Annotated in this window: 100 protein-coding genes, 4 tRNA genes and 4 pseudogenes (2 of these 108 only partly in view); 56 read left to right on the forward strand and 52 right to left on the reverse strand. The window is 70.9% G+C overall.

Features of this window, described 5'->3' with window-relative positions:
* Positions 1-198 carry the 3' end of a M28 family metallopeptidase gene (locus tag B7R87_RS15280; protein ID WP_006348184.1) on the forward strand. Its footprint begins 1332 nt before the window's first position, so only the last 198 of its 1530 coding nucleotides appear in the window; its start codon lies off the left edge, out of view; the stop codon is at positions 196-198.
* A gap of 42 nt (positions 199-240) precedes the next feature.
* Here B7R87_RS15280 and B7R87_RS15285 read toward each other — a convergent pair whose 3' ends face one another.
* The gene (locus tag B7R87_RS15285) at positions 241-1830 is read right to left on the reverse strand and encodes a helicase HerA-like domain-containing protein (protein ID WP_006348183.1); all 1590 of its coding nucleotides are present in this window, start codon (positions 1828-1830) and stop codon (positions 241-243) included.
* Positions 1831-1938: 108 nt separating this feature from the next.
* On the opposite strand from B7R87_RS15285, the gene B7R87_RS15290 reads away from it, so the two are divergent.
* Entirely contained in the window at positions 1939-2235 is a 297-nt protein-coding gene (locus B7R87_RS15290) for a type II toxin-antitoxin system VapB family antitoxin (protein ID WP_003955420.1), read from the forward strand.
* A 135-nt stretch (positions 2236-2370) separates the two neighbouring features.
* Positions 2371-3009 carry a LytR C-terminal domain-containing protein gene (locus B7R87_RS15295; RefSeq protein WP_052704627.1) on the forward strand — a complete coding sequence of 213 codons (639 nt, stop codon included), beginning with the start codon at positions 2371-2373 and terminating at the stop codon, positions 3007-3009.
* 243 nt (positions 3010-3252) lie between these two features.
* Here the strand turns inward: B7R87_RS15295 and upp are convergent, their stop codons facing one another.
* A complete protein-coding gene (upp, locus tag B7R87_RS15300; RefSeq protein ID WP_006348181.1) occupies positions 3253-3888 on the reverse strand; it encodes a uracil phosphoribosyltransferase in 636 nt (211 codons plus the stop codon).
* Positions 3889-3972: 84 nt separating this feature from the next.
* Here upp and B7R87_RS15305 point away from each other — a divergent pair, with 84 nt between their 5' ends.
* The 11 genes from B7R87_RS15305 to B7R87_RS15350 all read left to right on the forward strand — a co-directional run bounded on the left by B7R87_RS15305 (position 3973) and on the right by B7R87_RS15350 (position 10924).
* The gene (locus B7R87_RS15305; RefSeq protein ID WP_006348180.1) at positions 3973-4278 is read left to right on the forward strand and encodes a hypothetical protein; all 306 of its coding nucleotides are present in this window, start codon (positions 3973-3975) and stop codon (positions 4276-4278) included.
* Positions 4279-4460: 182 nt separating this feature from the next.
* Positions 4461-4979 (forward strand): tRNA adenosine deaminase-associated protein, encoded by a 519-nt coding sequence (locus B7R87_RS15310; protein ID WP_006348179.1) that lies wholly within the window; start codon positions 4461-4463, stop codon positions 4977-4979.
* A gap of 74 nt (positions 4980-5053) precedes the next feature.
* On the forward strand, positions 5054-5482 hold the full coding sequence (tadA, locus tag B7R87_RS15315; RefSeq protein WP_006348178.1) for a tRNA adenosine(34) deaminase TadA: 429 nt from the start codon (positions 5054-5056) through the stop codon (positions 5480-5482).
* Between the two features lie 79 nt (positions 5483-5561).
* Positions 5562-5646 (forward strand) — tRNA-Ser (locus tag B7R87_RS15320).
* Positions 5647-5852: 206 nt separating this feature from the next.
* Positions 5853-6197, forward strand: coding sequence for a DUF6247 family protein (locus tag B7R87_RS15325; protein WP_040915630.1), 345 nt, complete (start codon positions 5853-5855; stop codon positions 6195-6197).
* Positions 6194-6505 carry a hypothetical protein gene (locus B7R87_RS15330; protein ID WP_006348176.1) on the forward strand — a complete coding sequence of 104 codons (312 nt, stop codon included), beginning with the start codon at positions 6194-6196 and terminating at the stop codon, positions 6503-6505. Before B7R87_RS15325 ends, B7R87_RS15330 begins: the two co-directional genes overlap by 4 nt.
* Positions 6506-6862: 357 nt before the next feature.
* Positions 6863-7027 (forward strand): hypothetical protein, encoded by a 165-nt coding sequence (locus B7R87_RS33120; protein WP_006348175.1) that lies wholly within the window; start codon positions 6863-6865, stop codon positions 7025-7027.
* 49 nt (positions 7028-7076) lie between these two features.
* Positions 7077-7370, forward strand: a complete 294-nt coding sequence (locus tag B7R87_RS15335) for a Dabb family protein (RefSeq protein ID WP_006348174.1) — start codon at positions 7077-7079, stop codon at positions 7368-7370.
* A 387-nt stretch (positions 7371-7757) separates the two neighbouring features.
* Complete coding sequence (locus B7R87_RS15340; protein WP_006348173.1) at positions 7758-8702, forward strand: RNA polymerase sigma factor SigF; 945 nt, start codon at positions 7758-7760, stop codon at positions 8700-8702.
* A gap of 235 nt (positions 8703-8937) precedes the next feature.
* Entirely contained in the window at positions 8938-9948 is a 1011-nt protein-coding gene (locus B7R87_RS15345; protein ID WP_006348172.1) for an RNA polymerase sigma factor SigF, read from the forward strand.
* A gap of 175 nt (positions 9949-10123) precedes the next feature.
* Positions 10124-10924 (forward strand): hypothetical protein, encoded by an 801-nt coding sequence (locus B7R87_RS15350; protein WP_233168835.1) that lies wholly within the window; start codon positions 10124-10126, stop codon positions 10922-10924.
* Between the two features lie 36 nt (positions 10925-10960).
* On the opposite strand, the gene B7R87_RS15355 is transcribed toward B7R87_RS15350, so the two are convergent.
* Entirely contained in the window at positions 10961-11185 is a 225-nt protein-coding gene (locus tag B7R87_RS15355; protein ID WP_040915628.1) for a hypothetical protein, read from the reverse strand.
* A 254-nt stretch (positions 11186-11439) separates the two neighbouring features.
* Here B7R87_RS15355 and B7R87_RS15360 point away from each other — a divergent pair, with 254 nt between their 5' ends.
* The gene (locus tag B7R87_RS15360) at positions 11440-11973 is read left to right on the forward strand and encodes a MarR family winged helix-turn-helix transcriptional regulator (RefSeq protein ID WP_006348170.1); all 534 of its coding nucleotides are present in this window, start codon (positions 11440-11442) and stop codon (positions 11971-11973) included.
* A gap of 118 nt (positions 11974-12091) precedes the next feature.
* Positions 12092-13714: an MDR family MFS transporter gene (locus B7R87_RS15365; protein ID WP_006348169.1), complete on the forward strand. Its 1623-nt coding sequence runs from the start codon at positions 12092-12094 to the stop codon at positions 13712-13714.
* A gap of 79 nt (positions 13715-13793) precedes the next feature.
* Here B7R87_RS15365 and B7R87_RS15370 read toward each other — a convergent pair whose 3' ends face one another.
* The 6 genes and pseudogenes from B7R87_RS15370 to B7R87_RS15395 all read right to left on the reverse strand — a co-directional run bounded on the left by B7R87_RS15370 (position 13794) and on the right by B7R87_RS15395 (position 18635).
* Positions 13794-14726 carry a TetR/AcrR family transcriptional regulator gene (locus B7R87_RS15370; RefSeq protein ID WP_006348168.1) on the reverse strand — a complete coding sequence of 311 codons (933 nt, stop codon included), beginning with the start codon at positions 14724-14726 and terminating at the stop codon, positions 13794-13796.
* 152 nt (positions 14727-14878) lie between these two features.
* Positions 14879-16441, reverse strand: coding sequence for an MFS transporter (locus tag B7R87_RS15375; protein WP_006348167.1), 1563 nt, complete (start codon positions 16439-16441; stop codon positions 14879-14881).
* Positions 16442-16540: 99 nt separating this feature from the next.
* Positions 16541-16858: pseudogene (locus tag B7R87_RS15380) on the reverse strand (winged helix-turn-helix domain-containing protein); the annotation flags it as partial.
* A 146-nt stretch (positions 16859-17004) separates the two neighbouring features.
* Entirely contained in the window at positions 17005-17880 is an 876-nt protein-coding gene (locus B7R87_RS15385) for a DUF2797 domain-containing protein (protein ID WP_006348165.1), read from the reverse strand.
* A 364-nt stretch (positions 17881-18244) separates the two neighbouring features.
* Positions 18245-18317, reverse strand: a tRNA-Arg gene (locus B7R87_RS15390).
* 227 nt (positions 18318-18544) lie between these two features.
* Positions 18545-18635, reverse strand: a tRNA-Ser gene (locus tag B7R87_RS15395).
* Positions 18636-18914: 279 nt separating this feature from the next.
* On the opposite strand from B7R87_RS15395, the gene B7R87_RS15400 reads away from it, so the two are divergent.
* Positions 18915-19391 (forward strand): SSI family serine proteinase inhibitor, encoded by a 477-nt coding sequence (locus B7R87_RS15400; protein WP_006348164.1) that lies wholly within the window; start codon positions 18915-18917, stop codon positions 19389-19391.
* A 166-nt stretch (positions 19392-19557) separates the two neighbouring features.
* A complete protein-coding gene (locus tag B7R87_RS15405; RefSeq protein ID WP_130584995.1) occupies positions 19558-23571 on the forward strand; it encodes a PAS domain-containing protein in 4014 nt (1337 codons plus the stop codon).
* A gap of 120 nt (positions 23572-23691) precedes the next feature.
* Here the strand turns inward: B7R87_RS15405 and B7R87_RS15410 are convergent, their stop codons facing one another.
* The 6 genes from B7R87_RS15410 to B7R87_RS15435 all read right to left on the reverse strand — a co-directional run bounded on the left by B7R87_RS15410 (position 23692) and on the right by B7R87_RS15435 (position 30214).
* On the reverse strand, positions 23692-25344 hold the full coding sequence (locus B7R87_RS15410; protein ID WP_006348160.1) for a long-chain fatty acid--CoA ligase: 1653 nt from the start codon (positions 25342-25344) through the stop codon (positions 23692-23694).
* 383 nt (positions 25345-25727) lie between these two features.
* Complete coding sequence (locus B7R87_RS15415) at positions 25728-26315, reverse strand: SigE family RNA polymerase sigma factor (protein WP_040915617.1); 588 nt, start codon at positions 26313-26315, stop codon at positions 25728-25730.
* 443 nt (positions 26316-26758) lie between these two features.
* Positions 26759-27928 (reverse strand): lipid-transfer protein, encoded by a 1170-nt coding sequence (locus tag B7R87_RS15420; RefSeq protein WP_006348158.1) that lies wholly within the window; start codon positions 27926-27928, stop codon positions 26759-26761.
* Positions 27925-28497, reverse strand: coding sequence for a MaoC/PaaZ C-terminal domain-containing protein (locus tag B7R87_RS15425; RefSeq protein ID WP_006348157.1), 573 nt, complete (start codon positions 28495-28497; stop codon positions 27925-27927). Before B7R87_RS15425 ends, B7R87_RS15420 begins: the two co-directional genes overlap by 4 nt.
* Positions 28494-29570: a bifunctional MaoC family dehydratase N-terminal/OB-fold nucleic acid binding domain-containing protein gene (locus tag B7R87_RS15430; RefSeq protein WP_006348156.1), complete on the reverse strand. Its 1077-nt coding sequence runs from the start codon at positions 29568-29570 to the stop codon at positions 28494-28496. Before B7R87_RS15430 ends, B7R87_RS15425 begins: the two co-directional genes overlap by 4 nt.
* A 335-nt stretch (positions 29571-29905) precedes the next feature.
* Positions 29906-30214, reverse strand: coding sequence for a hypothetical protein (locus B7R87_RS15435; RefSeq protein ID WP_006348155.1), 309 nt, complete (start codon positions 30212-30214; stop codon positions 29906-29908).
* Positions 30215-30527: 313 nt separating this feature from the next.
* Between B7R87_RS15435 and B7R87_RS15440 the strand changes: the two genes are divergently transcribed.
* On the forward strand, positions 30528-31457 hold the full coding sequence (locus B7R87_RS15440; RefSeq protein WP_006348154.1) for a bifunctional DNA primase/polymerase: 930 nt from the start codon (positions 30528-30530) through the stop codon (positions 31455-31457).
* A 91-nt stretch (positions 31458-31548) separates the two neighbouring features.
* Here B7R87_RS15440 and B7R87_RS15445 read toward each other — a convergent pair whose 3' ends face one another.
* The gene (locus B7R87_RS15445) at positions 31549-31788 is read right to left on the reverse strand and encodes a hypothetical protein (RefSeq protein WP_006348153.1); all 240 of its coding nucleotides are present in this window, start codon (positions 31786-31788) and stop codon (positions 31549-31551) included.
* A 1005-nt stretch (positions 31789-32793) separates the two neighbouring features.
* On the opposite strand from B7R87_RS15445, the gene B7R87_RS15450 reads away from it, so the two are divergent.
* Entirely contained in the window at positions 32794-33912 is a 1119-nt protein-coding gene (locus tag B7R87_RS15450) for a hypothetical protein (RefSeq protein ID WP_130584994.1), read from the forward strand.
* 125 nt (positions 33913-34037) lie between these two features.
* The gene (locus B7R87_RS15455) at positions 34038-34607 is read left to right on the forward strand and encodes an HD domain-containing protein (protein ID WP_006348152.1); all 570 of its coding nucleotides are present in this window, start codon (positions 34038-34040) and stop codon (positions 34605-34607) included.
* On the opposite strand, the gene B7R87_RS15460 is transcribed toward B7R87_RS15455, so the two are convergent.
* Both B7R87_RS15460 and B7R87_RS15465 read right to left on the reverse strand, forming a co-directional pair.
* Positions 34595-35068, reverse strand: coding sequence for an NUDIX hydrolase (locus B7R87_RS15460; RefSeq protein ID WP_006348151.1), 474 nt, complete (start codon positions 35066-35068; stop codon positions 34595-34597). The two genes, B7R87_RS15455 and B7R87_RS15460, sit on opposite strands and share 13 nt — an antisense overlap.
* Complete coding sequence (locus B7R87_RS15465; protein ID WP_040915614.1) at positions 35065-35829, reverse strand: helix-turn-helix domain-containing protein; 765 nt, start codon at positions 35827-35829, stop codon at positions 35065-35067. Before B7R87_RS15465 ends, B7R87_RS15460 begins: the two co-directional genes overlap by 4 nt.
* Positions 35830-36371: 542 nt before the next feature.
* Here B7R87_RS15465 and B7R87_RS15470 point away from each other — a divergent pair.
* A complete protein-coding gene (locus B7R87_RS15470) occupies positions 36372-37586 on the forward strand; it encodes a methyltransferase domain-containing protein (RefSeq protein WP_006348148.1) in 1215 nt (404 codons plus the stop codon).
* Positions 37587-38327: 741 nt separating this feature from the next.
* Here B7R87_RS15470 and B7R87_RS15475 read toward each other — a convergent pair.
* From B7R87_RS15475 to B7R87_RS15515, 9 genes are all read right to left on the reverse strand, one after another.
* Entirely contained in the window at positions 38328-39506 is a 1179-nt protein-coding gene (locus B7R87_RS15475; protein ID WP_006348147.1) for a tyrosine-type recombinase/integrase, read from the reverse strand.
* Complete coding sequence (locus B7R87_RS15480; RefSeq protein ID WP_006348146.1) at positions 39506-39718, reverse strand: excisionase family DNA-binding protein; 213 nt, start codon at positions 39716-39718, stop codon at positions 39506-39508. Before B7R87_RS15480 ends, B7R87_RS15475 begins: the two co-directional genes overlap by 1 nt.
* On the reverse strand, positions 39715-40974 hold the full coding sequence (locus B7R87_RS15485; protein ID WP_006348145.1) for a replication initiator: 1260 nt from the start codon (positions 40972-40974) through the stop codon (positions 39715-39717). The genes B7R87_RS15480 and B7R87_RS15485 overlap by 4 nt, the downstream gene beginning before the upstream one ends.
* 97 nt (positions 40975-41071) lie before the next feature.
* Positions 41072-41266 carry a hypothetical protein gene (locus B7R87_RS15490; protein ID WP_006348144.1) on the reverse strand — a complete coding sequence of 65 codons (195 nt, stop codon included), beginning with the start codon at positions 41264-41266 and terminating at the stop codon, positions 41072-41074.
* Between the two features lie 13 nt (positions 41267-41279).
* Positions 41280-41471 carry a mobile element transfer protein gene (locus tag B7R87_RS15495; protein ID WP_006348143.1) on the reverse strand — a complete coding sequence of 64 codons (192 nt, stop codon included), beginning with the start codon at positions 41469-41471 and terminating at the stop codon, positions 41280-41282.
* Positions 41468-42049, reverse strand: a complete 582-nt coding sequence (locus tag B7R87_RS15500; protein WP_006348142.1) for a DUF2637 domain-containing protein — start codon at positions 42047-42049, stop codon at positions 41468-41470. The genes B7R87_RS15495 and B7R87_RS15500 overlap by 4 nt, the downstream gene beginning before the upstream one ends.
* Positions 42049-43374 carry an FtsK/SpoIIIE domain-containing protein gene (locus B7R87_RS15505; RefSeq protein ID WP_006348141.1) on the reverse strand — a complete coding sequence of 442 codons (1326 nt, stop codon included), beginning with the start codon at positions 43372-43374 and terminating at the stop codon, positions 42049-42051. The genes B7R87_RS15500 and B7R87_RS15505 overlap by 1 nt, the downstream gene beginning before the upstream one ends.
* Entirely contained in the window at positions 43371-43727 is a 357-nt protein-coding gene (locus tag B7R87_RS15510; protein ID WP_006348140.1) for an SCO3933 family regulatory protein, read from the reverse strand. The genes B7R87_RS15505 and B7R87_RS15510 overlap by 4 nt, the downstream gene beginning before the upstream one ends.
* A 177-nt stretch (positions 43728-43904) precedes the next feature.
* Positions 43905-44693 (reverse strand): GntR family transcriptional regulator, encoded by a 789-nt coding sequence (locus B7R87_RS15515; protein WP_006348139.1) that lies wholly within the window; start codon positions 44691-44693, stop codon positions 43905-43907.
* A 107-nt stretch (positions 44694-44800) separates the two neighbouring features.
* Between B7R87_RS15515 and B7R87_RS15520 the strand changes: the two genes are divergently transcribed.
* Genes B7R87_RS15520 through B7R87_RS15535 form a run of 4 tightly spaced genes read left to right on the forward strand, consistent with a single transcriptional unit; the run spans position 44801 to position 46346 of the window.
* Positions 44801-45208: an NUDIX hydrolase gene (locus B7R87_RS15520; RefSeq protein ID WP_040915612.1), complete on the forward strand. Its 408-nt coding sequence runs from the start codon at positions 44801-44803 to the stop codon at positions 45206-45208.
* Between the two features lie 45 nt (positions 45209-45253).
* The gene (locus B7R87_RS15525) at positions 45254-45682 is read left to right on the forward strand and encodes an ATP-binding protein (RefSeq protein ID WP_040915611.1); all 429 of its coding nucleotides are present in this window, start codon (positions 45254-45256) and stop codon (positions 45680-45682) included.
* Entirely contained in the window at positions 45676-45996 is a 321-nt protein-coding gene (locus B7R87_RS15530) for a hypothetical protein (protein WP_045852974.1), read from the forward strand. The genes B7R87_RS15525 and B7R87_RS15530 overlap by 7 nt, the downstream gene beginning before the upstream one ends.
* Complete coding sequence (locus tag B7R87_RS15535; protein ID WP_006348135.1) at positions 45990-46346, forward strand: hypothetical protein; 357 nt, start codon at positions 45990-45992, stop codon at positions 46344-46346. Before B7R87_RS15530 ends, B7R87_RS15535 begins: the two co-directional genes overlap by 7 nt.
* Before the next feature lie 935 nt (positions 46347-47281).
* Here B7R87_RS15535 and B7R87_RS15540 read toward each other — a convergent pair.
* Together B7R87_RS15540 and B7R87_RS15545 are read right to left on the reverse strand one after the other, a co-directional pair.
* Positions 47282-47366 (reverse strand) — tRNA-Ser (locus B7R87_RS15540).
* 80 nt (positions 47367-47446) lie between these two features.
* Positions 47447-49009 carry a S1C family serine protease gene (locus tag B7R87_RS15545; protein WP_130584993.1) on the reverse strand — a complete coding sequence of 521 codons (1563 nt, stop codon included), beginning with the start codon at positions 49007-49009 and terminating at the stop codon, positions 47447-47449.
* 273 nt (positions 49010-49282) lie between these two features.
* Between B7R87_RS15545 and B7R87_RS15550 the strand changes: the two genes are divergently transcribed.
* From B7R87_RS15550 to B7R87_RS15560, 3 genes are all read left to right on the forward strand, one after another.
* On the forward strand, positions 49283-50155 hold the full coding sequence (locus B7R87_RS15550) for a glycerophosphodiester phosphodiesterase (RefSeq protein ID WP_045852973.1): 873 nt from the start codon (positions 49283-49285) through the stop codon (positions 50153-50155).
* A 165-nt stretch (positions 50156-50320) separates the two neighbouring features.
* Positions 50321-50980 carry an ATP-binding protein gene (locus tag B7R87_RS15555; protein WP_078902257.1) on the forward strand — a complete coding sequence of 220 codons (660 nt, stop codon included), beginning with the start codon at positions 50321-50323 and terminating at the stop codon, positions 50978-50980.
* Positions 50981-51375: 395 nt separating this feature from the next.
* Positions 51376-52362, forward strand: a complete 987-nt coding sequence (locus B7R87_RS15560; RefSeq protein WP_006348131.1) for a DUF5926 family protein — start codon at positions 51376-51378, stop codon at positions 52360-52362.
* A gap of 1572 nt (positions 52363-53934) precedes the next feature.
* Here B7R87_RS15560 and B7R87_RS15565 read toward each other — a convergent pair.
* Positions 53935-54618, reverse strand: a complete 684-nt coding sequence (locus B7R87_RS15565) for a bifunctional DNA primase/polymerase (protein WP_040915601.1) — start codon at positions 54616-54618, stop codon at positions 53935-53937.
* Between the two features lie 1089 nt (positions 54619-55707).
* On the opposite strand from B7R87_RS15565, the gene B7R87_RS15570 reads away from it, so the two are divergent.
* Positions 55708-57309 (forward strand): PP2C family protein-serine/threonine phosphatase, encoded by a 1602-nt coding sequence (locus B7R87_RS15570; protein ID WP_233168836.1) that lies wholly within the window; start codon positions 55708-55710, stop codon positions 57307-57309.
* 154 nt (positions 57310-57463) lie between these two features.
* Positions 57464-58921, forward strand: a complete 1458-nt coding sequence (locus B7R87_RS15575) for an aminopeptidase P family protein (protein ID WP_006348127.1) — start codon at positions 57464-57466, stop codon at positions 58919-58921.
* 156 nt (positions 58922-59077) lie between these two features.
* Here the strand turns inward: B7R87_RS15575 and B7R87_RS15580 are convergent.
* Positions 59078-59236, reverse strand: a pseudogene (locus B7R87_RS15580) (ATP-binding protein); the annotation flags it as partial.
* Between the two features lie 396 nt (positions 59237-59632).
* Positions 59633-59956: pseudogene (locus B7R87_RS15585) on the reverse strand (ATP-binding protein); the annotation flags it as partial.
* Positions 59957-60361: 405 nt separating this feature from the next.
* Here B7R87_RS15585 and B7R87_RS15590 point away from each other — a divergent pair.
* The 9 genes and pseudogenes from B7R87_RS15590 to B7R87_RS15630 all read left to right on the forward strand — a co-directional run bounded on the left by B7R87_RS15590 (position 60362) and on the right by B7R87_RS15630 (position 70978).
* Positions 60362-61177 (forward strand): hypothetical protein, encoded by an 816-nt coding sequence (locus B7R87_RS15590; protein WP_006348124.1) that lies wholly within the window; start codon positions 60362-60364, stop codon positions 61175-61177.
* A 95-nt stretch (positions 61178-61272) separates the two neighbouring features.
* On the forward strand, positions 61273-62094 hold the full coding sequence (locus tag B7R87_RS15595) for a YcnI family copper-binding membrane protein (RefSeq protein WP_006348123.1): 822 nt from the start codon (positions 61273-61275) through the stop codon (positions 62092-62094).
* Between the two features lie 44 nt (positions 62095-62138).
* Positions 62139-62804, forward strand: coding sequence for an SCO family protein (locus B7R87_RS15600; RefSeq protein ID WP_006348122.1), 666 nt, complete (start codon positions 62139-62141; stop codon positions 62802-62804).
* A 38-nt stretch (positions 62805-62842) separates the two neighbouring features.
* Positions 62843-63310, forward strand: a pseudogene (locus B7R87_RS15605) (copper chaperone PCu(A)C); the annotation flags it as partial.
* 193 nt (positions 63311-63503) lie between these two features.
* The gene (locus B7R87_RS15610; RefSeq protein WP_006348120.1) at positions 63504-65558 is read left to right on the forward strand and encodes a copper resistance protein CopC; all 2055 of its coding nucleotides are present in this window, start codon (positions 63504-63506) and stop codon (positions 65556-65558) included.
* Positions 65559-65566: 8 nt separating this feature from the next.
* On the forward strand, positions 65567-67033 hold the full coding sequence (efeB, locus tag B7R87_RS15615; protein WP_006348119.1) for an iron uptake transporter deferrochelatase/peroxidase subunit: 1467 nt from the start codon (positions 65567-65569) through the stop codon (positions 67031-67033).
* Positions 67034-67078: 45 nt separating this feature from the next.
* Entirely contained in the window at positions 67079-68014 is a 936-nt protein-coding gene (gene pheA, locus B7R87_RS15620) for a prephenate dehydratase (protein WP_006348118.1), read from the forward strand.
* A 778-nt stretch (positions 68015-68792) separates the two neighbouring features.
* Positions 68793-70070 (forward strand): serine--tRNA ligase, encoded by a 1278-nt coding sequence (serS, locus tag B7R87_RS15625; protein ID WP_006348117.1) that lies wholly within the window; start codon positions 68793-68795, stop codon positions 70068-70070.
* A gap of 122 nt (positions 70071-70192) precedes the next feature.
* The gene (locus B7R87_RS15630; RefSeq protein WP_040915591.1) at positions 70193-70978 is read left to right on the forward strand and encodes an HAD family hydrolase; all 786 of its coding nucleotides are present in this window, start codon (positions 70193-70195) and stop codon (positions 70976-70978) included.
* A gap of 426 nt (positions 70979-71404) precedes the next feature.
* Here the strand turns inward: B7R87_RS15630 and B7R87_RS15635 are convergent, their stop codons facing one another.
* From B7R87_RS15635 to B7R87_RS15650, 4 genes are all read right to left on the reverse strand, one after another.
* Entirely contained in the window at positions 71405-72124 is a 720-nt protein-coding gene (locus B7R87_RS15635) for an ABC transporter permease (RefSeq protein WP_006348115.1), read from the reverse strand.
* A gap of 16 nt (positions 72125-72140) precedes the next feature.
* Entirely contained in the window at positions 72141-73052 is a 912-nt protein-coding gene (locus tag B7R87_RS15640) for an ABC transporter ATP-binding protein (protein WP_006348114.1), read from the reverse strand.
* A 67-nt stretch (positions 73053-73119) separates the two neighbouring features.
* Complete coding sequence (locus B7R87_RS15645) at positions 73120-74040, reverse strand: ABC transporter permease (protein ID WP_006348113.1); 921 nt, start codon at positions 74038-74040, stop codon at positions 73120-73122.
* Positions 74037-75122, reverse strand: coding sequence for an ABC transporter ATP-binding protein (locus B7R87_RS15650; protein ID WP_233168838.1), 1086 nt, complete (start codon positions 75120-75122; stop codon positions 74037-74039). Before B7R87_RS15650 ends, B7R87_RS15645 begins: the two co-directional genes overlap by 4 nt.
* 359 nt (positions 75123-75481) lie before the next feature.
* Here B7R87_RS15650 and B7R87_RS15655 point away from each other — a divergent pair, with 359 nt between their 5' ends.
* Both B7R87_RS15655 and B7R87_RS15660 read left to right on the forward strand, forming a co-directional pair.
* Positions 75482-77320 (forward strand): SDR family oxidoreductase, encoded by a 1839-nt coding sequence (locus tag B7R87_RS15655; RefSeq protein WP_233168839.1) that lies wholly within the window; start codon positions 75482-75484, stop codon positions 77318-77320.
* Between the two features lie 67 nt (positions 77321-77387).
* Positions 77388-78002, forward strand: coding sequence for a MerR family transcriptional regulator (locus B7R87_RS15660; RefSeq protein WP_006348109.1), 615 nt, complete (start codon positions 77388-77390; stop codon positions 78000-78002).
* 180 nt (positions 78003-78182) lie between these two features.
* On the opposite strand, the gene B7R87_RS15665 is transcribed toward B7R87_RS15660, so the two are convergent.
* Together B7R87_RS15665 and B7R87_RS15670 are read right to left on the reverse strand one after the other, a co-directional pair.
* Positions 78183-78575: a type II toxin-antitoxin system VapC family toxin gene (locus B7R87_RS15665; RefSeq protein ID WP_006348108.1), complete on the reverse strand. Its 393-nt coding sequence runs from the start codon at positions 78573-78575 to the stop codon at positions 78183-78185.
* Positions 78572-78853 carry a hypothetical protein gene (locus tag B7R87_RS15670; RefSeq protein ID WP_164516011.1) on the reverse strand — a complete coding sequence of 94 codons (282 nt, stop codon included), beginning with the start codon at positions 78851-78853 and terminating at the stop codon, positions 78572-78574. The genes B7R87_RS15665 and B7R87_RS15670 overlap by 4 nt, the downstream gene beginning before the upstream one ends.
* An 87-nt stretch (positions 78854-78940) precedes the next feature.
* Here B7R87_RS15670 and B7R87_RS15675 point away from each other — a divergent pair, with 87 nt between their 5' ends.
* Positions 78941-79834 carry an LLM class flavin-dependent oxidoreductase gene (locus B7R87_RS15675; protein WP_006348106.1) on the forward strand — a complete coding sequence of 298 codons (894 nt, stop codon included), beginning with the start codon at positions 78941-78943 and terminating at the stop codon, positions 79832-79834.
* 201 nt (positions 79835-80035) lie between these two features.
* Positions 80036-80893 carry a Cof-type HAD-IIB family hydrolase gene (locus tag B7R87_RS15680; protein WP_006348105.1) on the forward strand — a complete coding sequence of 286 codons (858 nt, stop codon included), beginning with the start codon at positions 80036-80038 and terminating at the stop codon, positions 80891-80893.
* 298 nt (positions 80894-81191) lie between these two features.
* Here the strand turns inward: B7R87_RS15680 and B7R87_RS15685 are convergent, their stop codons facing one another.
* From B7R87_RS15685 to hisC, 6 genes are all read right to left on the reverse strand, one after another.
* Positions 81192-82505 carry a M23 family metallopeptidase gene (locus B7R87_RS15685; protein WP_233168840.1) on the reverse strand — a complete coding sequence of 438 codons (1314 nt, stop codon included), beginning with the start codon at positions 82503-82505 and terminating at the stop codon, positions 81192-81194.
* 126 nt (positions 82506-82631) lie between these two features.
* Positions 82632-84353 carry a sensor histidine kinase gene (locus B7R87_RS15690; RefSeq protein ID WP_040915578.1) on the reverse strand — a complete coding sequence of 574 codons (1722 nt, stop codon included), beginning with the start codon at positions 84351-84353 and terminating at the stop codon, positions 82632-82634.
* A 233-nt stretch (positions 84354-84586) separates the two neighbouring features.
* Positions 84587-88264, reverse strand: coding sequence for a thiol reductant ABC exporter subunit CydD (gene cydD / locus B7R87_RS15695; RefSeq protein WP_006348102.1), 3678 nt, complete (start codon positions 88262-88264; stop codon positions 84587-84589).
* A 162-nt stretch (positions 88265-88426) separates the two neighbouring features.
* Entirely contained in the window at positions 88427-89428 is a 1002-nt protein-coding gene (cydB, locus tag B7R87_RS15700; RefSeq protein WP_006348101.1) for a cytochrome d ubiquinol oxidase subunit II, read from the reverse strand.
* A gap of 21 nt (positions 89429-89449) precedes the next feature.
* Positions 89450-90958 carry a cytochrome ubiquinol oxidase subunit I gene (locus tag B7R87_RS15705; RefSeq protein ID WP_006348100.1) on the reverse strand — a complete coding sequence of 503 codons (1509 nt, stop codon included), beginning with the start codon at positions 90956-90958 and terminating at the stop codon, positions 89450-89452.
* 539 nt (positions 90959-91497) lie between these two features.
* Complete coding sequence (gene hisC / locus B7R87_RS15710; protein WP_006348099.1) at positions 91498-92580, reverse strand: histidinol-phosphate transaminase; 1083 nt, start codon at positions 92578-92580, stop codon at positions 91498-91500.
* Between the two features lie 385 nt (positions 92581-92965).
* On the opposite strand from hisC, the gene B7R87_RS15715 reads away from it, so the two are divergent.
* The 3 genes from B7R87_RS15715 to B7R87_RS15725 all read left to right on the forward strand — a co-directional run bounded on the left by B7R87_RS15715 (position 92966) and on the right by B7R87_RS15725 (position 96874).
* On the forward strand, positions 92966-94078 hold the full coding sequence (locus B7R87_RS15715) for a LacI family DNA-binding transcriptional regulator (RefSeq protein WP_040915572.1): 1113 nt from the start codon (positions 92966-92968) through the stop codon (positions 94076-94078).
* Positions 94079-94433: 355 nt separating this feature from the next.
* Positions 94434-95891, forward strand: coding sequence for a metallophosphoesterase (locus tag B7R87_RS15720; protein ID WP_269847475.1), 1458 nt, complete (start codon positions 94434-94436; stop codon positions 95889-95891).
* 149 nt (positions 95892-96040) lie between these two features.
* Positions 96041-96874, forward strand: coding sequence for a hypothetical protein (locus B7R87_RS15725; protein ID WP_006348094.1), 834 nt, complete (start codon positions 96041-96043; stop codon positions 96872-96874).
* Positions 96875-96985: 111 nt separating this feature from the next.
* Here the strand turns inward: B7R87_RS15725 and thiC are convergent, their stop codons facing one another.
* Entirely contained in the window at positions 96986-98797 is a 1812-nt protein-coding gene (thiC, locus tag B7R87_RS15730; protein WP_006348093.1) for a phosphomethylpyrimidine synthase ThiC, read from the reverse strand.
* A gap of 243 nt (positions 98798-99040) precedes the next feature.
* Here thiC and B7R87_RS15735 point away from each other — a divergent pair, with 243 nt between their 5' ends.
* Positions 99041-100699 carry a YibE/F family protein gene (locus B7R87_RS15735; protein ID WP_187144553.1) on the forward strand — a complete coding sequence of 553 codons (1659 nt, stop codon included), beginning with the start codon at positions 99041-99043 and terminating at the stop codon, positions 100697-100699.
* Positions 100700-100754: 55 nt separating this feature from the next.
* Here B7R87_RS15735 and B7R87_RS15740 read toward each other — a convergent pair whose 3' ends face one another.
* The 4 genes from B7R87_RS15740 to B7R87_RS15755 all read right to left on the reverse strand — a co-directional run bounded on the left by B7R87_RS15740 (position 100755) and on the right by B7R87_RS15755 (position 103446).
* The gene (locus B7R87_RS15740) at positions 100755-101189 is read right to left on the reverse strand and encodes an SsgA family sporulation/cell division regulator (protein ID WP_006348091.1); all 435 of its coding nucleotides are present in this window, start codon (positions 101187-101189) and stop codon (positions 100755-100757) included.
* Positions 101190-101368: 179 nt separating this feature from the next.
* Positions 101369-102460 carry a helix-turn-helix domain-containing protein gene (locus tag B7R87_RS15745; protein WP_332903349.1) on the reverse strand — a complete coding sequence of 364 codons (1092 nt, stop codon included), beginning with the start codon at positions 102458-102460 and terminating at the stop codon, positions 101369-101371.
* A 305-nt stretch (positions 102461-102765) separates the two neighbouring features.
* Positions 102766-102984, reverse strand: coding sequence for a DUF5326 family protein (locus tag B7R87_RS15750; RefSeq protein WP_006348089.1), 219 nt, complete (start codon positions 102982-102984; stop codon positions 102766-102768).
* Between the two features lie 144 nt (positions 102985-103128).
* Positions 103129-103446 carry a cupin domain-containing protein gene (locus tag B7R87_RS15755; protein ID WP_006348088.1) on the reverse strand — a complete coding sequence of 106 codons (318 nt, stop codon included), beginning with the start codon at positions 103444-103446 and terminating at the stop codon, positions 103129-103131.
* 274 nt (positions 103447-103720) lie between these two features.
* Between B7R87_RS15755 and B7R87_RS15760 the strand changes: the two genes are divergently transcribed.
* The 6 genes from B7R87_RS15760 to B7R87_RS15785 all read left to right on the forward strand — a co-directional run bounded on the left by B7R87_RS15760 (position 103721) and on the right by B7R87_RS15785 (position 108837).
* On the forward strand, positions 103721-104857 hold the full coding sequence (locus tag B7R87_RS15760; protein WP_006348087.1) for a cystathionine gamma-lyase: 1137 nt from the start codon (positions 103721-103723) through the stop codon (positions 104855-104857).
* Positions 104858-105070: 213 nt separating this feature from the next.
* Positions 105071-105961 (forward strand): LysR family transcriptional regulator, encoded by an 891-nt coding sequence (locus B7R87_RS15765; protein ID WP_006348086.1) that lies wholly within the window; start codon positions 105071-105073, stop codon positions 105959-105961.
* A 71-nt stretch (positions 105962-106032) separates the two neighbouring features.
* Complete coding sequence (locus B7R87_RS15770) at positions 106033-106512, forward strand: NUDIX domain-containing protein (protein WP_006348085.1); 480 nt, start codon at positions 106033-106035, stop codon at positions 106510-106512.
* 227 nt (positions 106513-106739) lie between these two features.
* Positions 106740-107306: a hypothetical protein gene (locus B7R87_RS15775; RefSeq protein WP_006348084.1), complete on the forward strand. Its 567-nt coding sequence runs from the start codon at positions 106740-106742 to the stop codon at positions 107304-107306.
* Positions 107307-107311: 5 nt separating this feature from the next.
* Positions 107312-108172, forward strand: coding sequence for a GNAT family N-acetyltransferase (locus tag B7R87_RS15780; RefSeq protein ID WP_006348083.1), 861 nt, complete (start codon positions 107312-107314; stop codon positions 108170-108172).
* A 119-nt stretch (positions 108173-108291) separates the two neighbouring features.
* Complete coding sequence (locus B7R87_RS15785; protein WP_006348082.1) at positions 108292-108837, forward strand: MarR family winged helix-turn-helix transcriptional regulator; 546 nt, start codon at positions 108292-108294, stop codon at positions 108835-108837.
* Here B7R87_RS15785 and B7R87_RS15790 read toward each other — a convergent pair.
* Entirely contained in the window at positions 108774-110159 is a 1386-nt protein-coding gene (locus B7R87_RS15790; RefSeq protein WP_006348081.1) for a serine hydrolase domain-containing protein, read from the reverse strand. The two genes, B7R87_RS15785 and B7R87_RS15790, sit on opposite strands and share 64 nt — an antisense overlap.
* 94 nt (positions 110160-110253) lie before the next feature.
* Here B7R87_RS15790 and B7R87_RS15795 point away from each other — a divergent pair, with 94 nt between their 5' ends.
* Positions 110254-110772: a GNAT family N-acetyltransferase gene (locus B7R87_RS15795; RefSeq protein ID WP_040915563.1), complete on the forward strand. Its 519-nt coding sequence runs from the start codon at positions 110254-110256 to the stop codon at positions 110770-110772.
* Here the strand turns inward: B7R87_RS15795 and dnaB are convergent, their stop codons facing one another.
* Positions 110773-112269, reverse strand: coding sequence for a replicative DNA helicase (gene dnaB, locus B7R87_RS15800; protein ID WP_006348079.1), 1497 nt, complete (start codon positions 112267-112269; stop codon positions 110773-110775).
* Positions 112270-112695: 426 nt separating this feature from the next.
* On the opposite strand from dnaB, the gene B7R87_RS15805 reads away from it, so the two are divergent.
* On the forward strand, positions 112696-114033 hold the full coding sequence (locus tag B7R87_RS15805; protein ID WP_006348078.1) for an MATE family efflux transporter: 1338 nt from the start codon (positions 112696-112698) through the stop codon (positions 114031-114033).
* Positions 114034-114174: 141 nt separating this feature from the next.
* On the opposite strand, the gene rplI is transcribed toward B7R87_RS15805, so the two are convergent.
* Positions 114175-114591 carry the 3' portion of a 50S ribosomal protein L9 gene (rplI, locus tag B7R87_RS15810; RefSeq protein ID WP_006348077.1) on the reverse strand. Its footprint extends 30 nt past the window's final position, so only the last 417 of its 447 coding nucleotides appear in the window; the start codon falls outside the window, past its right edge — the gene reads right to left on this strand; its stop codon occupies positions 114175-114177.

Consider the following 114591-nt stretch of genomic DNA (forward strand, 5'->3'; position numbering starts at 1 on the left):
TACCACGGCGCCGGGGACAATCTCGACAACGTCAGCATGAAGGCGTTCGGGATCAACATCGGCATCATCGCCAACGCGGTCGGTACCTACGCCCACGACATCAGCTCGCTTTCGAAGCCGGTCACCCCGGCCGGCCCGAACGGCGGCCAGTCCGGCAGCGGCGGACTGCGTGACGGCCACGCGGTCGTCACCGAGTAACACCAGCCCTTCTGTTCACGGCTCCCGGCGGGGGCGCGTCGTTCAGCGCCGCCGCCGGGAAGTGCCGAAGAGGGAACGGGTGATCTCCCGCCCGAGCTGCGTCCCGACCGAGCGGGCCAGCGACTTGAAGGCGCCGCTCCCCATGACCTGCGCGACCAGCGACTCCTGCTCACGCGGCGGTACGGCCTCCGGCCCGCGATCCGCCGCCTGTTCCGATCCCCGCTCCGCCGCCTGTTCCGGAGCGTGTTCCGGAGCGGACGGTACGGGTTCGGGCCGCGCGCTCAGCTTCTCGTACGCCGACTCCCGGTCGACCGCCCGCGCATACGTCCCGTACAGCGGCGACGCCGCCACCGCCGCATCCAGCGCCGCCGCGTCCACCGGCCCCATCAGCGACTCCGGCGCCCGCAGCCGGGTGACCGCGACCGGCGTCGGCGCCCCCGACTCACCGAGGACCGTCACCACCGCCTCGCCCGTACCCAGCCCGGTCAGCACCTCTTCGAGGTCGTACGGCGACTTCGGGAAGGTCCGGACCGTCGCCTTCAGAGCGGTGGCATCGTCCGGAGTGAACGCCCGCAGCGCATGCTGCACCCGGTTCCCCAGCTGCGACAGCACATCACCGGGCACGTCCTTCGGGGTCTGGGTGACGAAGAAGACGCCCACGCCCTTGGACCGGATCAGCTTCACGGTCTGCGTGATCGACTCCAGGAACGCCTTCGACGCGTCCGTGAACAGCAGATGCGCCTCGTCGAAGAAGAACACCAGCTTCGGCCGGTCCAGATCACCGACCTCCGGCAGCTCGTGGAAGAGATCGGCCAGCAGCCACATCAGGAACGTCGAGAAGAGCTGCGGCCGGTCCCGGACCGCCGCCAGCTCCAGCACCGAGACCACGCCCCGCCCGTCGGGCGCGGTCCGCAGCAGTTCACCGGTCCCGAACTCCGGCAGCCCGAAGAACCCGGCCGCGCCCTGCTGCTCGAAGACGGTGACGGAGCGCAGGATCACCCCGGCGGTCGCCGCCGACAGCCCGCCGACCGTCTTCAGCTCGGCCCTGCCCTCGTCGGACACCAGGAAGGCGATCACCGCCCGCAGGTCCTTGAGATCGTCCAGCTCCAGGCCCTTGCCGTCCGCGTAGTGGAAGACCAGACCGAGGGACTGCTCCTGCGTCCGGTTGAGCCCGAGGACCTTCGCCAGCAGTACGGGCCCGAAATCGGTGACCGTGGCCCGGACCGGAATACCGGGACCGACGCCCCCGAGCCCGTAGAACTCCACGGGAAAACCCTGCGCCCGCCACTCCTGCCCCACCTCGGCGGCCCGCTCGCGGACCTTCTCGCCGGGCTCGCCCGGGGCGGAGATCCCCGACACGTCCCCCTTGATGTCCGCCAGGAAGACCGGCACGCCGTTCGCCGACAGCTGCTCGGCGATCAGCTGGAGCGTCTTCGTCTTGCCGGTGCCGGTGGCCCCCGCGACCAGACCGTGCCGGTTGAGCATCGCGAGCGGCACCCGGACGGGCGCATCCGCCCGGCAGACCCCGTCCCACAGCAGCGCGCCCAACTCCAGGGCGGGGCCCTCGGTGGCGTACCCCCCGGCGATCCGCCGGACAGGATCCGGATCCGGCTCCGTACCGCTGTCGGCCATATCGCACCCCGATTTCCACGCCGGATATCTGCTTTGTCAGCCTTCGCCCAGGATCGCACCGGCCCGCCATGGCTGCGCCCGGAGGGGCTTGACCGGTAGGCTTTCCGTGTGATCTTCAAGCGCATCGGAAACGGACGGCCTTACCCCGACCATGGCCGGGAATCCACCCGGCAGTGGGCGGACGTCGCCCCGCGCCCGGTCCGCCTCGATCAGCTCGTCACCACCAAGGGGCAGCTCGACCTGGAGACGCTCCTCGCGGAGGACTCGACCTTCTACGGCGACCTCTTCGCACACGTCGTGAAGTGGCAGGGCGATCTGTATCTGGAGGACGGCCTGCACCGCGCGGTCCGCGCCGCGCTCCAGCAGCGCCAGGTCCTGCACGCCCGCGTCCTCGAACTGGGCTGACCCCCGCGGGTACCCTCGGTCAGAGGGCCGATCGTGGCAGCGCACTGAGCCTTTCGGGCTCATTCCGGGGCCGTACGGGCGCAACCCGTTGATCATCTTGTAGGCACGGCGTCCCGCTCCCACTACGCTGCGCCCATGAGCATGCTGACTCCTCCCGGGATGGGGGGAAAGTACCGCATCACGGGCGATAAGTACCCCCGGATGCGCCGTCCCCGCCACCGCCGCAGGATCGTCACGGCGGCCGTCGCCGCGGTGGTCGCCCTCGGCCTCGCGGGCTGGGGGACGGTCCAGCTCATCGACGCCTTCGACGGCGAATCCGAGAAGAAGACCACCGCGGCCCACAAGCCCGGCTGCGCACCGGCGAAGAAGAAGAGTGGTCCATCCGCACCACCGCCCAAACCGGCCGTGAACCTGAAGCCCGCTCAGATCACCGTGAACGTCTACAACGCGACCCCGCGCGGCGGGCTCGCGAAGGCCGCGGCGGAGGAACTGAAGGCCCGCGGCTTCACCATCGGCAAGGTCGGCAACGCCACCGCCGACTACGACAAGAAGATCCCCGGCACCGGCATCCTCCTCGGCGCCCCCGCCGCCGTGAAGGGCCCGTTCTCGGTCCTGGGCACCCAGCTGCCGGGCGCCCCCACCAAAACGGACACCCGGACCACGGCGGACGTGGACCTGATCCTCGGCACGGCCTTCACCACCCTGGCCCCGCGCCCGTCCGCCGACAAGGCCCTGACGATCCTCGCCAACCCCGTCCGGCCGCTCTGTTCTTAAGGGCTCGGTTCGCCTCCGGGGCGCTTTAGCGGTTTTCTTCAGTCGATCGTGCTCGGCTGCTCGTTCCTCACAGCCTGCGCGCGTTCTCCTTCCAGTCCCCCTACGCCTTCGGCGTGGGGGGACCCCCAGCGCGCCCCTTCGGCTCACTCGCCGGCACCTGAGGGCGGGGCAGCTCGTGAGCGGTGAACCCGTGGCCCCCGGGCTCACCCGTCAGGCCCTGACGCCTGCTACTCCACTGATCCGTCAATCCGCCGTGCCGTACATCCGGTCGCCCGCGTCGCCCAGGCCCGGGACGATGTACCCCTGCTCGTTCAGCTGCTCGTCGACCGCCGCGGTGACGACCGTCACCGGCGCGCCCGCCAGCTCGCGCTCCATCACCTCGACGCCCTCCGGCGCCGCCAGCAGCACGACCGCGGTGACATCGTCCGCGCCCCGCTCGATCAGCTCGCGGATCGCCGCGACCAGCGTGCCGCCCGTGGCGAGCATCGGGTCGAGGACGTACACCTGCCGCCCGGACAGGTCCTCCGGCATCCGCGTGGCGTACGTCGACGCCTCCAGCGTCTCCTCGTTGCGGATCATCCCGAGGAACCCCACCTCGGCGGTCGGCAGCAGCCGGACCATGCCGTCGAGCATGCCGAGCCCGGCCCGCAGGATGGGCACGACCAGCGGCCGGGGGTGGGAGAGCTTGACCCCGGTCGTCGTCGTGACCGGAGTGTCGATGTCGACCTGCTCCGTCCGCACGTCACGCGTCGCCTCGTAGGCGAGCAGGGTGACCAGCTCGTCGGCGAGCCGCCGGAAGGTGGGGGAGTCGGTGCGCCTGTCGCGCAGCGTCGTGAGCTTGTGCGCCACCAGCGGGTGGTCGACAACGTGGATCCGCATGCCTTCCACAGTAGCCCGGGTCGCATCAATCGAAGTGAGCGAGGGAAGGTGGAGGCATACGCAGACCCATTGGTGGTGAGGCCCGTGCCGGAGCCAGGTCGCGAAGGACGCGCGACACCGTGTGAGAAGCACGACATCCAGAAGGACGAGAAGGCCGAGAAGGAGGGGACGGGGCGTGCCGCACCGCACGAGAACCCCGAAGAGGACACCGCCGAGAACCCCGCGGCTCGCCCCGGGGTCACGGAAACGGAAGAGGCCCGCCGTCGGCGCCGCGCCGCGTTCCTGCGGGAGCTGAACGAGGCGAAGGCCTTGCGGGACCGGGTCAGACCCCGCCGGGCACGGGCCGCCCGCATGCGCCAGCAGATGCGGATGCGGACCTTCCGCTGGTGACCGCCGCCCGGGTGAGCCCGACGGCCGCCGGGTAACTCCGATGGCGCGCGTAAAAAGAACTGATGGCCGACGCAACGACGGAAGACCTCTCGCAGAGCCCGGGTTTCTGCCACGATTCCGATGGGGCGGGGCACCAAGCCGCGCCACCGGTCGTCACACCTCTGAACAGTGGGAGAGTCACGGTGTACTTCGCCGCACTGCTCGCGCGCACTCAAGACGGGTGGGAAGCGAGCGACACAGAGCTCGACGATGTGGAGACCCTGTCCGACCTGGCCGATCTCGCCCGAGAGGCCACCAACGACGAGACGGTCGTCGTCTTCATCGAGCAGGAGGACGCCTGGTTCGGCCTCGTGCGCGTGGACGGCGAGGACGACCCCCGGGTCTACGTCTCGAACGCGGCCGCGGCCGCCCGCTCCTCGTACGGGGAGATCCTGACCAAGGAAGTGCTCGGCGGCGAGGACGACGACCCCGCCGGGGACCTCGACGCGCTCGACCTCGACGGCACCGAGGAGGGCGAGCCGGAGCCGGCCGACGACGGCGACGGTTCCGAGGGCGCGGTCCCGGCGGGCCCCGTCGGCGACAGCCGCCTGCTGGAAGACCTCGGCGTGTCGGAGCGCGAGCTGCTGGCCCTGGACACCGACGCCCTCGCCGAGATCGCGGACGCGCTCGGTGCCGGTGAGGTGCTGGAGGCCGTCCGCTAGTGGTTGTCCCCGCAGAGCGGGAGCCCGTACACCGTCCGGCAGTGGATCCGGTACGGGCTCCCTGGGAAGCGTCGATGCGTCTCGCCCTCGCCGAGGCCGGCCGCGCGGCGCTCTCGGACGACGTCCCGGTCGGTGCGCTGGTGCTCGACGCCGACGGCCGGACCCTGGCCACCGGCCACAACGAGCGCGAGCTGACCGGCGACCCCACGGCCCACGCCGAGGTGCTGGCGATCCGCCGCGCCGCCGAGGGCCGGCCGGGCTGGCGGCTGACCGGCTGCACGCTCGTGGTCACGCTGGAGCCGTGCACGATGTGCGCGGGCGCGATCACCCAGTCCCGGCTGGACCGGGTGGTGTACGGCGCCCGCGACGAGAAGGCGGGCGCGGCGGGCTCCCTCTGGGACCTCGTACGCGACCGCCGGCTCAACCACCGCCCGGAGGTGATCGCGGGCGTACTGGAGGACGAGTGCTCGGCGGCCCTGACGGCGTTCTTCCGCAACCGCTGACACCCTCCCGGGCCGGCACCCGGCCCCGGTCCCGAAACGGATTTCGGCACAGGGCCCACCTTGGGCTAAGCTCTCTCCCGGTAGCGTGTCCGAGCGGCCGAAGGAGCTCGCCTCGAAAGCGAGTGTGGCGCAAGTCACCGAGGGTTCAAATCCCTCCGCTACCGCTCTTATCACCCCCTGAACTGCGGAAACGCAAGTCAGGGGGTGCTGTGCATCAGCAGCGGAAGCAGCCGCGGCCCGGCAGGCCACAACTGTCCCCGGTGGGTGGTACCCGGGAGGGTTCCAGCCCGTGTTCCGCCGATCCGGCGGCGATACGCTGATCGGAGAATCGCCGCACGGAGCGGGCCCCGGCCCGACGAGGAGCGTATTCATGACCACTGCCGCACTGGGCGGACCGTGCCCCCCGCCCATGCCCGAGCGAACCCCGAAGGCTTTGCGCGAGGCGATCTCCCAGCACGCCCCGCAGCTGCTCGGCGATTTCGACGCCCACTGGAAGCGAGCCGTCGCCGACACGTACGACATCGCCCCGGTTCCCGCCTTTATGGCCCGCTGGTGGGGCGAGTACGCCATCGCACGCGATCCGCTCCTGGAAGAGCGGGTGCACCGCCTGGAGGACGACGCACGGGACGCGACCGATTCCGACCGGGCCAAGGCGCTTCTTGAGGAAGCCGGGCACATCCGCCGTGCCGCGCGCCAGACGGAGCCCGGCCGGTGACCGAGGGCTTCATGGGCCCACCGTGGCAGGCGGACTGGGTCGAAGCCGCCCGTACCTACCGGGACGGCCTCCCCGATGAGGTGCGGAAGCAGATCAGGGACGGCATGGCCGAACTGATCACGGCTCGGAACCCCTGCCGGCCGCAGGATGCACTGCCGGACGGCTTCTATCTGGAGCCCGCCCGGTCCAGCCGTCCGCTCGGTGCCCACATTCTCTACTTCGACCACGGCAGGGGCTGGCTGCGCTTCACGTTCGTGGGGCGTGTCGAGGACCCGCAGATCGTGGTGGAGGAGATCTTCTGGCAGTGAGCCGGCCGTGAACCGTGTGCACAGCGGCGGACCCGCCTCCCTCTCGGAGAGGAAGGGGAGAAGGTCGGGGGAAGCGGCATCGGGGGAGAGCCGCTCCCCCCGGCGGGGACCGGATCGCCCTGTGTGCCGGGGCCGCGCCGCGATCGGGGGGAAGCTGCGGCGCGTACGTCCCGCAGTGCGGACCGGTCGCGCTCCCGCCCGGATTCCTGCCAAATCCGAACGGGTTCTCCGCCATCCTCCACCCCGGAAGGCTCGTATCCGATCGGCAAAGGGCCCCCATCGCAGGGCCCTTGGTCCATAAATGCTCGGTTAGACTTCCGCGACTGCGCACGGGAACGGTCAGGGGAGGCGAAGCGAATGGCACAGGCGCAGAAGATCGCGTTCTATCTCGTCATCGTATTCGTGCTGTACACGATCATCAACGATCCCGAGGAGGCTGCGGACCTGGTCCAGATAGGCTTCGAGGCCATATCGGACTCGGCCCGGGCGGTCGGCGACTTCATGACCGAGCTGGTCAACTGAGTCGGCCGGGGCGGCCCGGGCGCACCATCACCACCGAGGAGCCGTTACCGTGATCCGTCATCTGGTGCTGTTCAAGCTGAACGAGGGCGTCGAGCGGAGCGAGCCGCGGGTCGCCGCCGGAGCGGCGGCGTTCGAGGCGCTGGACGGGCAGGTGCCCGAGATCGCGCACTGGGAGTGCGCCTGGAACTTCTCGGACCGCCCGATCGCCTACGACTACGCCATCAACTGCGCCGTGGCCGACCGCGATGCACTGCAGCGGTATCTGGAGCAACCGGCGCACCAGGCCGCCGCCGCGCAGTGGCGTGAGTTCGCCACCTGGGTGATCGCCGACTACGAATTCTGAACCGCACCCGGCCCCCTGCCGGGCCGTGCACCCCCCGCCACGCGACGTTCCGACGCCCCTTGCCTCTGAGGCAAGGGGCTTTTTAAGGTTTGGACCCCAACTTGCCTTCAACACGGCTTTATCAGGTGCTTGCACACAGTGGACATGTCTTGTGATGCTATGACCGCTTTTGATGGATGAGTTGACCGTAGTTGACCGCGAAGGGGTGGCGTCATCGTGCCGGCCAGTACCGCGCCTCGTCAGGCGCCGCCCCAGACCCCTTCCCCGTCCCCGCCGTCTGCCCCGCCGCCCTCCCCCGCCCCTGATCCCGCGGGGCCCGTCGCGCCGCCCCCACCCCCGTCCCGGGCACGGCCGGATACGGGAACGGGGCCGTCGGAGGCGGAGGCGGTGCCGGGCCCGGAGCAGGAGGGCATCCCGGGCGAGCCCCCGGCGCCCCGGGACGCACCGGGCGAGGTGCCCGGTACGGGCGAAACGGAGAGCGGCGCCGAAGACAGCGCAGAATCCGGAACGGAAAGCAGTACGGAAGGCGGTACGGGACGCGGCCCGGGCAGCCGCGGTGGCGGGAGCAGCCGCGGCGCCGACACCCGCGCCCTGACCCAGGTGCTCTTCGGCCGGCTGAAGTCCCTCGTCCCCGGCACCGCCGAGCACGGCCGTGTCCGGGGCGCCCTCATCGAGGCGAACCTGCCGCTGGTCCGGTACGCCGCGGCCCGCTTCCGGAGCCGTAACGAACCCATGGAGGACGTCGTCCAGGTCGGCACGATCGGGCTGATCAACGCGATCGACCGGTTCGACCCGGACCGGGGGGTGCAGTTCCCCACCTTCGCCATGCCCACCGTCGTCGGCGAGATCAAACGATACTTCCGGGACAACGTGCGCACGGTCCATGTCCCCCGCCGCCTCCACGAGCTGTGGGTCCAGGTCAACGGCGCCACCGAGGACCTGACCACCGCCCACGGCCGCACCCCCACCACCGCCGAGATCGCCGAGCGGCTGAAGATCGGCGAGGACGAGGTACTGGCCTGCATCGAAGCGGGGCGCTCCTACCACGCGACCTCCCTGGAAGCGGCCCAGGAGGGCGACGGGCTCCCCGGGCTGCTCGACCGGCTGGGGTACGAGGACCCCGCGCTGACGGGCGTCGAACACCGCGACCTCGTCCGGCATCTGCTCGTACAGCTGCCCGAACGGGAGCAGCGGATTCTGATGCTCCGTTACTACAGCAATCTGACGCAGTCGCAGATCAGCCAGGAACTGGGGGTCTCACAGATGCATGTGTCAAGACTCCTCGCCCGGAGCTTCGCCCGATTGCGATCCGCAAACAGGATCGAGGCCTAGCCGGAACGGGTAGAGACCGTACGGAAGCCGCCCCGCGGATCACCGTCCGCGCACCCCCTGCTTCCTGCGCCGATTCGTTTCTCAACTGTCGACTTGTCACTTCAGCGCGTTGCCGACATGTGACATTCTGCGGGAGACGCGTTTGCCGCAGCCTTCCCGCCGGTATCTCAGGGGCAGGCTGCGTTCCTCCGTTGGTCGCGGCCACCGCGACCGACCGCGACCTCAAGGGGGTGGCATGTCCGCAGAACAGGGCAGCTCGAAGGTGCTCACGCTCACGCCCGCGTCCACGTCGGAAGCGACCGCAACGCCGATGCCGGAGGCGCTCACGGACCTCGCCGGTCTTGCGGAGCCGGGGGCACCGGTTCCGGACACACCGGTCGGCTCCGGCCCCGACGCGGGCGCCGAGTTCGGTGCCGTGACACCCGGGACGCCCGGGACCACGAGTGCGGCGGGCTCGGCGCCCGCGTCGGACGCCATCGACACCCGTACGCTGTCCCGCTCCCTGTTCCTGCGGCTGCGCGCCCTGGACAACCAGGGCACCGGCGAGAGCCCGGAGCGCACCTACGTCCGTGACACCCTCATCGAGCTGAACCTCCCCCTGGTCCGTTACGCGGCGGCCCGCTTCCGCAGCCGCAACGAACCGATGGAGGACATCGTCCAGGTCGGCACGATCGGGCTGATCAAGGCGATCGACCGGTTCGACTGCGAACGGGGCGTGGAGTTCCCGACGTTCGCGATGCCGACGGTCGTCGGTGAGATCAAGCGCTTCTTCCGCGACACCTCGTGGTCGGTGCGGGTGCCGCGCCGACTCCAGGAGCTGCGGCTGGCGCTGACCAAGGCGAGCGACGAGCTGTCCCAGCGCCTCGACCGCTCCCCGACCGTCCCCGAACTGGCCGCGGTGCTCGGGGTGTCGGAGGAAGAGGTCGTCGACGGCCTCGCCGTGGGCAACGCCTACACCGCCTCCTCGCTGGACTCGCCCTCCCCCGAGGACGACGGCGGCGAGGGTTCGCTCGCCGACCGCCTGGGATACGAGGACTCGGCGCTGGAAGGCGTCGAATACCGCGAGTCGCTGAAGCCTCTGCTGGCCAAACTGCCGCCCCGCGAGCGCCAGATCATCATGCTGCGCTTCTTCGCCAATATGACGCAGTCGCAGATCGGCGAGGAGGTCGGCATTTCGCAGATGCACGTCTCCCGGCTGCTGACCCGGACGCTCGCGCAGTTGCGGCAGGGCCTGACCGCCGACTGAGCCACAACCGGCGGTCGTCTCTTGTGGATCTCGCCGGGCTCCGGCCCGATCCACAAGGAACTCCCTCACCCCCGAGCCTTCGGCCTTGGGCCGGGACCGGCCGATCCCGGCCGTTCCGTGCGGTGACCCGGCTCCACGGGTTCCTTACTGACGGATCGTCAGCCAGACTGATCCGATGCGACGACGACGTCAGAAGGCAGTCCTCGCGGCGATGGCGCTCTGCCTGGGCGGAGCGCTCACCGCGTGCGGAAGCGGAGACGACGACGGTTACGCGGCGGTCGGCCCGATCGGCCCCGAGCGTGCGTCCGGCACCCCGGAAGGTGTGGTCCCGCCGAAGGGCGGGGTGAGCCTGCTCCCGCTGGAGCCGGCCGGAACCCCTGCGGCCGGTGGCTCCCGGCCGCGGTCCACGGACTCCTCCGCTCCGTCCACCGCGACGCCGTCGCCCTCATCCGCCGCCCCCGGCCCCTCGTCGGTGCCGTCACCAGCGGGCCGGGAGTCCGGATCGGGTGGTACGGAAGGGAGCACGGGCCGCGGTACGGCTCCGCCCACCGGCCCCCCGACCACGCCCGAAGGCCCCGACGGACCCGGCGACTCCGGCCCCGGCAGCCAGAAGCCGCCCGGTTCGAGCCCGCCCACCGCCCCGCCGTCCGGCGCGAAGCCGCCCGCGGGTCCACCGGTGATCACGGTCGGCGCCCCCGCCCTGGCGCCCACGGACCGGCGCTGGTGCGAGCAGGTGACGGTCGAGTTCCGTAACACCGGTGGCAGAGCGGCCGCTTCGGGCACGGTGACCTTCGGTACGCACATCATCGGCGCGCTGGGCATCGACTGGGCCACGGTCAACACGCACCGCCCGCTCCCGACCCCGATCGCGGCGGGCGCGGCCAGGGCGGAGACGTACACGGTGTGCGTGGACGCCTGGCGCGTACCGCCGGGCATGCGCATCGAGACCCGGGACGTCCGGGCCGACTGGTCCTGAGACCGTCCGCCGCGGATCAGGGTCTGTCTTCGCGGATCAGGCGAGGGCGAGCCAGACGACGCCGCCGAGGACCAGCAGCCCGATCACCACTCCGGCGATCAGCCCGACCGGCGGCCCGGAGCGTTCGGCCGCGGCGGCCCGTCGGCTGCCGCCCTGCGGCGCGTCCTCGTCCACGAACGCACGGAACATCTGAGTGCTGCCCGCGGGGTCGTGCGCACCCTGGGGGCCCTGGCCGTGAGGAACTTGGGGGTTGTGTGCCATGGGCCCCGACCCTAGCGAACCCCCGGTGACGACCCAAGCCCCGGCCCGGACGGCCGGCCGCGGAGCGCACCGGTCCGCGACCGGGCGGTACGGACCGACCGCAGGTCGGGCCGCAGCCCGGCTCCGCCCCGGCCGACATCCGGCGATTCCTTGAGCATCCCTTTACTTCTGCAAGCCCCCTTTTCATTTGCCTTGAGCAACCATCCACTTTATGGTTGCTCTAAGCAACAACTATTCTGGGGAGGATCCGGGCCATGGCCGCTCAGACCCTTTACGCGGAACTGGCCCGCCAGCTCAACTCCATCGGCGCGCTCCGCCGCGGTCTGCTGAGGGCGCTGCCCGCCGACTGTCCGTCGGGGCCCGCGGCAACGCTGTCCCTGCTCCATCGGCACGGCGAGATGCGGATGAGCAGACTGTGCGAGCTGCTGGCCGTCGATATGTCGGTGACCAGCAGACATGTGGCGCACGCGGTGGACGGGGGCTGGGTGGAACGCGCCCCCGATCCCGGCGACCGGCGCTCCAGGCTGCTCCGGCTCACCCCTGAGGGCACCGCCAAGCTCCGTGAGCTGCACGAGCGGAGTGCGGTGCTGCTGTCGCGGCAGTTGGCGGAGTGGTCCGACGGGGAGATCGGCGATCTGATCGGGATGCTCGAACGGCTGCGGTGCTCCTTCACCGCGGAGCCGCGGGAGCTGCGGGAACGGGCCGGACCACCGGCGGCGGGGGAGCACCCGGAACCGCCCCGGCGGCAGCGGCTCCCGGAGGCCGTACCGCCGCCCACTCCCGTGTGACCCCCGTACCCGCACCCGTACGAATCTCCGTACCCGCACGAATCTCCGTACCCGTACAACTCCCCCGTAGCGAACACCCTCCCCACCCACCCCACCCCGAAGGACGGACCGGACGGACATGGCTGTGACCTCTCAGCGGGCCGGAACGGAGGCCGGCGGCACCGCTCCGATGACCCATCGGCAGATCATGGAGGCGCTCTCCGGACTGCTGATCGGCATGTTCGTCGCCATCCTGTCGTCGACGATCATCTCCAACGCGCTGCCGCAGATCATCACGGACCTCGGCGGCGGCCAGAGCGCCTATACCTGGGTCGTCACCGCGGCCCTGCTGTCGATGACGGCGACCACCCCGCTCTGGGGCAAGCTCGCCGACCTGGTCAGCAAGAAGCTGCTGGTCCAGATAGCCCTGCTGATCTGGATAGCGGGCTCCCTGCTGGCCGGCCTCGCCGGCAGCACCGGCACGCTGATCGCCTGCCGGGTGATCCAGGGCATCGGCGTCGGCGGTCTGAGCGCACTGGCCCAGATCATCATGGCCGCGATGATCGCGCCCCGGGAGCGCGGCCGCTACAGCGGCTACCTCGGCGCCACCTTCGCGATCGCAACGGTCGGCGGTCCGCTGCTGGGCGGGGTGATCACCGACACCGAGTGGCTCGGCTGGCGCTGGTGCTTCTACGTCGGGGTGCCGTTCGCGCTGCTCGCCCTGGTCGTCCTCCAGAAGACCCTGCGGCTGCCGGTCGTGAAGCGGGACGTGAAGGTCGACTGGGCGGGAGCGACGCTGATCAGCGCCGCGGTGTCACTGCTGCTGATCTGGGTGACGTTCGCCGGTGACACCTACGCCTGGATGTCCTGGCAGACGTTCGCGATGCTCGGTGGTACGGCGCTGCTGACCGCGGTCTTCCTGTACGTGGAGTCCAGGGCGGGCGAACCGATCATCCCGCTGCGGCTCTTCCGCAACCGGACCATCTCCCTCGCCTCGGCCGCCTCCCTCTTCGTCGGCGTCGCGATGTTCGCGGGCACGGTCTTCTTCAGCCAGTACTTCCAGTTGGCCCGCGGACTGTCACCGACGATGTCGGGCGTGGCCACCATCCCGATGATCGCGGGGCTGTTCCTCTCCTCCACCGTCTCCGGAAAGCTGATCACCCGGACCGGCCGGTGGAAGGGGTGGCTGCTCGCGGGCGGCATGCTGACGACGGCCGGGCTCGGTCTGCTGGGCACGATCCGCCACGACACCCCCTACTGGCATACGGCGCTCTTCATGGCCGTCCTCGGTCTGGGCATCGGCATGACGATGCAGAACCTCGTGCTGTGCACCCAGAACCAGGTCACCGCGGCGGATCTCGGCGCGGCGTCCTCGGTCGTCACCTTCTTCCGCTCCCTGGGCGGCGCGATCGGGGTCTCCGCACTGGGCGCGATCCTCGGCACCCGGGTCACGGGCTATGTGGAGGACGGGCTGCGTGCCCTGGGACCCGAGGGTGCGGCGGCCGGGCAGAGCGCGACGGCCGGGGGCGGGATCCCCGATCTCGACCTGGTGCCGGAGCCGGTCCGGTCGGTGCTGGAGAGCGCGTACGGGAACGGGGTCGCGGACGTCTTCCTCTACTCGGCGCCGTTCGCCCTGCTGGCCCTGGTGGTGACGGCGTTCATCAAGGAGGTGCCGCTGAAGTCCCGTACGGTCGCGGGCGACACCGAATCCGAGAGCGCGCCGGAGCCGACCGGGACCCCGGCCGGAACCACGACGGGCTGACGGACCGGCCGGGGCCACGACGGATGCGGACCGGCCGGGGCCACGACGGGTTCACGGACCGGCCGGGACCCGGCCCCGGTCATCCCGCCCGGTCGGCGCGGGCCACCATCGCCTCGACGCCCGCCAGGATCATCTCCAGGGCGAAGTCGAAGTCCCGGTCCCGCATTTCGGCGACGGTGGTGCCGCCGCGCGCGTCCATCATCTCGGCCGCCGCCTCGGCGTACTCGCTGAGCTCCGGAAGGGCGTTGACGGTGCCCATGGCCCGGGCGACGTACTCGTCCTGGGAGATTCCGGCGGTGGTGCAGTGGGCGACGAAATGCCCCTCGATGGTGCCGAAGCCGTAGACGAACTGGTAGATGGCGGCGATTCCGCCGATCTGCCCCTCGGGCGGCAGTCCGGCGTTCCTGATGGCCTGGTGGGCGGCGAGGACGAAGGACACCGAGTTCGGCCCGATATTGAGGAAGTGGCCGACGAGACCGGAGGTCCAGGGGTGGCGGACGAGGAGGCTCCGGTACTCGGTGGCGAGGGTACGGAGCTGCTCGCGCCACTGGGCGGGGTCGGAGACATCGGGGAGCCGGATATCGCCGTAGACCGCGTCGAGGGCGTATTCGAGGAGGTCGTCCTTGTTGTCGACGTACCAGTAGACGGACATGGCGGTGACGTCGAGTTCGGCAGCGAGCCGTCGCATGGAGAACTTGGCGGCGCCTTCGGCGTCCAGGAGCCGTACCGCCGTGTCCACGATCTTCCGGCGGTCGAGGGAGGCGGGCTGCGCCGACCGGCGGCCGCGCTCGGGCCGCCCGCCGGCCTGCCAGACACTGGTCCGTACGCTGCGGACGCCGCTCTCGGCACTCTGGGTGCCCTGGGCACCCCGGGCGCTCGCGCCGCTCCCGGACCGGCGTCCGCGGGCAGGACCGGGACCCCCGGCACCTTCGGTTCCTTCGGCAGGCGCTCCGGCCCGCCCGGATCGTCCGGGTCGTTCGGGATTTTCCGTACGGTCGGCCGCGCTCACCATCGTGCCGCCTCCTTGCTGTCCAGGGCGCCCGCCACCGGAGCCGGGACCCCGGCGGAGCGACGCTCCACCGTCCGTCCTCGCCTCCTTCGATGGTATGCGGGACGGGACGGGTGATGCGGAGAGGACCTCCCGCCCGCGAGGTGACGGCCCCGTCAGTGCAGCGCGCCCTCGGCGGGAGCCACCCCGGCCCCGGCACCATCCCCGGCCCCTTCCCTGTCCCGGCGCTCGGCACGCCACAGCAGCAGCGCGGCCAGCAGCCCGCCCAGGAGCACCGCGACCGCGCCGACCAGCTGACTGGTCTCCAGACCCGTGGCGAAGGCGTCGCTGACCGCGGCACGTTCGGCCTCGCCGTCGGCAGCGGCGAGCGCGGCGGGCAGGGACGCGGCCCCCACGGCGGCGGGGACCAGGGCGGCGAACCGGGCGTTGAGGACGGCACCGAGGACGGCGACCCCGAGGCCGTTGCCGAATTCGGCGAGCGTGCCGTTGATCCCGGCGCCGACACCGGCCTTCTCCGGCGGTATGGCGCTCATGATGGCGTTGGCCATGGCGGGCATCGACAGGGCGACGCCCGTACCCATGACGACCAGCCCGAGCAGCATTCCGCCGTATCCGCCTCCGCCGAGCAGGGCGATGGCCGCCAGCCCGGCCGAGACCAGGGTCATGCCGAGGGCGATGGCCGCGGGCGTACCGATCTTCAGCACCAGCCTGGCACCCGCCCCGCTGAGGTTGACGAGGACGACCGCGAGGGCGAGCGGGGCGGTGCGCAGCCCGGCGTCCAAGGCGTCGTAGCCGAGGACGAACTGGAGGTGCTGGGTGAGCAGGAAGAGGGAGCCGGTCATCCCGAAGGCGACGAGGATCGCACCCGCGACCGCCCCGACGAAGCGCCGGTTGCGGAAGAAGTGCATGTCGAGCATGGGGTACGGAATCCTCAGCTCCCACACTACGAACGCCCCCAGGACCGCGATGCCGAGGACGGCGGCGATCAGCACTTCGGCGGAGGTCCAGCCGTGGTCGGGCCCGGAGATGATCGCGTAGACGACAGCGGTCATACCGATGGTGGAGAGCACCGCGCCCGCCAGATCCGGCCGGTCGCCCTGCGGATTCTTGGACTCCGGCACCAGGGCGGCGACGGCGAACAGCCCGAGCGCGACCACCGGCAGGTTGATCAGGAAGATGGCGCCCCACCAGAAGTGGTCGAGCATGAACCCGCCCAGCAGCGGACCGCAGGCGAACCCGAGGGAGCTGACGGTCGACCAGATGCCGATGGCCTTGATCCGCTCGTTGTCGTCGAAGATCTGGACGACGACGGCGAGGGTGGTGGTGAGCAGCAGCGCCCCGCCGACGCCCATTCCGGCCCGGGCGGCGATGAGCTGGGCGGAGGTCTGGGAGAGCCCGGCCGCCAGCGATCCCGCGCCGAAGAGGACGAGCCCGGACAGGAGCATCTTCTTGCGGCCGTAGCGGTCGGCGGCATTGCCCGCGGTGAGCAGCAGCCCGGACTGGACCAGCGAATAGGCGTTGATCATCCACTGGATGTCGGAGGTCGAGGCGTCCAGCTCCCGGGTGAGGGAGGGGATGGCGACGCTGAGCACGGTGTTGTCGATGAGGACGACGAGCTGGGCGAGGCAGATCACGCCGAGGATCAGCCAGCGCTGGGGGTGTCCACCGGATGGCTTGAGGGTCTCGCCGGGCCCGGACGTGGTGGCGGGAGCGGCCATACGGGCACCTCCTTGTACGGTGTAGGGGAGCGTTCGACCTACACCGTACAAGGATTCTTCTACGCCGTATAATTGTTTTCCCCGAAGGACCTCCGGGCCCTACCTCCCGCCACCGTTCTCAGCGTTCTCGGCCGGCCGGATCAGATACCCCGACCCCCGCCGGGTGTGGATCATCGGTGACCGCCCGGCGTCGATCTTCTTCCGGAGGTAGGAGACGTACAGCTCGACGATGTTGGCCTGCCCGCCGAAGTCGTACGACCAGACGCGGTCGAGGATCTGCGCCTTGCTGAGCACCCGCCGCGGATTGCGCATCAGATACCGCAGCAGCGCGAACTCGGTCGCCGTCAGCCGGATCGGATCGCCGGACCGCCACACCTCCCGGCTGTCCTCGTCGAGAACGAGGTCCCCGACCACGAGCAGCCGCCCGGAATCCCCCGAGGGGCCGCTCCGCGCGGGACGGACAAGGGTCTGGTGCGTTGTCGGCGTCATGGACGCGACGCTAGGCGGCGCCGCTCAGAAGGCCCTTGCCTCAGCATGGGAATTCCCTGAGAAACGGACAGGGACTAGAAGAGCCCGTCCTGGGTGCCGCCGCTGCGGGCGGCGGCGTCGGCGAGGGGGACGGAGACCCCGCTCGCCGGATCGGCGCCGACGAGGGACCAGCCGGCCAGCAGCCGGGTGTCGAGGACGACCTGCCGCCCCTCGCCGGTGTCCAGATGGAGATCGGGCCCGGCGACGGCGACCAGGGTCCCGGCGACGGCACCGCCGTCGACGAGCTGCCGGACGACGGGCGCGGCGGGAGCGAGCCGGTCGAGCCCGAAGGCCGCGGCATGGTCGAAGGGTTCGTACGGCAGCGGGTGGAGCGTCTCCGTCCAGCCGCCGACCGCGAGGGCCCGGCGGTGCAGCTCCTCGACCTCGGCGGCGCGCTCGGCGGGATCGGCGGCCAGCAGGGGACGTACGGCACGCTTCTCGGCGTAGGCGATACGGTCCGGGACCCCGAGCGCGCTCCGCAGCACCTCCTCGGTGCGCCGCGCGGCCATCAGCGGCCCGCGCCCCAGCCAGCTGAACACCACGGCCCCCTGCTCCAGCAGCCGGGCCGGACCGCGCTCCTCGGCGGTGATCCCCACCTTCACCATGCCGGGCCCGAACCAGGCCAGATACACGCGGTACGTCCGCGGATCATCGGGCACGCCGTCGGCGGCCACCGACCCCACCCGGTCCAGCGCGGCGCACTCCCGGCACAGGGCCCGCGCCGCCCGCCCGGGCACCCCGGCCCGCAGCGGACACGGATTCCCGCGCGCCCCGACACACACCCGCTCCCCGTCGGCCCGGAACCCGAGCCGCTTCCCCGGCGTCAACGGGCTGATCCGCCCGCCCTCCCACCGCAGCACCGCTATCCGCGCCTCGGCCGGCCAGGCAACCCCGGTGCACCGCCACGTCATACGCACCTCCGGCGCACACTGCCACGACCAGAACGACCAAAAAGACCAAAAGGCCCCGCGTGAACACAGGGACGAAAGCGCAGAGGGTACCTGAGGCAACCGACTTCCCCGGCTCCGCCCACCACATTCCGGCCGCCCCGGAACGCCCACCCACCCCTTACCCGCCCACGTCAGCCCCGAACACCCGGACCCCCGCCCTGTCCGAAACCCTTCACCACCCCAACCACCCACCGGGGCCGGGTTCCGGCCGCCCCCCACCGCCGACCGCCCCCGGGCGTTCCGCCCGCACTCCAGCTGCTCTCCACCGCACTGCGGCCGGAAAACACCGAAGGCCCCGGATTTCTCCGGGGCCTCTGGTTTGCTGTGCACTCGGCAGGATTCGAACCTGCAACCTTCTGATCCGTAGTCAGATGCTCTATCCGTTAAGCTACGAGTGCTTGCTTTGCTCTGCGTTTCGGGCTTTTCTGCCCGGTCGGCGTTGCGGGGACAACATTACATGACCTGCGCCGCCACGCGAAATCCATTAGCCGCACCCCTTCTGACCTGCACAGATGCCTCCAGGAGGGACCTCGGCAGTTCCCTCGGACGAGGGACGGGGAGGCCGGGACGACCCGGGAAACACCAGAGCCCCGGGCGGGGCCCGGGGCTCTGGTGATCTTGACGGCGGAGGCGGAGGGATTTGAACCCTCGATGGGCGGTAAAACCCAAACCGCATTAGCAGTGCGGCGCCATAGACCGGACTAGGCGACGCCTCCAGCACCACCGCGCGGGCGCGAGTGGTGTGCAGATGATGACACAGTCACGCGGCGTGTCACCAATCGCCGTCCACGGTACTAGGCACGTGGGGCCGAGGGCAAAGCACATCCGGGGTCCCGACGCGGCCGGCGGCGGCGGTCCGGGAGGGGCCGGGAGGGGAGCGGGCGCAACGCCGAAGGGGTGGGCGCGTTAGACGCGGTGGGGCTTCGGGGCGGGCCGCCGTGCGCGGCGGCTCCGGGGCCGGTTCCGTACACCGTACGAACAGAACAGGAGCGCCCATGCTGCGCCGCATCGCCCTCACCGCCACCGCCTCCGCCGCCGTACTCTCCGCCTTCGCGGGGTCCGCGGCCGCATCGTCGCCCGTCTCCCTGCTGCCGGTACCGCTGCCGCCGCTGTTCGGGCAGTCCGAGAACCGGCTGACGGTCGTGGTGTCGGAGACGGGCAACTCCCTGATCGACGGGCGGTACGAGCTGGACTGCGGGCCCGCCGGAGCCGAGACGGCCGCGAGCGGGAACCATCCGGCCGCCGAGGAGGCGTGTGCCCGGCTCGACGAGCTGGCGCGGGCCGGGGAGGACCCCTTCGCCCCGGTCGGCCGGGACACCTTCTGCACCCAGCAGGCCGGCGGCCCGGCCACCGCCCATGTCACCGGCGTCTGGCAGGGCCGCCCGGTCGACGCCGCCTTCTCCCGGCAGAACGGCTGTGAGATCCACCGCTGGAACACCCTCACGCCCGTCCTGCCGAGCCCCGGGGCGTAGCCGGCGTCCGAGGCCGGGGGCGTACCCGAAAAGGTCACGGGGGACACACCGGTCCCCCACACCCCGGGGGTGAGAGGTGCCCCTCATCCCCCGCTCCGCCGGACCCCCTGCCCTAGACTCCCTCCAGTGACAGGCTGATGTCCGTAGTTCAGGAGGAACCGTCGTCGTGAGCAGCAGGCCATCCCGAGGCGCTGCTCGCCTCGCAGCCATACTCGACGCACTTCCCGACGGTCTGGTGCTCGTCAACTGCAACGGCACCGTCGTCAACGCCAACACCATCGCCCTCGAACTCTTCGAGACCCCCGGCACCGCGCTCGTCGGCCGCGGGCTGCTCGACCTGCTGCCCGCCTTCGACTCGCGGCTGATCCCGGGTTCGATGCGGCGTCCGGAGGCCGCGGACGCCCGTGGCCGTACCAAGCCGACGCGGATGACCGCACGGCGTACGGACGGCAGCGAGTTCCCCGTGGAGGTGACGAGCGCGAGCCTTGAGGACGGGCGCGAGGCGTACGACGCGCAGCACTCCCTCTACACGGGCGACGAGCTGCTGATGCTGGTGGTGCGGGATCTGTCGGGGACCGTGGACACCGAGGCGGAGCTGGCGCGTTCGCAGCGGCAGACAGAGATGATCCTGCGGGCGGCGTCCGAGGGCGTCGTCGGTACGGATACGGAGGGCCGGGTCGTCCTGGTCAATCCGGCGGCGGCGCAGATCCTCGGCTACCGCGCCAGTGACCTCGGCGGCCGTGAGCTGCACCCGCTGGTGCTGCACTCCCGCGAGGACGGCAAGCCGTTCCCGTACTTCGAATCGCCGCTCGCGGACACGCTCAGGTCGGGCCGGAAGCACCGGGTCCGGGGGCAGGTGCTCTGGGCGAAGGACGGCTCGCGGGTGCCGGTGGATCTGACCACCGCGCCGGTACGGGACGGGGACCAGCTGGTCGGCGCGGTGATGACCTTCATCGACCGCAGGCCGGCCGAGAAGCTCGCCGCGGAGCACGAGGCCGCGCTCACCGAGCTGACCGAACGGCACTCGACGGAGCTGAAGGAGACGACCGGGCGGCTGACCTCCGAGCACGAGCGGACCAAGGAGGAGTACGCCGCCGAACTCGCCGACAAGACCGAGCGGTACGCCGCCGATGTGGAGACCCGTGACGAGCGCCACCGCGAGCTGGCGGAGCGGCACGGTCAGCTGACGGCGGTCCTCGGCGAGGCGCTGCGCGGGCCGCTGGAGGAGCTCCGTACCGAACTGGGCACGCTGGCCGCCGATCCCGCCGGACAGCTCTGGCCGGAGGCGAACCAGATCCTCCACCATCTCGCCGCCGGATACGCCCGGATGACCACGCTCATCGACAACGTCCTCGCCTTCCAGCGGCTGGACACCGGCGAGGAGCGGCTCCACAAGGCGAACACACTGCTCGACTCGGTCGTCGCGGCCGGGGTCGAGGGCGCGGTCGAGCTGATCGGGCCGGGCCGGGCGCAGTTCGCGGTGCACGCCCCGCCCATCGAGGCCGAGGTCGACGGGGTGCGGCTGGCGACGGCGCTGGCGCATCTGATCGCCGATGTCGCCGGGGTCGACGCGACCGGGAAGTCCCGGCAGCTCGCGATCGGCAACGGCCCCGCGACCTATGCGGACTCCACGATCGTGGTCGCGGCGGCTCAGCGCGGCGAGGTCGTACGGATCGAGGTCCGGGGCCCCTTCACCGGGGGCGACGGGGTGCACCGGCCGATCGTGCGCGGGATCGTGACGGCGCACGGCGGGGTGGTGCAGACGCACGAGGTGCCCGGCGCGGGCGGGAGCGCGTACGTCCTGGAGGTGCCGATCGGCGCGGGTTCGGGCGCGGTTGCCGCCCCGGTGCCGGTCGCCCCGGTCGCCCCGGACGGCGGCAGTCTCGGCGGCAGTCATGAAGGCGGCGGGACGGCCGGCGGGCCCGGGCAGGCGCTTGCGCTGCCGGAGCAGGCGTCGGGCGAGACCCTGGGCGGCGGTCGGCGGCGGGCCCGCCGGAGTTCCACGGACGCGTTCCTGGAGAGTCCCCTGGCAGCCGAAGGCGCGGGTGAGGGCGGTGAGCTGATTCCGGCGCAGGACTCGGGCGGTACCGGGCGGCGGCGCGGGCGGCCGAGTCCGGCGGAGGGTGCGGTCGGGGCTGCGGCCGAGGATGCCGGGATGGCCGGGATGGCCGCGGTGGCCGTACCGCCGCAGGGCATGGGCATGGGTACGGGACCGGGCGCGGAGCAGGCGGAGGCGGAGCGCCGGGCGCGGCACAGCGGTGTGCCCGAGCTGCCGGTGGGGCCCGGGCTGGTTCCGGCGGCGGGGCCGGGGATGTCGGCTCCCGTTCCGGCACAGGGCATGGCGCAGGGCCCGGGGCCGGGTGCAGGGCAGGGTGCAGGGCAGGGGGGCGCGGCCGGAGGGCGGCGCGCCCGGCGTGCGCTGGCGCCCGCGCCGGTAGCGGGAGCCGCGGGCGCCGGAGCAGCGGATCCGCAGGTACGTACCCCCTTCGCGCTGCCGCCCGCCGATGCGGACCGTGTGCCGGGGCCCGGTGACACGAGTGGACACGGGATTCGGCACGAGACGGCCCGGTTCGGGCCGGGGGGCGACCAGCACACGCCTCCGCAGCCGCATCCTCTCCCGGGCACGGGTACGGGCCCGGTATCGGTACCGACGCAGATGCCGGGGACGGCTCCGGGTGCGGTTCCGGTTCCCGGGCAGGGTACGGGGCCGGTTCCGGCGCCGACGGGGCGGCGCAGGGGGCGTCCGGAGCACGGTGCGGCCGACGACACGGCCGGGGCCGGGCTCCCCGGTGCCGATGCGCTACCCGGGAATCACAGGAATCACGGGAACCACGAAGCTCCCGAGGCGCCGGAGGCCGTGGCTGCTGCGGGCGCCGAGGCCCCCGGGCCCTCCGACGACCCGCAGTCACCGACACAGGCTCATTCGCAGAGCACCGGCTCGTTGTCATTGCCGCTGCCGCCCGCGGAGCCCGTACCGGCCGCCCCTCCGGCGGGAGGGCCCGCGGTCCGTCCGGCCGCACAGCCGCTGCCCGCGGAGACCCCGTCCGGTTCCGTTCCGCTGCCGCCCGACGCTTCCCAGGGCCGGGCGTTCAGCGTGCGCGCCCTCGGCCAGGGCGGGCCGGGCCGTACGGCGGCGGCCGCGCCCGCACCCGTACCGCCGCAGCAGTCGTCCGGTTCGGGACGGCGCCGCAAGCTGGGCACGCCACCGACCGCCGACCGGCCCGAGTCCGCCGCGCCGACGCCGACCCCCGCGGCCGGGACCCCCCTCCCGGCGCCGGCACCGGCAGCCCACGCGCCGCAGTCGGCGCTGGACCGCGACGGCGACGCACCGGGCCGGGCGTACGCCATCAGCGCGCCCGACGAGGGTGCCGCGGAGGGGCCCGAGCCGCTGGACGGCCCCGGCGGCGCGGTCGAGGTCGCCAACCGTCCGCTGCCGCAGCCCGTCGACGACGAACTGCCGCCCGAGCCGCTCGACAACCCCCGCCGGCTGCTGGTCTGGCCCGCGCCCGACGTCTCCACCCAGCAGGCGCTGAGCGAACGCGGCTACCGTCCGGTCGTCGTGCATTCGCGCGAGGAGGTCGACGCCCAGATCGCGGCCTTCCCCGCTGCCCTGTTCGTCGACCCGCTGACCGGCCCGATCACCCGGACCGCGCTCCAGTCACTGCGCCAGGCCGCCGTGGCGGCGGAGGTTCCGGTGCTGGTCACGGCCGGTCTGGGGCAGGCCACTCGGGAAGCCGCCTACGGCGCCGACCCCGCCGTCCTGCTCAAGGCGCTCGCCCCGCGCGACAGCGAACAGCACCCCTCCCGGGTCCTGCTGATCGAAGAGCACGAGGAGATCGCGCTGGCGCTGACGGAAGCGCTGGAACGGCGGGGCATGCAGGTCGCGCGGGCCGCGGCCGACGCCGAAGCGGTCACGCTCGCGTCGCAGATGCGGCCGAACCTCGTCGTGATGGACCTGATGCAGGTACGGCGCAGGCGCGCCGGGATCATCGACTGGCTGCGCGCCAACGGGCGGCTCAACCGCACCCCGCTCGTCGTCTACACCTCCGCCGGGCTGAACCGGGCGGAGCTGCCGAGGCTGTCGTCGGGGGAGACCGTGCTGTTCCTGGCCGAACGGTCGACGAGCACGGAGGTCCAGTCGCGGATCGTGGACCTGCTCGCCAAGATCGGCACCAACTGACGGCTGCCGAGCCGGGAGCCACCGCTGTACGACCGTGAAGGGCCCGCCCACCTGTCCTGGGGACACGGGGGCGGGCCCTTCGCCGTCGTACGGCTTCCTCGGCGGTCTCCGTACCGGCGCTCAGACCTCGACGACGTCCAGCTCACCGTCCGCGTACTGCCTGCGGATCGCCCGCTTGTCGAACTTCCCGATGTTCGTCTTCGGCACCTCCCGCACCAGCGACCAGCGCTCGGGGAGCTGCCACTTCGCGACGGTCTCCCCGAGGAAGGCCTTCAGCCCGGCGAGATCGGTGGTCGCCCCCTCCTTGAGCACGACCGTCGCCAGCGGGCGCTCGTCCCACTTCGGGTCGGGCACCGCCACCACGGCCGCCTCTACGACCTCCGGGTGCGCCATCAGGGCGTTCTCCAGCGCGATGCTGGAGATCCACTCGCCGCCGGACTTGATGACGTCCTTGACCCGGTCGGTGAGGGTGAGGAAACCGTCGGGGCTGATCACGCCGACATCGCCGGTCTTGAGCCAGCCGTCCTCGCTGAACTTGTCCTCCGGCCGCAGGGGCTCCTCCCCGGCACCGCCGAAGTACGCGGCGGCGATCCACGGGCCGCGCACCTGGAGTTCACCGACCGATTCGTCGTCCCACGGCAGTACGTCTCCGCCGGGGCCGACGATCCGCGGTTCGACACCGGCCGGGAAGCGGCCCTGCGTCAGGCGGTACGACCACTCCTCCTCCGGGCTCCGGCCGGCCGGCGCGTGCGCCATCGTGCCGAGCGGGGAGGTCTCCGTCATGCCCCAGGCGTGGCAGAGGCGCACGCCCAGCTTGTCGTACGCCTCCATCAGCGCGGGCGGGCACGCCGAACCGCCGATGGTGACCTGCTTGAGGGAGCTCAGATCGCGGGGGTTGGTGAGGACCTCGGCCAGCAGCCCCTGCCAGATGGTGGGGATGGCTGCGGCATGGGTCGGCTTCTCGCGTTCGATCATCTCAGCGAGGGGTGCGGGCTGGAGGAAACGTTCCGGCATCAGCATGTTGAGGCCGGTCATAAAGGCGGCGTGGGGGATGCCCCAGGCGTTGACGTGGAACTGCGGTACGACGACGAGGGTGGTGTCCCGGTCGGTCAGCCCCATCGACTCGGACATCGAGACCTGCATCGAGTGCAGATAGACGGAGCGGTGGGAGAAGACGACGCCCTTGGGGTCGCCGGTGGTGCCGGAGGTGTAGCACATGGCGGCCGCGCTGCGTTCGTCCAGCTCGGGCCAGTCGAAGGTGGTGGGGCGGTCCGCGATCAGCTCCTCGTACTCGTGGATCCGGGCCGCGGTGTCCGCGCCGGCCAGCAGGGAGCGGTCGCCGGGCCCGGAGACCACGATGTGCTCGACGGTGGGGAGGTGGGGCAGCAGCGGTACGAGGAGCGGGAGCAGCGAACCGTTGACGATGACCACGCGGTCGGCGGCGTGGTTGGCGATCCACACCAGCTGCTCGGGAGGGAGGCGGAGGTTGAGGGTGTGCAGGACGGCGCCCATGGAGGGGATCGCCAGATAGGCCTCGACGTGTTCGGCGTTGTTCCACATCAGGGTGGCGACCCGCTGATCGCCGTCGACGCCCAGCTCGTCGCGGAGCGCGTTCGCCAGCCGGATCGCGCGCTCGCCGGTTTCGCGGAAGCTGCGGCGATCGGGCTCGGGGGCGCCGGTCCAGGTGGTGATCTGCGATTTCGCATGGACCCTCATACCGTGTTCCAGGATGCGGGTCACGGTCAGCGGTATGTCCTGCATGGTGCTCAGCACGGCGTCCTCCCGGTGGGCGCTGTGTTGCTACGCGTCAGTAAGGGTGTAGAGATTCTGCGCGCGTACCGAGCGGTATGTCACTACCTGAGGGCGGCGGATTCGCGGTCCGCGGGAAGGCAGCGGCGGAGCGGGCGGCCGCGGGAGCCGTACAGGGCGGGGCCGCGGGGCGGGCACGAGGCCGTACGGACGGGGAGAAGCCGTGGCCGGGGTACGGGGGCGTTCGGGTGGAGACGCCTACAGCTCCGCGCGTACGTATCGAATACGGTCCGGGTACGACTCGAAATACAGCCTGAATACGGCGCGCATACGGCCCGAATGCGGCGCGTATACGGCGCGTATACGGCGCGTATACGGTCCGGGGTACGGTCCGGGTACGACCACCGTCAGCGGGCCGGGGAAAGCTCCGGGTCCTCGCGCAGCTTGCCGAGCGCCCGGGACACCGCACTCTTCACCGTCCCTACGGACACCCCCAGCACCTCCGCCGTCTGCGCCTCGCTGAGGTCCTCGTAATAGCGCAGCACCACCATCGCCCGCTGCCGGTCCGGAAGCTTCATCACGGCACGCCACATCGCGTCGTGCAGCACCTGCTGCTCCGCCGGATCGGGCGTGGGCGAGGTCTCGCGCTCGGGCAGCTCGTCACAGGCGAACTCGTCCACCTTGCGCTTGCGCCACTGCGAGGTACGGGTGTTCAGCAGGGCCCGGCGGACATAGCCGTCGAGCGCGCGGTGGTCCTCGATGCGCTCCCATGCGACATAGGTCTTGGTGAGCGCGGTCTGGAGGAGGTCCTCCGCGTCGCTCGGGTTCGCGGTGAGCGAGCGGGCCGTCCGCAGCAGCACGGGCCCCCGTGCCCGTACGTACGAAGAGAACGACGAGTAGCGGGGACGGGTTGCGGACCGTGCGACGGTCGTGCCGTACGACGGAGGTCCGGACAGGGCGGCCTTCGAAGCGCTGGTGCAGACTGGCGTGGTCATACCTCCACGCTAGGAGCGGGTCCTACTCCGGCGGATCGGCCAGAGGTCCCGAAGGCATGTCCCCCTCAGGTTGTAGTGGTGGTGCCGGCCCCACCTCCTGAAGGTGGAGAAGACCCTCAGAGGCGGGGACGGGATGATCGGGACCGGGATGTCCGTTGCGCCGGAAAAACCCGGACCGAGGGCGTTGTTACGGCCCGGAGCGGGGCTTCCGAGGGTGGAGGAGCTGGGTGTACAGCCGTACACCTTCAGGTGGAGAAGCGGCCCGCCCACCCCTGAGGCGCAGTGTTCCGCTCTTCCCGGAGCTCTCCCCAAGGTTCTCCCCGAAGACCTTCCCGAAAACCTTCCCGGAGTCCTTCCTGGAGTCCTTGCCGAGGGCCTTCCTGCCATCCCTCCCCGACAGCTCTCCCGGGGCTTCCTCCGGAACCGGCGCCGACGCCGCCCGCTCAGCCGTCCGCACCCAGGATCAGCCCCGAGGTGGGGACGCCCGTGCCCGCGGTGACCAGGATCCGGGCGGCGCCGGGCACCTGGTTGACCGAGGTGCCGCGGAGCTGGCGGACCGCCTCCGCGATGCCGTTCATCCCGTGGAGGTAGGCCTCACCGAGCTGGCCCCCATGGGTGTTCAGCGGCAGCGCGTCGGCCGCCACGAAGCCGGAAGCCTCACCGGGCGCGCAGAAGCCGAACTCCTCCAACTGCATCAGGACGAAGGGCGTGAAGTGGTCGTAGACGATCCCGACGTCGATATCGGCGGGCACGAGCCCCGAAGCACCCCAGAGCTGCCGGGCGACCACCGCCGTCTCGGGCAGACCGGTCAGACCGTCCCGGTAGAAACTGGTCATCTGCTCCTGGGCGCGCCCCGCCCCCTGCGCGGCCGCCACGACGACGGCCGGGGGGTTTCGAAGATCACGGGCGCGCTCGGTGCTGGTGACCACGATCGCCTGCCCGCCGTCGGTCTCCTGGCAGCAGTCGAGCAACCGCAGCGGCTCGACGATCCGGCGGGACGCGGCATGGTCGGCGAGGGTGATCGGGCGGCCGTGGAAGTACGCGGCGGGGTTACGGGCCGCGTGGCGGCGGGCGGTCACGGCGACCGGGCCGAAGGCATCCGCGTCGAGCCCGTAGACGTGCAGATAGCGGCGGGCGGCCATGGCCACCCAGGAGGCGGGGGTCAGCAGACCGGCGGGGAGGTTCCAGCCGAGGGCGGTGCCCTCCGCCGACGGTTCGCGCCGCTGCACCCCGGAGCCGAAGCGGCGACCGGAACGCTCGTTGAACGCCCGGTAGCAGACGACGACTTCGGCGATGCCCGCCGCGATCGCGAGGGCCGCCTGCTGGACGGTGGCGCAGGCGGCGCCGCCGCCGTAATGGATACGGGAGAAGAAGGTCAGCTCCCCGATTCCGGCGGCCTGCGCCACGGTGATCTCGGGGCTGGTGTCCATGGTGAAGGTGACGAGCCCGTCGACGTCGGTGGGGGAGAGTCCGGCGTCGTCCAGTGCGGCCCGTACCGCCTCGACGGCGAGCTTCAGCTCACTGCGGCCCGAATCCTTGGAGAACTCCGTCGCACCGATGCCGGCGACGGCCGCACGTCCTCCCAGCGAACCCCAGCTTCCCGGGCCCGTCACCGGGCACCCCTCCTCCGTATCGGGGGCGTGATCGGGGGCAGGGCGACCGTGACCGTGCCGGTGACGTGGTGGCCGAGGGCGTTGGTCCCGACGATCCGTACCTCGGCCGTCCGGCAGCCCTCCACGGCAACCGGCCGGGAATCCGGGCCGCCCCGGCCCGGGCGCTGGTCCGGGCCCGGGCCCGGATCCGGATCCGGATCCGGATCCGGATCCGGACTCGGGTCCGGGCCCGATGGTTCCTCGGTGACCGACACGACCCTGCCCCGCAACACCATCGTGTCGCCGGGATAGTTGGGTACGCCGAGCCGTACCGCGACCCTGCGCAGCTCCGCCCGCTCCCCCAGACAGTCGGTGACATACCGGCCGACCAGCCCGTTCGTCGTCAGGATGTTCATGAAGACATCGGGGGACCCCTTCCGGCGGGCCGCCTCCGCATCGTGGTGCACATCCTGGAAGTCCCGGGAGGCGAGGGCCCCCGAGACGATCAGGGTGCGCGTGATCGGGATCTCCAGCGGTGGGAACTCCTCCCCCGCCCGCAGCTCCCCGGTGCTCCGGCCTCCGCCCGTCATCCTGCCGTCCTCTCCTCGGCGGCCGGCGCCGTGGCCGTCACCGCGCGGAACACCGGGAGCGTCAGGTCCTCTTCGAAGGAAGTGAACTCCAGCTCGACGGGCATTCCGATCCGTACGTCGCCGGGCGGCACCCCGGTCACTCCGGCGACGATCCTGACGCCCTCGGCCAGTTCGATCAGCCCGACCGCGTAGGGCGGGTCGAAGGCGGGGAAGGGAGGGTGGTGCATCACCACGTACGAGTAGACCGAGCCCGTACCGCCGGCCTCGACGGTGTCCCAGGCGTCCGAGCCGCAGTCGTTGCACCCGGGGAGCCAGGGGAAGCGGAGCCGTCCGCAGTCGGTGCACCGCTGGACGAGCAGCCGCCGTTCGGCGACCCCGGCCCAGAACCCGGCGTTGTCCCGGTTGACCACGGGCCGTGGCCGCGGCGCCCGTGACCCGCCGGACGCCCCGGGCGGTTCATCACCCGGCCGTTCAGCGCCGGAGCGGACATCACCGGGTCGTGCAGCACCGGGGCGTTCAGCTCCGGAGTGCCGCGCTCCGGGCGCGTACTTCAGGATGCGGAACCGGTGGGTCCCGACGAGCTCCCCGCCCCCCGCCCGGACGTCCGTCCGTGTGGTGATGAAATGCCCCGGGCCCAGCTTGGTGTGCTTCAGCTCCGAGACGGACTCGATGAGGGTGTCGTAGGTGATCCGGTCGCCGGGACGCAGCGGACGCAGATACTCCTGCTCGCAGTCGGTCGCGACGACCGAGGTGTACCCCTCGCGGTCCAGCAACCCGAGCAGTTGCTCCCATGCCGCCGAACGACCGGCCGACTCCCGGCGTCCGGACAGCCCGCCCAGCGTCCACGCCTGGAGCATCGTCGGGGGTGCGATGGCATCGGGCCCCTGATAGGCGGGGTTCGTGTCCCCCATGGCCTCGCACCAGTGTCTGATCATGGCCGGGTTGACCGGGTCCTTGCCGACACCGCCTGCAACGGCCACCCGCCCCTCGTGCGCCTTCAGCCGCTCGTACAGCTCCCGTGCCGGATCCGCGGGCCGGCTCACCGCGGCCCCCGGCAGCCGCTGCTGCCCCAAGCGCGGTACGCCTCCCCGAGGGGAGGGCGCCGGGCAGCCGGACCGCGCCGTACATACAGATGTGTGGTGGGTACGGGGTGCACGGCGGCGGCCTCCCGAGGAACACGGGACACGGATCGGGCCCGGACGAAACCCGTTTCTGACTGTCCGTCAGAAATGGCTCCACTGTCAAGCCGCCGGACATCAGGCACCAGGCACCAGGCACCTGAGACAGCTGGAAGCCGCACAGAGAGGGCCGCCTGCGCGACGGCGCCGTATCGGCACCACCGCACAGGCGGCCATCACCCCTTGGTCATCCCCCGGTCGAGCCGGTCATCCCCCCGTCGGGCCGGTGGTCACCACCACAGGTGGGTGAAGTTCACGTTCACGTTGTCCTGGTCGATCGCGGTGAAAGCAGAGCCGTTGACGCTGGCGATATTGCTCTGGTTCGACGCACCGGCCCCGCTGGCAACCTGCTGACTGGTCGTCGAATTGCCCAAGTTGTCGCCGCCGACACCACTGCCGACGATCGACGCCACCGTCGCGTTCGATCCGTTGTCCCCGAACGCGCCGTTGTCGGCCGAGGCAACGCCCGTGAACAGGGCGGCCGTCAGGGGCAGTGCGGCGACAGCGGCGAGAACGCGGGCCGTACGGATGCTTGCCATGTCTTCTCCTCCGAAAAACTGCTTACGGCTTGCTTCCGGGCGATTGGCCGACCGCTCCGGAGTAATGACGACGTCGCGCCCTCAGAGTTGCCCACCGAATCCCCTGCGAACCACCCAAGACGGAGCGATTCCCACTCAAGCGTGAGGACAAGCAGATAAACCCCTTTCACGCCCGCAGAACGGGAGACCGGCCGGACCCGGTACCGGCCACCGAAGCCGGACCCCGGACACCCCAAGGGGGGAATCGTTACGGCACCTCCCGCACGCCGTCCCCCCTCTACCGATCTTCGAACACAAGTACGAAACTGGCTCCATGGCCGTGCCCGATCGACAGACTTTCACCCTGGCTCTCGCCCATGCCCTGTCCGCCGCGGAGCGCGGGTTCCCCGTGATCCCGCTGTCCCCGACCAAGCTCCCCGCCCTGCCCTCGCCCCACCGGCAGCACGGCGGAGCCGCCGGACCGGAGGCAGCCGCCCGCTGCCGCGGCGCCTGCGGCCTCCCCGGACACGGGGTTCACGACGCCACCACCGACCCCGCGGCCGTCCGGGCCCTGTTCGCGGCCGCCCCCTGGGCGACGGGCTACGGCATCGCCTGCGGCCGGGCACCGCACCGGCTGATCGGGGTCGATCTCGATGTCTCCACCCCTGCGACCACGGACGACGGCCCGTTCCCGACGCCACCGGCCTCGTTCTCGGCGCTCCAGGATCTGGCGCTGCGGCACCTCTTCACCATCCCGGACACGGTCACCGTGATCACCCCGAGCGGCGGCCGCCACCTCTGGCTGACCGGCCCGCCCGATGTCACCGTCCCGAACTCCGCGAGCCGGCTCGCGCCGGGAATCGACGTCCGGGGATACGGGGGCTATCTCGTCGGACCGGGTTCGGTCACCGCGCGGGGGACGTACCGCCTGGCCTCCGGTACGGCAGGAAACACGCCCGCGCCCTGCCCGCGCGCCCTTCTGCTACTGATCGCGCCACCCACGCGCCCCCACCACCCCGCCGTCACCCGCGCACGCCCCTCCCAGAACCACCAGGGGCAGGGCTTGGTGCACTTCGTTCTCGCCGCCCACGAAGGCCAGCGCAACACCAGGCTGTTCTGGGCCGCCTGCCGTGCCTACGAGAACGGAATCGGGGACACGCTGGCCGACGCCCTCACCCGGGCCGCCGTCCGGGCCGGTCTCCCCGAGCGCGAGGCCCGCGCCACGATCGCCTCGGCCCGCCGGCTGACCTCGGACCGCCACTGACCACCCCAGGCCTAAGCAACCGCCCGACCGCGCGAAAAGGGGTGCCCCGCACAGGACACCCCTTCCACACGCACCCCGGCGCCGCCGGAAACTACTTCTTCTTGCCGAAGAGCCCGCCCTCGAACTTGGCCCAGTCGTACATCTGGTGCACGGCCTGCCCGAAGATCGGGATGCTGATGTGCTCGAAGACGTCCTCCAGCAGGTCGATGTCACCGGTGTTGTAGATCAGCGGCCCATTGATGTTGATCAGCCCGCCCGCCAGGGGGGCCGCCTTCTGCTCCTGGGCCTGAGCCGTACCGCTCGACAGGGTGAGGGCGACACCGGCCGCCACAGTCGCAACAAAAGCCGCACAACGGACACGACGCTTCATGAGCACTCCGATCCAGAGGGTGTTGTTCCACTGAAATCAGCCCAGGCCCAACTCCTTTATGAACAAGGGGAGTTGAGAAGGAATCGCCTGTGGGGGGCTGAGGTGAACGTCAGCCTGCCACCAGGTCAAGGGCAAGTAAAGTACCTGGAAAGGTTGATGTGATCATGACCGAATCTCAACGTCCTGTCCGAATCCCGCCGCCCAGGAAAGGGCAGGTGGGACAGAGGTCCACAGACGGGACGGCACAACGCCAGGACGGCGCGACGGCGCGACGGCAGAGCGCACGAAAGAGGGCGGGCTCCCCTCGGGGAAACCCGCCCTCTGCACCAACCGGTGCCGTCAACGTGCGGTGGGTGTGGGATTTGAACCCACGGTGACTCGCGCCACGACGGTTTTCAAGAGGGTTCTACCGAAGCCACTTCGACTACCCCTGAACTGCCCGTTTCCCCACGGATACGGCCCTTCGCCCCTCCAGCGGTCCACACCTGGTCCACTGGGTGTTCAGAAGCGGGAGTCAGGCGCCTGCCCTAGATCAACGTCTGGGCGATCCAATGCACCTGCGCCTGGGCGAGCCTGAAGCTCGCTTGAACGTGGAGGGGGGTCTCCACGCCACGCACGTCGTGCAGCATGCCACGAGTCGAAGACTCCAGGCAGTTGATCGAGCAAGCCCTTGGCGGCAAACAGTGCCACGCTCGCCACGCCCGACCCACCTAGAACCCAGAGCGTGAAGGTTACATCCACTGGTCTCCTACCCCTTTCAGCCTCTGACGGCAACCCCGTCGAGGAACTCGTCCCCCAGGAAAGCCGTGTGCGGCAACTGTCCACCAGCACCTCGGACGTTTCTGCCGAACCCCGGACAGTCGGCTCGCCGCGCCCTAGTCTGAGACGAACCAGCTGGACACTCGTGGCCACTAGTGGACAGCCCTGGACGGGCGGTAAGGCCCTTGCACGGAACGGAGTTGAGCGATGGGCGATGACTCTCTGGCAATGCAAATGGCGCGCTTGCGCATTCGAGCCGGCAACCCCTCACTGCGGGAACTGGAGAAGCTCACCGAGCGCCAAGGGCGACGCATGAGCCGCGCATCAATTCAAGATAAATTCTCGGGAAATAGTCAACTGAAAATGGTCCACGTTCTAGCTCTAGTTCAGGCGTGCGCCGACCATGCGCGCTCAATTGGCGCCCCACTTTCACCCGCAGATTCCAATTTGGAAGCATGGAGAGAAAAGGCAACCCAATCTTCGACACCCAGAATTCGACAGGCCCCCAAATCGGAGAATACCTCCAACAATAGAGAGGCTCTCAATCCTCCCGAACTGCACTCCTTGATCACCCCCCTCATCAACGCTGGGATGGAAGATATCGCACGCATCGCAACTGAGGGCGAAAATCACCCCATTGAGACGTGGCTACCGGCCGTACTCACAGCACTAGATTATGCACACATGGACACCCAAGGTTTTGTAAATCTGGCCGTCCACCAACCACCTCAACAGACAGTCGAGATCCTCACGTCAGTATCCGAATCAGAGGCAGAGGATGCCGCAAATCTTTACTTTGAATCCTGCCTACTCGCTAAGCCGCCGGCAGAAGTACCAAAATTTCTAGTAGCCCTCCGCCGTCACGACCAAGACGCGAGCCACTGGTACGCCAACGAATTTATCGACGCACTAGCAGGCAAAGGCGAGTGGCCAGGAGTCTTCAGAATGGACATGGCCAATGTCCTCCGAGCGCTCCGCTCGGCCACTCTGAAGAATGACGCGGACAAGCTTGCAGTAGGCATCGGACTGCACTCTCGGCCGAGAATCGCACTGACAACCGCCGGATCATTCCCTGAAGATTTCCTGGGGGATCGCGAACTCATACTGAGTGCGGCTGCTCAAGGCGGACCAAATCGGCTACTGAGCTTCATTAAATATCTACGAAAGGAAGCGACTGCCGGAATCGACCCAAATAGAACTTTGACACATCTGCTGGATTCAGTACCCCAGAACAAGCGGGGAGACTTCTATCAAGTTCTCCACGATGCAGGAATGGATCACGAGGCAAAAGTACTGCTGGCGCTGGAAACCGAGAATCCATTCTAGTTTCCCATTGCATACGATTCAGGGCCACCCTCGCTTCCGCAATTGTTTCACTCATGACGCCAGACTGACCTCCTCATCCGGAGATGACGCACGCGGCCTCCCCTGCCGTCGTAGCCTTGTTCCCCATGGAGCTGACCCACTGGGCGTACGCGCTCTCCGAATCCATGCTCTCCGAGCCGCTTCCGCGCCGCTGGGCGCACTCTCTCGGGGTGGCCGAGCGGGCCCGGTCGCTTGCCCTGGTTCTCGGTGAGGACGCCGCGCTGCTGGAGTCCGCCGCGGTGCTGCATGACATCGGGTACGCGCCGTCGATCGCGACCACGGGCTTCCATCCGCTCGACGGTGCCCGTTTCCTCCGGCACAAGGAGGAGGCCGACGAACGGGTCGTGAGCCTCGTCGCCCATCACTCGTGCGCCGTCCTGGAGGCCGAGGAGCGGGGTCTCCGTGCCGACCTGGAAGCGGAGTTCGCCCAAGAGCGGCTGGACCTCCGGGACGCCCTGATCTTCTGCGACATGACGACCACCCCGGACGGCCGCCGTACGACTCCAGCCGCCCGCCTGGAGGAGATCATCAGCCGGTACAGGCCGGACACTATCGTCGGCCGGTTCATACAGCGGGCCGCGCCGGAGATCCACGCCGCTGCCGCGCGGATCGAACGCCGCCTGGCCGAGGCAGCGGACGGCCATCAGCCGATGTAGGGCTCCCGGCGCGACGCGTCCAGCCCGTGCCGGATGCGCAGCAGCATCGACGGGTGGATGTCGAGCCCGTCCAACTCCGCGGGGTCGATCCACCGGACCTCCTTGGACTCGCTGCTGGTGCGCAACGTCCCTCCCACCGGGTGGGCGCGGAAGCAGATGGAGAACTGCTGCCTGACCTCGCCGTCGTCGTACGCGAGCACATGGTCAGGGTCGGTGTACAGACCGACGATGCCGTCGACCTCAACCCGGATCCCCGTCTCCTCCTCCACCTCCCGCACCGCCGTCTCACCGATGCGTTCACCGATGTCGTGACCGCCTCCGGGCAGGGCCCACAGGTCGTTGTCGGTCCGGTGAATGATCAGAAGCCGCCCGTCGTCGTCCTGGACGACGGCCGTCACCGAAGGGACCACGGAATTCGCCACCGGGGCCTCGGGATCACGGAAGTAGTCGATCCGGCTCATGCCTGAAGTCCTCCCAGGTCAGTGGGCGACGAGATCGGCCGGGCCGACTCCCACACCCGCTCGATGCTCTCGGCGTACGAGTCGAACATCCCGCCTCCGGGCACACGCTGAAGGTGCAGCACCGGGGCCATGAAGGCGCCTACGCCGTACAGATGGCCATTGGCGAGCATTTCGTCATCGGCCCGGTAGATCGAGTTGTACAGCGTCGTCCCGTGGAGTCTGAACTCCACGCCGGGCAGGCCGAAGAACGGCGCGTAGTTGATCAGGGCGTTCTGAATCTTGCCTGCCAGGGCGGGGCCGATGCCCTCGTCCGCACCCCGTACCGCGACCGCGTCACTGGCCGGGTCGCCCATGAGGAAGCGGATGGGTACTCCACCGGCGGACTTCTCCTTGACCACCCGGTGGAAGGCCGCGTCCTCGGTCAGCCAGAACCCGGAGTAGACCAGTACGTCTATCCGCTCCTTCGCCTGCATCATGAGATCCACGAATGCGGAAACGGGCAGGTCGGACCGCCGCTCGTAGAACGCGACCAGCTCAGGACTGACGACGGGGGCAGGCCGCGCCTGCCGGAGTGCCGGCCAGAGCACATGGATGCTCTCCCCCAGGGCATCCGCCGCCACCGTTGCGGCGGTTCGGCGCGGCGTCCGGTCGAGGTTGACCCAACGCTCCACCGACTTGGGGTCGATGCCGACGACGTTCGCGAGCATCGTGTACGTCCAGCCTCGCGCCGCCAAAGCGGCCCGCAGTCTCTCGTTCGGCACGACTTCTCCCCTTTGGTTCCGGGACGCCTCTAGGGACGTTCTACCGGATGCGGAACGTCCCCAAGGTGGGTTTGAAGGAGGTTCCACCGTCCTGGGGTCAGGAGCCAGGATCACCGAACCCGGCAGCTACTTACCTCCGGGCCTGGCCCTTTCCCCTTGAGGAGCCCCATCGTGCCGCTGCGCTCCGTCCGCATACTCCCCTCCCCGGACCGTCGTCCCGCGCCCCTGGCCCCTCTGGCTTTCCAGCCGCGCGACGGCCAGGTGCCCGATCCGCACTCCCGTGCGCTGCCGAAGTGGTCCGAATGAAGCGCCCCGGCGATGTCCCCGTACCCGACGCCGATGTCCGGCCGCGGATGACGATCAGGGTCTCCCGGGACTCGGGACGGACCTGGGGGCCGGTCACGATCGTACGGAGCAGCCGCACCGAGGATCTTCCGCTGGAGCCGCTGCGGTTTCCGCCGTGCCGGTGCCCCCGATGCCGTGCGGCGTAGCTCCAACCGCGGCCAGGAGCCCGATGTTCCACGATCACACAGGAGAGGCTGATGAGCGCGCACTACGGGGTGCCTCGGCGGAGGGGACGGGCGGCGTCCGTCGTTCACGGCCGGTGGGCCGATCTGGGGCAGTCCCTGTTTGCGCGGGGTGACCTGGCCTCCGACTGGGTCCCCGCCTTCGCCGCAGTGCCCCGGTCGGCGTTCCTGCCCGACGACATCTGGCCGTACGACCCCGTCCGCGGCGATCACGTCCACGTCTCGCGCCTCGACGACCCCGCCCGGTGGCAGGCGTACGCCGACACCGACGTCCCCGTCGTCACACAGTGGGACGAGAACAGCGACACCCACACCCCCCTGACCGAGCCGACCAGCTCGTCGACCATGCCCAGCATCACCCTCTCCATGCTCCGCGACCTGGACGTCGAAGCCGGTTCGCGGGTGTTGGAGATCGGTACGGGCACCGGCTGGTCGGCCGGCCTGCTGGCCCACCGGCTCGGCCGGTGCAATGTGGTCAGTGTGGAGGTGGACGCCGCCGTCGCCGCCCGGGCGCGGGCCCGTCTCGGGCGGATGGGGCTTCCAGTCCCGGTCATCGGGACCGACGGCCTGGTCGGCCATCCGGCCGGGGCTCCGTACGACCGGATCATTGCCACCTGCGGGGTGCGCGAGATTCCGTACGCCTGGATCCGGCAGTCCTGCGGCGGCGGGCTGATCCTCGCCCCCTGGGGCACCCACTACACGCCCATGGACGTGAACGTCCTGCTCACCGTGGACCGCGACGCCCGATACGCCTCCGGCCGCTTCCTCGGACCCCTGGAGTTCACCAAACTCCGGGCCCACCGGCTGGCACCGCCCAAGCACCACAACTACCTCGCCCGGCATCCCTTCAACAAAGCGTCGGCGTCCCTGACCGCGACCACCGCCGCCGAGCTGGGCCCCGGGCGCTTCGACGCCGCACGCTTCGCAGTCGGGGTCCGGGTCCCCGACTGCGTCCACGCGGCCGGGACCGAACGCGACGGCGTACAACCCGTCTGGTTCTACAGCCTCACCGACCACTCCTGGGCCGCCGTGACGTTCCGCGGCCCCACCGGCCTCGCAACCGTCCGCCAAGCCGGACCCCGACGACTGTGGACCGAGGTCGAGGAGGCACTGCACTGGTGGCACGCCCACGGCTGCCCCGGCTTCGAACGCTTCGGACTCACAGCCACCGCAGATGGAGAGACCGTCTGGCTCGACGATCCGGCCACACCGTGCCGGTCCCCGGCGTAGGGGGCTGACGCGCGAGCAACACCGACAACTGAGACCGCCCGCAGAGACCACCCACCGACCCGGGCAGACCATCACCGTACTCCAGCGGTACTACGCGAAGGCTATGGGCGGCGAGGAAGGCAGAGTGAACGACTGCCTTACCAAGGCTTTGCCTAGCATGAAGGCACCTTGGAGATGTGCGCTCCATCGTTGGGTTGGCAGTCACGAGAACGGGGGCTCCACGTAGGAGCCCCCGCCAGTGCAGCTACAGGCTGTTCTTACTCACCGCCCAGCTCACAAGGCGCCACAGCGCCTGACCCACAAACGTGGCAAGGGCACGAAGCCCCAGTTCCCTGGACAGTTCAGCCTTCTGCTTCGACACTGTTGGCTCCCAATAAGGGCCGGGGCTAGCCCCGATCTCTTCCTCACGCCGACTGACGTGAGGGGGAATTCAAAGGTCGTCGCAGCGGGGCCATCCCCACGTACGTGGAGAGCAGTACCTGAGCCGCTTGGCGCAGCCTACTTTGTTCCTTCAAAGCAGGCCGCAGGTTAGCCGCACACACTGGTCACAGGTGGGACGGACTCGGAACGGGGGAGACAGGCCCAGCAAAGAGGGCGGGCCCGGATCCCGGGCCCGCCCTCTTTGCTGCTACTTCTCTGACCTGCAAGCGGTGGGTGTGGGATTTGAACCCACGGTGACTCGCGCCACGACGGTTTTCAAGACCTCTCTGCTGTCGAGGCGTGCGAGCGGTCCGCCGCAGGTCAGGACGGTAGGAGTACCCCGGCCGAGCCGTCGTCATCGCCGTCGTGCCCGGTACGTGCCCCCGGGGCGGGGTCGTGCCCGCCGAGCCAGGAGTCAGCCGCCGCGGCCACCTGATCGTCCCGACCGGCGACCGGCCGGGCGTAGTGCCGAGTGGTGACGCTGGCGTTGGAGTGCCCGAGCCGGTGGGCGGCGGTCATCACTCCATACCGGTCGGCGACCCACGTACCGTGCGAGGCCCGGAGGTCGTGCGGAGTCACATCGGTCAGCCCGGCCGCCTTCACGGCGGGGTCGAAGTACGCCTTGCGCCACTGGTTGTAGCGCAGCGGCTTGCCGCCGGGCGTGGTGAACAGGAGCGCGTCTTCCCCGCCGGGCAACGTCTCCAGGTGACGGCCGAGACGCTTGGCGAGGGCCGGTCCGATGCGCAGAAGGCGCTTCTGGTGCGACTTCGGGGTGTCGAAGACCAAAGTGCCGTTGGCCTCGGCCAGGTTCTCGTCCACCAAGACGAAGCCGCCCACCAGGGCGATGTCCGCGCGCCGGAGGGCGAACGCCTCCCCGACCCGCAGGCCCGCGTACGCGAGCAGCGCGATCAGCAGGTCATGCGGCTTGGCTGTGCTCCGCACCAGTCGGGAGGCTTCGAGCGGGGTGAGGATATGGGGTTCGGTCTGCGGCATCCTCGGCAGCCTCACTCCCCGGCACGGTGTCTGCGGGATCAGGCCGTTGTCGACGGCCGCCCGCATGACCTGGGACAGGACGCGGTACGCCTGCCGGATGCGCGACGCGCTCAGCCCTTTCGTCTTCATCGAGGCGACCCACTCGGCAACCGTGATCGGCCGCAGGCTCGACAGCTCACGGTCCCCGAACGCGGGGACGATCAACGAGTTGATCAACGACCGGTAGGTCGCGCGGGTCTTGTGCTTGAGCTGAGGCGAGACCGCGGCAAGCCAGCGCGCCGACCAGTCCCGTACGGTCGTCTGTCCCTCGGCCGGGTCGAGCCATCGCCCGTCCTCGATCTCGACGCGCTTCCGGGCGAGCCACAGATTGGCATCCGTGACCGAGGCGAACGTGTGGTCGGCGGGTCGGAGAACGCCGTCAGGACCCGGATAACGGACCTGAAAACGCCCGGAGGGGAGCTTACGAACCCGGCCGAAGTCCCGGCGCTTCTTACGCTTCCCCGGCATCAGGCAACCCTCCTCAGGGTGTTCGGACGGGCCGTGAACGGCTGCACGGTGTTCGAGGCGATGAAGCCGGACACAGCGGATTCAGGGATGCGGACGTGTCGGCCGACCTTGACGAAGGTGATCCGCCGTTCGGCGATCAGGCGGCGGGGAAAGCGTTCGGTCGTGCCGAGGCGTTCGGCGACCTGGGCGACGCTGAGGAGCCGCTCTTTCATCGTGTGGGTTCTCCTTCCGTCCCGGTGGCGGGTTCGAGGGATGCGGCGAGCCACGTTTCGGTGGTGGTGAGGCCGGTTCCGGCGTAGGCCCAGTGGGCGAGGACGTACGTGGTCTGCTCGGGGTGTTCGGGGGTGTTCTGCGCTTGGCGCCATTGGGTGCGGGCGTGGCGGAGGGCGCCGAGGGTGGTGGAGTAGGTGCGGGATTTGGTGGAGAAGTGGCCGCGGAAGCCGAGCATGTGGGCCCAGGCGCGGAGGCGGAGGTGGGCGAGGTCGGTGCGGGCGCCGAGGGTCCAGGCGGTGCGGATGAGTTGGCGGGCGTGGTCGGTGAGGTCGAGGTGGGCGAGTTCGGCGGCGAACTTCAGCGGCCGGTCCAGGGCGCCGGTGGCGGTTTCGGCGCCCTTGGTCGCGTACTTGGCGATGTACGCGGCGACCGCCCGATCGGTCAGGGTTCCGGTGTTGAGGTCGGCCGTGTGGATGGTGCGGATGTCGAGTTGCCGGCCGAAGGTGAAGGAGTGGGTCCGTCCGTTCAGGGTCGGGCCGGAGATCCGGGCTCTGGCGGTGGCGGTGCGGATGGCGTCGGTGAGCAGGCCGGGGGTGGCCCAGGGCGGGGGTGCGGTGTGGCTGCCGTCGGGGCCGTCGAGGCGGATGACGGCATGGAAGTGGACGGCGCCGCGCCGCTGGTACTCCGCGACCTTGGCGAACGACACCCGGGCATGCGCGGCCAGGTCCCGTTGGGTGAGTCCGGCGGCTAGGGCGATGGCGCGCCGGAGGTGGATGGTGAACCGGCGCCACAGCAATCCGGCGTGGGCGTTCCAGAGCACCGCGGCGTCGTAGTCGTACGACTCGGGTTTCAGTGGTGTCCCCAGGGCGGGGTCTTCCGGTGCGTGGGTGATGCCGCAGCGGCAGGCCGGGCGGCCTGAGGGGCGGTTGTGGACCGGTCCGAAGCCGGGCGCGGTGAAGGTGGCGAACACCCGGGGGTGTCGGGCCACGGTTTCCGGGGTGCCTTTGCCGCCAGTCAGGCCGGAGGTGATCAGGTGGAAGGTGTCGCGCCGGTACACCTCCGCACACGCCGCACACCGGGTCGCACGGCGGTTGTTGCAGCGGACCAACAGACTCCCCACCGGAAGTCGGGCGGAGTCGAGATGGTGGAGGACCCGGCCGATCTCCCCCGTCACGGTGTCGAGGGCGTGTTCCGTACGGTGCCCGTCCAGCCGTACCGGGTTCGTGCAGCCACCGAGGCCGGAGAGCTGTCGCATGACGTCGGGCAGGGTGCCAGTGGAGGCGAGGCGGGTGAGGTCGGCGAGCGGTGGCGGGGTGGTGCGGGTGAAAATGACGTACTCCTTACCTACTCGTCTAGTCATGTGAGCCGTTGATGATGTCGACGCCGGATCGCGTACCGGATTCGATCGTGGGGGCGAGGAAGGTCTGAGAGAGCCAGAAGCCGAACAGGGTGATCACGACGACCACCCAGAGCCGGACTCCGAGGAACTTGACCGCGCCCCAGGCGAAGAAGCCGAGGACGACGACCAGCGGCAGGCTGACGTTCATGGTTCGGGTCCTTTCAGCGGACGGGGCAGCGGTGGGTGCGGGCGGCGAGTTCGGCGGCGGTGCGGGAGTCGTAGTCGGCGGAGAAGCCGCAGCGCGGGGCCGTACAGGCGGCGGTGTGCTGTTCCCGGCCCCGGTTGTCGTACGACGTGCCGACGCGTACGGGCCCGATGCGGACCACGTTGCGGAAGCGGCGGTTCGGCGTCACGGGGATCGTTCCTCTCGTAGATGGGTGGCGATGGCGTCGGCCATGGGCTGAGGGACTCCGAGCCGGGCGCGGAGTGCGGACGGGTCGATGTGCTGTCCGGTACGGGTGCGGTGTTCGGCGGCGATCTTGCGGGCGTGCGCGACGAGGGCGGCGGGTACGGCCGGAGGCGGCGGTAGTGCAGCGGCCGGGACCGGATCGGGTTCCGGTTCGGTCGGGGCGGTGGTGTGGGCGAGGAGGGTTCCGCCGAGGAAGGCGAGGGCGGGCCACCCGGCCACGGTGATCCGCAGCCATGCGGGGACGTCGTCCAGGTCGAGGAGTCCGGCGGTGGCGATGTTCGCCCCGAGGGAGGCGGCCAGGGCGATCAGGAACCAGCACCAGGCCACGGCCCTGGACTCCCCCGCCCGCAGCTTCCGCCAGGCCGCCACCATCAGCAGGTCGACACTGACCGGGTAGGCCCATGCCTTCCAGCCGTCCTGCCCTGCCGCCACCGCCAGGTCATGGAGGTGGGCGAAGGACAGCACGGCGGCGATCACGGCCTGGACCAGCACCGCGTTCACACGTGCCAGTCGGGCGCGCATCAGGCACCCGCCGGCCGGAAGCGTTTGAGTGCGGGGAGTTCGGGGGTGAGGTGGGCCGTGTTCCGGCAGGTCGCGGCGGCGTCGGTGAGGGAGAGGTAGGGCGTACGGATGCGGGACCAGCCGCCGGAGGTGTCACCGGCGACGGCGAGGCCGGGCAGTTCGGGCGGGATTGCGCACGCTGCCATGACTGCTTCGGGGGCGATGTCGCCGAGGGCCATCTTCGCGGATGCCTCGTCGTTCACCCGGTGGCAGACCCGGCCGGTCAGCTGGGCCCGGAGCATGGTCGCGCCCTTGCCCAGCTCCGCCCCGAACCGCTGCCCGCAGACCTCCAGATAGATCCCCGCGGCCCGGCCGAGCTGTGCGAGCCGGATGAGCTGGGTGACCATCTCGTCCCGCCGCTCCTCGTCCTTCCGGGACGCGACAAGGAAGAGTTCCGCCACCTCGTCCACGAGCAGCACCAGCGGTACGGGGCGTTCCGGCTCCGGCAGGCCCCAGACGTCCGACGTGATCTCCTCGTCCGGGGTGCCGGGCGCGATGCCTTGCCGGGCCCTGATCAGGTCGTACCGGTCCTCCATCTCCTTCATCAGGACCGACAGCAGCCCGGAGGCTTCGGCCGGGTCCGTCGCGAGGGCGGAGAGCCGGGGCGTGAAGGGCGCCAGCTCGACGCCCCGCTTGCAGTCGATCCCGACCAGAGCCACCGGCTGCGGCGCCAGACCGGCGACCAGGTGACGCAGGAACATCGACTTGCCCGCCAGCGTCGCCCCGAGGGTGAGCCCGTGGGGAACGGCGCAGTAGTCCCGTATGTACGGTGTCGCGTCCTCCCGCAGCGCCACCGGCACCCGCAGCAGACCGGGCTCCGGCACCCTCGGCATCCGCACGTGCCGCAACACGTCGAACCCGACCACCCGCAGCTCCACAACGCCCGGCTTCAGCACGGTCACGTACACCCCGTGAACACCCCAGGCGTGCCGCAGCCGTTCCGCCGACGCCGCCACATCGGCCGGTTCCTGGCCGGGCGCGAGGCGGAGCCGGAGCCGTAAGCCGGTCGAGGTGGGACGGGGCAGACCCCGCCGGGGCGGTACGGGCCGGATCTCGCGGCGGGTTGTGGCCTTCAGCGCCAGGACCCGCAGCCGGGACGGCGGAACTGTCAGCCCGCATGCCTCCATGACCGAGGCGTATGTGGCCAGCAGCCGGGCGGTGGCTATCGGAAGTCCGACTCCGGTCCAATAGAGGCCCGGGTGGCGAGCCCTGGTGTAGGCGGCCCCGGCACCCAGTACGGCGAGGGGGCCGCCCACGCTCAGCAGGGTCGTCGCGTCGGCCGTCATGCCGAGGCTCCGAGGGCGGCCGGGAACACGGCCGGGGTGACGGCGGCGGCGCGGAAGGCGATGCCGTGACGCTGCTGGCCGTTGAAGGTGCTCTCCCAGGGCCGGGCGACCAGTCCCGGCAGCGCGACCGGCGCACCGAGCGCCAGCCCCTCCGCCACCCCGCTCTCCGGCACGACGACCTTGACCAGCGACGACTCCCCGTCCTCGATGTACACGACGCCCAGGGTCATCAACGTCTCGCCGTTGACAGCATCCTTGGCGATCTCGCCGGTCTTCCGGTCGCGAACCTTGGGCTCGGGAGCCTCGGTCAGCAGGATCGTCGCCGCCGAGGTCTCCACACGGATGGTGCGCATCAATCCATCTCCCCATCTACTCGTCTAGACAAGAACCTTCCCGCGCCTGCGAGTTCGGAGGCGCGGACGATCACCTTGGCACATAACTTGCCCACTCGTCTATACGAGTATGCCTGTGGGGATGTACGAGTTCGGAGAGGGGGCCCCGCGCATCACCGTTCACCGCAGGTCAGGCCATCAGGTCGCCGGAAGCTGGTAGTTGAGGACGTATGCGTCCGCCGCCATCACGGTGTCGCAGACTTCGACGGCCCGGCCCTCGGTGTCGTACGCGGTCCGGATCAGATGGAACACGGGCACGCCGGACGCCAGCCGGAGCGTCTTCACCTCCGTGGGCGAGGGCATCCGGGCGCGGATCTCCTCCTCGAAGCGGTCGAGCCGGTGGCCGAGTTCTTCGAGGCGGGCGTAGATGCCACCGGGGCCGGGGTTGGGCTCGGCGATCTGCGTACCGCGGGCGACGTCGAGGGGGAGGTACGAGGTCGCGAACTCGACCGGGCGGCCGTCGAGGAGGTAGCGGCGGTGCCGGGCGAGGACACGGCGTACGGAACCGAGCCGGGCGGAGATGTCCTGGCTGGCCTTCTCCTCCTTGACCTCCAGGCTGTCGACCTGGGGGTGCCCGCCAGCCGCGTCCGCTTCGACGAGGAACGCGGACTTGCCCTGGTTGCGGTGGCGGCGGGCGAAGCGGTCGGAGGCGAGTCGACGCACGGGCGGCCGGGGCCGTACGAACACGCCCTTGCCGTGCTCGGCGTGCACCAGGCCCTCGCCCTGGAGGACGGAGAACGAGTTGCGGACGGTCATCCGGGAGACGCCGTAGTGCTCGACCAGTTCGGCTTCGGAGGGCAGCTTCTCCCCCTCCCGGAACCGGCCGCGGTCGATGGCATCGCGAAGCTGGTCCGCGATCTGCCGGAAGACCGCGCGATCGCTCGTGGGATCGAGATCACCGATGATGCCGGTCGGAAGCGAGGTCATGCGTACTCCTTTAGGTATCTAGACGAGTGGGCGAGTGTTGTTGCTACGGTGGTGAGCCTAGCCAGCCGAGAGGGCCGAGGAACGTGAGCACTGACCGTCCGCACTCCGTGAGCGTCGCCGGGGTCGTCGTGGACGAACAGGGCCGGGCCCTCCTCATCCAGCGGCGCGACAACGGCAAGTGGGAGCCCCCGGGCGGGGTCCTCGAACGCGAGGAAACCATCCCGGACGCGCTCCAGCGCGAGGTTCTCGAAGAAACCGGCCTGAAGATCGCACTTCCCGCGACCCTGACCGGCGTCTACAAGAACATGACGGGCCTGATCGTCTCCCTGGTCTTCCGCTGCGAGGCCGCGGACGGCACACCCACCACCGGAAGCGAGACCCGCGCGCTGCGCTGGGCCACCCGCGAAGAGATCACCGAACTCGCCGACGAGGCGTACGCGATCCGGGTGCTCGACGCCCTGGACGCGGCATCGCCACCGGCCGTGCGCGCCCACGACGGCGTGAAACTCGTCTAGCCCGAACCCGCTGCACATGCGGCCTACCAGCACGGAGGAACTTGTATGCACGAGTATACGAGCAGGGCCCAGGTTTGGGGACTGTCCTGCCCAGGTCGGGTGGAAGAGGTCAGCCGGGCCCGCCGCTGGACCCGTGACATTCTGCGCGGATCACCCATGGCGGAGGACGCCGAGACGATCGTCAGCGAGCTGAGCGCGAACGCGGTCCTCCACACGGCGAGCGGCCGGGACTACGGGACGTTCCACCTGGCCCTCGCCCTCTCGCCCCGGGTCGTCGCGCTCTCGGTCACCGACGCGGGCGCCACGGATGCCGTCCCCAAGATCGGCCACCCCTCCGAGGACGCGATCCACGGCCGGGGCCTGGACATCGTGAACACCCTCGCCCACCGGCTCGTCATCCTCGACGGCACCCAGGGCCGCACCATCACGGCGGAGCTCTTCGCCGGCCCGCACCGGGCAGGCCGACCATGGTGACCACGGCCTTACGCGCCTACGACTGCTGGGCCGCCGCCCGCACCCGCGATTCCACCGAGCCCATTTCCCTCGGAACCCGCACGGCACCCAGCCCCCGCCTCGCCCTGCGCTGGCTCCGGAACCGCACGGCAGCCATCACGGCCCAGCTCGACCCGCCGTACGCCCGCCCGGGACGGGACTGGCTCACCGACGAGGCCGAACAGGAAGAGGCTCTTGCCCTTCTGGCGACGGGCCACGCGTACCGGGTCACGCTCCACGACGACCAGACGACATACGTCATCGCCGCCACGCCGCCGAGGACGGCCGCATGGTGACCACGACCCCGGGCTACTGGTGCGAATGCCGGACCACGGACATATTCGTCGCTTCGATCGACGCCCCCACCGCGGACCACGCGGTCCGCTGGATCGCGATCGCCCTCCACACGATCCTCCCGGCCCTGGACCTGGACGCCTCAGCCCATGCCTGGCGCTGGCTCCAGCAGGACCGCCACACCACGACCGAAGACCTCCACCAGGGCCGACCGGTCACCCTCACCATCACGACGCCGACCACCCTCATCACCTGGACAGCCCGCCCGGCCCTCTTCCTCCCCCTGGCGCACCGCCACAACATCCAACTCCCACCCTGCGCAGGAGTCTTCAGACCCACACCCACCCCGTGAGTTACAACTTTCTCTACTGTTTCAAGGCGCCGCGCAAGCGCGTCGCGCGCGGCCCGGCCTCTCGGCCCGGGCCCGACGTTCCTGTCTCCGCCCCACTCCGGCCCCGGCCCGGCCGGTCCGCGCGACAAGCTGCGGGGAGAACCCCTCTGTGGCTGGGGGTCGGCTCCACGGCTTTAGGCAGCCACCATGCGGTGAGCCTCGAAGACCGGGGGCCCACTCGGACCAACAGCGGGCAGGTCCACAGACCGCCCGAGCCGCGAAAGCTTACGGGCCCCCGGCCTCTCACCCCATGGCAGCTCCCGCCCAAAGCCGCTCCACCAACCTCAGACGTCAACGCGCCCGCGTCAGCTCAGCCAGCATCCGGTCGGTGTCTGGTTCCGTGATCTCCCACCTATCAAGATCACCGCTTACCTTGTAGAAGGGCTCAAGAGCCGCCAAGGCGACCTTTGCCTCGTGCATGAGGTCGACGAATCGGTCAATCCCTCGCTCTCTCAGCCGTTGGTTGTATGCCTCAACCGTGGCCTCATCGCCTCCGACGTAGTGCGCAGGAACCCCGTGCGCGAAGTGGCGAGCTACTTGAGCGCTGCGGAGGGCCGAAATCGCGATATTGAACGCCTCTCGGCGGGTCCGTCGCCACGCGAGATGAGCCGTCAGCCACGGCGCCAAAGAGGCGCCAACAAAGGCCCCAACAAGGCCCAGTACCGGAGTCCACCAAGTGTTCACTCAACCCCCTATTCCTCTTGCTGGCCAAAAGACGCAACCAACCCCCAGTTGAGTTCCGGCAGCCCCCACCCACACTGCTTCGAGACCAAGAGACCCGTGCCCCATCCGTGCCCGTTCTCTCGGGATATCACGGTGAACCACGGCGTCGAGCGGGCATCACCAACACGAACGACCCCCGACCATTTCACATGGTCAGGGGCCGTTTCAACGTGCGGTGGGTGTGGGATTTGAACCCACGGTGACTCGCGCCACGACGGTTTTCAAGACCGTTCCCTTAGGCCGCTCGGGCAACCCACCCAGCGCCCCGCCGTGTCCGGCGTGGAGCGGCCTACAGCGTACCGGCACGGCGGCCGGTGTCGCAGCAGCCTTCCGCAGGGTCAGGAGCTGTCGCCCGTACGGGAGCCGAGGGTGAGGGTTGTCTTGGACTCCTTGCCGTCGCGCTCGTAGGTCAGGGTGACCTTGTCGCCGGGCTTGTGGTTCCAGATCTCGCTGATCAGGGTCGGGCCGCTGTCGACGGGCTTGCCGTTGAACTCGGTGATGACATCGTTCGCCTTGAGGCCGGCCTTGGCCGCCGGGCCGGTCGGGGGAACCGCCGGGCCGCCGTCGCTGCCCTTCTCCGGGATCCGGGCGCCGCCGGCCGCACCGGAGACGTCGACGGTGGCGCCGATGACCGGGTAGACGGGCTTGCCAGTTTTGATCAGCTGCTCGGCGACGTTCTTCGCCTGGTTGATCGGGATGGCGAAGCCGAGGCCGATGGACCCGGCCTGGCCGAGGCCGTTGCCGGTGGACTGGATGGCGGAGTTGATGCCGATCACGGCGCCGCGGGCGTCGAGGAGCGGGCCGCCGGAGTTGCCCGGGTTGATGGAGGCGTCGGTCTGGAGCGCGCTCATGTAGGAGTTGATCCTGCTGTTGGCCTCCCCGCCGGAGGCGACCGGGCGGTTCTTGGCGCTGATGATGCCGGTCGTGACCGTGTTGGACAGGCCGAAGGGGGCGCCGATCGCGATCGTCGAGTCGCCGACGGCGACCTTCTCGGAGTCGCCGAGGGCCAGCGGGGTCAGACCGGACGGCGGGTTCTTGAGCTTGAGCACCGCGACGTCGTAGCCCTGGGCCCGGCCGATGACCTCGGCGTCGTACTTACGCCCGTCGGAGAACGTCACCGCGAGGGTGCCGCCTTCCGCCGCGGAGGCCACCACGTGGTTGTTGGTGAGGATGTGGCCCTGCTGGTCGTAGACGAAGCCCGTGCCCGTACCGCCGCCGGAACCGCCGCTGCCGGGAAGCTCGGCGCCGCCGCCCTCACGGCTCGACTTCGCTTCGATGGTCACCACGCTCGGCAGCGCCTTCGCGGCGACCGCCGCCACCGTGCCCGGCTCCCGCTTGAGGTCCTTGGGGATCTCCGTGGACGTGATCGTCGTCGAGGAGCTGTCCTCGTCACGGTCGGACGCGGCCCAGTAGCCCGCGGCACCGCCGACGCCGCCCGCAACGAGGGCGGCGACCAGAATCGCGGTGACCAGGGTGCTGACGCGCTTGCGGCGGCGGGGCTTGGGTTCGGCGGGCGGGACCGGGGCGCCCCAGACCGGGCCTTCCCCTCCCCCGTACGAAGGGAGGGCCGGCGGAGCCGCCCAGTCCGCACCCTGCGCGGGGGCCGGGGGAGCCGTCGGCGGCGCGACCGGCGCGGGGGCCTGCGGGTAGTCGGGGGAGCCGGACGCGGGGGTCGGCGGGTAATCGCGGGAGCCGGGCGGCTGCGCCGGAGGGTTCGCCTCCGGGCCGGGTGCCGCGGCGGGCGGTACGGGCGCGGACGCGCCGGGCGCGGGTGCCGGAGCCGCGGCGGGCGCCGGGGGCGGCCCGTCGGGAGCAACCGGCGGCACAGGGGGTACGGGCGGGGTCGCCGGGGTCCCCGACTGCTGCGCCGGTCCCTCGGTGCCCTCGTACTCGGTGCTCACAGTTTCTCTCCTCCGGGGTCCACAGATGCTCGTATCGGTCGGGGAATCCGCTCTGCAACTGTCTCGGATCAGCATTTCCCACAGGCCGTCAGACCACAGTAAGCAGGACCTGTGCTTATAGCGTCCTCCCTTTATATGCGACAAAACGGTCGGAGGCGGTGAGCAGCCGGAGACCGGTCCGGCGGACGCTCCGTCCGGCCGTGCGCCGGGCGCACGGCAGCGTTTCCGCGCCCCCGCGCACATCACGGGCCCCCGCGGTGACACCATGACGCGGTGACCTCAGCACGACAGCAGAACATCCAGGTCGTGGCCCACCGCGGCGCCTCCGAGGACGCCCCCGAGCACACCCTGGCCGCGTACATGAAGGCAATCGAGGACGGCGCCGACGCCCTCGAATGCGATGTCCGGCTCACCGCCGACGGCCACCTCGTCTGTGTCCACGACCGGCGCGTGAACCGCACGTCCAACGGGCGGGGCGCCGTCTCGGCCCTGGAGCTGGCCGATCTCGCCGCGCTCGACTTCGGCACCTGGAAGGGGCGCGAGGACTCCGCCGAGAGCCCCGACTGGGGTGATCCGTCCCTCACCTCCGTCCTCACCCTGGAGCGGCTCCTCGAACTCTCCGCCGACTCCGGGCGCCGCATCGAGCTGGCCATCGAGACCAAACACCCGACGCGCTGGGCGGGCCAGGTGGAGGAGCGTCTGCTGCACCTCCTGGCCCGGTTCGGGCTCGCCGCCCCGGCATCGGCCGCGGAGTCGCCCGTACGGATCATGAGCTTCTCGGCCCGTTCGCTGCACCGGGTCACGGCGGCCGCACCGACCCTGCCCACCGTCTATCTGATGCAGTTCGCGGGTCCGCGGCTGCGCGACGGGCGGCTGCCCGCGGGGGTACGGATCGCGGGCCCGTCCATCCGGATGATCCGCAACCACCCGGAACACGTCGACCGGCTGCACCGGGCGGGCCACCAGGTCCACGTCTGGACGGTCGACGATCCGGCGGACGTCGAGCTGTGCGCCCGGCTGGGCGTGGAGGCGATCATCACCAACCGGCCGCGACAGGTGCTCACCCAGCTCGGCCGTGACAGCGGTGACGGTGACGGCAGTGGCGATGTCGGCGGGGGCGGCGAGCCCACCGCCCCCGGGATGTAATACGCGCCACATCCGGGCCGCCACGGCTCCGGCGATCTCCGGCCCCCGACCGACCGCTTGCCACGCTTTCGCACCGGTACGAGAAGGAATGCCCCGCCTTAGTTGCACATGACACCCACTACGGGGAGTGCACCGGCGCATTCACAACGTACTCCCGGGTCAGGAGTGCCCCATCAGGCCGCTCGGGCCCGGTTTCCGGCCCGGCCCATCGGGGCATTCACACGGTGGCGTGGGGCAAAGGAGGTCTCGGGGGTGGCGTTGGTGGTGGCACAGCACGTGCCCACGTCGTCGAGCATGGCCGTACCCCATGGCCCTGCGGGCGTGGGTGAGGCAAGGCACCGAATGCGTGAGCATCTACGCATGAGCAAAGTGCCCGAATCGGTTGTCGACGACGCGATGCTGATTCTTTCCGAACTGCTCAGCAATGCCTGTCGGCACGGCAGACCACTGGGTCATGCGGATCGCGGGGACGGCAGCATCCGGGCCGCCTGGCGCGTGGACCGGGCCGGACGGCTCACGGTCGAGGTGACGGACGGCGGCGGACCCACCCGGCCCGTGCCGTCGACCCCCTCGGTCACCGCGCGCGGCGGTCGCGGGCTCCAGATCATCACGGCCCTGGCCCAGGAGTGGGGCGTCCGCGACCATCCGGCGGGCGAGGTCACCGTATGGGCGCTCATTGCGGACGGGGCTCGCCGCGATGCGTACGCTACGCGCGTCACCGGCGGCGCCCCGGGGTTCGGCTTCGGGTTCGCCGAGCCGTACGACGGGGGCTACGACTCGTCGTACGACCCCTCGTACGACGGGCCGTACGACGGGGTCGCGTAGCGCACCCGGGATCGCGCCGAACGTGTTCGCGTAGAGCCTGCTCCGTACTTCGTACTTTGTACTTTGTATGTCGTACGTCGTACGGAGCAGGGCGATAGGGCCGGTGCGGCCCGGGCCCCGGGCCGCACACCGTGGAGCAGCGGCCCGCGGCGCGGCGGCGCGGGGTGCCCCGCAGCACCGGGTGGCCGTCGGTCGCCGGTCGCCGGGTGGTCGCATGCGTGCCGTCCGGGATCGGGTGCGTGCCGTCGGGTTGCCTTCCGGGTGCCGTGGCTTCCCCGGAGCGCGGGGCGACTAGGCTCGCGCCAGGACCGACAGACCTCACGACCCAGTCATCCCGCGCCACGTGCCGCACCTATCGCACCACGCGCCGCTGTATCCACGGGAGAAGCCGCACCATGGCCAAGAAGCGCCCCCAGACCTCATCCGCCGAGCAGCAGCTGAAGGGCCGGGCCGTCGGTGCCAACGAGCCCGTGCCCGTGGTCGGCGCCCGCGAGCCCTGCCCCTGCGGATCGGGCCGCCGCTACAAGGCGTGCCACGGCCGGGCCGCCGCGCATGCCGTCACCGAGCTGGTGCAGCGCCCGTTCGAGGGGCTGACCGGCGAAGGCGACTGGGTCGCCCTGCGCGAGCTGGTTCCGGCCGCGACGGTGGAGCTGACGCTCAAGGGCGGGCTGCCCGACGGCGTACCGTCCGTGACGCTGGCGACCGTACTGCCGATGGCCTGGCCGGCGCTCCGCCGCGACGACGGCTCGGTCCTCCTCGGCGTACAGAACGACACCGCGTCCGGCGACCTCAGCCGAGACCTCGCCGACACCCTGAGCCGTGCGCTCCAGGCGGAGCCGGGCACTCCGGTCGCTGCCGAGCGTGCCGCTTCGGACCAGGGCCCCCGGCTCCAGGACCTGCTCGACCCGCATGCGCCCTTCGAGCCCGTGGTGCACTCCGGGTTCGAGTTCTGGGTGCCGGAGGCCGAGTCCGCGTCCCCGGACGTCGCCGCTTCCCTGGAGCGGGCGAACGCCGCCGCGCTCCCCACCGTCAAGCTCTCCGGCGTCGAGTCCGCCTACTGGTGCGAGACCCCGGAGAAGAACCATCTGCGGTGGGTGATGACGCACCCCGAGGAGGAGCTGCTCTCCGCGCTGGCCAGGCTGCATGCGGCCGGGGACAGCTCGCTGGGCGAGGGCACCCGGCTCGTCGGCTCGTTCCGGGCCCACGGCCTGGTCGTCCCGGTCTGGGATCTGCCCACCGGGATGGGCGCGGAGGAGTGCGAGAAGCCCGCGGCCGCGTTCGCCGAGCGGCTCGCCGGGGCACTGGCCTCGGACGCCCCGCTCACCCCCGAGGAGCGCCGCGCGCGCGGCGGACTCACCAATCGGCAGATCACGCTGAGCTGAACACGCCAATTATTGCGGCCGACGCACAACTGGCCTGAACACGACGCCCTGTTGAATCCCGGGCCGGTTCCGGCCCGGGATCCGTGGTCGGAGCAGGTCCGCGGTCCGGGAATAGCGGGTGACTCCAGTCACAACTCCCGCCGTACTCAGCCGTTTCTCTGTCCGAATAACCGAGATCGAATTTGCGAACCGCAGATCTCTTGTTACCGTTCTAAGAGCCCGGTCGCTGGTGCATCCCCCGTCGCCAGCGACCGGGCCTCTGTCGTTTCCGGGTACAGGCGCAACCTGACCGAAAAGTCGGACCGGAAGTTCCGCTTCCTCCCGGCTTCTGCCCGGCCTCTTCCCGCGTTCCCCGCGGCTCTTCCGGCTCTTGTGCCGACGCTCAATGCTGCGTCGGATCAACGGAGTTGCTGCCGGAGCGGAGCAGCAGCGGCCCGTCGCCCCGAGCGCCCGCGCCGGACCCCGGAACGGGTCGGCTCCCCGGCCGGGACCCGCCTCCCGCCTCGGCTCCCGTCCCGACTCCCGCCCCGGTCTGTGCGCCTTCCGCCGCCGCGAACTCGGCCACCGCGAAATAACCCCGCAGACCGCGGGAAGGCACCTTCGGCGTCTCACAGACGCCCGGCTCATCGCCCGCTTCCACCACGCAGTTCATCTGAAGCGTTCGGCGTCCGGGACCCATGAGAGTCAGTACGGAAGTCAATTCCCCGCCCGTGGCATTCCGGTAGTACGTACGCCCCCAGGTGGCACGGCCATCGGTCAGTACACACGTCTGGGCCTCGACTCCGTCCGGAGAGGTGAGTTCCGGTCCGCAGTGCGCCCGGGTGGCGCCCGCGGACCCGGCTCCGGATGCCGCACCGGGCGGCTCCGCACCCGCCGGACCGGCGGCTTCCGTGGCCCCGGGTGCCGTGCCCTGCCCACGGCTGGGGTGATTTCCGGCCGAGTTTCGGGCGATGCCGTCCGGCTCCGCCGCCGCGCTCCGGGTCGACGGCCCGTCCGCACCGGAGGCCGCGGGCGGCCGGCCGGCATCGGGCTGCCGGCCGTCCAGGGCCCGTACGATCCCGGACCCGTTCGGCACCCGGCCTTCACCCGCCACAGCTGCCAGCGGCGCCAGGACAGCTGCGACCACGACCGAGGTGATGCCGACCATGCGGAGATTCATGGACACCTGCCGACTGCGAGAAACGGCGGAGGACGGGGGAAGCGCGAGAAGCGGGAGAAGCAGAGGCGGAGCGGCGGAGCGAAGGGGACGAGAAGGAGGGAGAAGGATGAAGAAGGAGGAGCGAAGAAGGCAGCGGCAGCGGGCAGCAGGAGGAGGAGCACGGGCAGAGAAGGTGAAGCCTTGGGTACGGCTGCGGGCCGCTGAGCCCGGGGAACACCGGCAACACCCGGGCAGCGGTGCGAGCAACCGGTGCGGGGCGACGATATCCGTGTCGTACGGGGGCGGGAGGTGCCGCGCACCCGATTCCCGTACAACTCGGGCCTACTCCTACCCGTTCGGGTGACACCCGGGAAACAGAAAGGCCGGGCCCGTAGCCGGGCCCGGCCTCTGGATCAGTCGCAATCGGCCGGGATTCAGTGCGCCAGCCGACTGCCGCCGTCCGGGGCGTTCGTGCTCGCTTCCACCAGGGCGTCGACCATCGTCTCCACGTCCGGCAGCCAGGGTGCGGCCGCCCCGGGCGCGGGCTCCCGCTCCCAGCGGACCTGCCCCGTCCCGGTCTCCGACGGCGGCAGGACCAGATAGCCGCCCTCCCCGTGGAACCGCAGCGAACCGGGCACCCGGTCCTTCACGTACAGCAACTCACCGAGCCGCTCCAGGCTGTACGGCGCGACCAGCAGCGACCACCGGGTCGGTGTCGCCACGACGGGCCCCAGCCGTACTCCCATCCGGTCCAGCTCGGTCAGCGCGGCCGCCCCTGCGAGGGCCGGCAGGCTGACCGCGCAGGGCGCCTTCCCACCGGTGGCCAGAACCACCGGTGCGGTGGGGCGGTTCGTCCACCACCAGCGCAGCATGCGCTCGTCGGTGGTTGCCGCCAGAACTCCGGAGTCGAAGGGGTGTGCACCGGGAACGGCGCACTCCGGGTCGGGGCAGGCACAGCGCCGGCCACGACCACCACCGGCAGCGGCCCGTCCCACCCCGGGGATTACGGGCCATCGCCATGCGGCGCAGGTGAGCGCCGCTTCGAGCTGTGCAGGCTGTACCGGGCCCCTCTTGCGCCACAACCGAAGCCTGCGTCGCCTTCCGAGGATCTCGCGCATGTGCGCTCGTTCCTTTCCGTTGAACGCCGAGGTCCACATCACACCATGTGTGCAGGTTTTCACTGTGCATACGAATACGCGCTGTGTGTACGTACTGCGTGCGCATACGTACCTTGTCCGCTGCTGGTTCCGCGAAGCCCGGTACGTACCTACGGATCGGCTGGTCGGCGCCGGTCCCGCCCTGCTGTGCCGGAGGCCTCGACCGCCACCGGCAGGGGCGTCCCCCGACTGACCTGCGGCAGTTTCGCCGCCCGGGGGCCGAACGTGGACGTGCTTCATCAAACGCGTGATGAGGGACGTGTGCCTGACGCTTGCGTGTCCCGTTATAGCCGGACGGCGCCGCGCGCGCGGCCCGATCGGCCTTTTCCCCTCCGCCCGGCGGTCGGTCCGGGTGGCCTGTCCGGGGATCGTTCTCAGGTGCCGTCACGGCCCACGGACTGTAGGACGCCCCGGCTCGTCACCGGGTTCCGGGACTTTCCAACTGACCCCGGACGTCACCTTTTACGTACTTTACGTACCCGCCACGTTCGGTGCGACGCATCCGTCCGGCCACCGACGACAGGTCACTCCAGGATCGTTCGCCCCGGAGGGATCCGTCGAAGGATCACCGTCGAACATGTTCAGTCGATCGCAATTGATGGCGAGCAGCGGCATTTTTCAGCCAAGTTCACCAACTCGTGACGAATATCCTTCACTCCGGAACCCTCAGTCAAGAGCATCTCAAAGCATGCTCAAGCTCCCGTAGACACCATCAATCCCACCGGTGCAATGCTGGACATCCGCTGACATGTGCGTGTAGATGTGGATCCATTGCTGGCGGCGCAAAATGACCTGGGGGTTTGCAATGCTTCGGCGTGAAATGCACCCATTGACAAGACCGCTCCGATGAGCACCCCTCACCTTCCGAAAGTGGCCGGAATCGACTCTTCGATTCCCCACTCCGCACAGACTGCGGCGGCTCCGTCCACGACTGCCTCCGCTTCCTCGCCGGCCTCGCCCGAGCCGTCGGAACCGTCGGAACCAACCGCTCCGGGTGGTACGACTCACTCTGGTTTCCCGGGGAGTTCAGCTTCGCCGGGGGGCGCTCAGGTGGTCGAAGGGGCGCATACGGATACCGGCGCGCCGGTCTCGTTCGGCGAACGCGCGGAGGACCGGGTGGCCGATCTCACCACTCTGCACGAGCTGACCGACAGGCTGACCGCCGTCACGACACTCGACGCGGCCCTCGACGAGGTGCTGCGAGCGGGCGCCGCGATCATCGGTGCCCGCCGCGGGCTGATCGTCCTCGAACCCCCGCCGGGCACCGGTGCGCTGACCTCGCCCGGGTCCATCACCCGTGGTTACGGGCTCAGCCATGCGGAGCTGGGCCATATCGAGACCGTGCCGCGGCCGCTGACCGCCTACGGCCGCATCCTCGAAGGCACAGCAGACACAGCAGACACAGCAGGGACAGCAGGCACAACGGCCTCTGCGGACCTGCCGGACACAGTGGAACTGGTGGACACAGTGGACGTCAGGGGCGCGGCCGTCGCCCACCCGGACATCCTCAACGACCACTCCCTCGACCCGCTGCGCCGCAAGGTCGCCGTCCATTTGGGCTGCGCCGCCGCGTACACCCAGCCCCTGGTGTCACGGACCACCGGCATCCTCGGCGCGGCCGTCTGGCTCTACGACACGCCCACCGCGCCCGCCGACCGTCACCGCGGGCTCGTGAACGACTACATGCGGTACGCCGCCGAGCACCTGGCCCGTCTTGTCGAGCTGACGGAGGCGCGGCGGGCCGTCGCGAGCATCGCCGAGGAACTGCTCCCGAGCCGGCTGCCCCTTGTCCCCGGCGTCCGCCTCGCGGTCCGGCACCGCACCGGACCGCACGGCCCGCGCGGCCACTGGTACGACGCCCTTCCGCTGCCGGAAGGCGCCCTGGGCCTGGCCGTGGGTTCGGTCGGCGGTACGGGCCCCGGGGCGCTCGCCGCGGTGGGGCGGCTGCGCGCCTCCCTGCGCGCGTACGCGGTGATGGAAGGCGAGGATCCGGTCGCGGTGCTGTCGGATCTGGAACTGTTGCTGCGGCTGACGGAACCGGCCGGGACGGCGACGGCGCTCTTCGCCTACGCCGAGCCCGCCGCCGGGAAGATGGTGCTGGCCGGGGCCGGGCACACCCCGCCCCTGCTGATCGGCGAGCGGCGCACGGAGTTCGTGGAGACATCGCTGTCGGCACCGCTCGGCATGCTCGCCTGCTGGGAGGCGCCGAGCGTGGAGCTGTGTCCCGAGCCGGGAGAAACGGTGCTCCTCTATACGGACGGGCTGCTGCGGCGTACCGGCGAGCCGATGGACCGGGCGTTCGCCCGGCTGCACACGGCGGCGGCGAGCGTGCCGCGGACGGCCCGGGAGGACCCCGGGGCGGTCGCCGACCATGTACTGCACACGCTGTTTCCGCAGGCCACAGGCCCTGCCCGACGTACGGAAGAGAGCGCGCCGGTGTATTCCTGCGGGCGCCCGGACGAGAGGGTCCGGCGGCCCGTGTGCGGGGGCGGGCGCGGCCCGCGGGACGGCTTCGGGCCGGGGGCGCCGCGCTCCGCGGCGTACGGCGGCAGGGACGGCGGCAGGGACAGCGGCAGGGACAGCGGCAGGGACAGCGGCGACGGAAACGGGGACGGGGACGACATCGTTCTGCTCGCCGTCCGCTTCGACTGACCCCGGCCGCCCGGCGGGACGGCAGGCCGGCGGAAGGGCAGGACGGGCCTTCCAGTGGTACACCCGTTATGTCGGAATCCTCACACCTTTCGAGGCCCCCTTCACGACACACATACGATGGAGTCCGGTCCGATGACGTGTCGAGGAGGCAGACGTGGCCGAGGAGCTCATCCCGAGTACCCCGGAAGAAGAAGAGCAGTCGGCGAAGCCGCGTAAGAACGGCCTCTACCCGGAGGTTTCCGAGGAGCTTGCCGCGAACATGGCAAGTGGCTGGGCGGACACCGAGCAGCGCGACCTGAGCCCTGTCGAGCAGGCCTCCTATGCCGCCGAACGCCGTGCGGCGCTCTCGGAGCGCTTCCCCGGCGAGCGTCTGGTGGTTCCCTCCGGGAAGCTCAAGACGCGGTCCAACGACACGGAGTACCCCTTCCGTGCCGCGACCGAGTACGTGTATCTGACCGCCGACCAGAGCGAGGACGGCGTCCTCGTCCTGGAGCCGACCGCCGACGGCCACGAGGCCACCCTCTACCTGCTGCCCCGCTCCAACCGGGAGAACGGCGAGTTCTGGCTCTCCGGCCAGGGCGAACTGTGGATCGGCCGCCGTCACTCGCTGACCGAGAAGGCGGCGCTGCTGGGCATCCGGACCGGGGACGTCCGCGAGCTGGCGGGCACGCTGCGCGAGGCCACCGGGCCCGTGCGGGTGGTCCGCGGCCATGACGCGGAGATCGAGTCGGCGCTGACCGACAAGGTCACCGGCGAGCGGGACGAGGAGCTGCGGATCTACCTCTCCGAGGCGCGCGCGGTCAAGGACGCGTTCGAGATCGGGGAGCTGCAGAAGGCCTGCGACTCGACCGCACGCGGCTTCGAGGACGTCGTCAAGGTTCTCGACCGGGCTCAGGCGACCAGCGAGCGCTACATTGAAGGAACGTTCTTCCTGAGGGCTCGCGTCGAGGGCAACGACGTCGGCTACGGCTCCATCTGCGCCTCCGGCCCCCACGCCACCACCCTCCACTGGGTGCGCAACGACGGCCCGGTCCGCTCCGGCGATCTGCTGCTGCTGGACGCGGGTGTGGAGACCACCACCCTCTACACCGCCGACGTCACCCGCACCCTGCCGGTCAACGGCCGCTTCGACGAGCTTCAGCGGAAGATCTACGACGCGGTGTACGACGCCCAGGAGGCCGGGATCGCGGCCGTGAAGCCGGGCGCGAAGTACCGTGACTTCCATGACGCGGCCCAGCGGGTGCTGGCCGAGCGGCTGGTCGAGTGGGGTCTCCTGGAGGGCCCGGTCGAGCGGGTCCTGGAGCTGGGGCTCCAGCGCCGCTGGACCCTGCACGGCACGGGTCACATGCTCGGTCTCGACGTCCACGACTGCGCCGCCGCGCGCACCGAGGCGTACGTCGACGGGACGCTGGAGCCGGGTATGTGCCTGACGGTGGAGCCGGGTCTCTACTTCCAGGCGGACGACGTGACCGTGCCCGAGGAGTACCGGGGCATCGGCGTCCGGATCGAGGACGACATCCTCGTCACCGAGGACGGCAACCGGAACCTGTCGAACACGCTGCCGCGGCAGGCCGACGAGGTCGAGGCCTGGATGGCGTCGCTGCAGAGCTGACCGGAAGCCGGGCCGCCGACCGGACCCGGGAGCCCGGCCGACGGCCGAGCCCGGAAATGGATCCGGCGGCCGGCCCGGGAACGAGTCGGCGGCCGGCCCGGATGCGGAATCGCCGGAGGACGCGGATGCGCGAGGTCCCGGTGGGGGGAAGCCCCCTCACGAGACCTTGAGCAGCGCGTCCTCCCGCCATTTCAGGATCTTGTCGAAGCTGACCACGGCACCCCGCCCGGGGCGGTTGCTGAAGTGCACATGGTCGGCCAGCTCCTCGATGAGACAGAGCCCGCGGCCGCTCTCGGCGGTGGCGGCGGCCGTCCGGTCCGCCTGCCACTCGGCGGGCCACTCCGGCGCCCGGTCCGGCGGGGCCTCCACAGGGCCCCCACCCCGCGGTCTCTCCGCCCGCTCCGCTGCCCGGCCCGGCAGGGACCCGGCGGATCCGACGGGCTCGCCCTGCCGGTGCGGCCGGTGCGGGGGCCCGTCCGGCGAACGGTCCGGCACCCGGCCGGAGGTTCTGCGCGGCGGGCCGCCCGTGGCCCGGTCCGCGGGGCCCTCCCGGCGGCTGCCAGGCCCGGCGGATCCACCCGGACCGCCCGGCCCACCCCGTACGTTCGGTACGTCCGGTACACCCGGTACCCCAGCAGCACCGGCAGCACCGTCGGCACCGGCGGCACCGGCGGCACCGGCGGAGCCAGAAGCCCCCGGACCCTCCTGAACCCCGGAAGGTACGTCGGAGTGGGCGCAACCACGCCCGTGCCGGGGCGATCCGCCGGGGAAGCCCGGCCCCGAGTCGGACACTTCGATACGGCACTTCTCGCCGTCCAGATACGCGGTGACGCGATAGGCGCCGGCGGGACCTCCGGGGCCCGCGCCGCCGCCGTGCTCCACGGCGTTCGCACAGGCCTCGCTGAGCGCGACCGAGAGGTCGAAAGAGATGTCGGGATCGACACCCGCGGTCTCCATCGTGCCGATGAGGAGCCGCCGGGCGAGCGGAATGCTCGCAGCTTCGCGCCGCAAGTGCAGAGACCACCAGATGCTCATGCTCCAGCCTCCTGGCTGCGGCTCGACATACCGATACGTATTGCCCCAAGACACGGTCCGTAAGCACAGAGTTGGTGTGATTGCGCTCATTCGGCGGAAGCGCGCCCATGGCGCAAAGGTGTATGCCGGACGGGTGAAGCTGTGACCAGGGTGATCGGGAGTGTCGAAAGGCCTGTACGGGGCGGGCGCGACGGAGGCGGCATCCGTGACGGCAGCGCCGTTTCCGGCCCGTCCGCGGCCCGGCGGTCCCCCGCTCCGTGGCCGGTCGCCACCGGTCGGCAACCGGCCACCCGGGCTCCTCGCCGGCCGGCAGACCTTGACCGGTCTTGATCCGTATTGCCCGCTACGCGCAGGGGCGGACCTGCCGTACGACGGCGGAAACCGCAGTGGGATGATGACCGGGCCATGTCCTCCCTGTCGCCCCGGTCCGGTGCACCCACCGGAGCCGGTCTCCGGCTGCTGCGGGCCGCGGTGTTCACCGCGGTCTGTGTCGTGCTGTCCGCGACGGGGCATGCGCTCGCCGCCTGCGCGGGCGTCCCCTGGTGGACGCTGGCCGCAGGGCTCGCCGGGACCTTCGTCCTGGTCCTTCCCTTCACCGGCCGGGTGCGTTCGCTGCCCGCCGTCGTCATGGCGCTCACCGCGGGCCAGCTCGTGCTCCACCTTCTTTTCGGCCTGGGCCAGCGGCAGCCCGACCGGCTCGGGCCGACCGGGGACGACGCGCTGATCCGGATGGCCGCGAAGCTGCTCTGCGGTCCGGGTTCGGCGACGATCGGCCCGGACGACGCCCGCCGGGTCGTGACCATGGCCGGGCTCACCCCGCCGGACCAGGGCGGCCACCCGGGCCACGAGGCCGCCGGGCAGGCGCTCGGCCGCGCCGAACTGCTGCCCTCCCTCCCCATGCTGCTCGCGCATCTGCTGGCCGCCGTGGCGACCGGCTGGCTGCTGCGGCGTGGGGACCTGGCGCTGCTGCGGCTCGCCCGGCTGTCCACGGATTCCGCGCACGAGGCCTGCGAGCTGATGACGGAGGCCGCGCGGCTGCGGTCGCTGCGCGCCGCCCTTGCGCTCGTACGCACGCTCCTCTCCGGTCTCGTACGCCTTCCGGCCCCCGGGGTCCGCCCCGGGCGGCCCGGGGACGCTCCGGCGCCTCCCTCGGCCGAAGAGGCGCTTCAGCACACGGTGATCAGGCGCGGGCCGCCCGCCCGCCTGGCCCTCGCCGCCTGACACGGCCGACTCGACGGGAGTGCGGCCGTGGTGTCCGCGTGTCCCGTACACCGGCACGATCACCGTTCCTCCCTTCTCCGTGGAGTGTCCTCACCATGAGCGTTTTCTCCGGTTCGCAGGCATCTGCACCTTCTTCTTCCGGTACGACGGCCCGTGCGACGGCCCGTTGGTCCGCCCGGACGGTCGCCCTGCTGGCCGGGGCCGGTGCCGCTTCGCTGCTGCTCGCAGGCCCCGCCGCCGCCCATGTCGGCGTGCAGCCGCAGGGCGAGGCAGCCCGGGGCGGCTATGCCACCGTCGGCGTCAAGGTCCCCAACGAGCGGGACGACGCCTCCACCGTGAAGCTGGAGCTCGCCCTCCCCACCGAGCACCCGCTGGCATCCGTCCTGCCCCAGCCGGTGCCCGGCTGGAACGTCGAGGTCACCAAGGCCAAGCTCGCAAAGCCGCTGACCGTGCACGGCAAGCAGATCACCGAAGCCGTCTCCAAGGTCACCTGGACCGCCGCCGGATCGAAGATCGGACCGGGCCAGTTCCAGCAGTTCCCCCTCTCCATCGGACAGCTGCCCGAGAACGCGGACCGGCTCGTCTTCAAGGCACTCCAGACGTACGACAACAAGGAAGTCGTGCGCTGGATCGAAACCCCCGAGGAGGGGAAGCCGGAGCCCGAAACCCCCGCGCCGGTGCTGACGCTGTCGGAGGGCACCGGCGGCCACGGCGCACCCGCGGCCGACAGAGCCGAGGGGCACCACGGCGGCACCGGTGACACGTCCGCGAACGCTTCCCGGGACGCGGACTCCTCCGACACCCTCGCCCGCACCCTCGGGGTGATCGGCATCCTGGTCGGTGCCGCGGGCGTCGCATTCGGTGTCTTCGCCGGCCGCCGCCACTCCGGACGTACCGACAGCGGTACCTCTTCATGAGCCGTATCCCCCCGTTCCGTTCCCTCTCTTCCAGGAAGTCCCCCATGCGAAAGAAGACCGCGCTGGTCGCCGTGTTCGCCGCGGCCACGGCACTGACCCTCTCCGCCTGCTCCGGAGAGGGTTCCGGCAAGGACTCGGACAGCAGCTCCGTCGCCGAGATCTCGGCTCCCAAGAACACCAAGCCGGGAACCGTGCTGGACCAGCCCTTCCAGAAGCCCGCGCTGGTGCTCACGGACACCCAGGGCAAGCCGTACGACCTGCGCGAGCGGACGAAGGGCAAGCCCACCCTGCTCTTCTTCGGCTACACCAGCTGCCCCGACGTCTGCCCGCTGACGATGAGCAACCTCGCCATGGCGAAGAAGAAGCTCCCCCAGGCCGACCAGGAGAAGCTCCAGGTCGTCTTCGTCACGACCGACCCCGAGCGGGACACCCCCGCCCAGCTGGGCAAGTGGCTGCCCAGCGCCGGAGACCCCTCCTTCACCGGACTCAGCGGCGACTTCGCCAAGATCCAGGCCGCGGCCCGGTCCGTCGGCATCGGCATCGACCCGCCGAAGAAGGAGAAGGACGGCTCCGTCAGCTCCATGCACGGCGCCCAGGTCATGGCCTTCTCCCCGAAGACCGACCAGGGCTATGTCGTCTACGGAGAGGACACCACTCCCGAGGCATACGCCAAGGATCTGCCGAAGCTCCTGCGCGGGGAGAAGCCTTGAGCACCGGACCGGGACGGCGCAGGGGCGGGGCGGGCTCCCTGATAACCGTCGCCACGGCCGCTGCCGTGGCGGCAGCCCTGACGCTGACCGGATGCTCCACGGAGTCCTCGGGGCCCACCGGCTCCTCCCACGGTAGGCCGGATGCGCCCGAATTGACAGTAAGTGGCGAATTCATGCCACAACCCGTCAGTGACATGGCCGCGGGGTTTCTGACCGTACGGAACGGGGGAGGGAAGGCCGACCGGCTGACCTCCGTCACCAGCCCCATCTCCGACACCGTCACGATCCACGAGTCGAAGGGGCAGCGGATGCGGAAGGTCGACTCCTTCCCCATCCCGGCCGATGGAGCGCTCGCCCTCGAACGCGGCGGCAGCCACATCATGTTCGAGCAGTTGAAGCAGCGGCCGAAGAAGGGCGAGAAGGTCTCCGTCGAGCTGCGCTTCGAGACGTCCGGCCCGATCCGCGTCGAACTCCCTGTCATGGAGACCGGCTACAACCCCTCCAAGGCCACGACGGGTGAGACGGACGGGAAGGACGGGAAGGACGGGAAGGGCGCGCCGGAAACGGGGTCCGGGGCCGCCGGAGGTTCCGGTGCGCCGTCGGGCGCCACGGACCCGGCGCAGTCCCCGGAACCGGCCGACGGCCGCCCGGCGGAGCACACGTCCGAGCACCACTGAGCGAAGGACGAACGGACACACCATGACACCCACCACCGCCCCGCCCCGCCCACCGGTCCGCCGTCTCCCGGGCGACGGACCGGTCCGGGCCCTGCTCGCCGCCCTGGTGCTGGTCGGCACGGTCTTCGGCACCCTGCTGACGGCCGCGGGCCCGGCGGCCGCCCATGCCGCCCTGACGGCGAGCAACCCGAAGGACGGGGCGGTGGTGGCCACGGCACCCGCCGAGGTCTCACTCACCTTCTCCGAACACCTCGCCATGGGCGACGACTCCATCCGGGTCCTCGAACCCGGTGGTAAACGGGCCGACACCGGCCCCGTCCGCGATCTCTCCACGGACGGCCGAGTCGTCCACGCCGTCGGACTGCGGACCGGGTTGCCGGACGGCACGTACACCGTCGCCTGGCAGGCCGTGTCCGCGGACAGCCACCCCATCTCGGGCGCGTTCACCTTCTCCATCGGCGCGCCCTCCGCGACCACCGTCCCGCTGCCCGGCGGCGAGACGGGCGGCGGGCTCGTCGGCTTCCTTTACGACGCCGCGCGCTATACGTCGTACGGCGGCTTCGCCCTCATGGTCGGCGGCGCCGCGTTCATCCTGCTCTGCTGGCCCCGGGGCGCGTCCGTCCGTCCCCTCCAGCGGCTCGTCGCCCGGTCCTGGACCGTGCTGACCGGCGCGACCCTGGCGATGCTGCTGCTCCGCGTCCCGTACACGGGCTCCGGGAAACTGGCGGACGCCTTCGACCTCGCCGGGCTGCAGGACGTCCTGGAGACGAAGACGGGCGCGGCCCTCGTCTCCCGGCTGCTGCTGCTCGGGGCCGCCGCGCTCTTCATCGCCGTGCTCTTCAGTACGTACGCCCTGCGAGTCCGGGCGGCTGCCGCTGACAGCGACGGCGCCGGTGACGAGGCGGAGGGGAAGGAAGGCGGACGGGCCGATCTGGCCTTCGGCCTCGGCGTCGGCGGGACCGTGGTCAGCGCCGGGATCGCCGCCACGTGGGCGCTCTCCGAGCATGCCTCGACCGGTATCCAGACCGGGCTCGCCATGCCCGTGGACGTGCTGCACCTGCTGGCCGTGGCGGGCTGGCTGGGCGGGCTGGCGGCCCTGCTGATCGCGCTCCGCCGGGAGCCGTCGATCGAACCGGCGGCGGTACGGCGGTTCTCGACGGTCGCCTTCGTCTGTGTGGTCGTCCTGGCGGTGACCGGGCTCTACCAGTCCTGGCGGCAGGTCGGCTCCTGGTCGGCACTGACCGGGACGGAGTACGGGCAGCTGCTGCTCGCCAAGGCGGCGCTGGTGGCCGTCCTCGTCGTCATCGCCCGGTTCTCCCGGCGGTGGACGGCCCGGCTGGTCACCGCACCGGCCGTACCCGGCCCGCAGAAGTCCCCCGAGAACCCCGAGAACACAGCAGGCACAGCAGGCACCGCGGCAGTCGATCCCTCGGACCGGTCCGGGGATCCGGGGAAAGCGGAGCAGGACGGGACCGGGTCGGCGGTCGATCCCGCGCGGGCCGCGCAGCTGGCCCGGCAGCGCACCGCCCTGGCCGACGCCGCCCGCCGGAAGGCCCGGGACGCCGATCCCGTACGGTCCGGACTCCGCCGCGCGGTCCTCGCCGAAGCGGCCGTCGCGGCGGTCGTGCTCGCGGTGACGACGGCCCTGACGGCCACCGAGCCCGGCCGTACCGAGGAGACGGCGGACCGGGCGGCCGTGAGCGGCAGCTCCCCCTCGGCGGACTCCCGGCCCCGGGGACCCGCCGAGACCACGATCCCCTTCGACACCGGCGGGCCGAACGGCAAGGGCACGATCCGGCTCACCCTCAATCCGGCGGCCCCGGGCGCCAACGAGCTGACGCTGCGGATCACCGGCACGGCCGGAAAGCCGCTGGAAGCACCCGAGGTGAGGGCCTCCTTCACCCTCCCGGACCAGCAGATCGGCCCGCTGCCCGTCACCCCCGTGAAGGTGGCGCCGGGGCAGTGGCGTGCCGATCGGGTCCAGATCCCGATGCCCGGTGACTGGCGGGTCAAGGTGACCGTGCGGACCTCGGACATCGACCAGACCACCGTCGACGAGAACGTGAAGATCGGCTGACGTACCCCATGGCAGAGAAGAAACCCGTGGCAAAGAAGAAGAGTACGACGACGGTGTCGGTGTCGGTGCCGGTGCCGGTGTCGGTGTCGGGCGCGGACCCGGGCACGACCGCGCGGGCCGGGGTTCCGGCGGGACGGGCTTCCAGGCCGTCCGGCACCTCCCCCGGACGGGAATCCGGCGCGGGCAGTAACGGCGACCGCGCCGGGGGCGGACGGCGCGATCGGACCGGAGACCCGGACCCCGTCGGTCCCTCACGGCGGCGGATCATCGCGGCCGCGGGCACCGCCGGTGCGACCGGGCTGGCGCTGGGCGCCGCCGGGGGCGCCCTGGCCCATGCCGCCTCCCGTGACACCCCGACCGCGCTCACGACGGTCGGCTCGACGGAGGCAATGTTTCACGGGAAACATCAGGCGGGCATCACCACACCCCTCCAGTCCCGTGGCCATCTCATCGCCTTCGACCTGGCACCCGGCGCGGGCCGCAAGGAGGCGGCCGCCCTGCTCCGCCGCTGGTCGGCGCTGGCTGCGGCGCTGATGGCGGGTAAGCCCGCCCCGGGCGCCGATACGGGTGCCGATACGGGCGTCGCCCTCGACGCCGGACCGTCGTCCCTGACCCTCACCTTCGGCTTCGGCCGGACATTCTTCGACCGTACGGGCCTGGCCGCCCGGCGTCCGGCCGGTCTGGACCCGCTGCCCGCGTTCTCCGCCGACCAGTTGGACGCCCGGCGCTCCAACGGCGATCTCTGGGTGCAGATCGGCGCGAACGACGCCCTGGTCGCCTTCCACGCGCTGCGCGCGGTGCAGCGCGCGGCCGGGGAGGCCGCCCGTCTGCGGTGGCAGATGGACGGCTTCAACCGCTCGCCGGGCGCCACGGACCGGCCGATGACCACCCGCAATCTGATGGGCCAGGTCGACGGCACCAACAACCCCCAGTCGTCCGATCCGGACTTCGACCGCCGGATCTTCGTCCCGGGCGGCGGAGAACACGACTGGCTGGCCAACGGCTCGTACGCGGTCGTCCGGCGGATCCGGATGCTCCTGGACCCCTGGGAGCGGCTGCCGCTCGCGAAACAGGAGCGGATCATCGGCCGCCGCAAGTCGGACGGCGCCCCGCTGACCGGCGGTTCGGAGACGACACCGCTCGGGCTGGAAGAGCTGGATACGGACGGCCGGCCGGTGATTCCGGCGAACGCCCACTCCCGGATCTCAGCGCCGGAGCAGAACCAGGGTGCGGCGATGCTGCGGCGCCCGTTCTCGTACCACGACGGCGCCCTGCCGGACGGCTCCCCGGACGCCGGTCTGCTCTTCGTCTGCTGGCAGGCGGACCCGCTGCGGGGCTTTGTGCCCGTCCAGCGGAAGCTGGACCGGGGGGACGCCCTGTCGGAGTTCGTACGCCACGAGGCGAGCGCGCTGTTCGCGGTGCCGGGCGGCCCGGCGGAGGGGGAGTACGTGGGGCAGCGGCTCCTGGAAGCCTAGGGAAACCGGGCGGGGCGGCTTCGGGCCGGGGCTAGGGTGACTCGTATGTCAGCCACGCGGTACACGTATCTGGGCCCCGAGGGCACGTTCACCGAGGCCGCCCTCCGCACCCTGCCGGAGGCCGCCACCCGGGAACTCGTCCCGATGGTGTCGGTCCCGGCGGCGCTCGACGCCGTACGGAACGGGGACGCCGCGGCGGCCCTGGTCCCCATCGAGAACTCGGTCGAGGGCGGGGTGACGGCGACCCTCGACGAGCTGGCGTCGGGCGAACCCCTGATGATCTACCGCGAAGTGGTACTGCCGATCGCCTTCGCGCTGCTGGTACGGCCGGGGACGAAGCTGTCCGCCATCAAGACCGTCACCGGGCATCCGGTGGCCCAGCCCCAGGTCCGGAAGTGGCTGCGGGCCCATCTCCCGGACGCCTTGTGGGAGTCCGCCGCGTCGAACGCGGACGGGGCGCGGCTGGTGCAGGAGGGGCGGTACGACGCGGCCTTCGCGGGCGAGTTCGCGGCGGCCACGTACGGCCTCGAAGCCCTGGTGACGGATATCCACGACGCGCAGAACGCGGAGACCCGGTTCGTGCTGGTCGGCCGTCCGGCCCGGCCCGCGGCACCGACCGGCGCGGACAAGACGTCGGTCGTGATCTGGCAGCGGGAGGACCATCCGGGCGGTCTGCTGGAGCTGCTGCAGGAGTTCGCGGTACGGGGCGTCAACCTGATGCTGCTCCAGTCCCGCCCCACCGGGGAGGGCATCGGGAACTACTGCTTCGCGATCGACGCCGAGGGGCATATCTCCGACCGGCGGGTGGGCGAGGCGCTGATGGGGCTGAAGCGGATCTGTCCCGAGGTGCGGTTCCTGGGGTCGTATCCCCGGGCGGGGGTGGAGGCCGGAGACGTCGGCGGAGTGCGGACCGGCACATCGGACGCGGACTTCACCGCGGCCTCCGACTGGCTGGCCCGCTGCCAGGACGGCCGGCCCTGATCGTTCCCCGGGGCGCCCCGACCGCGCGAGTGCCCTGACCACTCCGAGGGCCCGGCCGCCCCACCGGCCCGGCCGCCTCGACCGGGTCGACCGGGTCGGCCACCTCGACCGGGTCGGTCGCACCGGTCCGCCGTCCGCCGGTCCGGTATCCGGGTGCCGTCGGACTGACCGGAACTTTCCCTACCTGCTGATTTTCATCATCCACAGAGTTATCCACAGGTCAGGACTCTCGACCTGGGGACAAGTCGACAGCGCGGAGCGACATCGTCGACAAATCGGCTCTCACACCCCGGAGAGCCCGGAACCGGACTCCACCCGTCCACAGCCGGCGGGACGCACCCCTGACAGGAGCCCGTCACCCTCATTTCATCGAGCCCCTCCTGGGGCGAGTAATTCCCACCCGAATGAGTGGGTGGGAAGGGTTTGAGAAGGGAATCCCGAAGGTGCGGCAGAGTTCCCAGGAATGATCAGTTCCGCAATCCACAGTTTTCTCACACAGCCTGTGGATAACTTTCCGGCAGGCGGCCCACCTGTGGACAACCGGCGGCCAAGTCCCGCAGCCCACAAGGAAAATGGGTCAATTCCAGCCGCCCCGGCATGCCCCGTTCCGGCGATGGGCGATGATTTCCCTTGACGGACACCACCGCGGAGCCGTCTCCGCTCGCACCTCCCGCGTTCGCCACCCCACAAGCCACTAAATCCCAGCAATAGGGACAAAAGGCTACGCAACGCAATATGAGGTGGCCGAGTGGGAGGCGAGCACCGGTAGCCTGGTGGGGTGATTGACCTTCGCCTGCTCCGTGAGGACCCCGACCGTGTTCGCGCCTCCCAGCGCGCCCGTGGAGAGGACGTCGAGCTCGTCGACGCCCTCCTCTCCGCCGACGAGCGGCGCAGGTCGTCCGGCGTCCGCTTCGACGAACTGCGCTCCGAGCAGAAGTCGCTCGGCAGGCTCGTCTCCAAGGCGTCCCCCGAGGAGCGCGCCGAGCTGCTGACCCGCGCGGAGCAGCTCAAGGCCGACGTCAAGGCGGCCGAGGCCGCCCAGAACGAGGCCGACGAGGAGACCCGCGGACTTCTGCTCCGCCTGGGCAACCTCGTCCACCCCGACGTTCCGGTCGGCGGCGAGGAGGACTTCGTCGTCCTGGAGACGCACGGCACGATCCGCGACTTCGCCGCCGAGGGTTTCGAGCCCCGTGACCATCTGGAGCTGGGCGAGGCGCTGGGCGCCATCGACGTCGAGCGCGGCGCCAAGGTCTCCGGATCGCGCTTCTACTACCTGACCGGTGTCGGCGCCCTGCTGGAGCTGGCGCTGGTCAACGCGGCCATCGCCCAGGCGACCGAGGCGGGCTTCATCCCGATGCTCACCCCGGCCCTGGTCCGGCCGCGCGCCATGGAGGGCACCGGCTTCCTCGGCCAGGCCGCGGAGAACGTCTACCACCTGGAGAAGGACGACTACTACCTGGTCGGCACCTCCGAGGTCCCCCTCGCCGCGTACCACATGGACGAAATTCTCGACGCCGAGAAGCTGCCCCTGCGCTACGCGGGCTTCTCGCCGTGCTTCCGCCGCGAGGCGGGCACGTACGGCAAGGACACCCGCGGCATCTTCCGCGTGCACCAGTTCGACAAGGTCGAGATGTTCTCGTACGTCGCCCCCGAGGACGCCGAGGCCGAGCACCGGCGGCTGCTGGAGTGGGAGAAGCAGTGGCTGACCTCGCTGGAGCTGCCGTTCCAGGTCATCGACGTGGCCTCGGCCGATCTGGGCTCCTCCGCATCGCGGAAGTTCGACTGCGAGGCGTGGATCCCGACCCAGGGCAAGTACCGCGAGCTGACGTCCGCGTCGAACTGTGACGGCTTCCAGGCCCGCCGGCTGTCGGTCCGGTACCGGGACGGCAAGAAGACGCAGCCGGTGGCGACGCTCAACGGCACGCTCTGCGCCGTACCGCGCACCATCGTGGCCATCCTGGAGAACCACCAGCTCGCGGACGGTTCGGTCCGGGTGCCCGAAGCCCTGCGGCCGTATCTGGGCGGACGGGAAGTCCTGGAGCCGATCGCCCGGTGAGCACGCCAGCACAGAGCCCGCGCGATCCCCGAAAGACACAGCAGTCGCAACAGGCACAGGAGCCCGGGCGGGAGCAGCAGCCCGGGCCGGAGCAGGAGCAGCGCGGAGCGTTCCCGTACCCCCTGATCGCCACCGATCTTGACGGAACGCTTCTGCGCGGCGACGGCACGGTCTCCGTCCGCAACCGGGACGCGCTCGCCGCGGCCACGGCCGCGGGGGCCGCGCATATCGTCGTGACGGGCCGCGGTGTGCCGTGGACCCGCTACATACTCGACGACCTCGGCTACCGCGGCCTCGCGGTCTGCGGTCAGGGCGCGCAGGTCTACCACGCGGGCGAGCACCGGCTGCTGACCTCCCTCACCCTCGACCGGAAGATCGCCGCGATCGCGCTGGCCAAGCTGGAGGCGGAGATCGGGCGGGTGGCGCTGGCCGCCAGCCGCGACGGTCTCGACGGGGACGTACTGATCAGCGCGGACTACGCGGCCCACGACGGGCCGCTGCCGTATGTCGCGCTGACCGATGTGGAGCAGTTGTGGGCCGAACCCCTCAACAAGATCTACATCCAGCACCACAGCCTCGACGACGACGCCCTGACGAAGGTCGCCCGGGAGACCGTGGGCGGTCTCGTCGACGTCGTCATGGCGGGGCCCGGCGTCGTGGAGCTGATACCGCTGGGGCTCACCAAGGCCACCGGGCTCTCCCTGGCCGCCCGCCGGCTCGGGGTGAAGGCGTCCGGCACGATCGCGTTCGGTGATATGCCCAATGACATCCCGATGTTCGCCTGGGCCGCGCACGGGGTCGCCATGGCCAATGCCCACGACGAGCTGAAGGCCGTCGCCGACGCGGTCACCGTCTCGAACGACGACGACGGTATCGCCGTGACGTTGGAAGGTCTGCTCGCGGCCTGAGCCGAATGGTTCCTGCGGCCCCTTTGGCCGGCCCTCCCGCGGCGAACTGCCGGGGGGAAGGGGGCGGCCCGCGCAGATGCGCGCTCGAAGCGGCCGCCCCCTCGGGCCGTACCGTGGCGCGGACGCCCGCCGATACGGCGGCTCCGCGGCCCTTCCGGTACCGCCCGGACGGAAGCGCGTCGGACGCTCGCGTCGCGTCGCGCTCCTCTCCCGGTCCCGGGGTTTCCGGCTGAACCGGCTTCCCCACTCTCCTCCCAACAACCGTGACCCGCCACCGGATTTCCGCCCGGCGGGCGAGGTCCGGGAGCGGTGCCGCGGGCCCGGGAAGCGGTACGGCGAAGGCCCCCGTCCGGGTGTCCGGAGGGGGCCTTCGCCACATGATGCGGGGGGGGCCGGCGCGGCCGGGGCCCTTTCGGACCGGGTGTCTCACTCCTCCCCGGCGAGCTTCAGCACCTTCAGCCGCTGGCCCGCGTACCACGTCGCCGCCACCGTGACGACGGTCAGCAGGACGACCGCCACCGGCAGACCGACGGCGGAACCGACGAATCCGTCTCCGGCGATCCGCTCGGCGAGCGCCAGCGACCACTGCTGCACGCTGAGCGTGCGGGCGCCCTCGACCAGCCGGCCGAAGAGCCCTTCCCAGACCAGGGCGTAGATCAGGCCGATGACGACGGCGTTCCGGCTGACCGTGCCGATGAGCAGGAACAGCGCGCTGTAGGCGATCGACCCGAAGAGCGCCGCGACGGTGTAGGCGATGGCGATCTGCTGGCCGTTGTTGTTGAGGATGAAGCCCGCGATCAGGGTCGGGACGGCGGAGAAGGCCATGGTGACCGCTATCGCGACGATCAGCTTGGTGAAGATGATCGTGGGCCGCTTCACCGGCTTGGCCAGCAGATAGACGATGGAACCGTCGTCGATCTCGGGGCCGATGGTGCCGGTGCCCGCGATGACGCCGATCAGCGGCACCATCGTGGCGAGGGCGAAACCGGAGAGCAGTTCGTTGGCGGTGTCGTCGTCCGCGCCGTTGAAGAAGCGGATCGCGATGGCGATGATCAGCAGCAGTCCGGGCAGGACGAAGAGGATCGCGGCCCGGCGGCGGCCGAGTACGGCCCGGTAGGTGAGCCGGGCGACCGTGGGGTTGTACATGGCGTCACAGCTCCTTTCAGGCCGCTACGAGGTAGGAGAAGACCGATTCGAGGGATTCGTCGGACGGCGAGACCGTGAGCAGCCGGATGGAGTTGTCCCGGGCGACGCGCGGCAGCAGTTCGGTGAACCGGCCGAAGTCGACGGCCTGGATGCGCAGGGCACCCTCGGTGAGATCGACTTCGATCCCGGAGGTCGACGGGTCGGCGATCAGCGCGGCGGCGAGCGCGCGGTCGTCGCTGGAGCGGACGAGATAGCGGTGCGGGCGGTCCGTCATCAGCCGGCGGATGCGGCGGAAGTCTCCCGAGGCGGCGTGCCGGCCGGCGACAACGACCTCGATATGCGCGGCGAGCTGCTCGACCTCTTCGAGGATATGGGAGGAGAACAGCACCGTACGGCCTTCGGCACCCATGCGCCGCAGCAGCTCCATGAGCTGCATGCGCTGCCGGGGGTCCATACCGTTGAACGGTTCGTCGAGCAGCAGCACGGACGGATTGTGGACCAGCGCCGAGGCCATCTTCACCCGCTGGCGCATGCCTTTGCTGTACGTCGAGATCTTCCGGTCCTGGGCGTATTCCATCTCGACCGTGGCGAGGGCATGGGCGGCTTCCTTGGCGCCGAAGCCGTGCAGTTCGGAGTTGGCGACGACGAACTCGCGGCCGGTGAGGAAGTCGTACATCGCCTCACGCTCGGGTACGACACCGATCTCGCGGTAGGCGGATTCGTTGCGCCAGATCGGGGTGCCGTCCAGGGTGACACTGCCCGTCGACGGCGCCAGGAAACCACCCATCATGTTGATGAGAGTGGACTTTCCGGCTCCGTTGGGTCCGAGCAGTCCGGTGACGCCCGGGCCGATGGACATGGTGATGTCGTTGACGGCGACGACGTTTCCGAACCACCGGGAGACGTGGTCGATGGAGATGGTGGTCATGGGCGCGGCCCGTTCTCTCGGATCTGCCGGAACTCGGGGAGTTCGCGGGGTGCTCGGTGGGTGTCGTTCACAGTCCCGCCTTCGCGTAGCGGCGCATCAGCGCGGCGTACGATCCGGCGATGAGCGCGAGGACGACCAGCAGATAGACCACGCCGACCGCGGCTCCGGGGCCCTCGCCGCCGGGGAATCCGCTGCCGGCTCCGAGGAAGGCGGTCTGGAAGCCGTCGATCAGGCTGAACGGCGAGAAGAGGCCGATCCACTTGACCACATGGCCGGATCCATTGGCCTCGGCGATGGCCTGGACGGAGGTCACCGCACCGAAGCTGATCACCAGCATGCCGATGATCGCGGCGACGCCGAAGCCCCGCCGGGGCGTGGTGGCGGCCAGCACGAGGCCGATTCCGGCGTACAGGACGGAGAGCACGGCGACGGAGACCAGTCCCTGGCCGAACTCCTTCGACTGGTCGAGGAAGTCCATCTTGGCCAGCAGCGCCCCGATGTAGAGCACGACCAGCGGCAGCGCCGTGAGAAGGAACATGGCGGACGCCATCGCCCCGTACTTCGCGACCACGTAGTCGACGCGTTCGATGGGGCGGGAGAAGTAGAGGGGCACCGTACGGAACCGCAGGTCGCGGGAGACGGTCTGCGGCGCCTGGGCCGCCAGGAAGAGCGCGATCACCATGGAGAGGGCACCGGCGTACTGGGTGTACTCCAGGGGCAGTTCGTCCGATTTGATGGTGACCGCGACCGCCACCATGATCAGTGCGGGTACGCACATCACGGCGAACAGCAGCATCGGCATGACCTTGGACTTCGCCGAGCGGCCGAGGCCGAAGGCACCGCGCAGGGACTGTACGTAGAGGGAGCGGCGCACATAGGCGCGGCCGAGGCGGCGGCCCGAGTAGTTGCGGTAGCCGATGTTGTGGATCCGGGCGGCTTCGGGCGCCGTGTCCGCGCCGCCGGCCGGGGAGGGGGTCGTGGTGCTCATCGGGGCTGCCCCTTCGTGGCCTGGGCCGGGTCGGCGGCCGGTGCCCGGCCGGTGCCGGGCGCGGTGGCCTCGGCGGCGGGCGCGGGCGTGTGGGAGCGCGCGGCGGGCGGCATCGCGGCCGGGGGTGCGGCGGCCGTCTCGTCCGGGCCCGTCCGGAAGACCTCCGCTATGTGGTGGCGGCGCTGTTCCATCCGTACGAGGCCGAGGCCGAGCGCCGCGACGGTGTCGCGGACGACGTCGTACGTCTCCTCGCCCCGCGCCTCCATGAGGAGGATGTGGCCGGCGCCGGGCAGGCCGTCCTCCATCCGGTCGTGGAGGGTGACCCCGGCGGCGATCAGCCGTTCCCGCAGGGCGGCGGTGCCGTCCGGGTGGGTGTCGGAGTCGGTGACCTCGACGGCGAGGGTGGTGGTGGCCTGGGTGAAGTCGCTGGTGGAGCTGGAGCGCAGCAGGGCGCCGCCGTCGATGACGACGACGTGGTCACAGGTGCGTTCGAGTTCGCCGAGGAGATGGGAGGTGACCAGGACCGAGATGCCGAAGTCCGTGTAGACGCGGCGGATCAGGCCGAGCATCTCGTCCCGGCCGACCGGGTCGAGGCCGTTGGTCGGCTCGTCGAGCAGCACCAGCTTGGGGTCGTGGACCAGCGCCTGGGCGAGCTTGACGCGCTGCTTCATACCGGTCGAGTAGCCGCCGATGGGGCGGTACCGCTCCTCGTAGAGGCCGACGTGGCGCAGGGTGTCGGCGGTGCGCTCGCGGGCCGCGGAGGCCGGGAGCCCCGACATGCGTGCCATGTGGACGACGAACTCGGTGGCGGAGACATCGGGCGGCAGGCAGTCGTGTTCGGGCATGTAGCCGACCTGCTCGCGGATGGAGGCGCCCTCGGTCGCGACGTCGAAGCCGAGCACGGAGGCCCGGCCCTCGGTCGCGGGGGAGAGCCCCAGCAGAATTTTGATCATCGTGGACTTACCGGCCCCGTTGGCACCCACCAGCCCGGTCACACCCGGTCCGATGTCCAAGGAGAGCCGGTCCAGAGCGGTCACCCGGGGGTACCGCTTGCTGAGGCCTTCAAGGGCAATGACATTCACGGGACCGACCGTAGTGGTGCCGGGCGCCGGGGGCGTCAGACCTGGCGGTCGGATCCTTCTCCGACTCCAGGTGGACGGGCCCTGGGATCGCCCTACGAAAGTGAGCAGTGCGGCGGTGCCGGTTGTCGTCCGATGGGCGACGGAGCGGCTACGTCAGGAGGAGCAGGGGGCGCGCCGCCCCTGAGTTTTCCACAGGCCGGCGTACGGACCTTGACGCAGTCGTCGGGCATTGTCACATTCATCAGTGGCAGCGGTTGAGTGCGGAGCGCGACCGCGCGCTCACGGACGGACAGGGGCGCGGAACACCGGAGTTCGGGGCACAGAGGTACAGGGGTACGGAGCGCAGGGGAGGCACGGACATGGTTGCGGGTGACCGGATGGGTGCTGCGGCGGGCGGCTCCGGGGTGCCGGGGGCGCGGGAGCGCCGGGTGCGGACGGGTGGCGTCGAGCTGTGCGTGGCCGAACTGGGCGTGGCCGGACCGGGGGATGCGGACCGGCCGACGGTCGTTCTCGTCCACGGCTATCCCGACAGCAAGGAGGTGTGGTCCGAGGTCGCCGGCCGGCTGGCCGCCGATCACGGGTTCCATGTGGTGCTGTACGACGTCCGGGGGCACGGGCGTTCGTCGGCGCCCCGGCCGCTGCGGGGCGGTTTCACCCTGGAGAAGCTGACGGACGACTTCCTGGCGGTGGTCGATGCGGTGAGCCCGGACCGGCCGGTGCATGTCGTCGGCCACGACTGGGGGTCCGTGCAGGCGTGGGAGTTCGTCACCGTGCCGCGTACGGAGGGCAGAATCGCCTCCTTCACGTCGATGTCGGGGCCGTCGCTCGACCATCTGGGCCACTGGGTGGGACGGCGGGCCGCCCGGCCCACCCCGCGGGCGCTGGCCCAGCTGCTGGGCCAGGGGGCGCGGTCCTGGTACGTCTGGGCCCTGCACGCCCCCGCCCTGCCCGAGCTGGTCTGGCGCGGGCCGCTGGGCCGGGCCTGGCCGGGGATGCTGGCCCGCAGCGAGAAGGTGTCGACGGCGGACTATCCGACGGCGTCGCTCCCTGAGGACGCGGCGCACGGCGCCTGGCTGTACCGGGACAATGTGCGGGCCAGGCTGTCCCGGCCCCGGGCGGATGCCCGTGCGCACTGCCCGGTCCAGCTGATCACGGCCACCGGGGACGTCTTCCTCTCCGAGCGGCTCAACGACGATCTGGCGGAGTGGGTGCCGCGGCTGACCCGTCGCTCCGTGGTGGCGAAGCACTGGATGCCCCGGACCCGGCCCGATCAGTTGTCGTCGTGGATCGCCGGGTTCGTGGTGGCCCAGGAGGGCGGCCCCGGAAGTGCGGGGGCCGCTCCGGCAGGGCCGGTGGCGGCGACCGGGCCTCGTGCGGAGCGGTTCGGTGGCCGGCTGGTGCTGGTGACGGGGGCGGCGAGCGGTATCGGACGGGCGACGGCCCTGGCCTTCGCGGCGGCGGGGGCGCGGGTGGTGGCCGTCGACCGGGACGCCGGGGGCGCGGCGCGCACCGCCGAACTGGCGCGGCGGGCCGGGGCGCTCAAGGCCTGGGCCGAGGTGGTCGACGTCTCCGACGAGGGGGCGATGGAGAAGCTGGCGGCCAAGGTCGCCGGGGAGTACGGCGTGGTCGACGTCCTGGTCAACAATGCCGGGATCGGGATGTCGGGCCCCTTCCTTGAGACGTCGTCCGAGGACTGGCGGAAGGTCCTCGACGTCAATCTGTGGGGGGTGATCCACGGCTGCCGGCTCTTCGGGCGGCAGATGGCGGACCGGGGCCAGGGCGGCCATATCGTCAACATCGCTTCGGCGGCCGCCTATCAGCCCTCCAGATCCCTGCCCGCCTACGGAACGTCCAAGGCAGCGGTGCTGATGCTGAGCCAGAGCCTGCGGGCCGAGCTGGCGGACCGGGACATCGGGGTCACGGCGGTCTGCCCGGGCTTCATCAACACCGGCATCACGTCCACCAGCCGCTTCACCGGAGTCGACGCGGCCGAGGAGCGGCGCAGACAGCGCAGGGCCGCCCGGCTCTACGAGCTGCGGAACTACCCGCCGGAGAAGGTGGCCGACGCGATCCTCCGCGCGGTGCTGCGCAACAGCGCGGTGGTGCCGGTGACGCCCGAGGCACGCGGGACCCTGCTGCTGTCCCGGTTCGCCCCGAAGGTGCTGCGCGGTCTGGCGCGGGTGGAACCACGGCTGTGAGGCGGCCGCCTGGGACGTCAGCGGTGCGGCCCGGAGAGGTACGGGAGACGGCAGGGAAGGGGGCGCCATGTCCGAACAGCCGGTCGCGGAGTACCGAATCGAGGATCTCGCGCAGCTGAGCGGTGCCACGGTCCGGACGATCCGGGCCTATCAGGACCGGGGTCTGCTGCCGAAGCCGGAGCGGCGGGGCAGATCCAATGTGTACGGCGCCGCCCATCTCACCCGTCTCCGGCAGATCTCCGGTCTCCTCGACCGCGGCTACACCCTTGCCTCGATAAGGGAGTTGCTGGAGGCCTGGGACACCGGGCGGGGGCTGGAAGGGGTCCTGGGACTGGTCGCCGGGGTGGAGGTGGCGGAGTCCGGCGGGGAGACGTACGTCGGCGGAGCCGCCGAGCCGGTCCGCCGTCCGCTGCCGCTCGCACAGCACACCGCCGGTGCCGAACTGGGCGACGCCGTGCAGATCTTTGCGCCCCGCCGCCTCCATCACCGTCCGGTGGAAGGCGGAGCGGTGGAGGGCGCCTCGGATCCCGGGCTCGTCGCCCTGCCGGTGGAGACGATCAGGGCTGTACGGAACCTGGTTGGCCCGGAGAACACCGCGGCCTTCATCACCGCTGCCACGGAACGGGAGCTGCAGGCCAGGACCTTGGATGTGCTGACGGCAAGGCCCCTTCAGGAGAGCTGACTTCGCCAAGCACTGCGATACACAGCTCAGTTGTCCACAGAATTGCCAATTCCCTTGTGGATAACTCGTATTCACTGTGGATCAAACCTGGGAGTGCTCACTATTTCGGTGGCATCGACCACAGGGACGAATGACCTGAGGAGGGTCATGAACGAGAGTGCAACAGCGCCGGCTCCCCGTTCAGATCGGTTCGACAGCGATACGGAGGCGGCACAGCCTGCGCAGGTCGTCCGTGTCGCTGGTGAGAACGGTCACGTCGCCGTGCTCGGCGTGGGCCGTAGCCGCGAGCATTGCGTCGACAGCGTACTTATGACCGTGCAGGCCTTCCTCGGCAAGCAGCCTGCTTGCCGCCCGCGCGATCTCTTCCGTAACAGGGCGCACCTTGGTCAGGGAGACGGCATGGTCGAACGCCGCCTGCGGCACCTTCGGGTCGCGCGCCTCCACCAGCGTGGCGGCGCTCGTCACGACGAGCAGGTCCAGCCTGCGGGCGACGTCCAGCCAGACGGTCGCGTCACGATGTCGGCGGGCGAGCTTGGAGAGAGCCTCGCTGTCGAGAACGAGCGTCCCGCTCATGCGGCGTCCGCCGGAGCGGATTCACCGCGATGGGCAGCATGGTGGGCGCGAATACGTTCGGCCTTCTCCGACACCTCGGCAGGGTTGACAGGGCCGTGTTCCGCTTCAGCGGTGGCGATGTACTCGTCGATGGCCTCCCGCTGGAGCTGCCGCTGCACGGCCTCCTCGATGTAGGAGGAGACACCTTGTCTCCCGGCGCGTGCGCGGATCGCTTCCAAGGTCTCGGCGCGCAGGGAGACGCTGGTGACTCGGGTCCTACCGGGGCGAGGGGTGTCCATGAGAGAAGTGTAGTACATGGCCTATTAACTATCTGGTGTTCCGTGAGCACATCCGTGGATCGCGGCCGGCCCACGTATCGTCGGGGTATGCGTCTGAGCACCGTGATCCTTCCCGTCCACCGCTGGGCCGAAGGGCAGAAGATCTGGCGGCAGGCCGAGGACCTCGGCTTTCACACCGCGTACACCTACGACCATCTGACCTGGCGCACCTTCCGCGACGGCCCCTGGTTCGGTGCACTGCCCACCCTGACCGCGGCGGCGTCGGTCACCGCACGCATCCGGCTCGGCACCCTCGTGACCTCCCCGAACTTCCGGCACCCCGTCCCCCTCGCCAAGGAGCTGATGAGCCTCGACGACATCAGCGGCGGCCGTTTCACCCTCGGGATCGGGGCGGGCGGCGACGGTTTCGACGCCACCGCCCTCGGCCAGGAACCGTGGACGCCCAGGGAGCGCGCCGACCGGTTCGCCGAGTTCGTGCCGCTGCTCGACCGGCTGCTCACCGAGGAAGCCGTCAGCCATGAAGGCACCCACTACTCGGCCCGGGAGGCCCGGGCCCTTCCCGGCTGCGTCCAGCGGCCCCGGCTGCCCTTCGCCGTCGCCGCGACCGGACCGCGCGGTATGCGGCTCGCCGCCCGCCACGGACAGGCCTGGGTGACCACGGGCGACCCGAAGATCGCCAAGACGGGGACGCCCGAGCAGTCCCTCACGGCGATCGGCGCACAGCTGCGCCGCCTGGAGGAGATCTGCGCGGAGACCGGCCGGGACGCCGCCGGGCTCGACCGGATCCTGCTGACCGGCTTCACCCCGGACCGCGGCACCCCGATGGAGTCCCTGGACGCGTTCGTCGACTTCGCGGGCGCCCACTTCGCCCTGGGCATCGACGAGATCGTGATCCACTCCCCGATCCCGGACTCGGAGTTCGCCGCGGACCAGGCGGTCTACGAGAAGATCGCCGTGGACGCCCTGGGCCAGCTGCGCTGACGGTCGGCCCTGTCCCGGGGGGGCCGTGCCCTCCGGGGAGCGGTGCCCCGCCCCCGTACCACCGCGGCGAGGGACCACAGCCACGTGCCTCCCGTCCCCATGGCCCCGTCCGCCGCTCCGGCACCCCCTCCGGGGCCGTTCGGCGTCTCATCCGTGCCTCCACTCGCACGCACGTGCGGCTTCGTACGGAAGAATGAATGGGTGACCCCTGCAACCGATCCCCGCGGCCCGTCCCCGGCCCCTCCGCCCAGGCTGATCGCCACGGATCTGGACGGCACCCTGCTGCACGACGACAAAACGGTCTCGGCGCGGACCGTCGCCGCGCTCGCCGCGGCCGAGGACGCGGGGATCGAGGTCTTCTTCGTCACCGGCCGCCCCGCCCGCTGGATGGGGGTCGTCAGCGACCATGTCCACGGCCACGGCCTGGCGATCTGCGCCAACGGCGCCGCCGTCGTCGATCTGCACTCCGGCGGCACCCTCCTCACCGTCCATCCGCTGGAGCGCGCCACCGCTCTCGGCGTCGTACGGACCCTGGGCACGATCGCGCCCGGCACCACCTTCGGAGTCGAGACCACCGGCGGTTTCCACCACGAACCGGCCTATCCGACGCTGTACGCCGACGAACCGGGAACCATCGTCGCCGCGGCCGAGAAACTCCTCCAGGACGGTGCCGTCGGCGGGGCACCGGTCATGAAGCTGCTCGCCCAGCACCCGGAGCTCGCCCCGGACACCTTCCACGCACTGGCCCGGGAGCACATCGGAAGCCTCGCTTCCGTCACCCGGTCCAGCGCGGGCGCGCTGCTGGAGATCAGCGGCCCGGGCGTGAGCAAAGCCAGCACGCTCGCCCGCTGCTGTGCCGAGCGCGGCATCTCCGCCGCGGAGGTGGTGGCCTTCGGGGACATGCCGAACGACGTGGAGATGCTCCGCTGGGCGGGGACGTCGTACGCGATGGGCAACGCACACCCGGACGTGATCGCCGCGGCGTCGGGGCGGACCGTCGCCAACAACGAGGACGGCGTCGCCGTCGTCATCGAGCAGATCCTGCGCGAGCGCGCCTGACCCCGGCAGGGCGGGGGATCCGACCGGGACCGGCGGCGCACGACGACCGGCCCGGCAGGGGCCCGGCCGGAACTCGGCAGCAGAACACCGCTGCGGGCCGGTCGGTACCGGGCAGCAGAACACGCAGCGGGCCGGGTCCGGACACGGCAGCAGGACACCCCGAGCCCGGCCCGGCAGGGGCACAGCCGGGCCCGCGGCCGCTTCCGGTATGCGGCGCTCCGGCGTCAGCCCGCGCCAGGGTGCCCCGACCCGGCGGCGCTCCGGCGTCACCCGCGTCGGCGGTGCCCCGCCCCGGCCGTCAGCCCGCGTCCGGGTCCGGCGACGACGCCAGCCCGACCCCCCGCTCCCGCAGCCAGCCGGCCGGATCCACCCCTGACCCCAGGTACGGGGTGAGCCGCACCTCGAAGTGCAGATGCGGCCCGGTCGAGTTGCCCGTCGACCCGGCGAGCCCGATCACCTGCCCCGTACGCACCGATTCGCGCCGCCCCACCGCCACCGACGACAGATGCGCGTACTGCGTGTAGTAGCCGTCGGGGTGCCGGACGACGATCTGGATGCCGAAGGCTCCACCGCAGGACACCGACAGCACCCGGCCCGCCCCCACCGATCTCACGGGCGTGCCGATGTCGACGGCGAAGTCCTGGCCGGTATGGCGGTGGGCCCAGCGTTCACCGCCGCTGCCGAAGCCCGCGGACAGCCGGTAGCGGTCGACCGGCGGCACCCAGGCCGGGCCGCCGCCGGACGCGCCCGGCTCCGACCCCGCGGCGCCCCGGGCCGGACCCGCGCACGTCCCCGCCGCCGACCGGGCCGCCGCCTCGTTCCGGAGCGTCCAGCGCGCCGCCTCCAGCCTGCGTTCCAGCCCCTGCCGCACCCGGGCCAGCCGCGCCGTGCGCGCCTCCAGGTCGTGCCGCGCCCGCCGGGCCCGCTCCTCGGCCGCCGCCAGCTCCTCCGCCGCCGCCCCGGCCTGTACGAGCAGCCGCTGAACAGCGGTTTCGGCCTGCCTGGCGGCCCGCCGTCCGCGCATCAGCTCATCCGGATCCCGGGCGAGCAGCAGTCCTGCGGTGACAGTGAGCTGTCCGCCGGTGCGGTACTGGTCGCGGGCGATCGCCCCCACGGCGTCGTGCAGGGCGGCGACTTCGGTACGGCGCAGGGCGAGCTGCTTCTGGAGCCGGGCCACGGCCACCCGCTGTCCGTCCGCCGCGCGCCGGCTCCTCTCGTACGCGGCGGTGATCTCCGCCGTCTCCTCGAACAACCGCGCCACCTCGGCGGACGTCCCGGTGACCGCGGCTCCGTGGGACGGCGCCGGGTCGGACGCGGCCGCCTCCGGACGGCCCGCTGGGTCCTCGGAGGCATCGGGCCCTTCGGCTCCGGACGGTTCCGGGGGTCCGGTACGTTCCTGATCCGCCGGGTCCGCCGGGTCCGGAACGCCCGGGCCCTCTTCCGGCGGGTCCGCGGGTTTCTCCGCCGTAGCCGGTCCGGCGGTGACGGCCGGTCCGGCCGTCACCGCGGTTCCGCCCGCCTCGACGGCGACCGCGGGACCGGGCACCAGCAGCGCACACACCACCATCACCAGGACGGACAGGGGCGACCGGCGGCTTCGGCACAGGCACATGCTCCGGATCGTCACCCGCGGGCTCCCCGATCCCGGGGAGCGCCGGGGGTTCGTACGGCCACCCGGACCAGCAAATCCCCCCGGCCCGCCGAAGCCTCGCCCGGCTCCTCCGGTCCCGCCCTCCCCCTACAGCGGTGCCTCCCAGCGGACCGTGGTCCCCTCGCCGCCCTCGCCGATGCCCGCCCCGCAGGTGCTCGACCCGCCCAGCGACTCCGCCCGCCGCGCCAGATTGCGCAGCCCGCTGCGCCGCCCCCCGGCCGGGATGCCGACCCCGTCGTCGGCGACCGTCAGGCGTACCCCGTCCGTCCCGTCCGGCAGCTTCACCGTCGCGTCCACCACCACGTCGATACGCGACGCGTCCGCGTGCCGGAAGGCGTTCGACAGCGCCTCCCGGAGCGCCGCGATCAGGTTCTTCCCGGTCAGTTCGCCGACCACCGTGTCCACCGGCCCCAGAAAGCGGTGGCCGGGGGTGAAGCCGAGCGGTACGGCCGCCATGTTGATCTCGCGCAGGACCCGGGTCCGCAACCCCGACGGCGCCTCCGCCGGTCCCTGCTGGAGCGCGAAGATCGCCGTACGGATCTCCTGGATGGTCACATCCAGTTCGTCGACGGCCTTGCCGACCCCGTCCTGGACGGCGGGCACCCGGGACCGCCGCTGGGCCCCCTCCAGCATCATCCCGGTCGCGAACAGCCGCTGGATCACCAGATCGTGCAGATCACGGGCGATCCGGTCACGGTCCTCGTAGACCGCGAGCCGCTCCCGGTCCCGCTGCGCCTCGGCCATGATCAGGGCCAGTGCGGCCTGGGAGGCGAACTGGGTGGCGAGGGTCCGCTCCGCCTCGGTGAACTGGCGGGCGCCCCGGGCCCGCGGAGTGGCCAGTGCGCCCAGCACCCGGCCGCCGCTCTGGAGCGGCAGCATCATGCAGGGCCCGTACCGCCCGGCACTGCGGGTGATCACCCGCGGGTCGGTGGCCGCGTCCGCGACGAACACCGGCTCCCCGGCCAGCAGCCTCTCGATCACCGGGCTCTCCGGCGGCATCACCTCGCCCAGGGCCGTCGCGGGCCCGTCGGCGGCGACGGCCACGATTTCGAGGCCGCCTTCGTCGGCCGGGAGCAGCACGATCCCGGCGGCGGCGTCGGCAAGCCTGCGGGCCTGTTCGGCGACGACGGTCAGCGCGTCCTCGGCGTCCCCGCCGGACAGCAGGGCGGTGGTGACGGCGACCGAGCCGTCGATCCACCGCTCGCGCTGGCGGGCGGCCTCGTACAGCCGGGCGTTGCCGATGGCGATGCCCGCCTCCGTGGCCAGTACCCGCACCATGTGCAGGTCGTAGTCGTTGAACCGGGCCCCGCCGCGCTTCTCCGCGAGATAGAGGTTGCCGAAGATCTCGCCCTGGACCCGGATGGGGACGCCGAGGAAGGTCCGCATCGGCGGATGCCCGGGCGGGAAGCCCGCCGAGCGGGGGTCGGTGGTCAGATCGGCGAGCATCACCGTCGCCGGATCGTGGATCAGCGCACCGAGCAGTCCCCGCTGGCCGTCGGGCCGGTGACCGATCCGGGTGGCCGTCTCCTCGTCGATCCCGTGGGTGACGAAGTCGGAGAGCCCCCGGCCCTCCTCGTCGACGACACCGATCGCCGCATAGCGGGCGTCTGCGAGTTCGGCCGCGGTCTCGCAGATCCGGTCGAGGGTGGTGTGCAGTTCCAGACCGGTGCCGACGGACCGCATCGCCTCCAGCAACTGCGGCACCCGGGCGGTCAGCTCGGTGGACAGCCCCTGCAGGCTGCGGGTCACCCGGGTCGCGGCCTCCAGCGGATCGCCCGTCTCCCCGGGGTCCTGCGCACGGTCCGGCATCTCGTCGGTGTCGGCGTCGGTGGGATCCGGGACGGGCTCTGTCATGCCCTTGAGCCTAGTAATTCCGATTTGGCGAGAAAAGTCGGCTCCCTCGGGCGCTGTGGGGCCGCGGCGGCGCCCGGCCGGGCCGGGGCGTCCCCGAACGCGCCCCCCGACCGGCCGGGGCCGTGCTCCTGCGCCACCACCCCGACCGCCGTCCCGGCCATCGCCCACCCCTCGGACTGTGCCGGCCCTCAGACCGCTCCGGCCGTCGCCAGCGCGTCCTCCGCCGTGGCGTCCGTGGCCCGTTCCCGGTCCAGCATCCGCCGCAGCGGTCCGTCGACCGCGGCCAGTTCGGCGTACGGACCGCGCTGTACGGCCCGTCCGTCCTCCAGCACCACCACCTCGTCGACCGCGTCGAGCCCCCGGAGCCGATGGGTGATCAGCACGGTCGCCCCGCCCCGGCCGGTCCGTCCCTCCGTCGCCGCCAGCAGGTCCGCGGTGAGGGCGTCGGCCGTGGCCAGGTCGAGGTGTTCGGCCGGCTCGTCGAGGACGAGGACGGGGAAGTCGGCGAGGAGGGCGCGGGCCAGCGCGAGCCGCTGCCGCTGGCCTCCGGAGAGCCGGGCGCCATGCTCCCCGACCAGGGTGTCCAGGCCCTGCGGCAGCCCGTCGACCCAGTCCAGGAGCCGGGCCTCGTCGAGCGCCTGCCGCAGTTCGTCCTCCGTGGCGCCGGGGCGTCCGATGCGCAGGTTCTCCCGGACCGAGCTGTCGAAGACATGGGCGTCCTGGGCACAGAGCCCGACGAAACCGCGGACGGTGTCCCCGTCGAGGGTCCGGGCGTCGGTACCGCCCAGGGTGTACGAGCCCCCCGGTCCGGGCTCCGAGCCGGGAAGGCCGCAGACATCACGGACATCGCGGAAGTCCCCGAAATCCTGGATGTCGAGGAAGCGCAGCAGCACCTGCGCCAGCGTGGTCTTCCCGGAGCCGGACGGGCCGACGACCGCGATCCGGCTGCCCGCCGCGACGGTGAGGTCGATTCCGTCGAGCGCGTTCCGCGCCTGTTCCGGGTACCGGGCCCGCACCCCCCGCAGCTCCAGCGGGAACGCCGTCGCGGGCGCCTCCGCGGGCACCTCCGGTTCCAGCACCGGGACGGGCGCGTCCAGCACCTCGTACACCCGCTCCGCGCTCCTGCCCACCCGCTGCCGGTACTGGACGGCCAGCGGCAGTGCGTTGACCGCTTCGAAGGCGGCGAGCGGGGTGAGGACGACGACCGCGAGGCTGACGCCGTCGAGCCGTCCGTCCCGGACGGCCGCGACTCCGGCCAGTGCCACGAAGACGACCGTCAGGCCGCAGGCGAGGGCGGTGAGTCCGGAGCCGAGCGCGGTGGCGGCGGCGCCCCGGGACGCGATCCCGGTCAGCCGCCGGTCGGCGTCCCGTACGGCTTCGGTACGGGCGCCGAGCGCTCCGGCGACGGTCAGTTCGGCGGTGCCGCGCAGCAGGTCGACCGTGCGGGTGGCCAGGACGCCCCGGGCGGGTGCGAGCTGCCGTTCCGCCCTGCGCGCGACCGCGCCGCTGAGCAGCGGTACGGCCAGTCCGGCGGCCAGCAGCCCGGCGGCGAGCAGAGCGCCCGCCTCCGGCAGCAGCCAGGCCGTGAAACCGACGGCCCCGGCGCTGACCAGCAGGGCCGAGCCCGCCGGGAGCAGCCATCGCAGCCAGTAGTCCTGGAGTGCGTCCACATCGGTGACCAGCCGGGACAGCAGATCACCGCGGCGGCTGCGGTTCAGCCCGGCCGGGGCGATCCGCTCCAGTCCACGGTGGACGGCGACCCGCAGATCGGCGAGCATCCGCAGCACGGCGTCGTGGGAGACGACGCGTTCGGCGTAGCGGAAGACGGCCCGGCCGATCCCGAAGGCGCGGGTCGCGGTGACGGCCATCATCAGATACATCACCGGCGGCTGCTCGGAGGCCCGGGAGATCAGCCAGCCGGAGACCGCCATGAGCCCGACGGCCGAGCCCAGTGCCAGGCTGCCCAGCAGCAGTGCCAGCCCGAACCGGCCACGCCGGCGGTCGGCGGCCCGGCGGACCCGGGTGAGGGCCGGGACGCGTACCCCCGGCACCGCCGCCCGCTCGTCGTCGAAGTCATAGGAATGGGCGGACAGTCCGCCGTGGGCGTCGGTGCCCGGGTCCCCGGCGGCCTTCGGATCAACAGCACCGGCGGCACCGGCGTACGGACTCGCGTACACCCCGGTCTCCACGGCCCCGCCGCCCACCGGTTCCACGGCCCCGGCGTCCGCGGTACGCGTCCGCGTCAGGCGCACGACCCGGTCCGCGAGCGTCAGCAGCGCCGGCCGGTGGACCACCAGCAGGACGGTCCGTCCGGCTGCGAGCCGCCGTACCGCTGCTACGACCTCCTCCTCCGTACCCCCGTCCAGCGCGGCGGTGGGCTCGTCGAGCAGCACCACCGGCCGGTCCGCGAGGAACGCCCGGGCGAGCGCCAGCCGCTGCCGCTGCCCCGCGGAGAGTCCGGAACCGTCCTCGCCGAGCACGGTTTCGGTGCCCTCGGGCAGCGCCGCGACGAATTCGTACGCCCCGGCCTGCCGCAGGGCCTCCCGTACGGCCGCGTCATCGGCGTCCGGCCGGGCCAGCCGGACGTTCTCGGCGACGGTCCCCGCGAAGAGATACGGCCGCTGGGGCACCCAGGCGATCCGCTCCCGCCAGTGGCCGGTGTCCAGTTCCGCGAGCGGGACGCCACCGACCGTGATCAGGCCCTCGGCGGGTTCGGTGAAGCCGAGGACGACATCGAGCAGGGTGGACTTGCCGATCCCGCTCGGGCCGACCAGGGCGACCGTCTCGCCTTCCTCGACGACCAGGGTCGCGGAGTCCAGGGACGGTTCGGCACGGCCCTCGTGGCGTACCGTCACCCCGGTCAGCTCCAGCCGTACGGAAGCGGGCACGGGCCGCGTTCCGGGGCGGCGCGGTTCGCTCTCCAGGACCGCGAAGATCTCCTCGGCGGCCGCGAGCCCCTCCGCCGCGGCGTGGTACTGCGTGCCCACCATCCGGATCGGCAGATACGCCTCGGGCGCCAGGATCAGAATGACCAGCCCGGTGTGCAGGTCCATTCCGCCGTGCACCAGCCGCATGCCGATGGTGACGGCGACCAGGGCGACGGAGAGGGTGGCGAGCAGTTCCAGCGCGAACGAGGAGATGAAGGCGACCCGCAGGGTGCGCATGGTGGCCCGCCGGTACTCGGCGGTGATCGTACGGATCGACTCCGCCTGCGCCTTGGCCCGGCCGAAGACCTTGAGCGTCGGCAGACCGGCGACGACATCCAGGAAGTGCCCGGACAGCCGCGAGAGCTGCCGCCACTGACGGTCCATCCTGGCCCGGGTGTACCAGCCGATCAGCACCATGAAGAGGGGGATCAGCGGCAGGGTCACCACGATGATGGCCGCGGAGACCCAGTCCTCGGTGACGATCCGGGCCAGCACCGCCACCGGGACGACGACCGCCAGACCCAACTGGGGCAGATAGCGGGCGAAGTAGTCGTCGAGGGCGTCGATACCGCGGGTGGCCAGCGCGACCAGGGACCCGGTGCGCTGTCCGCTCAGCCAGCCCGGGCCCAGGGCCGCGGCCCGCTCCAGCAGCCGCCCCCGCAGCTCCGACTTGACCGCCGCGCTGGCCCGGTGTGCGGCCAGCTCGGTCAGCCAGGAGACCAGCGCCCGGCCGACGGCGACCGCCGCCAGCAGGGCCAGCGGGGTCAGCGCCTCCTCGACACCCAACCCCTTCTGGAAGGCTCCGACCACCACCTCGGCGATCAGCATCGCCTGGGCGATGACCAGCGCCGCCCCGATCAGGCCGAGCAGCACGACCGCGGCGAGAAAGCGGCGGGTGGTCCGGGCGTAACGGAGCAGACGCGGGTCGATCGGTTTCACGTGAAACATCCCCTACGGACGAGCAGTCCTATGGACGGGAGGTGGAGCGGGTGGACGGTGCGGACCGGGGCGACGGCGCGAACGCCGGACACCGGCGGTCCGGCCCGGCCGGTGGCCCGGGACCCGTACAGCACGGGCCCCGGGCCTGACCACGACCGGCGGTCAGTGCGCGTCGGCAATGTGCTGCGTCCCGATCCGCTTCCGGAAGACCCAGTACGTCCACCCCTGGTAGAGCATCACCAGCGGGGCGGCGATCCCGGCGCACCAGGTCATGATCTTCAGGGTGTACGGGGTCGACGAGGCGTTGGTGACCGTCAGGCTCCAGGCCTCGTTGAGCGACGAGGGCATGACGTTCGGGAAGAGCGTGAGGAAGAGCATCGCCACGGCGGCCACGATGGTCACCCCGGAGAAGGCGAACGACCAGCCCTCGCGCCCGGCCAGATTGGTCCCGATCGCCGCCACCAGCGCCACCACCGCCACGATCATCGCGACCAGGCTGGCCGTATCGCCCTTGTCGGCCTGGGTCCAGCCCAGGAAGCCGAGCGCGAGGACGGCGGTGAACAGCCCCAGCTTGGTGGCGAGCGCCCTGGCCCGGCCCCGGATGTCACCGACGGTCTTGAGCGCGGCGAACACTGCACCGTGGAAGGTGAACAGGGTCAGTGTGACGAGCCCGCCGAGCAGCGCGTAGGGGTTGAGGAGATCGGCGACATTGCCGACGTACTCCATCTCGGCGTTGATCTTCACGCCCCGGACGATGTTGCCGAAGGCCACACCCCAGAGGAAGGCCGGGATCAGCGAGCACCAGAAGATCGCGTGCTCCCAGTTGGTCTGCCAGCGGTCCTCGTCCCGCTTGTGCCGGTACTCGAAGGCCACCCCGCGGACGATCAGACAGAACAGGATGATCAGCAGCGGGAGGTAGAAGCCGGAGAAGAGGGTGGCGTACCACTCGGGGAAGGCGGCGAAGGTGGCACCGCCCGCCGACAGCAGCCAGACCTCGTTGCCGTCCCAGACGGGGCCGATGGTGTTGATCAGCACGCGCCGCTCCTTGCGGTCGCGGGCGAGCAGTTTGGTGAGGACGCCGATCCCGAAGTCGAACCCTTCGAGGAAGAAGTAGCCCGTCCAGAGGAAGGCGATCAGCACGAACCAGACGTCGTGGAGTTCCATGACTGCGCAGCTCCTTCGGCCTCAGTAGGAGAAGGCCATCGGCCGGTCGGCGTCACGGTCGTCGCCGCCGATCTTCGTGGGCGGGTTGAGATCGGCCTCGGTCAGCTCGGGCGGACCGAGCTTGACGTACTTGACCAGGAGCTTGACCTCGATCACGGCCAGCACCGCGTAGAGCAGTGTGAAGACGATCATCGAGGTGAGGACCTCGCCCTGGGAGACACCGGGGGAGACCGCGTCCTTGGTGCGCAGCACTCCGTAGACCACCCACGGCTGGCGGCCCATCTCGGTGAAGATCCACCCCCAGGAGGTGGCGATCAGCGGGAAGGTCATCGTCCACAGGGCGGTGATCCAGTACCAGCGGGCGAAGCGCGGGCTGAGGGCCTTGCGACGGAAGAGCACCAGATTCGGCACTTCGTCCTCCCCCGTCCGCAGTGCGGCGGGCAGCAGGAACTTCTTCCGGGTCAGCCAGAGGCCGAGCACACCGAGGGCGAAGGAGGCCATGCCGAAGCCGATCATCCAGCGGAAGCCCCAGTAGGCGACCGGGATGTTCGGCCGGTAGTCGCCGGGCCCGTACTTCTCCTGCTCCATCTTGTTGATGTCGTTGATTCCGGGGACGTACGAGTCGAAGTCGCCGTTGGCGAGGAAGGACAGTATCCCGGGGATCTCCAGGGCGACCTCGTTGTGTCCCTTGTCGACGTCGCCGTACGCGAAGAGCGAGAAGGGCGCCGGGGCCTCGCCGTCCCAGAGGGCTTCGGCGGCGGCCATCTTCATCGGCTGCTGCTTGAACATCACCTTGCCGAGGAAGTCACCGCTGACGGCGGTGAGCAGTCCGGCGGCGATCACGGTCACCAGTCCGAGGCGGAGGGACGTCCGCATGACGGGGACGTGCTTGCGGCGGGCCAGGTGGTAGGCGGCGATACCGACCATGAAGGCGCCACCGACGAGGAAGGCGGCGGTGATGGTGTGGAAGAACTGGGTGACGGCGGTGTCCTGCGAGAGCACCCGCCAGAAGTCGGTCAGCTCGGCCCGGCCGCGCTCCTCGTTGATGCGGTAGCCCACGGGGTGCTGCATCCAGGAGTTCGCCGCCAGGATGAAGTAGGCGGAGAGGACCGTGCCGATCGACACCATCCAGATACAGGCCAGGTGGATCTTCTTGGGCAGCTTGTCCCAGCCGAAGATCCACAGCCCGATGAACGTCGACTCGAAGAAGAAGGCGATCAGCGCCTCGAAGGCGAGCGGGGCACCGAAGATGTCCCCGACGAAGCGGGAGTAGTCCGACCAGTTCATCCCGAACTGGAACTCCTGGACGATGCCGGTGACGACACCCATGGCGATGTTGATCAGGAACAGCTTGCCCCAGAACTTGGTCGCCTTGAGGTACTTCTCCTTGTTCGTCCTGACCCAGGCGGTCTGGAGACCCGCGGTCAGCGCGGCCAGGGAGATCGTGAGAGGGACGAAGAGGAAGTGGTAGACGGTCGTAATGCCGAACTGCCATCGCGCCAGGGTCTCCGGCGCCAGAGCCAAGTCCACGTCGTCATCTCCTTACATCGACGAGGTCGATCGGCAGTTTGCCTGATTAATCCCATCCATTGCGGGATGAACGAGACACGCTTGTGAAAGCGTTCACATTCACATGAGATTATGTCTCATACGAAATCCACACTGATGACCGGGGGGTACCTCTTGACGCGACACCGCGCCCGGGGTGCGGGCCGCCCGGCTCGACCCGGCGGGCCGTCCCGCCGCCGGGACCGGGCTGCCGGGGCTCCGGCGCACTCCGCGCGGGTCGGGAAGCACCCCCGACCGAGGCAGGAAACGCCGACGGCCCGGGTCCTCGGAGGACCCGGGCCATGACTGCGATGCGATGTCCGTACGGGAGGGGGCACGGGCCGCCTACCGGTGCGGGGCGGCGGCGCGGCGGGCGGGCAGGGCCCACGCCGGTGGCGCTCCGGGGCGCCGGCCCGTACGAGCGGACCCGGCGGCGCCACGGGCCGCAAACCGGTCACCCGGGCCCGTACCGCCCGGCGGGGTACGGGCCGGGCACCGCCCCGCCCGTACCCCTCCCCCTGCTACAGCTTCTTGTCGAAGTCCCCCGCCACCCGCAGGAACAGGTCGTTCGCCTCCGGCTCGCCGATCGTGATCCGTACCCCCTCACCCGGGAACGGCCGCACCACGACCCCCTCCTTCTCGCAGACCGCCGCGAACTCCTCCGTCAGCTCGCCCAGCCTCAGCCAGACGAAGTTGGCCTGCGTCTCCGGCACGGTCCAGCCCTGCCCGACCAGGGCCCCGTGGACCCGGTCCCGCTCACCGACCAGCATCCCGACGCGCCCCAGCAGTTCGTCCTCCGCCCGCAGCGAGGCCACGGCCGCGTCCTGCGCCAGCTGGGTCACCCCGAACGGCACCGCCGTCTTGCGCAGCGCCGCGGCGACCGGCTCATGGGCGATCGCGAACCCGACCCTCAGCCCGGCCAGCCCGTACGCCTTGGAGAACGTCCGCAGCACCGCCACATTGGGCCGGTCCCGGTAGATCTCCACCCCGTCCGGGACGTCCGCGTCCCGGATGAACTCCCGGTACGCCTCGTCCAGCACCACCAGCACGTCCGACGGCACCCGGTCGAGGAACCGTTCCAGCTCCGCCCGGCGCACCACCGTGCCGGTGGGGTTGTTCGGATTGCAGACGAAGATCAGCCGGGTCCGGTCGGTGATCGCGGCGGCCATGGCGTCCAGATCGTGCACATCGCCGGGGGTCAGGGGTACCTGCACCGCCGTCGCCCCGCTGACCCGGGTGATGATCGGGTACGCCTCGAAGGACCGCCAGGCGTAGATCACCTCGTCGCCCGGGCCCGACGTCGCCTGGAGCAACTGCTGGGCCACGCCGACCGAACCCGTACCGGTCGCCAGATGCGACAGCGGCACCCCGTACCGGTCCGCCAGCTCGGCCATCAGCTCCGTACAGGCCATGTCCGGGTAGCGGTTGAAGTTGTGCGCCGCAGCGACGGCGGTCTCCAGCACCCCCGGCAGCGGGGGGTAGGGGTTCTCGTTGGACGACAGCTTGTACGCGACGGGCCCGCCCGCGGCGGCCGCCGGCCGACCCGGCTTGTACGTGGGAATTCCGTCCAGCTCGACACGTAGCTTCGGGCTCGTCTCGCTCACCGCAGATCCTCCTCGAACGACCGTCCGTCCACGGCCCCGGCACGGGAATCCGGCCCGGACCCCAATACTGCACACCCTATGAGGATTACCTCCGGAGGGAACCCCGTGAACCCCCGCGGACCCGGGGGAGCGCAAGGTCTTCCGGCGCGCGCCCGTGGCTCGCTCCGTGGCGCGCGTCCCCCGTAGAGGTGAGTTGAGACCTCTTCGCAACCTCGAACCAGCTCCAGGCTTGGACCGCACTACACCTCAGCCGACCTATGACTAGCGGATAAGTGCCTTAAATTCCAAGGCAGTTGATGGCTTATGATCATGCAGAATCGTGCCTGTCAACGAGTGCAAAGGCGATCGGTCCCACCGCCCGCACGAGCCCTAATATCGGCACGCCATGACAGCAGCAGGGAAGCACCAGGTGAGCCGGACGGACACAACCCGCCGGGGCAGCCGGCAAGGTCGGGCAGGCATCCGAGACGTCGCCGCCGCAGCCGGTGTCTCCATCACGACTGTCTCGGACGCGCTGAACGGGAAGGGCCGGCTCCCGGACGCCACTCGCAGACATGTGCGTGAGGTCGCCGACCGGCTGGGCTACCGCCCGTCGGCGGCCGCCCGCACCCTCCGTACCGGAAAATCGGGCCTCATCGGTCTGACCGTGACGACGTACGGGGATGAACCTTTCACCTTCACGGAATTCGCCTACTTCGCCGAGATGGCGCGGGCGGCCACCTCCGCCGCGCTCGCCCGCGGCTATGCGCTGGTGATCCTCCCCGCGACCTCGCGCCACGACGTCTGGTCCAATGTCGCGCTCGACGGGACCGTCGTCATCGACCCTTCCGACCACGACCCGGTGGTCACCGAGCTGGTCCGCCAGGGCCTGCCCGTCGTCTCCGACGGCCGCCCGGCCGGGACCCTCCCGGTCACCGCCTGGGTGGACAACGACCACGAGGCGGCCGTCCTCGACCTCCTCGACCATCTCGCCGACGCGGGCGCCCGCCGGATCGGACTGCTCACCGGCACCACCACGGACACCTACACCCGGCTGTCCACCACCGCCTATCTGAACTGGTGCGAGCGGGTCGGCCAGGACCCGGTCTACGAGTCCTATCCCGCCCACGACCCCTGTGCCGGGGCCGTCGCGGCCGATCGGCTCCTCGCCCGCCCCGACCGACCGGACGCCGTCTACGGGCTCTTCGACCCCAACGGCACGGATCTGCTGGCCGCCGCCCGCCGCTACGGACTGCGCGTCCCCGACGATCTGCTGCTGGTCTGCTGCAGCGAATCGACGGTCTACGCCACCACCGAGCCGCCCATCACCACGCTCTCGCTGAAGCCCCGCAGGATCGGCACGGCCGTCGTCCAGCTCCTCATCGACGCCATCGAGGGCATCGACGAGGACCGTCCGGTCGAGCAGGTGATACCGACGGAGCTGATCGTCCGGACCTCCTCGCAGCGCCGCTCCCCGCGGACCACCGTCAGCCCGCCGCGCTCCCCCGCGCCGGATTAGACCCCGCGCCGGACTGGGCCCCTGCGCCCGGACGATCCCCGCCCCGGTCGGTCCGGCCGGGGCCGTCCGGGCCTCGGCGTGTCCGGAAACGTTCCGCCGCCGCACCGAAGGGGCCGCGGACCGGCCCCTGACCGTCACCACTACGTCACCAGTACGTCCCCGGTCGATATCCGGCGCGACGCCGGGCATCCCCAATTGGGGCCCTATTGGGGCGAAACAGCCGACGTGTCAGGGGTACGGCGGGATTCACCACCCCTGGTGCGTCACACAGCGCGGACCTCATTCCTATGATGGGCGGACGACACCGCGGACCACCCCGACCAGGCTGGGCCGAGAGGTGAACGGCGGCGCGACGGTGGTGGAGGGGTCGATGACTCAGGGGGCCGGTCAAGGACCCGTAGTGCGCACGGCGACGTTGCGCGATTTCCGCGTTCCGCCGTATGCGCAGATGCCCGTGCAGTCGGAGCCGCCGCAGGACGAGGAGCGCCCCGAGAGCATCCCGGCGCCGCGCGCGCCCGAGGCCGGGGCGGCGCAGCAGGCCGGTCCCGCACCCGAGCCGCACCACGCCGTCGGGGGATACCCGGCCGCCGCCGTGCCGCAGCACGAGCAGGAGCCGCCGGCGTACCGGACGGACGTTCCGGCGTACGAGCAGGAGCCCGCCCCCTACCCCGGACCGCAGCAGGGCCACCGGGAGCACCCGGCCGCCGAACCGCCGCCTGTGCACCTGCCGCACCCGGAGCCGTACGCCGCCCCGGCACCGGCCGGGCACCCCGAGGGCGCCGGGCCGCACCCCGTACAGACGCACCCCGAAGAGGTCCTCGCGGGACAGCCGCTTGCCGCGGAGGTGCATCCCGGGAACGCCGTCCCCGAGGACGAGCTGCCCGAGGGCTACACCCCCACCGAGCGGGACCTCCCCGTCATCGGCCGCGCCGAGCCCGAGGCCGACACCCTCCCTCTGACGGGCGCCGCCGAGGCCCCCGTACCGAACGAACGCGGACCGCTCTACGTCGTCGGCGACGTCCACGGCTATCTCGACCAGCTCGTCGCGGCCCTCGCGGCCCAGGGGCTGATCGACGCCGAGGGGAACTGGGCCGCGGGCAATGCCCGGCTCTGGTTCCTCGGCGACTTCACCGACCGCGGCCCCGACGGCATCGGCGTCATCGACCTGGTGATGCGGCTCTCGGCCGAGGCCGCCGCCGCTGGCGGCTACTGCAAGGCCCTGATGGGCAACCACGAACTGCTGCTGCTCGGCGCCAAGCGCTTCGTCGACACCCCGGTGAACTCCGGTGCGGGCACCGCCACCTTCCAGGCCGCCTGGCTGCTCAACGGCGGCCAGAAGTCCGATATGGACCGGCTCCAGGACGTCCACGTCCAGTGGATGGCCCGGCTCGACGCGGTCGCCGTCGAGGACGACCATCTGCTGCTGCACTCCGACACCACCGCCTATCTGGACTACGGCGACACCGTCGAGGACGTCAACGAGGCCGTCCAGGACGTTCTCACCCGCAACGACCCCGACGAGTGCTGGGACCTCTTCCGGAAGATGACCAAGCGGTTCTCCTTCCGCGACGAGGAGGCGGGACCGCCCGCGGTCCGCGAACTGCTCGGCGCCTACGGCGGCAGCCGGGTCGTCCACGGCCACAGCCCCATTCCGTATCTGCTCGGCGAGGTCGGCACGGAGGACGGCGAGGACGGCGAACGCCCGGTCGTCGAGGGGCCGCACGTCTACGCGGACGGGCTGGCGATCGCCATGGACGGCGGAGTCACCATGGCCGGAAAGCTTCTCGTCGTCCAGTTGCCGGTGGCCGGCTGACCGAAGCCGGATGCGCGTTTTACCGAAAGCCTCTGTCACCCCGTGCCGTAACGGCTCTACCATCTGCTTATCCGTTGCAGGCTCTCCTCCGTCTACCACCGGAAGTCCCGTTTCCTTATGGGCCTTTCGGGCGTACGGAGTATCGGGGGATGCACATGAACAGCGCTCCGCACCTGCTGACCGAGGACCGCGCCGAATTCCAGCGGCTCCTCGACGACATACTGCGCACCGCCCATGAACGACCGGATCTGGCCACGATCGGCGAACGGCTCAACGCCACCCAGCTGCGGACGATGGCGCTCAACAACACCGCGCTGATCACCGCTTCCGCCGCGCCCGAGTACGCCCACTACGTACGGATCCGCGAGGAGGCCCGCTCCCCTGCGCCCCCGGCCACCGGACGGTCCGGCGCCGCCGACACCGGACTCGGCGGCGAGGAAGACGACGGCACGGGCGCCGGTCTGGGGGCCGTGTTCACCGTGCTCGCGCCGGTCCTCGCCGGTACGGCGGCCCTGATCTTCCTGCTCGTCGGCCATCTGCTGAAGATGCTCGACCCCCCTCCCTCCTTCGCCTCACCGCTGGTCTCCGCGGGCTGGTTCTTCGCGGCCCTGACCGCGGCGGCCATCCTGGCGGCGGCGATCGGGCTGCTGATCACCGCCATACGCAACAGCTCCACTCAGGTACCCGCCATGGAGCATGCGGAGGAACTCCCCGACGAGGTCGCACGGGCCAAGGACGCCTGGCTGCATGCCGTACTGGAGCGCGGTCTGCTGCCCTTTCTGCGGATCACGCTGGAGGATCCCAGCTCCGATCCGCTCTCCGCGGCACCCCCGCGGCAGCCCAACCGGATCCCGAAGATCGGCTACGACAGCCCGGACTTCACCAGCCCCGGCGAGGGCGCCACGACCGGTCAGCGCCCCACCTTCACCAGCCCCGACTTCACCAGCCCGGACTTCGGCGGCCCCGATCACCCACCCGAGTGAGCGGGGCGCCCGGGTCGTCCCTTTCGGATCGTGCCGGGCTCGCTGATCCGGCCTGATCCGAAAGAAACTCCCCGGCACCGGCAGTGCGTACGCGGTCCCGTACGGCCCTGATCAGTCGGCCAGTGGCAGATAGACGCGGTTCCCGCTCGCAGCGAACTCCTCGGACTTCCGGAGCATGCCCTCCGCGATCTCCTCGTCGCTCGCTCCCTGCGCCGCCGCCTCGTCCCCGCCGAACTGCTCCGCGATCGAACGGCTGATCTTCATCGAGCAGAACTTGGGACCGCACATGGAACAGAAATGCGCCGTCTTCGCGGGCTCGGCGGGCAGGGTCTCGTCATGGAACTCCCGGGCCGTATCGGGGTCGAGCGCCAGATTGAACTGATCTTCCCAGCGGAACTCGAAACGGGCGTCCGACAGCGCGTCGTCCCACTCCTGGGCATCCGGATGCCCCTTGGCGAGATCGGCCGCATGCGCCGCGATCTTGTAGGTGATGACACCGGTCTTGACGTCGTCCCGGTTGGGCAGACCGAGGTGCTCCTTGGGCGTGACGTAACAGAGCATCGCCGTGCCCCACCAGGCGATCATCGCCGCCCCGATACCGGAGGTGATGTGGTCGTAGGCGGGCGCCACATCGGTGGTCAGCGGGCCGAGCGTATAGAAGGGTGCCTCTTCGCAGATCTCCTGCTGGAGGTCGATGTTCTCTTTGATCTTGTGCATCGGAACGTGACCGGGGCCCTCGATCATCGTCTGCACATTCATACGCTTGGCGATCCGGTTGAGTTCCCCGAGCGTCCGCAACTCCGCGAACTGCGCCTCGTCGTTGGCGTCCGCGATCGACCCCGGCCGGAGCCCGTCACCGAGGGAGTAGGTGACGTCGTACGCCGCGAGGATCTCGCACAGCTCCTCGAAATGCTCGTACAGAAACGATTCCCTGTGGTGTGCCAGACACCAGGCCGCCATGATCGAACCGCCGCGCGAGACGATGCCGGTCTTCCGGCGCGCGGTCAGCGGGACGTACCGCAGCAGCACCCCGGCGTGGACGGTCATATAGTCCACCCCCTGCTCGGCCTGTTCGATCACGGTGTCCTTGTAGACCTCCCAGCTCAGCTCCTCGGCCCGGCCGTCGACCTTCTCCAGTGCCTGGTAGAGCGGCACCGTGCCGATCGGGACCGGGGAGTTGCGCAGCACCCACTCGCGGGTGGTGTGGATATTGCGCCCGGTGGACAGGTCCATGACCGTGTCAGCGCCCCAGCGGGTGGCCCAGGTCATCTTCTCGACCTCCTCCTCGATGGAAGAGGTGACCGCGGAGTTGCCGATATTGGCGTTGACCTTCACCAGGAACCGCTTGCCGATGATCATCGGTTCGATCTCGGGGTGGTTGACGTTGGCGGGAAGCACCGCCCGGCCGGCGGCGATCTCCTCCCGTACGACCTCGGGAGAAACGTTCTCCCGCAGCGCCACGAACTCCATTTCGGGGGTGATCTCGCCCCGGCGGGCGTACGCGAGCTGGGTCACCGCCTGTCCGGCGCGGCCCCGGCGCGGCTGGCGCGGCCGCCCCGGGAAGACCGCGTCGAGATTGCGCAGCCCTCCGCGCGGCGACGTGTGCCGGACGCCGTCGTCCTCCGGGCGCACCGGACGGCCCGCGTACTCCTCGGTGTCGCCGCGCGCGACGATCCAGTTCTCCCGCAGCGGCGGCAGCCCGCGGCGTACGTCCGTCTCGACGGTGGGGTCGGTGTACGGGCCGGAGGTGTCGTACAGCGTCACGTCCCGGCCATTGGTGAGGTGCACCTGACGGACCGGCACCCGGAGATCGGGGCGCGAGCCCTCGATGTACCCCTTGTGCCAGCCGGGCGTACGAACGCCGTCGGCCGCCACCGGGGCGGCAGGTACGACGGCAGGCGTGCGTGCATCCTGAACGGTCATGAAGACCTACTCCCTACGCCGGCATTACCCGGTAACAGGTTCGGCGGTCGACGCAGCGATTCCCGTGACCGGCACCCTCGGCGCGTATATGTCCCGCATATACGTCCGGTGGTGCGTCGACGGAGGTCAGCGCCCTCTCAGCCCGGTGCTCCGAGCTCCCGCGTGTGCAAAGGTGACACCACGCTAGCGTCATTTCTGGCGTGCTGAACAGGGGCCCCCGTCCGTTCTTGCGATGATCGGTCGGTGACGTCATCAGCGCCCGGTCCCCAGGGGGGTCCCGACTCCCGGTTCGCGTACGGTGCGGCGGACGGCGGTGGTCAGGGGTACGGCCCCGGCCCCGACCCCGTCCCTGCCTCCGCCGCGGCACCTCCCCCGACGCCCGCCCGGGCACCCGCCCCGGCCTCCGCCCGGAGCCACGAACACGCGCACGCGCCCCCACCGCCGACACCTCCGGCCCCCCCACACCTTCACGGGCACGGGCACGGGCATGGGCATGGGCACAGCCACGGTCACGGCCCGGCCGCCCCCGTCTCGCGCCATCTGCGCCGCATCATCGCCGCGGTGCTGATTCCTTTCGCCGCGGCCGTTGTCGTGGGTCTGGCCATCCTCTGGCCCGGCTCCGCGCCCGGCCACGAACGCACCGGCGTCGGCTTCGACCGCCAGACCGAACAGGCGGTCGTCACCCGCGTCGACCCGATCGACTGCAAGTCGGTGAACTCCGCCCAGGTGCCGCCGACCGGTGACACCAGTACGCCCCAGGGCCGTGAAGCCGTCGCGGCGCAGCAGGGCGACTGCAAGAAGGCGACCATCAGGATCACCTCCGGGCCGCATATGGACCGGATCATCGCCGAGATCGTCCAGCCGGACGCGTCACGGCAGTTGGAGCGGGGGCAGCAGCTCGTGGTGGCGTACGCCCCCGATGCGCCCCGCGACCTCCAGTACTCGGTCATCGACGTGAACCGCCGGTTCCCGCTCGCCGTGGTGGCCGGTGTCTTTGCCCTGGTCGTGGTGCTGGTGGGGCGGATGCGCGGGGTGATGGCGCTGATCGCGCTGGCCGCCTCCTTCGCCGTACTGACGCTGTTCATCCTCCCCGCGATCCTGGAGGGCTCCAATCCGCTGGCCGTCGCGGTGGTCGGCGCCAGTGCGATCATGCTGATCGCGCTCTATGCCTGTCACGGCATCACCGCCCGTACCTCGGTCGCGGTCCTCGGGACGCTGATCTCCCTGCTGCTGATCGGGCTGCTGGGCTCGCTGTTCATCGACTGGGCGGCGCTGTCGGGCAACACCGACGACAACACCGGGCTGATCCACGGGCTCTATCCGGGCATCGACATGAGCGGACTCCTACTGGCCGGTGTGATCATCGGTTCGCTCGGTGTGCTCGACGATGTGACGGTCACCCAGACATCGGCGGTATGGGAGCTGCGACAGGCGGATCCGGACATGGGGCCGCGCGCGCTGTACCGCGCCGCCATCCGGATCGGACGCGACCACATCGCGTCCGTGGTCAACACCCTGGTCCTCGCCTATGCGGGCGCCGCACTGCCGTTGCTGCTGCTGTTCAGCATCGCGCAGAGCGGGGTGGGGACGGTCGCCAACAGCGAGCTGGTCGCGGAAGAGATCGTCCGGACGCTGATCGGGTCGATCGGTCTGGTCGCGTCGGTTCCGGTGACCACGGCCCTGGCCGCGCTGGTCGTCTCCGCCGACCGGCCCGACACCCGCGTCCGGAACGGCGCCGACGACACTTCCGGGCACCCGGCCGAAGGGGCCGGGGCGCGGCTGCCGCAGATGTCCGGCGAGCCGGAGCCGGCGGTCGGCGGGCCGGTTCCGGAAGGCCGGCCCGCGGGCCGCGGCGGGCTGCCGGGACTGGGCGGCGGCAAGGGGCGCCGCCGCAAGCGGTGACGGCCGACCGCCGTACGGGGGTACGGGTCCCCGGGCGCACCCGGGGACCCGTAGCTCAGCCCGCGTTCTCCTCCGCGAGGATGCTCCGCAGCACCTGCTCCAGTTCGGCGCCGAAATCCCCGAACGTCCGCTCCTGGCCCAGCGGAACCAGCCGATCCGTACGGTCGAGGAAGGCCACGACGGGTGCCGCGCTGACCTGGAAGAGGGCGAGCTCCCCGCCGACCTGGAGCCGGATCCCGAGGTCCGCCGACTCGTCCGGCCCCAGCGGTGCGATGTGCACATCGCCGTCGCCGCTCGGCCCGACGATCCCGTCGAGCAGCAGATCCCGGCCGAAGGCCCAGGTCACCGGCGCATCCCCGGGCAGATGGAAGGTCATCCGCACCGCATACGGATCCGCGGCCGCATAGCGGAGCTCCACCGGGATCCGGAACGAGAGCTCCTCGGAGACAAGGAAGCTCATCAGTACCTCGGCCTGGACCGACTCGTGCATCGTGTACCCCGCAGTGACGGAAGCCCGGATGGGCCTGGTGGGCAGCCTCTTGCTGAAGCCTGGCGAAACGGGTCAGGAAGGATTCCCCTGACGCTCTCCTCATAATCGTGCGCTAAGTCACCAGAGGACTACAAGGAGTGATTTTTCAGATACTGATAGACGGGTCGAACGGAGGACCGTCAAGCGTCCGGCAGACGACCGGCGAAGGCGAGTGAACCGAACAGTCCGCCCACCCCCGACCGGAGCTGCCCAATCGCCGGAAGCAGCCGTTCCGCTCGGTCGAGAGGGAGGGATATCGCCATCGCCGCGGCACGGGCGCCCGCGGGCGGCGGTACGGCGATCGCGGCGCAGACCGTGTCGAGCGCGTACTCCTGCCGCTCCACGACGGGTTCCGCGCGCCCCCGGGCCACCAGCCGTTCGAGCAGGGTGCTCCGGTCCCGTACCGAATACGGCGTCAGGGCGCATACCGGGTGGCGGTCGAGATGGTCCTGGAGTTCGGCGGTGTCCAGCCGGCCGAGCAGACATTGACCGATCGCATGGGCATGGCCGGTCTCGCGGAAATCCGCCCATTCGCCGACGGCGGGGGCGTACGGGGTGTCCGAGACGGCGACCAGCCGGATCTCACCGTCCCGGTAGACGCCGAAGTAGACGGGGGCGCCGATCGCGTCCCGCCAGTGCTCCAGGGAGTCCGTCAGCGTTGCGCCAGGGGCGGCGCCGCGGGCGGGGCCGGGCTCCGGCCGTGGTCCCGGAGGGAGGACCGTACGCGGACCCTCGTCCGACCCGGTGTCCGGTTCCGTTCCTGACGCGCCCGTTTCCGAGCCGAGCGTGCTCGCTTCCGGACTGATGCGACGATTCTGCACAGCGGACACAGCCGACACAGTGGACACAGAAGACACAACAGGCACAGCGGGCACAGCGGACCCGAGTGCTTCGGATGCTTCAGTGGCTCCGGGTGCTTCGGATGCTTCGGGGCCCAGCCGCCCCACCGCGTCACCGAGGACGAACACGCCGCTCTCCCGGCGGAGATAGCCCTCGTGCACCAGGGTGCGCAGCAGGTGGTACGCGGTGGGGAGCGGGATCGTCGCCACCCGGGCCAGCACCTTGGCGGGCGCACCCGCGGGGTACGAGGAGGCGGCCTCCAGCAGCCGCAGAGCCCGCTGCACCGAAGTGATCAGGGTGGGTGTGCCGACGGCCGGAGGCCGGGGGACACCGGCGGCCGGGCCGGTGCCGCGCTCGTCCGGTGGCATGCGCTCGTCCGGTGGCACGGCCACGGATCACCCCCTGACATGGTGGCGGGTCGGCGCCCGCCCGCGGGGTCGGTCCCCGTGCGCCCGCCGCCGCACCGGGACAACCGGCTCGGCTCGGACCCGTGACGGTCCGGTACCCACGATCCGCATCCGTACCCGTACCCGGCCGGGCGGACCCACAGGGGGCGCTCACCGGCGTACCAGAGGGCGCACAAGGGTGGTGAATCCGCATGCCCAGCGGCGGACTGCCACTGTAATGGCCATTCAACCGAGTGTGACCTGGTAAGCCCCGGGGTTCCCCCGGCCGGGTTAACGCCGGGCCCGGGCGGCTACCAGCCGCCGCGGGAGTTCGACGACCCCTTGAACTTCCTTACGACGAACACCAGTCCGCCGACGAGGGCGACCAGGGCGAGCGCCTTGAAGAGCAGTCCGATCAGGACTCCGACGACATGGGCGACCAGTCCGCCGAAGAGCAGCAGCACCAGCACCGGCGCCACGACCCACTTCACCCACCACGGCAGTCCCGTGACGATCTCCCGTACAGCCATGGCCCCTACCTCGTCTCCCCTTCGGCTCCCCCGGCGGAATTTCCGGCCTTCCGCCCTCGATGCTAGGCGGGCCGGAAGCCGTACGGGGCGCTCCGGGCCCTTGATCTCCCCTGAGCCGCCCCTTAGGGTTCCGCGGCCGGGGGCTCAGCTCTCAGGGGGAGAGAAGACCACCATGACCCGGAGGTCCTCGGTGATGTGGTGGAACTTGTGGGGCACTCCGGCGGGTACGTAGACCACACTGCCGCGGGCGACCGGTGTCGTCTCCGTGCCGACGGTGATCGCCGCCCGCCCGCTGACGACGAAGTAGACCTCGTCCTGGCGGTGGGGCTGCTGGGGGTCGAGCGCCCCGGCGTCGAGCGCGTACAGACCGACGGACATGTTCCGCTCACGCAGGAACTGCAGATACGCGCCGTCGTTGGCGGCGCGCTCCGCCTCCAGTTCGTCCAGCCGGAATGCCTTCATCGTGCGCCGCCCCTGCCTCTCGCCCCGATCATGTCTGCCACGATCAGACACAGGAAGGAATTGCCTCGTCAAGGGCACCGGAGCGGCGGTCCGCCGGTCCGGTGCGCAGGGGCGGGGCCGTCCCACCTGGCGGTCGGAGGAGGAACGGAAGCTTCCGGAGAACGTACGGTCGGAGCACGAACGAACGGCGCGGGGATCGCGCACGGCCGGTCACCGGACGCCCGGCGCGGGCGGAACCGGGCGGAGCCCGGCCGACGAGAGGAGCACCACGGCCATGGACACGGGCATCGGAGACGGCACCAGAGCGGTACGGGCGGGGCTGCCCGAGCCGGTGAAACACGAGCCCACCCTGCCGGGACCGGCGTTCGCCGCCCACTTCCATCTGCCGGGCGAGCCCACCGGTCCGTACACCTACGGCCGCGACACCAACCCGTCCTGGACCCTGCTGGAGCGGGCCATCGGGGAGCTGGAGGCGCCGGGCGAGCCCGTCGAGACCACGGTGTTCGCCTCCGGTATGGCGGCCGTGTCCGCCGTGCTGTTCTCCACGCTGCGCGCCGGCGACGCCGTCGTCCTGCCGAGCGACGGCTACCAGGCGCTGCCTCTGGTCCGCGATCAGCTGGAGGCGTACGGCATCGAGGTGCGCACCGCGCCGACCGCGGGCGACGCCCAGTTGTCGGTCCTGGAGGGGGCCAGGCTGCTGTGGGTCGAGAGCCCGTCCAATCCGGGGCTCGACGTCTGCGATATCCGCCGCATGGTGCGGGTCGCCCATGCGCAGGGTGCCCTGGTCGCCGTCGACAACACCCTGGCCACCCCGCTCGCCCAGCGTCCGCTGGCGCTGGGCGCCGACTTCTCGGTGGCCAGTGACACCAAGGGCATGACCGGCCACGGCGATCTGCTGCTCGGGCATGTGACCTGCCGCGATACCGCACTGGCGGCGGACGTACGGCGCTGGCGGAAGGTGGTCGGGGCGATCCCGGGGCCCATGGAGACCTGGCTGGCCCACCGGTCGCTGGCCACCCTGCATCTGCGGATCGACCGGCAGTGCATCAACGCCCTGGCCCTGGCGCGGGCGCTGGGCGAGCGGGCGGAGGTGACGGGGCTGCGGTATCCGGGGCTGCCGACGGACCCCTCGTACACCCTGGCCGGACGGCAGATGCGGCGGTACGGCGGGGTGCTCTCGTTCGTCCTGCCCGACCGCGACCATGCCGAACGCTTCCTCGACGCCCTCCGTCTGGTCGACGACGCGACCAGCTTCGGCGGGGTCCGTTCCTCGGCGGAGCGGCGCGGGCGGTGGGGCGGGGACGCGGTCCCGGAAGGCTTCATCCGGCTGTCGGCCGGTGCCGAGGACACCGACGATCTGGTTGCCGATGTGCTGCGGGCACTGGACGAGGCCGCGGGCCCGATCGGCTGAGAACCGTCTTCCCGGCAGGCCCGGTCCGTCTCTCGGCGGGCGGTCCGAGCCTCCCCCCTCATGGCTCGGACCGCCCCGGTTCCTCCCCGAAGAACCGCCCCACAAGGCTAGTTGACTCTGCGTCAGTGTCCAATCACAGTAGCGACAGCAACCAATCGACTTATTTATAGTTGTCCGATCCGCGGACACCGTCGGTGGAGGAGGCGCTCGGCAATGGATCTGGCCCTGCTGCGGACGTTCGTCACGGTGCACCGGGCCGGTTCGTTCACCCGCGCCGCCGCCCTCCTCGGGCTCTCCCAGCCCGCGGTGACCGGTCAGATACGCACCCTGGAACGGCAACTGGGCAAACCCCTCTTCCTGCGGCAGGCCCGGGGGGTCACCCCCACCAGCGTCGGCGACGAACTCGCCCACCGGGCCGCCCCGCATCTCGACGCCCTGGTGGAGATCGCCGAATCCGGGCTCGACGAGGAAGCGGGCGTACGGACGCTGCATCTGGCCGGCCCGCCCGAATTCACCTCCCTGCGCGCCCTGCCCGCGCTCACGCCGCTGCTCTCCCAGGGGCTCGCGCTGCGCGCCGCGTTCGGCAAGGCCGAGGAGTCCCTGGAGGGGCTGGCCGCCGGACACCACGATCTGGCCATCACCACGGCCCGGCCGCGCGGCGGGCTCCTCACCGCGACTCCGCTCTGCGACGAGGAACACGTCCTGGTCGCATCGCCCCGCTGGGCCGCCCGCCTCGGACCGGACGTCCTGCGCGCCGGACAGGTGGTGCTGGAACAGCTTCCGGTCGTCGAGGTCCATGAATCGCTGCCCCTGGTCTCCCGGTACTGGGCCACCGTCTTCGAATCCCCGCCCGCCGCCGCGGGCACCGTCATCGCCCCCGATCTGCGGGCCGTCCTGGAGAGCACCGCCGCGGGCGCCGGACTGGCCGTCCTGCCGCGCTACCTCTGCGAGGAGGCGCTGGACCGGGGCCGGGTGGTGACCCTGCTGGAACCTCCGGTGCCCCCGCTGCGGACCTATTTCCTCGTCGTACGGGCCGGGACCCTGGCGCTCCCGCATATCTCCCGGGCGCACGACTGGCTGATGCGGGCCGCCGCGGACTGGTGACCGGGCTCCCGTACGGACGGCGCAAAGCCACCGGGAGTTTCAGGACACGCCGTACGGGCCATGGTCCTGGCATGACCGAACGTCCCGTGGTCAAGCGCACCGCCCGTGCCGTCCTCCTCGACGGCGACGATCTCATCCTGATCAAACGCACCCGGCCCGGCGTGGATCCGTACTGGCTCACCCCCGGCGGCGGAGTGGAAGCGGCGGACGCCAGCGTCGTCGACGCGCTCCACCGGGAGATGAACGAAGAGCTGGGCGCCAAAGTCACCGATGTCGTGCCCTGCTTCGTCGACACCGTGGAGCACCACACGGGCAGTGGTGTGACCGGGGTCAAGGTGCAGCACTTCTTCGTCTGCAGGCTGGTGTCCATGGACCCGGCGCAGCGGCACGGCCCGGAGATCGACGAGCCGCAGGGCGAGTACGAAATCGTCCGGGTGCCCTTCAGCCGGATGGGGATCGCCGGGGTCCATCTGGTCCCGCTCTCCCTCCGCCACTACCTCGACGGCAATATCGAGGGCGTCCGGGCCCTGCACGCACCCGACCTGGGCTGAGGCCTCGACGGCTTCCTGCGGATCCTGCCGGGCTCCCGACCGGGCCCGGTCCGACCAGTGCCGCCGTCCGACAGGGCAGAGCGCCATGGGCTCCCGGACCTGCCCCGGCCTGGGCAAACACTCCCCGCCGCCGAGCCGGGGCCGCCCCGGCTACTCCCGGGCTCGTACCGCAGGTGCCTCCCGGAGGCGGACGCGGGGTTCCGGCCGTCCCCGGCACGGTGTTTCACGTGAAACAACTCAGCCGCCCCGCCCGCCGAACCCTGCTCGTCGTCCATGTCTCCGCGTCCGCCGGATGGCTCGGGCTCACCCTCGGGCTGATCGCCCTCTCCATCACCGCCGTCACCGCGGACCCCTCGGCGAGTACGGCCGCCGGACCCGGTGCTGCCACCGAGGCCGCCGTACGGTCGATGAAGGTGTTCACGGACTGGCTGGTGCTTCCCCTGGCCCTGGCGACTCTGGGCAGTGGTCTGCTGCTGGCACTCGGTACGCCCTGGGGTCTGGCCCGCCACCGCTGGGTGCTCATGAAGTTCTGGCTCACTCTGACGACGCTGACCGCCACGGTCCTCGCACTGCGTCCGGGGGTCGACGCCACGGTCGAGACCGTCACGTCCGGTGCCGGTCCCGCCCCGGTGGACCTGATGGCGGGACCGATCGTCTCGTTCTGCGCCTATCTGTTCATGACGGCCGTCTCCGTGCTCAAGCCCTGGGGACCGACACGGCGCGGCCGTCGGTTGCGGGCAGAGATCAGTTCCCGGAAAGCACTGGACGAGCGATCACCACGGCGTACAGTCTGACCTCTATGTCGACAGCGCTCCCCGAACTGCCCATCCGCCGACTCACCAGGGACGACCTCGCAGCCTGCGCCGACCTCTCCGAGGACCGCGGCTGGTCCCGGGAGGAAAGCACCTGGGGACTGCTCCTGGCGGCGGGAACGGCCATGGGGATCGACGACCCCGAGGGCAAGGGGCTGGCGGCCTGCTGCGTTCTGACCCCGTACGGCAGCGATCTCGCGGCCGTCGGCAAACTGCTCGTCGCCCGCCGGTACGGCCACCAGGGCATGGGGCGCCGGCTCATGGACCGTGTCATGGAGGCGGCGGGCAGGACCCCGCTGGTGCTGTACGCAACGCCGTACGGGCAGCCGCTCTACCAGAAGCTGGGCTTCACCGATGTCGGGCACGTCGAACGGGTCAGGGGCCGGCTCTCCCCGTCCGCGGCCGGCTCGGTCACGGACGTGAAGACCCGGCGGGCGACCGCCGAGGACATCCCCTCCATCGTGAAACTGGACGCCGAGTGTTTCGGCCTGGACCGCACCTCGGTCATCACCCGGCTGCCCGGCCTGACCGAGCGGCTGTGGGTGGCGGAGGACAGCCGTGGCCTCACGGGCTTCGCGGCGGTCTGGGACAGCTCCGAACAGCACAAGATCGGGCCGTTGACCGCGAAGGACTCCGGGACGGCCCGGGCGCTGCTCGTCGCGGCGGCGGGATCCGCCGGCGGACCGGTCCGTACCGATATCGACGGCCGCCACCGGGATCTGCTGGACTGGGCCGTCGGACACGGGATGGAGCCGGTCGGCTCGACCGTCCTGATGACCTATGGAATCGACAGGCTTCCCGGCGACTGGCGGCGCTCCTTCGCTCCCCTGTCCGTCGCCACCGGCTGACCCGTCCGCCCGCCGTACCTCCTCCGACGATTGCACACGCGGGATATTGCACAGCCCTTAGCCTGGAGGCCCGTTGCCCCGGCGCTCCGGGCACGGACGCGTACCGGAGGAGAATTTCCTTGCCCGCCACCGATCCCGCGCTCACCGGCCTCGCCCGGAACTGGTCCGCGCTCTCCCTGCTGCACGGAAGAGTCGAGTCCCGCGTCGAGCACGCACTCCGGAGCGGCCACGGTCTGAGCGTGCGCGAGTACTCCCTGCTGGATGTGCTCAGCCGCCGGCACGAAGGTCCGGGCGGACACCGCCAGATGAAGCAGGTCGCCGATGCGGTCGTACTGAGCCAGAGCGCCACGACGCGGCTGGTGACCCGGCTGGAGGACCGGGGGCTGCTGACCCGCTATCTCTGCGACACGGACCGCCGCGGGATCTGCACCGAGGTGACCGAAGCCGGACTGGCCCTGCTCGACGAGGCCCGTCCCACCCATGACGCGGCGCTGCGCCGGGCCTTCGACGAGGCCGCGGAGGATCCCGCGCTCGCCCCGCTGGTGCGCACCGTCGAGCAGCTGAACACCTCCGCCCGGGCCGTATCCGTGCCGGCCCCCGCTCAGGGCGTACCGCGCCAGCCCCCCGGGTCCACACCCCCCGGGACCCCTGCGCCGGGCTCGTAGGGCTCACGGGTGAGGACGAACGAGCCGAGGTCGAGATGGCGGACCGAGCCGTCCGCCCGTCGGACCACCCTCAAGGTCTCCCCCGCGTAGTACCCGTCGAGCCCGGTCCAGGTACCGTCCTCCGCCGCCCGGAAACGTGCCCCGCGCCCGTATCCCCCGACCGGGGTGAGCAGCAGACCCCGCTCCGGGAGCAGCCGCAGCTCATGGGGCTTCGCTCCCCAGTACCAGGGGCCGGTGAGGGCCAACAGCTCAGGATCCGCGTCCGGCAGCGGGCGCCAGGGCTCGGGCAGCCTCGGCTCGGCCTCCGCCACCGTCCGGACGAGTTCGGCGGCGACGGCCCAGGGCTGGGGGCCCGAGGTGGCATTGGCGAGGGTCGCCGCCGCCACCCCGTCGGCCGGGCTCACCCAGAGCCCGGCAACGTACCCGGGCAGCGAACCGGTATGACCGACCATGGTCCGGCCGTACATCCTGGCCACCTGCACCCCGAGACCGTAGGTGCCGTCCCACTCGCCGCTCTCCAGTGGTGCGGCCGGAGCGGCCATCTCCTGTACGGAGGCGGTGGAGAGCACCCGGTCGTCCCCCTCGGCGAGGAATCCGGCGAAGCGGCACAGGTCCCCGGCGGTCGACCACATCTGCCCGGCGGGGGCCATCACTCCGAGGTCCTCCACGGGCTCCGGCAGCAGGACGTCTGCGAAGGGGTGGACGGCCCACCCCTCCGCGTACGGAGCGCGGGGCCGCACACTGGTCCGCTCCAGGCCCAGCGGCTCCAGGATCTCCTCCCGTACGGCATCGGCCCAGCCGGCTCCGCGCACGGCCCCGACCAGGGAGCCGAGCACCGTGTAACCGGGATTGGAGTAGTGGAAGCGGCGTCCCACGGGGTGCTTGAACGGGGCATCCCCGAGGACCTCCGCCAGACCCGGCCGCAGGGCGGCCGGGGTCCGCTCCCACCAGAGGCCGGGCGTCTCGGCGGCCAGACCGGCGGTATGGGACAGGAGTTGGGCGATGGTCGCCTCGCCGAGATCCGTACCGGGCAGATGCTTCTCCAGCGGATCCCCGAGGTCCAGCAGGCCTTCGTCGCGCAGCCGCATCACCAGTACAGCCGTGAAGGTCTTGGTGATGGAGCCGATGCGGTACTGCTGATCGGGGCCCGGCCCCGTCCCCCCGTCGGCGGACCGGATACCGCTCCAGACGACCCGGCCACCGCGGGCCACCGCCGCGGAGAGCGAGGGCGACCGTCCTTCGGCCTGCGCCGCGGCCACGCTGTGCAGTAGAGCCCGTTCGGTGGCGGGCAGCAGACGTTCCGTCAGAGATGAAGAGATCATGGGACCAGGTCTACCAACCGCGGGCCTCGATGTCCGACGGCACCCGGGCGTTTATCCGATGCGCCGGGCCCGCGTACCGTGCTAGGCCATCTCCATGGAAGATCTTGTGACCGAGCGACTCGTCCTGCATCCGCTGACCCCGGAAGAGGCCGGGCAGTTGGCGGAGGGCGTCCCGTTTCCCGGAGCGGCGTGGGCACCGGGCTACCCCATGACGGACGACCGCTCCGCGGCCCGCCGCTTTCTCGACACCCGCACCCGTGCCACCGCCGGCCGTCCGCACCCCGGCGCCTTCGAGATACGGCTCCGCTCCGACGGACGGGCGATCGGCGGGGTGGACTTCCACGGCCCCGCCGACAGCACCGGCAGCGTCACCGTCGGCTACGGGCTGATCCCCTCGGCCCGGGGCCGCGGCTATGCCTCCGAGGCCCTCCGCGCCGTCCTCGCCCATGCCCGCGCCCTCGGCATCACCCGGGTCAAGGGCGATGCCGACCACAACAACACCCCGTCCCACCATGTGATGACCGCCGCGGGCATGCATCTGACCGGCGAGGACCACCGCGTCCGCTACTACGAGACAGCCTGGCACCGGACCGGTCCGGACACCCCGGGGTGATCAGGTCTGGGCCATGTCCACGAAGCGGGAGTAGTGGCCCTGGAAGGCGACCGTGATCGTGGCCGTCGGACCGTTACGGTGCTTGGCGACGATCAGGTCGGCCTCTCCTGCGCGGGGGGATTCCTTCTCGTAGGCGTCCTCGCGGTGCAGCAGGATCACCATGTCCGCGTCCTGCTCGATGGAACCCGATTCACGCAGGTCGGAGACCATGGGCTTCTTGTCGGTGCGCTGCTCGGGGCCACGGTTCAGCTGGGAGAGCGCGATCACCGGAAGCTCCAGCTCCTTCGCCAGCAGCTTGAGGTTACGCGACATGTCCGAGACCTCCTGCTGACGGCTCTCGGCCCGTTTGGAACCGCCGGACTGCATCAGCTGGAGGTAGTCGATGACGACCAGCCGGAGGTCGTTGCGCTGTTTCAGCCGACGGCACTTGGCGCGGATCTCCATCATCGAGAGATTGGGGGAGTCGTCGATGTACAGCGGTGCCTGGGAGACGTCCGGCATCCGGCGGGCCAGCCGGGTCCAGTCGTCGTCGGTCATGGTGCCGGAGCGCATATGGTGCAGCGCGACCCGGGCCTCCGCCGACAGCAGACGCATCGCGATCTCGTTGCGCCCCATTTCGAGGGAGAAGATGACGCTCGGCAGATTGTTCTTGATGGACGCGGCCCGGGCGAAGTCCAGCGCCAGGGTGGACTTTCCCATGGCAGGACGGGCCGCGATGACGATCATCTGACCGGGGTGGAGTCCGTTCGTCAGCGAGTCGAAGTCCGTGAAACCGGTCGGCACCCCGGTCATCTCGCCGCTGCGGGAGCCGATCGCCTCGATCTCGTCGAGCGCGCCCTCCATGATGTCCCCGAGGGGGAGGTAGTCCTCGCTGGTCCGCTGCTCGGTGACGGCGTAGATCTCGGCCTGGGCGGAGTTGACGATCTCGTCGACGTCGCCGTCCGCCGCATATCCCATCTGGGTGATCTTGGTGCCCGCCTCCACGAGCCGGCGCAGCACCGCCCGCTCGTGGACGATCTCCGCGTAGTACGAGGCGTTGGCGGCGGTGGGGACCGACTGAACCAGGGTGTGGAGGTAGGACGCTCCGCCGACCCGGGTGATCTCACCGCGTTTGACCAGTTCGGCAGCGACCGTGATCGGGTCAGCGGGCTCCCCGCGGGCGTACAGGTCGAGAATCGCCGTATAGACGGTCTCATGGGCGGGCCGGTAGAAGTCGTGCCCCTTGATGATCTCCACGACGTCCGCGATGGCGTCCTTGGAGAGCAGCATGCCGCCCAGCACCGACTGCTCGGCGTCCAGGTCCTGGGGCGGCACCCGCTCGAAACCTCCGCCGCCACCGTCCCAGCCACCGCCGTCCCGGCCGCGGTCGTGCTGGTCGTCCCGGCCGCCACGGCGGTCAGGGCCGCGGTCGTCACGGCGGGAACGGGAGACGGGCAGACGGTCGCCGGGGATTCCGTCGGCCGCCCACGGGTCGTCCAAGGGCTCGGAAATGCTCACCCGGGCCACCTTCCTCCCGTCCGCTGAGCGGACCTCGCCGTGCCCCTTCTTTCTACGGCACAGCACTGACAAATCGAGTGGCCCGACCCGGCTTCCGGCGCGTCGAGCAACGGTCCACGTTAGGCCGCTCGCCACCGTCAGCCAATCTGGTTATCCACAGGCCATGTGGATGAGCGACCAGATGCTGTGGGTAACTCCCCGGAACCTGTGCACGGACCGGGGGACAGCACTGTGGACAACCAGGGCCTCTCCGCGAGAGACCAGCCTTGACCTGCACTTTTTCCATCCACGGGCTGTGGGGGAGAAAAAGTTTCCCAACCGGAGCACGAACGGAACAAACGGCCCAGCGCCAAGCCGTCACCCTCAGTAGAGGTAAGGATCACAGATCACTTGCATCTCTTACCTGTGGACGATTACCTTGTGCATATGACCCAGGCCTCCGCACCGCCGAAGGCGATCCGGCGACGCCATGACCGAGAGATCATCACCCTCGCCGTTCCCGCGTTCGGCGCCCTGGTCGCCGAACCCCTCTTCGTCATGGTCGACAGTGCGATCGTCGGCCATCTCGGCACCGCCCAGCTCGCGGGGCTCGCCATCGCCGCCGCTCTGCTGATGACCGCGGTGAGCGTCTTCGTCTTCCTCGCCTACGCCACCACATCCGCCGTGGCCCGCCGGGTCGGGGCCGGTGATCTGCCGGGGGCGATCCGCCAGGGCATGGACGGCATCTGGCTCGCGGTCATCCTGGGCGCGGCCGTCGTTGCCGTGACCTTCCCGCTCGCCCCCCGGGTCATCGACGCCTTCGGAGCCTCCGACACCGCCTTCCCCTACGCCGTCACCTATCTGCGCATCTCCCTCATCGGCATCCCCGCCATGCTGATCGTGCTGGCCGCCACCGGAGTGCTCCGCGGCCTCCAGGACACCCGCACCCCGCTCTATGTCGCGGTCGGCGGCTTCAGTGCCAATGCGGTACTGAACGTTCTGCTCGTCTACGGAGCCGGCTTCGGAATCGCCGGATCCGCCTGGGGCACCGTGATCGCCCAGTACGCCATGGCCGTGGCCTATCTGGTCGTCGTCGTCCGGGGCGCCCGACGGCACCGGGCCCCGCTCCGCCCCGATGCCGCGGGCATACGGGCCAGCGCACGGGCCGGGGTCCCCCTGCTGATCCGTACGCTGTCCCTGCGCGCCGTCCTGATGATCGCCACCGCCGTCGCCGCCCGCCTGGGCGACACCGAGATCGCCGCCCATCAGATCGTGCTCTCCCTCTGGAGCCTCACGGCCTTCGCCCTGGACGCCATCGCCATAGCCGGCCAGGCGATCATCGGCCGCTACCTGGGAGCCGGAGACACCGAGGGAGCCCGCCAGGTCGGCCGCCGGATGGTGCAGTGGGGCCTGGTCTCGGGAATGGTCTTCGGGCTGCTGCTGGTACTGCTGCGCCCGCTCTTCCTGCCCCTGTTCAGCAGCGATCCCGCCGTCCACGATGCGCTGCTGACCGCCCTGCTGGTCATGGCGCTCACCCAGCCGGTCGCCGGGATCGTCTTCGTCCTCGACGGCGTTCTCATGGGAGCCGGGGACGGCCCCTATCTCGCCGGAGCCATGTTGGTGACCCTGGCAGTCTTCGCCCCGGTCGCCCTGCTGATCCCCGTCTTCGGCGGAGGTCTCACCGCCCTGTGGTGGGCAATGGGCCTGATGATGGCCGTACGGATGGCAACGCTCTGGGTACGGACCCGCTCCGGGCGCTGGCTCGTCACGGGAGCAACCCGCTGAGCCACTGTTTCACGTGAAACGGCAGACGCCCGACGGATCCCCCGGTGCCCCACCGGCAGGCGCACCGGACAGGACTCCGAACAGCGCAAAGGGCCGTACCCAGCGGGTACGGCCCTCTGTCTGCTCAGTCAAAGACTGCCGTCAGCCGGCGACGACCTCGACACCGAGCTTGGCGTCGACCTCGGGGTGCAGACGCACGGACACCTGGTGCGAGCCCAGGGTCTTGATCGGCGAACCGAGCTCGACACGGCGCTTGTCGACCTCCGGGCCACCGGCGGTCTTGATCGCCGAGGCGATGTCGGCCGGGGTCACGGAGCCGAAGAGACGGCCGGCGTCGCCGGAGCGAACAGCCAGACGCACCTTCACGGCCTCAAGCTTGGCCTTGACCTCGTTGGCCTGCTCGATGGTCGCGATCTCGTGGATCTTGCGGGCGCGGCGGATCTGCGCCACGTCCTTCTCGCCGCCCTTGGTCCAGCGGATCGCGAAACCGCGCGGGACCAGGTAGTTGCGAGCGTATCCGTCCTTGACCTCGACGACGTCTCCCGCGGCACCGAGCCC

Origin of the sequence: Streptomyces tsukubensis (assembly GCF_003932715.1) — a bacterium.
GTDB classification, from domain to species: Bacteria; Actinomycetota; Actinomycetes; order Streptomycetales; family Streptomycetaceae; genus Streptomyces; species Streptomyces tsukubensis.

Coding starts and splice junctions, on each gene's coding strand:
- B7R87_RS15370 (WP_006348168.1), bottom strand. CDS start 14,726: ATGGTGAGCGCGGCCGACCGTACGGAAAATCCCGAACGACCCGGACGA.
- B7R87_RS15475 (WP_006348147.1), bottom strand. CDS start 39,506: ATGCCGGGGAAGCGTAAGAAGCGCCGGGACTTCGGCCGGGTTCGTAAG.
- B7R87_RS15780 (WP_006348083.1), top strand. CDS start 107,312: ATGTCGACAGCGCTCCCCGAACTGCCCATCCGCCGACTCACCAGGGAC.
- B7R87_RS15510 (WP_006348140.1), bottom strand. CDS start 43,727: ATGCGCACCATCCGTGTGGAGACCTCGGCGGCGACGATCCTGCTGACC.
- B7R87_RS15755 (WP_006348088.1), bottom strand. CDS start 103,446: ATGAAGGCATTCCGGCTGGACGAACTGGAGGCGGAGCGCGCCGCCAAC.
- B7R87_RS15670 (WP_164516011.1), bottom strand. CDS start 78,853: ATGGACACCCCTCGCCCCGGTAGGACCCGAGTCACCAGCGTCTCCCTG.
- B7R87_RS33120 (WP_006348175.1), top strand. CDS start 6,863: ATGGCACAGGCGCAGAAGATCGCGTTCTATCTCGTCATCGTATTCGTG.
- B7R87_RS15415 (WP_040915617.1), bottom strand. CDS start 26,315: ATGACCACGCCAGTCTGCACCAGCGCTTCGAAGGCCGCCCTGTCCGGA.
- B7R87_RS15285 (WP_006348183.1), bottom strand. CDS start 1,830: ATGGCCGACAGCGGTACGGAGCCGGATCCGGATCCTGTCCGGCGGATC.
- B7R87_RS15505 (WP_006348141.1), bottom strand. CDS start 43,374: ATGACGGCCGACGCGACGACCCTGCTGAGCGTGGGCGGCCCCCTCGCC.
- pheA (WP_006348118.1), top strand. CDS start 67,079: ATGTCAGCCACGCGGTACACGTATCTGGGCCCCGAGGGCACGTTCACC.
- B7R87_RS15440 (WP_006348154.1), top strand. CDS start 30,528: ATGGCCGTGCCCGATCGACAGACTTTCACCCTGGCTCTCGCCCATGCC.
- B7R87_RS15455 (WP_006348152.1), top strand. CDS start 34,038: ATGGAGCTGACCCACTGGGCGTACGCGCTCTCCGAATCCATGCTCTCC.
- B7R87_RS15760 (WP_006348087.1), top strand. CDS start 103,721: ATGGACACGGGCATCGGAGACGGCACCAGAGCGGTACGGGCGGGGCTG.
- B7R87_RS15565 (WP_040915601.1), bottom strand. CDS start 54,618: ATGCGCGAGATCCTCGGAAGGCGACGCAGGCTTCGGTTGTGGCGCAAG.
- thiC (WP_006348093.1), bottom strand. CDS start 98,797: ATGACCGTTCAGGATGCACGCACGCCTGCCGTCGTACCTGCCGCCCCG.
- B7R87_RS15450 (WP_130584994.1), top strand. CDS start 32,794: ATGGGCGATGACTCTCTGGCAATGCAAATGGCGCGCTTGCGCATTCGA.
- B7R87_RS15790 (WP_006348081.1), bottom strand. CDS start 110,159: ATGATCTCTTCATCTCTGACGGAACGTCTGCTGCCCGCCACCGAACGG.
- B7R87_RS15525 (WP_040915611.1), top strand. CDS start 45,254: ATGCACGAGTATACGAGCAGGGCCCAGGTTTGGGGACTGTCCTGCCCA.
- B7R87_RS15725 (WP_006348094.1), top strand. CDS start 96,041: ATGCACATGAACAGCGCTCCGCACCTGCTGACCGAGGACCGCGCCGAA.
- B7R87_RS15385 (WP_006348165.1), bottom strand. CDS start 17,880: ATGACGTGGCGGTGCACCGGGGTTGCCTGGCCGGCCGAGGCGCGGATA.
- B7R87_RS15805 (WP_006348078.1), top strand. CDS start 112,696: ATGACCCAGGCCTCCGCACCGCCGAAGGCGATCCGGCGACGCCATGAC.
- B7R87_RS15360 (WP_006348170.1), top strand. CDS start 11,440: ATGGCCGCTCAGACCCTTTACGCGGAACTGGCCCGCCAGCTCAACTCC.
- B7R87_RS15660 (WP_006348109.1), top strand. CDS start 77,388: ATGTCCGAACAGCCGGTCGCGGAGTACCGAATCGAGGATCTCGCGCAG.
- B7R87_RS15325 (WP_040915630.1), top strand. CDS start 5,853: ATGACCACTGCCGCACTGGGCGGACCGTGCCCCCCGCCCATGCCCGAG.
- B7R87_RS15375 (WP_006348167.1), bottom strand. CDS start 16,441: ATGGCCGCTCCCGCCACCACGTCCGGGCCCGGCGAGACCCTCAAGCCA.
- tadA (WP_006348178.1), top strand. CDS start 5,054: ATGCGTCTCGCCCTCGCCGAGGCCGGCCGCGCGGCGCTCTCGGACGAC.
- B7R87_RS15640 (WP_006348114.1), bottom strand. CDS start 73,052: ATGACCACCATCTCCATCGACCACGTCTCCCGGTGGTTCGGAAACGTC.
- B7R87_RS15515 (WP_006348139.1), bottom strand. CDS start 44,693: ATGACCTCGCTTCCGACCGGCATCATCGGTGATCTCGATCCCACGAGC.
- B7R87_RS15590 (WP_006348124.1), top strand. CDS start 60,362: ATGTCCTCCCTGTCGCCCCGGTCCGGTGCACCCACCGGAGCCGGTCTC.
- B7R87_RS15770 (WP_006348085.1), top strand. CDS start 106,033: ATGACCGAACGTCCCGTGGTCAAGCGCACCGCCCGTGCCGTCCTCCTC.
- B7R87_RS15715 (WP_040915572.1), top strand. CDS start 92,966: ATGACAGCAGCAGGGAAGCACCAGGTGAGCCGGACGGACACAACCCGC.
- B7R87_RS15500 (WP_006348142.1), bottom strand. CDS start 42,049: ATGCGCGCCCGACTGGCACGTGTGAACGCGGTGCTGGTCCAGGCCGTG.
- B7R87_RS15765 (WP_006348086.1), top strand. CDS start 105,071: ATGGATCTGGCCCTGCTGCGGACGTTCGTCACGGTGCACCGGGCCGGT.
- B7R87_RS15690 (WP_040915578.1), bottom strand. CDS start 84,353: ATGCCGGACCGTGCGCAGGACCCCGGGGAGACGGGCGATCCGCTGGAG.
- B7R87_RS15470 (WP_006348148.1), top strand. CDS start 36,372: ATGAGCGCGCACTACGGGGTGCCTCGGCGGAGGGGACGGGCGGCGTCC.
- B7R87_RS15535 (WP_006348135.1), top strand. CDS start 45,990: ATGGTGACCACGACCCCGGGCTACTGGTGCGAATGCCGGACCACGGAC.
- B7R87_RS15460 (WP_006348151.1), bottom strand. CDS start 35,068: ATGAGCCGGATCGACTACTTCCGTGATCCCGAGGCCCCGGTGGCGAAT.
- B7R87_RS15675 (WP_006348106.1), top strand. CDS start 78,941: ATGCGTCTGAGCACCGTGATCCTTCCCGTCCACCGCTGGGCCGAAGGG.
- B7R87_RS15435 (WP_006348155.1), bottom strand. CDS start 30,214: ATGGCAAGCATCCGTACGGCCCGCGTTCTCGCCGCTGTCGCCGCACTG.
- B7R87_RS15560 (WP_006348131.1), top strand. CDS start 51,376: ATGGCCAAGAAGCGCCCCCAGACCTCATCCGCCGAGCAGCAGCTGAAG.
- B7R87_RS15750 (WP_006348089.1), bottom strand. CDS start 102,984: ATGGCTGTACGGGAGATCGTCACGGGACTGCCGTGGTGGGTGAAGTGG.
- B7R87_RS15795 (WP_040915563.1), top strand. CDS start 110,254: ATGGAAGATCTTGTGACCGAGCGACTCGTCCTGCATCCGCTGACCCCG.
- B7R87_RS15365 (WP_006348169.1), top strand. CDS start 12,092: ATGGCTGTGACCTCTCAGCGGGCCGGAACGGAGGCCGGCGGCACCGCT.
- B7R87_RS15665 (WP_006348108.1), bottom strand. CDS start 78,575: ATGAGCGGGACGCTCGTTCTCGACAGCGAGGCTCTCTCCAAGCTCGCC.
- B7R87_RS15740 (WP_006348091.1), bottom strand. CDS start 101,189: ATGCACGAGTCGGTCCAGGCCGAGGTACTGATGAGCTTCCTTGTCTCC.
- B7R87_RS15685 (WP_233168840.1), bottom strand. CDS start 82,505: ATGTGCCTGTGCCGAAGCCGCCGGTCGCCCCTGTCCGTCCTGGTGATG.
- B7R87_RS15595 (WP_006348123.1), top strand. CDS start 61,273: ATGAGCGTTTTCTCCGGTTCGCAGGCATCTGCACCTTCTTCTTCCGGT.
- B7R87_RS15635 (WP_006348115.1), bottom strand. CDS start 72,124: ATGTACAACCCCACGGTCGCCCGGCTCACCTACCGGGCCGTACTCGGC.
- B7R87_RS15645 (WP_006348113.1), bottom strand. CDS start 74,040: ATGAGCACCACGACCCCCTCCCCGGCCGGCGGCGCGGACACGGCGCCC.
- B7R87_RS15425 (WP_006348157.1), bottom strand. CDS start 28,497: ATGACGGGCGGAGGCCGGAGCACCGGGGAGCTGCGGGCGGGGGAGGAG.
- B7R87_RS15485 (WP_006348145.1), bottom strand. CDS start 40,974: ATGCGACAGCTCTCCGGCCTCGGTGGCTGCACGAACCCGGTACGGCTG.
- B7R87_RS15295 (WP_052704627.1), top strand. CDS start 2,371: ATGAGCATGCTGACTCCTCCCGGGATGGGGGGAAAGTACCGCATCACG.
- upp (WP_006348181.1), bottom strand. CDS start 3,888: ATGCGGATCCACGTTGTCGACCACCCGCTGGTGGCGCACAAGCTCACG.
- efeB (WP_006348119.1), top strand. CDS start 65,567: ATGGCAGAGAAGAAACCCGTGGCAAAGAAGAAGAGTACGACGACGGTG.
- B7R87_RS15600 (WP_006348122.1), top strand. CDS start 62,139: ATGCGAAAGAAGACCGCGCTGGTCGCCGTGTTCGCCGCGGCCACGGCA.
- B7R87_RS15400 (WP_006348164.1), top strand. CDS start 18,915: ATGCTGCGCCGCATCGCCCTCACCGCCACCGCCTCCGCCGCCGTACTC.
- cydB (WP_006348101.1), bottom strand. CDS start 89,428: ATGGAACTCCACGACGTCTGGTTCGTGCTGATCGCCTTCCTCTGGACG.
- B7R87_RS15345 (WP_006348172.1), top strand. CDS start 8,938: ATGTCCGCAGAACAGGGCAGCTCGAAGGTGCTCACGCTCACGCCCGCG.
- B7R87_RS15610 (WP_006348120.1), top strand. CDS start 63,504: ATGACACCCACCACCGCCCCGCCCCGCCCACCGGTCCGCCGTCTCCCG.
- B7R87_RS15350 (WP_233168835.1), top strand. CDS start 10,124: ATGCGACGACGACGTCAGAAGGCAGTCCTCGCGGCGATGGCGCTCTGC.
- B7R87_RS15480 (WP_006348146.1), bottom strand. CDS start 39,718: ATGAAAGAGCGGCTCCTCAGCGTCGCCCAGGTCGCCGAACGCCTCGGC.
- B7R87_RS15490 (WP_006348144.1), bottom strand. CDS start 41,266: ATGAACGTCAGCCTGCCGCTGGTCGTCGTCCTCGGCTTCTTCGCCTGG.
- B7R87_RS15530 (WP_045852974.1), top strand. CDS start 45,676: ATGGTGACCACGGCCTTACGCGCCTACGACTGCTGGGCCGCCGCCCGC.
- B7R87_RS15655 (WP_233168839.1), top strand. CDS start 75,482: ATGGTTGCGGGTGACCGGATGGGTGCTGCGGCGGGCGGCTCCGGGGTG.
- B7R87_RS15355 (WP_040915628.1), bottom strand. CDS start 11,185: ATGGCACACAACCCCCAAGTTCCTCACGGCCAGGGCCCCCAGGGTGCG.